Annotated in this window: 89 protein-coding genes and 2 tRNA genes (1 of these 91 only partly in view); 53 read left to right on the forward strand and 38 right to left on the reverse strand. The window is 68.0% G+C overall.

The annotated features are described in order from the left end of the window. From AC3WOE_RS09065 to AC3WOE_RS09110, 10 genes are all read right to left on the reverse strand, one after another. A partial coding sequence (locus AC3WOE_RS09065; RefSeq protein ID WP_492689870.1) for a response regulator occupies window positions 1–398 on the reverse strand: 398 nt, incomplete at its 3' end. Window positions 399–651: 253 nt separating this feature from the next. After that, complete coding sequence (locus AC3WOE_RS09070; RefSeq protein ID WP_492689872.1) at window positions 652–1287, reverse strand: response regulator; 636 nt, start codon at window positions 1285–1287, stop codon at window positions 652–654. Continuing rightward, window positions 1284–2684, reverse strand: a complete 1401-nt coding sequence (locus AC3WOE_RS09075; RefSeq protein WP_492689873.1) for a CHASE3 domain-containing protein — start codon at window positions 2682–2684, stop codon at window positions 1284–1286. The genes AC3WOE_RS09070 and AC3WOE_RS09075 overlap by 4 nt, the downstream gene beginning before the upstream one ends. A 141-nt stretch (window positions 2685–2825) precedes the next feature. Further along, window positions 2826–3863 carry a GGDEF domain-containing protein gene (locus tag AC3WOE_RS09080; protein WP_492689875.1) on the reverse strand — a complete coding sequence of 346 codons (1038 nt, stop codon included), beginning with the start codon at window positions 3861–3863 and terminating at the stop codon, window positions 2826–2828. Between the two features lie 10 nt (window positions 3864–3873). After that, window positions 3874–10035, reverse strand: a complete 6162-nt coding sequence (locus AC3WOE_RS09085) for an Hpt domain-containing protein (protein ID WP_492689877.1) — start codon at window positions 10033–10035, stop codon at window positions 3874–3876. Between the two features lie 35 nt (window positions 10036–10070). Beyond that, complete coding sequence (locus AC3WOE_RS09090; protein WP_492689878.1) at window positions 10071–12395, reverse strand: methyl-accepting chemotaxis protein; 2325 nt, start codon at window positions 12393–12395, stop codon at window positions 10071–10073. A 132-nt stretch (window positions 12396–12527) separates the two neighbouring features. Then, window positions 12528–13058: a chemotaxis protein CheW gene (locus AC3WOE_RS09095; protein WP_492689879.1), complete on the reverse strand. Its 531-nt coding sequence runs from the start codon at window positions 13056–13058 to the stop codon at window positions 12528–12530. Window positions 13059–13147: 89 nt separating this feature from the next. Next, entirely contained in the window at window positions 13148–13513 is a 366-nt protein-coding gene (locus AC3WOE_RS09100; RefSeq protein ID WP_477930811.1) for a response regulator, read from the reverse strand. 26 nt (window positions 13514–13539) lie between these two features. Further along, window positions 13540–13929, reverse strand: a complete 390-nt coding sequence (locus AC3WOE_RS09105) for a response regulator (RefSeq protein ID WP_293501545.1) — start codon at window positions 13927–13929, stop codon at window positions 13540–13542. Window positions 13930–13999: 70 nt separating this feature from the next. Beyond that, window positions 14000–14152: a rubredoxin gene (locus tag AC3WOE_RS09110; protein ID WP_492690312.1), complete on the reverse strand. Its 153-nt coding sequence runs from the start codon at window positions 14150–14152 to the stop codon at window positions 14000–14002. Between the two features lie 182 nt (window positions 14153–14334). Here AC3WOE_RS09110 and thiD point away from each other — a divergent pair, with 182 nt between their 5' ends. Genes thiD through mpl form a run of 3 tightly spaced genes read left to right on the forward strand, consistent with a single transcriptional unit; the run spans window position 14335 to window position 18017 of the window. After that, window positions 14335–15282 carry a bifunctional hydroxymethylpyrimidine kinase/phosphomethylpyrimidine kinase gene (gene thiD, locus AC3WOE_RS09115; RefSeq protein ID WP_492689882.1) on the forward strand — a complete coding sequence of 316 codons (948 nt, stop codon included), beginning with the start codon at window positions 14335–14337 and terminating at the stop codon, window positions 15280–15282. A gap of 18 nt (window positions 15283–15300) precedes the next feature. Then, window positions 15301–16587, forward strand: coding sequence for a glutamate-1-semialdehyde 2,1-aminomutase (gene hemL, locus AC3WOE_RS09120; RefSeq protein WP_492689883.1), 1287 nt, complete (start codon window positions 15301–15303; stop codon window positions 16585–16587). 29 nt (window positions 16588–16616) lie between these two features. After that, window positions 16617–18017: a UDP-N-acetylmuramate:L-alanyl-gamma-D-glutamyl-meso-diaminopimelate ligase gene (gene mpl, locus AC3WOE_RS09125; RefSeq protein ID WP_492689884.1), complete on the forward strand. Its 1401-nt coding sequence runs from the start codon at window positions 16617–16619 to the stop codon at window positions 18015–18017. Between the two features lie 3 nt (window positions 18018–18020). Here mpl and AC3WOE_RS09130 read toward each other — a convergent pair whose 3' ends face one another. Together AC3WOE_RS09130 and AC3WOE_RS09135 are read right to left on the reverse strand one after the other, a co-directional pair. Further along, the gene (locus tag AC3WOE_RS09130) at window positions 18021–18434 is read right to left on the reverse strand and encodes a PaaI family thioesterase (protein WP_492689885.1); all 414 of its coding nucleotides are present in this window, start codon (window positions 18432–18434) and stop codon (window positions 18021–18023) included. A gap of 82 nt (window positions 18435–18516) precedes the next feature. Further along, entirely contained in the window at window positions 18517–21189 is a 2673-nt protein-coding gene (locus tag AC3WOE_RS09135) for a zinc-dependent metalloprotease (protein ID WP_492689886.1), read from the reverse strand. 114 nt (window positions 21190–21303) lie between these two features. Here AC3WOE_RS09135 and AC3WOE_RS09140 point away from each other — a divergent pair, with 114 nt between their 5' ends. After that, window positions 21304–21897, forward strand: coding sequence for a YqiA/YcfP family alpha/beta fold hydrolase (locus AC3WOE_RS09140; protein WP_492689888.1), 594 nt, complete (start codon window positions 21304–21306; stop codon window positions 21895–21897). Window positions 21898–21902: 5 nt separating this feature from the next. Continuing rightward, window positions 21903–22643 (forward strand): 3-oxoacyl-ACP reductase FabG, encoded by a 741-nt coding sequence (gene fabG / locus AC3WOE_RS09145; protein ID WP_492689889.1) that lies wholly within the window; start codon window positions 21903–21905, stop codon window positions 22641–22643. Here fabG and AC3WOE_RS09150 read toward each other — a convergent pair whose 3' ends face one another. Together AC3WOE_RS09150 and AC3WOE_RS09155 are read right to left on the reverse strand one after the other, a co-directional pair. Further along, window positions 22644–25262 carry a serine/threonine-protein kinase gene (locus tag AC3WOE_RS09150; protein WP_492689890.1) on the reverse strand — a complete coding sequence of 873 codons (2619 nt, stop codon included), beginning with the start codon at window positions 25260–25262 and terminating at the stop codon, window positions 22644–22646. Between the two features lie 58 nt (window positions 25263–25320). After that, window positions 25321–26379 carry a hypothetical protein gene (locus tag AC3WOE_RS09155; RefSeq protein ID WP_492689891.1) on the reverse strand — a complete coding sequence of 353 codons (1059 nt, stop codon included), beginning with the start codon at window positions 26377–26379 and terminating at the stop codon, window positions 25321–25323. Between the two features lie 76 nt (window positions 26380–26455). Between AC3WOE_RS09155 and AC3WOE_RS09160 the strand changes: the two genes are divergently transcribed. The 13 genes from AC3WOE_RS09160 (at window position 26456) to AC3WOE_RS09220 (ending at window position 37738) form a co-directional block, all read left to right on the forward strand. Continuing rightward, window positions 26456–26986, forward strand: coding sequence for an ECF-type sigma factor (locus AC3WOE_RS09160; RefSeq protein ID WP_492689892.1), 531 nt, complete (start codon window positions 26456–26458; stop codon window positions 26984–26986). Window positions 26987–27064: 78 nt separating this feature from the next. Further along, a complete protein-coding gene (locus AC3WOE_RS09165; protein ID WP_492689893.1) occupies window positions 27065–27652 on the forward strand; it encodes a hypothetical protein in 588 nt (195 codons plus the stop codon). A 55-nt stretch (window positions 27653–27707) separates the two neighbouring features. Continuing rightward, window positions 27708–29747, forward strand: coding sequence for a ribonuclease catalytic domain-containing protein (locus tag AC3WOE_RS09170; protein ID WP_492689894.1), 2040 nt, complete (start codon window positions 27708–27710; stop codon window positions 29745–29747). Window positions 29748–29749: 2 nt separating this feature from the next. After that, on the forward strand, window positions 29750–30604 hold the full coding sequence (locus AC3WOE_RS09175; RefSeq protein ID WP_492689896.1) for an energy transducer TonB: 855 nt from the start codon (window positions 29750–29752) through the stop codon (window positions 30602–30604). Beyond that, complete coding sequence (gene aroE / locus AC3WOE_RS09180) at window positions 30601–31416, forward strand: shikimate dehydrogenase (protein WP_492689897.1); 816 nt, start codon at window positions 30601–30603, stop codon at window positions 31414–31416. The genes AC3WOE_RS09175 and aroE overlap by 4 nt, the downstream gene beginning before the upstream one ends. Next, the gene (gene mtgA, locus AC3WOE_RS09185; protein WP_492689898.1) at window positions 31416–32129 is read left to right on the forward strand and encodes a monofunctional biosynthetic peptidoglycan transglycosylase; all 714 of its coding nucleotides are present in this window, start codon (window positions 31416–31418) and stop codon (window positions 32127–32129) included. The genes aroE and mtgA overlap by 1 nt, the downstream gene beginning before the upstream one ends. Before the next feature lie 35 nt (window positions 32130–32164). Beyond that, the gene (locus AC3WOE_RS09190; RefSeq protein WP_492689899.1) at window positions 32165–32725 is read left to right on the forward strand and encodes a hypothetical protein; all 561 of its coding nucleotides are present in this window, start codon (window positions 32165–32167) and stop codon (window positions 32723–32725) included. Next, complete coding sequence (locus AC3WOE_RS09195; protein WP_492689900.1) at window positions 32722–33243, forward strand: TlpA disulfide reductase family protein; 522 nt, start codon at window positions 32722–32724, stop codon at window positions 33241–33243. Before AC3WOE_RS09190 ends, AC3WOE_RS09195 begins: the two co-directional genes overlap by 4 nt. 116 nt (window positions 33244–33359) lie before the next feature. After that, window positions 33360–33809: a type II 3-dehydroquinate dehydratase gene (aroQ, locus tag AC3WOE_RS09200; RefSeq protein WP_492689901.1), complete on the forward strand. Its 450-nt coding sequence runs from the start codon at window positions 33360–33362 to the stop codon at window positions 33807–33809. Window positions 33810–33867: 58 nt separating this feature from the next. Continuing rightward, window positions 33868–34332, forward strand: a complete 465-nt coding sequence (gene accB, locus AC3WOE_RS09205) for an acetyl-CoA carboxylase biotin carboxyl carrier protein (protein ID WP_492689903.1) — start codon at window positions 33868–33870, stop codon at window positions 34330–34332. A 9-nt stretch (window positions 34333–34341) separates the two neighbouring features. After that, the gene (accC, locus tag AC3WOE_RS09210; protein WP_492689904.1) at window positions 34342–35691 is read left to right on the forward strand and encodes an acetyl-CoA carboxylase biotin carboxylase subunit; all 1350 of its coding nucleotides are present in this window, start codon (window positions 34342–34344) and stop codon (window positions 35689–35691) included. A gap of 92 nt (window positions 35692–35783) precedes the next feature. Further along, a complete protein-coding gene (gene prmA, locus AC3WOE_RS09215) occupies window positions 35784–36680 on the forward strand; it encodes a 50S ribosomal protein L11 methyltransferase (RefSeq protein ID WP_492689906.1) in 897 nt (298 codons plus the stop codon). Beyond that, the gene (locus AC3WOE_RS09220) at window positions 36677–37738 is read left to right on the forward strand and encodes a DUF3426 domain-containing protein (protein ID WP_492689907.1); all 1062 of its coding nucleotides are present in this window, start codon (window positions 36677–36679) and stop codon (window positions 37736–37738) included. Before prmA ends, AC3WOE_RS09220 begins: the two co-directional genes overlap by 4 nt. 348 nt (window positions 37739–38086) lie before the next feature. Here AC3WOE_RS09220 and AC3WOE_RS09225 read toward each other — a convergent pair whose 3' ends face one another. The 7 genes from AC3WOE_RS09225 to AC3WOE_RS09255 form a co-directional block, all read right to left on the reverse strand. Beyond that, entirely contained in the window at window positions 38087–38662 is a 576-nt protein-coding gene (locus AC3WOE_RS09225; protein ID WP_492689908.1) for a histone, read from the reverse strand. A gap of 208 nt (window positions 38663–38870) precedes the next feature. Next, window positions 38871–40043, reverse strand: a complete 1173-nt coding sequence (locus AC3WOE_RS09230; RefSeq protein WP_492689910.1) for a ribonucleotide-diphosphate reductase subunit beta — start codon at window positions 40041–40043, stop codon at window positions 38871–38873. Window positions 40044–40201: 158 nt separating this feature from the next. Continuing rightward, the gene (locus tag AC3WOE_RS09235) at window positions 40202–43105 is read right to left on the reverse strand and encodes a ribonucleoside-diphosphate reductase subunit alpha (protein ID WP_492689912.1); all 2904 of its coding nucleotides are present in this window, start codon (window positions 43103–43105) and stop codon (window positions 40202–40204) included. A 494-nt stretch (window positions 43106–43599) separates the two neighbouring features. Further along, on the reverse strand, window positions 43600–45048 hold the full coding sequence (locus AC3WOE_RS09240; RefSeq protein WP_492689914.1) for a sigma-54-dependent transcriptional regulator: 1449 nt from the start codon (window positions 45046–45048) through the stop codon (window positions 43600–43602). Further along, window positions 45045–46727 carry a sensor histidine kinase gene (locus AC3WOE_RS09245; RefSeq protein WP_492689916.1) on the reverse strand — a complete coding sequence of 561 codons (1683 nt, stop codon included), beginning with the start codon at window positions 46725–46727 and terminating at the stop codon, window positions 45045–45047. The genes AC3WOE_RS09240 and AC3WOE_RS09245 overlap by 4 nt, the downstream gene beginning before the upstream one ends. Before the next feature lies 1 nt (window position 46728). Beyond that, window positions 46729–46971 (reverse strand): PP0621 family protein, encoded by a 243-nt coding sequence (locus tag AC3WOE_RS09250; RefSeq protein WP_492689917.1) that lies wholly within the window; start codon window positions 46969–46971, stop codon window positions 46729–46731. Further along, window positions 46968–47843 carry a cytochrome C assembly family protein gene (locus AC3WOE_RS09255; RefSeq protein WP_492689919.1) on the reverse strand — a complete coding sequence of 292 codons (876 nt, stop codon included), beginning with the start codon at window positions 47841–47843 and terminating at the stop codon, window positions 46968–46970. The genes AC3WOE_RS09250 and AC3WOE_RS09255 overlap by 4 nt, the downstream gene beginning before the upstream one ends. A gap of 57 nt (window positions 47844–47900) precedes the next feature. On the opposite strand from AC3WOE_RS09255, the gene ffh reads away from it, so the two are divergent. Together ffh and AC3WOE_RS09265 are read left to right on the forward strand one after the other, a co-directional pair. Beyond that, window positions 47901–49280, forward strand: a complete 1380-nt coding sequence (gene ffh, locus AC3WOE_RS09260) for a signal recognition particle protein (protein WP_492689921.1) — start codon at window positions 47901–47903, stop codon at window positions 49278–49280. A gap of 214 nt (window positions 49281–49494) precedes the next feature. Continuing rightward, window positions 49495–50019 (forward strand): hypothetical protein, encoded by a 525-nt coding sequence (locus AC3WOE_RS09265; protein WP_492689922.1) that lies wholly within the window; start codon window positions 49495–49497, stop codon window positions 50017–50019. Between the two features lie 144 nt (window positions 50020–50163). On the opposite strand, the gene ftsY is transcribed toward AC3WOE_RS09265, so the two are convergent. Continuing rightward, window positions 50164–51306, reverse strand: coding sequence for a signal recognition particle-docking protein FtsY (gene ftsY, locus AC3WOE_RS09270; RefSeq protein WP_492689924.1), 1143 nt, complete (start codon window positions 51304–51306; stop codon window positions 50164–50166). 124 nt (window positions 51307–51430) lie between these two features. On the opposite strand from ftsY, the gene AC3WOE_RS09275 reads away from it, so the two are divergent. The 9 genes from AC3WOE_RS09275 (at window position 51431) to AC3WOE_RS09315 (ending at window position 68702) form a co-directional block, all read left to right on the forward strand. Continuing rightward, on the forward strand, window positions 51431–55303 hold the full coding sequence (locus AC3WOE_RS09275; protein WP_492689926.1) for a beta-galactosidase: 3873 nt from the start codon (window positions 51431–51433) through the stop codon (window positions 55301–55303). Beyond that, window positions 55300–57705, forward strand: a complete 2406-nt coding sequence (locus AC3WOE_RS09280; RefSeq protein WP_492689927.1) for a glycoside hydrolase family 2 TIM barrel-domain containing protein — start codon at window positions 55300–55302, stop codon at window positions 57703–57705. The genes AC3WOE_RS09275 and AC3WOE_RS09280 overlap by 4 nt, the downstream gene beginning before the upstream one ends. An 11-nt stretch (window positions 57706–57716) precedes the next feature. Further along, the gene (gene bglB, locus AC3WOE_RS09285) at window positions 57717–58880 is read left to right on the forward strand and encodes a beta-galactosidase BglB (RefSeq protein WP_492689929.1); all 1164 of its coding nucleotides are present in this window, start codon (window positions 57717–57719) and stop codon (window positions 58878–58880) included. Beyond that, window positions 58880–60538, forward strand: a complete 1659-nt coding sequence (locus AC3WOE_RS09290; protein ID WP_492689931.1) for an MFS transporter — start codon at window positions 58880–58882, stop codon at window positions 60536–60538. Before bglB ends, AC3WOE_RS09290 begins: the two co-directional genes overlap by 1 nt. Then, window positions 60535–63258 (forward strand): exo-rhamnogalacturonan lyase family protein, encoded by a 2724-nt coding sequence (locus tag AC3WOE_RS09295; protein WP_492689933.1) that lies wholly within the window; start codon window positions 60535–60537, stop codon window positions 63256–63258. The genes AC3WOE_RS09290 and AC3WOE_RS09295 overlap by 4 nt, the downstream gene beginning before the upstream one ends. A gap of 1 nt (window position 63259) precedes the next feature. Next, window positions 63260–64480 carry a rhamnogalacturonan acetylesterase gene (locus AC3WOE_RS09300; protein WP_492689934.1) on the forward strand — a complete coding sequence of 407 codons (1221 nt, stop codon included), beginning with the start codon at window positions 63260–63262 and terminating at the stop codon, window positions 64478–64480. After that, the gene (locus AC3WOE_RS09305; protein WP_492689936.1) at window positions 64480–65712 is read left to right on the forward strand and encodes a serine hydrolase domain-containing protein; all 1233 of its coding nucleotides are present in this window, start codon (window positions 64480–64482) and stop codon (window positions 65710–65712) included. Before AC3WOE_RS09300 ends, AC3WOE_RS09305 begins: the two co-directional genes overlap by 1 nt. A gap of 180 nt (window positions 65713–65892) precedes the next feature. Continuing rightward, window positions 65893–67725: a rhamnogalacturonan lyase B N-terminal domain-containing protein gene (locus AC3WOE_RS09310; protein ID WP_492689937.1), complete on the forward strand. Its 1833-nt coding sequence runs from the start codon at window positions 65893–65895 to the stop codon at window positions 67723–67725. Window positions 67726–68036: 311 nt separating this feature from the next. Further along, window positions 68037–68702: a PEP-CTERM sorting domain-containing protein gene (locus AC3WOE_RS09315; RefSeq protein ID WP_492689939.1), complete on the forward strand. Its 666-nt coding sequence runs from the start codon at window positions 68037–68039 to the stop codon at window positions 68700–68702. A 64-nt stretch (window positions 68703–68766) separates the two neighbouring features. Here the strand turns inward: AC3WOE_RS09315 and AC3WOE_RS09320 are convergent, their stop codons facing one another. Beyond that, window positions 68767–70137: an FGGY-family carbohydrate kinase gene (locus tag AC3WOE_RS09320; protein WP_492689941.1), complete on the reverse strand. Its 1371-nt coding sequence runs from the start codon at window positions 70135–70137 to the stop codon at window positions 68767–68769. Further along, the gene (locus AC3WOE_RS09325; protein WP_492689942.1) at window positions 70134–71228 is read right to left on the reverse strand and encodes a DeoR/GlpR family DNA-binding transcription regulator; all 1095 of its coding nucleotides are present in this window, start codon (window positions 71226–71228) and stop codon (window positions 70134–70136) included. The genes AC3WOE_RS09320 and AC3WOE_RS09325 overlap by 4 nt, the downstream gene beginning before the upstream one ends. A gap of 250 nt (window positions 71229–71478) precedes the next feature. On the opposite strand from AC3WOE_RS09325, the gene AC3WOE_RS09330 reads away from it, so the two are divergent. The 9 genes from AC3WOE_RS09330 to AC3WOE_RS09370 are packed head-to-tail and all read left to right on the forward strand — an operon-like array spanning window position 71479 to window position 84076. Next, complete coding sequence (locus tag AC3WOE_RS09330) at window positions 71479–73587, forward strand: bifunctional rhamnulose-1-phosphate aldolase/short-chain dehydrogenase (RefSeq protein WP_492689944.1); 2109 nt, start codon at window positions 71479–71481, stop codon at window positions 73585–73587. Between the two features lie 21 nt (window positions 73588–73608). Then, window positions 73609–74904, forward strand: coding sequence for an L-rhamnose catabolism isomerase (gene rhaI / locus AC3WOE_RS09335; protein ID WP_492689946.1), 1296 nt, complete (start codon window positions 73609–73611; stop codon window positions 74902–74904). Between the two features lies 1 nt (window position 74905). Beyond that, a complete protein-coding gene (locus tag AC3WOE_RS09340) occupies window positions 74906–76276 on the forward strand; it encodes a glycoside hydrolase family 28 protein (RefSeq protein ID WP_492689948.1) in 1371 nt (456 codons plus the stop codon). A gap of 25 nt (window positions 76277–76301) precedes the next feature. Beyond that, a complete protein-coding gene (locus tag AC3WOE_RS09345) occupies window positions 76302–76622 on the forward strand; it encodes an L-rhamnose mutarotase (protein WP_492689949.1) in 321 nt (106 codons plus the stop codon). Window positions 76623–76634: 12 nt separating this feature from the next. Beyond that, window positions 76635–78467: a glycoside hydrolase family 2 protein gene (locus AC3WOE_RS09350; RefSeq protein WP_492689951.1), complete on the forward strand. Its 1833-nt coding sequence runs from the start codon at window positions 76635–76637 to the stop codon at window positions 78465–78467. Beyond that, window positions 78464–81397, forward strand: coding sequence for a glycoside hydrolase family 2 protein (locus AC3WOE_RS09355; RefSeq protein ID WP_492689953.1), 2934 nt, complete (start codon window positions 78464–78466; stop codon window positions 81395–81397). The genes AC3WOE_RS09350 and AC3WOE_RS09355 overlap by 4 nt, the downstream gene beginning before the upstream one ends. A gap of 3 nt (window positions 81398–81400) precedes the next feature. Continuing rightward, window positions 81401–82417, forward strand: a complete 1017-nt coding sequence (locus AC3WOE_RS09360) for a glycoside hydrolase family 43 protein (protein ID WP_492689954.1) — start codon at window positions 81401–81403, stop codon at window positions 82415–82417. Then, the gene (locus AC3WOE_RS09365; protein ID WP_492689956.1) at window positions 82414–83181 is read left to right on the forward strand and encodes an alpha/beta hydrolase family protein; all 768 of its coding nucleotides are present in this window, start codon (window positions 82414–82416) and stop codon (window positions 83179–83181) included. The genes AC3WOE_RS09360 and AC3WOE_RS09365 overlap by 4 nt, the downstream gene beginning before the upstream one ends. 43 nt (window positions 83182–83224) lie before the next feature. Beyond that, window positions 83225–84076 carry a hypothetical protein gene (locus AC3WOE_RS09370; RefSeq protein WP_492689958.1) on the forward strand — a complete coding sequence of 284 codons (852 nt, stop codon included), beginning with the start codon at window positions 83225–83227 and terminating at the stop codon, window positions 84074–84076. A 6-nt stretch (window positions 84077–84082) separates the two neighbouring features. On the opposite strand, the gene AC3WOE_RS09375 is transcribed toward AC3WOE_RS09370, so the two are convergent. From AC3WOE_RS09375 to AC3WOE_RS09400, 6 genes are all read right to left on the reverse strand, one after another. Beyond that, complete coding sequence (locus AC3WOE_RS09375) at window positions 84083–85054, reverse strand: family 43 glycosylhydrolase (RefSeq protein WP_492689959.1); 972 nt, start codon at window positions 85052–85054, stop codon at window positions 84083–84085. Continuing rightward, entirely contained in the window at window positions 85051–87453 is a 2403-nt protein-coding gene (locus AC3WOE_RS09380) for a glycosyl hydrolase 115 family protein (RefSeq protein ID WP_492689960.1), read from the reverse strand. Before AC3WOE_RS09380 ends, AC3WOE_RS09375 begins: the two co-directional genes overlap by 4 nt. Next, a complete protein-coding gene (locus AC3WOE_RS09385; protein ID WP_492689961.1) occupies window positions 87453–88442 on the reverse strand; it encodes a hypothetical protein in 990 nt (329 codons plus the stop codon). The genes AC3WOE_RS09380 and AC3WOE_RS09385 overlap by 1 nt, the downstream gene beginning before the upstream one ends. Beyond that, window positions 88439–90271 (reverse strand): rhamnogalacturonan lyase, encoded by a 1833-nt coding sequence (locus AC3WOE_RS09390; protein WP_492689963.1) that lies wholly within the window; start codon window positions 90269–90271, stop codon window positions 88439–88441. The genes AC3WOE_RS09385 and AC3WOE_RS09390 overlap by 4 nt, the downstream gene beginning before the upstream one ends. A 96-nt stretch (window positions 90272–90367) precedes the next feature. Then, complete coding sequence (locus AC3WOE_RS09395; RefSeq protein ID WP_492689965.1) at window positions 90368–93514, reverse strand: TonB-dependent receptor; 3147 nt, start codon at window positions 93512–93514, stop codon at window positions 90368–90370. Between the two features lie 410 nt (window positions 93515–93924). Further along, a complete protein-coding gene (locus AC3WOE_RS09400) occupies window positions 93925–95277 on the reverse strand; it encodes a hypothetical protein (protein ID WP_492689966.1) in 1353 nt (450 codons plus the stop codon). A 132-nt stretch (window positions 95278–95409) separates the two neighbouring features. Here AC3WOE_RS09400 and AC3WOE_RS09405 point away from each other — a divergent pair, with 132 nt between their 5' ends. The 4 genes from AC3WOE_RS09405 to miaB all read left to right on the forward strand — a co-directional run bounded on the left by AC3WOE_RS09405 (window position 95410) and on the right by miaB (window position 99027). Next, complete coding sequence (locus tag AC3WOE_RS09405; protein ID WP_492689968.1) at window positions 95410–97068, forward strand: rhamnogalacturonan acetylesterase; 1659 nt, start codon at window positions 95410–95412, stop codon at window positions 97066–97068. Window positions 97069–97122: 54 nt separating this feature from the next. Beyond that, window positions 97123–97199: transfer RNA gene (locus tag AC3WOE_RS09410), tRNA-Met, on the forward strand. Between the two features lie 98 nt (window positions 97200–97297). Continuing rightward, window positions 97298–97675, forward strand: a complete 378-nt coding sequence (locus AC3WOE_RS09415; protein ID WP_492689970.1) for a hypothetical protein — start codon at window positions 97298–97300, stop codon at window positions 97673–97675. Next, window positions 97672–99027 (forward strand): tRNA (N6-isopentenyl adenosine(37)-C2)-methylthiotransferase MiaB, encoded by a 1356-nt coding sequence (gene miaB, locus AC3WOE_RS09420; protein ID WP_492689972.1) that lies wholly within the window; start codon window positions 97672–97674, stop codon window positions 99025–99027. The genes AC3WOE_RS09415 and miaB overlap by 4 nt, the downstream gene beginning before the upstream one ends. Here the strand turns inward: miaB and AC3WOE_RS09425 are convergent. Next, on the reverse strand, window positions 99017–99292 hold the full coding sequence (locus AC3WOE_RS09425) for a hypothetical protein (RefSeq protein ID WP_492689974.1): 276 nt from the start codon (window positions 99290–99292) through the stop codon (window positions 99017–99019). The two genes, miaB and AC3WOE_RS09425, sit on opposite strands and share 11 nt — an antisense overlap. Window positions 99293–99348: 56 nt before the next feature. Here AC3WOE_RS09425 and hemA point away from each other — a divergent pair, with 56 nt between their 5' ends. From hemA to AC3WOE_RS09460, 7 genes are all read left to right on the forward strand, one after another. Beyond that, entirely contained in the window at window positions 99349–100611 is a 1263-nt protein-coding gene (hemA, locus tag AC3WOE_RS09430; RefSeq protein ID WP_492689976.1) for a glutamyl-tRNA reductase, read from the forward strand. Between the two features lie 78 nt (window positions 100612–100689). Next, window positions 100690–101781 carry a peptide chain release factor 1 gene (prfA, locus tag AC3WOE_RS09435; RefSeq protein WP_492689978.1) on the forward strand — a complete coding sequence of 364 codons (1092 nt, stop codon included), beginning with the start codon at window positions 100690–100692 and terminating at the stop codon, window positions 101779–101781. Continuing rightward, window positions 101778–102587 (forward strand): peptide chain release factor N(5)-glutamine methyltransferase, encoded by an 810-nt coding sequence (prmC, locus tag AC3WOE_RS09440; protein WP_492689980.1) that lies wholly within the window; start codon window positions 101778–101780, stop codon window positions 102585–102587. The genes prfA and prmC overlap by 4 nt, the downstream gene beginning before the upstream one ends. Before the next feature lie 111 nt (window positions 102588–102698). Then, on the forward strand, window positions 102699–103274 hold the full coding sequence (locus tag AC3WOE_RS09445) for a hypothetical protein (RefSeq protein WP_492689981.1): 576 nt from the start codon (window positions 102699–102701) through the stop codon (window positions 103272–103274). A 55-nt stretch (window positions 103275–103329) separates the two neighbouring features. Continuing rightward, window positions 103330–103644, forward strand: a complete 315-nt coding sequence (grxD, locus tag AC3WOE_RS09450) for a Grx4 family monothiol glutaredoxin (RefSeq protein WP_310263237.1) — start codon at window positions 103330–103332, stop codon at window positions 103642–103644. Next, on the forward strand, window positions 103641–104201 hold the full coding sequence (locus AC3WOE_RS09455; protein ID WP_492689982.1) for a UbiX family flavin prenyltransferase: 561 nt from the start codon (window positions 103641–103643) through the stop codon (window positions 104199–104201). Before grxD ends, AC3WOE_RS09455 begins: the two co-directional genes overlap by 4 nt. 95 nt (window positions 104202–104296) lie before the next feature. Further along, on the forward strand, window positions 104297–104893 hold the full coding sequence (locus AC3WOE_RS09460) for a hypothetical protein (protein ID WP_492689984.1): 597 nt from the start codon (window positions 104297–104299) through the stop codon (window positions 104891–104893). A 16-nt stretch (window positions 104894–104909) separates the two neighbouring features. Here the strand turns inward: AC3WOE_RS09460 and AC3WOE_RS09465 are convergent, their stop codons facing one another. The 3 genes from AC3WOE_RS09465 to AC3WOE_RS09475 all read right to left on the reverse strand — a co-directional run bounded on the left by AC3WOE_RS09465 (window position 104910) and on the right by AC3WOE_RS09475 (window position 109510). Beyond that, entirely contained in the window at window positions 104910–107060 is a 2151-nt protein-coding gene (locus AC3WOE_RS09465) for a M3 family metallopeptidase (protein WP_492689985.1), read from the reverse strand. A gap of 99 nt (window positions 107061–107159) precedes the next feature. Next, window positions 107160–107768 carry a lytic transglycosylase domain-containing protein gene (locus tag AC3WOE_RS09470; RefSeq protein WP_492689986.1) on the reverse strand — a complete coding sequence of 203 codons (609 nt, stop codon included), beginning with the start codon at window positions 107766–107768 and terminating at the stop codon, window positions 107160–107162. Next, the gene (locus tag AC3WOE_RS09475; protein WP_492689988.1) at window positions 107765–109510 is read right to left on the reverse strand and encodes a proline--tRNA ligase; all 1746 of its coding nucleotides are present in this window, start codon (window positions 109508–109510) and stop codon (window positions 107765–107767) included. The genes AC3WOE_RS09470 and AC3WOE_RS09475 overlap by 4 nt, the downstream gene beginning before the upstream one ends. A 141-nt stretch (window positions 109511–109651) precedes the next feature. Between AC3WOE_RS09475 and AC3WOE_RS09480 the strand changes: the two genes are divergently transcribed. Further along, on the forward strand, window positions 109652–110269 hold the full coding sequence (locus tag AC3WOE_RS09480; RefSeq protein ID WP_492689990.1) for an RNA pyrophosphohydrolase: 618 nt from the start codon (window positions 109652–109654) through the stop codon (window positions 110267–110269). 42 nt (window positions 110270–110311) lie between these two features. Here the strand turns inward: AC3WOE_RS09480 and proB are convergent, their stop codons facing one another. The 4 genes from proB to rplU all read right to left on the reverse strand — a co-directional run bounded on the left by proB (window position 110312) and on the right by rplU (window position 113242). Next, window positions 110312–111427, reverse strand: a complete 1116-nt coding sequence (gene proB / locus AC3WOE_RS09485; protein WP_492689991.1) for a glutamate 5-kinase — start codon at window positions 111425–111427, stop codon at window positions 110312–110314. Then, on the reverse strand, window positions 111424–112497 hold the full coding sequence (gene obgE / locus AC3WOE_RS09490) for a GTPase ObgE (RefSeq protein ID WP_492689992.1): 1074 nt from the start codon (window positions 112495–112497) through the stop codon (window positions 111424–111426). The genes proB and obgE overlap by 4 nt, the downstream gene beginning before the upstream one ends. Window positions 112498–112631: 134 nt before the next feature. Continuing rightward, window positions 112632–112895: a 50S ribosomal protein L27 gene (gene rpmA, locus AC3WOE_RS09495; RefSeq protein ID WP_492689994.1), complete on the reverse strand. Its 264-nt coding sequence runs from the start codon at window positions 112893–112895 to the stop codon at window positions 112632–112634. A 35-nt stretch (window positions 112896–112930) separates the two neighbouring features. After that, entirely contained in the window at window positions 112931–113242 is a 312-nt protein-coding gene (gene rplU / locus AC3WOE_RS09500) for a 50S ribosomal protein L21 (RefSeq protein ID WP_492690314.1), read from the reverse strand. Window positions 113243–113619: 377 nt separating this feature from the next. Between rplU and AC3WOE_RS09505 the strand changes: the two genes are divergently transcribed. The 3 genes from AC3WOE_RS09505 to pilB all read left to right on the forward strand — a co-directional run. Next, entirely contained in the window at window positions 113620–114549 is a 930-nt protein-coding gene (locus AC3WOE_RS09505) for a polyprenyl synthetase family protein (RefSeq protein ID WP_492690316.1), read from the forward strand. Window positions 114550–114573: 24 nt separating this feature from the next. Then, window positions 114574–114650 (forward strand) — tRNA-Pro (locus AC3WOE_RS09510). Between the two features lie 247 nt (window positions 114651–114897). After that, window positions 114898–115343, forward strand: partial view of a type IV-A pilus assembly ATPase PilB gene (gene pilB, locus AC3WOE_RS09515; protein ID WP_492689996.1) — the 5' end (the start) only. It continues 1222 nt past the right edge of the window; only the first 446 of its 1668 coding nucleotides appear in the window; it begins with the start codon at window positions 114898–114900; its stop codon lies off the right edge, out of view.

Genomic DNA, 115343 nt, shown 5'->3' on the forward strand with positions numbered 1-115343 from the left:
GGGGGGGGGGTGGTTTTTCCCCCCCCCCCCCCGGGGCGGGTGGCGGCGTACTCGGCCAGGTCGTCGAACAGGGTCTCCAGGCCGCTGGCCTTGTCGTAGAAGGCATCGGCACCGGCGTCCAGACAGGCGCGACGGTAGGCGTCCACGTCCTGGGCGGTCAGCACCGCGATGCGGCCGGTGTAGCCGGCGCGGCGCAACTGGGCGAGCAGGCTGAGGCCGCTGCCGGTCGCCAGGGACAGGTCCATCAGCACCACGTCGGGCTGGGTCCACTGGATCAGTGCCAGGGCCTGACGTTCGCCACCGGCCTCGCCCACGACGCGCATGCCGGGCATGGTCTCGAGGCGGCGCACCAGCAGGCGGCGGATGGAGGCGGAGTCTTCGACGAGAAAGATGTTCATGGCCGCCATGGTCGGCCCGGCCGGGATCCGGCGGCAGCGGGTGATCTGGGCGTTGGGCCGGCAGGATTGCCGCGACCTCATGTAGGTAGATTGCCTACATGGCGCCCCTCGCCCAGTCTCGCGGCGCTGGACGCGCGCGAACCTGGTCGGTCCCCCTGGGGGACGTCGACGCTTGCGGCATAGAGCCACAAGCGTCGACAGACGGGCCGGCGCTCGGCCCGGAACATCAACTCAAGGCCACCGATGTGGCCAATCAGATATCCGTCAGCCCGTGCTGCACGCAGTATTTGGTCAGCTCGGTGTTGTTGGCCCAACCGGCCTTCTCGAGGATGCGGGCGCGATAGCTGCCCACCGTCTTGACGGACAGATGCATGGCCTCGGCGATCTGGGCCGGCGTCTGGCCGGCGGCGATCAGCAGCATGACCCGATGCTCCTGGGCCGACAGCTGCTCGTGCGGCAGGGCGCCGGGCGCCTTGCCGCTGAGCAGGCCGAGCAGGTGGTCGGCCATGGCGGCCGTCACATAGCGACCGCCCTCGGACAGGCGGCGCAGCGCGGTGCGCAACTCCTCGGGCGCCCGGTCCTTGGGCAGATAGCCCGCCACGCCCATCTGCATCAGCCGCGCGGCATAGGCGGCCTCGGCATTGAGGCTGAGCACCAGCAGGGGCACGCCCGGCAGCACGCGCAGCAGCTTGCTGGCCCCTTCGGTGCCGCGGGCGTCGGGCAGCGACAGGTCCAACGTGACGAGGTCGGGACGCGCCGCGGCAATGCGGCTGAGGGCTTCGGCGATGGTCGGGGCCTCGTCGATCTGGGCATCGGGCCATTCCTGCAGCACGAGCTGGCTGATGCCCATGCGCATCAGCGGGTGGTCGTCGATGATCAGCAACTTCACAACCAGGTCTCCTCGTCCTTGGCCACCGCAGCGGCCGGCATGGGGGAATTCAGCGGCAGCCAGACCCGCACCCGGCTGCCGCCGCCGGGCGCCGGGCCGAAGTCAAAGCGGCCGCCGGCCAGTTCGGCGCGTTCGCGCATATTGCGCAGGCCCGAAGCGTCGGGGCGGGTGGCGCCGGGGCCGCGCCCATCGTCGTCGACTTCCAGCTCATAGCCCTCGCCGGCGTCGATCGCCAGCGGCCGGCCGGTGACGCGCAGGCTGCGCGCCTGGGCGTGCCGAAGCACATTGGTGCAGGCCTCCTGGACGATGCGAAACAGCGGGCTGGCCTGCTCGGGTGGCAGCAGGGCCGCCTCGTCCAGGTCCAGCCGGGTCTCGAGGGCGGATTGCCGCTGCAGCATCTGCAGATGGTGGTCCAGGGCCGCCTCCAGACCCAACTCGTCCAGCAGCGGCGGGCGCAGTTCCGCCGAGATGTGGCGGGCCGCGCGTATGGCCTCTTCGGCCATGCCCTGCAACTCGTCGACCAGCGGCTCGCTGCGCGGCGCCAGCCTGGCGCGCAGGGACAGCGTCACCATCTTGATGGCGGTGCCGACCTGGCCGACCTGGTCGTGCACCTCGCGGGCGAGGCGACGCCGTTCGGCCTCGATGCCGCGGTCCATCTCGACGGCGAAGCTGCGGATGCGCGCCAGCGCATGGCTGAGGGCCTCGGTGCGCAGGGCGACCTGCTGCTCCAGGCCGGCGTTGGCATCGCGCAGGGCCGCCTCGGCCCGGTCGCGCAGACGGCGTTCGCGCAGCATCAGGGCCACCGCCACGGCGAGGGTGACGAGCCCGACCGCGGGCAGCAGGCGCGTCAGGCGCGACGTGCGCTGGCGAACCGCCTGGGTGGCTTCGTCGGCCACGCCGACGCGGCGCTGCTGCTCGCGGGCCAGCTGCTCGATCTGGAAGCGCAGCTCGTCCATGACGCGCTTGCCGTCCACGTAGGCGCTCAGGTCGCTGGTCGCCGCCTTGCCGTCGGCCAGGCGGCGCGCGATGGTCTGGCGGGCCTGGGCCAGCCTCTCGTCGATCAGCGCATCCAGCCGGATCAGCGTCACCTCGTTCGCCCCCTGATGAGGCAGGCGATTGCGCAGGCCCGTGCGCACGTCGCTGAGCTCGCCGAGCGCATCCTCGTAGGGGCGCAGAAAAGGCTGCTGGCCGGTGATGATGAAACCGCGCTGGCCGGTCTCGATGTCGACGAGCAGCATCAGCAGATGCTGCAGATCGGTCTGGGTGCTCAGGGCCTGGCTGCGCTCGGCGTCGCGCCGCAGCAGCTCGGTCAGGCTCTGGGAAGCGCCCACGGCCGTGCCGACGAAGGCCAGGAAGGCCGCGACGAGAAGGCTCAACGGAAGCCAGGAATAACGCATGCCCACGCCACCCCTCTCACTGGGCCGCCCGCGGCGTCTAGGGCGCGCCGGTCGAGCGAGAAAGCCTAGGCTATGGCGACAAGCGACAAAAAGTCAAGCTGCCGGCTGACGCGTGCAATTGACGTGTTAGCAGCCGGGACCTCAGAACAGCTCGACGTCGCTGAGCTGGGTGGCTTCCTGGATCACGCCGCTGGCCACCAGGGCCGCGTAGTTGTGGACCTGGTTGCGGCCATGGCCCTTGGCGTGATAGACGGCCTTGTCGGCGCGCTCGAAGGCGCCCGCCGGGGAGTCGCCGGCGCGCACCTCGGTGAAGCCGATGCTGACGGTGATGCGCCCTACCTGGGGGAAGGCGTAGCGCTCGGTGTTCACGCGCAGGCGCTCGAAGGCCTCGCCGGCGTGGATTTCCTCGTCGCAGCGCATCAGCACGACGAACTCCTCGCCACCGAAGCGGTAGAGCATGTCGTGAAAGCGGAAGGAGCCGCGCATCAGCCGCGACAGCAACAGCAGCACTTCGTCGCCGATCAGGTGGCCGAAGCGGTCGTTGACGGACTTGAAGTGGTCGATGTCGATGACGCCGAGCACATAGTGCGGCGTGGCCGTCTCATGGCGGCGATCCTCGGCACCGTGCTTCACATCCGGGCGCGTCGGAATGTCCGACAGCACCTTCAGGAAGCTCTCGTCGAAGGTCTTGCGGTTGAGCAGGCCGGTCAGGGTGTCGCGCTCGGAGTAGTCGAGCAGGCCCTGGAAGTTGTGATAGATGCGCAGCACGCTGCTGACCATGCGCTGCGCGCCCGTGCCGAGGCGGCGCGTGGACAGGATCTCGATGACGCCGATGACGTCACGATCGGTCGCAATCGGAAACAGGTAGAGCCACTGGCCGCCCTGCGCCACCTGGGTGACGCTGCGGCTGCGCATGGCCTCCAGCCGCAGCGGATGGTCGATCACCTTGGGCAGGGCTGCGGGCTTGGCCCACAGCGGGTCGGCCGAGGCGACGGCATCACCCGCGCGCAGATGGGCGCGCGTCAGCCAGCGCTCGTCGCCCGGCTCGCCGACGCTGCGGTAGATGGCGACCGACTCGGGCTCGAGCAGATCGCGCAGCGCCATGACCAGGGTGACGTCCATGACGTCACGGTCACGGAAACCGGTCAGTTCGGCGAGATGGTCGACAACCTGGGACATGTGCTGATGATCAAGCCGCCACGGCCTGTCGGGTGAACTGCTGGATCAAGCCGAGCAGATATTCCTCATCGTAGGGCTTGCCGAGATAGTGGTCGACACCCAGTTGCGCAGCATAGTCGCGGTGCTTCTGGGCGATCCGCGAAGTGATCATGATGACCGGCAGCGCGGCCAGGCGCGAGTCGGCGCGCATATTGCGCACCAGGTCGAAACCGTCCATGCGCGGCATCTCGATGTCGGACAGCACCACCGAAGGCAGTTCGTCGCCCGACAGCTTTTCCATCGCATCCAGGCCGTCCTTGGCCAGCATGACGCGCAGACCGACACGCTCCAGGAAGCGCTGGGTCACGCGACGCACCGTCAGCGAGTCGTCGACGACGAGGACCAGCGGCGCCTGCGTGACGGTCTCGACGACGGACACGACCTGCTGCTGCGGCACCTCGCCCTGGGCGATGGCATGGGCGGCGGCCAGGCGGGCCTGCGCGTCCAGGCCATACCAGTCGGCCAGTGCGACGACGTTGTAGATCAGGGCCACTTCGCCCGAAGCCAGCAGGCTGATGCCCGCCAGGCCCGGCACGCGGTTGAGCTGGGCGCCGAGGTTCTTGACCACGACTTCCTGGTTGCCGATGACTTCGTCGACGTGCAGGGCCAAGGCGCCCTGGGCACTGCGCACCAGCACGACGTGGGTGTGGCGACCATGGACATGGCCGCGGCCCGCGTGGCCGAGCAGGCCGCCCAGCCAGTAGAACGGCATCTCGACGCCGCCGTGGTTGAGCTTGCCGGTGGCATAAGCTGCCTCGACCGCATCGACCGGCACGCGCTGCACGGAGGCCATCAGGGCCGCCGGGACGGCGATGACCTGGTCGGCGCTGCGCAACAGCACGACCTGGGTCAGTGCGGTGGTGAGGGGCAGACGCAGCAGGAAGCTGGTGCCCTGGCCGCTGGTCGACGTGGTCTCGATGGTGCCACCGAGCGTGCCGACCTCGGCACGCACGACGTCCATGCCGATGCCACGGCCGCTGAGCTCGGTGATCTGGCTGGCGGTCGAGAAGCCCGGCGCGAAGATCAGGCGCTTCAGCTGGGCGTCATCGGGTTCGGCATCGGCCGAGATCAGGCCGAGTTGCAGGCCACGCTCACGGATGCGGGCGAGGTTCAGGCCGGCGCCGTTGTCGGAGAAGTTCAGCAGCACTTCGTTGCCGTGCTGGCCGACCTCGATGCGCAGCGTGCCGACCGGGTCCTTGCCGGCGGCCGTGCGAGCTTCGGGCGTCTCGATGCCGTGGGCGACGCTGTTGCGCAGCAGGTGCTCGAAGGCGCCCGCGGTACGTTCCAGCACCGAACGGTCCAGCTCGGTCTGGCCGCCGCTGATTTCCAGCTTGACCTGCTTGCCGCTGTCACGCGAGGCCTGGCGGACGACGCGGTGCATGCGCTCGCCGATGGAGTCGAACTCCACCAGGCGGGTGCGCAGCAGGTCGTCCTGCAGTTCGCGCGTCAGTCGCGACTGGGCGGCCAGCTCGTCTTCGCCAGTCTGCACATTGCGGCCCAGCGAACGCTGCAGGGTGGCCACGTCACCGACCGACTCGGCCAGCATGCGGGTCAATTCCTGGAAGCGGGTGTAGCGGTCGAACTCCAGCGGGTCGAACTCGCGGCCGCCCTGCTGCGCCATCTCCTGCTGGATGTGCATCTGGGCCTCGGCCTGCAGTTCCAGCTCGCGCAACTGGGCGCGGATGCGATCCAGGTTGTCGTCCAGGTCGTGCAGCGAGCCCTTCATCTGCACCAGCTCGGACTCCATCCGCGCGCGGCGGATGCTGACCTCGCCGGCCTGGGTGGCCATGCGTTCCAGCAGGCTGCCGCGCACCCGCACCAGGGCCTGGCCGATGGCGAGGTTGTCGCTGCCGGCGGCGATCTCGGCGGTGTCGGTGAAGCGGCTCCAGTCGATCTCGCGGGTCGGCTCGACCGGCTTGTCGACGGCGATGGGCGCGACCGGACGGATCGAGGGTTCGGAGATCTCGGCAACCGGACGGGCGACGGGCGCAGGCGCAGGCGCGGGCGGCGGCGGCGCGACGACGGTCGGCGCCACCGGCGCTGCGGCGGCGGCCGTCAGGCTGCGGCCGAGTTCCTCGAAGGCGTGCTCGAGGGCGTCGCCCTCATGCTGCAGGGCCTGGACCTGGGCGTGATCGGCATGGCCGGCGCGCACCAGGGCCTCGACGGCCGACTCCAGGTGGTGGGCCTGCTCACCCAGACGCATGGCACCGGCGAGGCGGGCGCCGCCCTTGAAGGTGTGCAGGGCGCGCATGCAGGCGTCGGAACGACCCAGCTCGGCCGGGTGGGCCAGCCAGTCGCGCAGGGCGCCGTGCAGCTGCTCCAGCAGGTCGCGGCCTTCCTCTTCGAAGATCGGATAGAGGTCGGGCTCGATATGGTCGGGCAGGCCAGGCTCGGGCTCGTCCTCGGCAGCAGCGTGCACCGGCTCCGGTTGCACTTCGGCCACCGGCTCGGGTTGCGGCTCGGGCTGGACTTCGACGACCGGTTCGGGTTCGGGCTGGGCTTCGACGACCGGCTCGGGCACCGGCAGCGCTTGCGCAACCGGTTCGGGCTCAGGCTCGGGCTGGACTTCGACAACCGGCTCGGGCTCCGGCTGGGGCTGCGCTTGCGCAACCGGCTCGGGGATCGCCTCGACGACGGGCTCGGGGGTGGCTTCGACGGGCGCGGCGGCCTCGACCGCGTCGAAGACGGGCAGTTCGCCGGCCACGGTAGCCGACATCGAAGGGTCCAGATCGCCGGCCACGGTCTCGTCCAGCGCGTGCAGGGGCAGCACGTCCAGCGGCGCCGACGCCGTGAAGGACTCTTCCTGCGGCTCGTAGGCGTGCAGGCGGGAAATGATGTCCGGGTCGTTGGGCTTCAGGAAGCCGGCAGCGAACTGGTGCAGCAGGCGACGGATGTCGTCGGCGGCGCGCACGAAGAGCTCGGCATCTTCCGGCTCGTAGCTGACGGCGCGCTGGGCGCGGCCCAGCGTGTGCTCGAGCTCGCGGGCCAGGGCCGACAGGTCTTCATAGCCGACCGTGGCGGCATTGCCGGCCAGCGCATGGGCCTGCACCTCGCAGCTCTGCGGCACGGGCTGGCTGAGCTCGGCCGCCCATTCGGCCAGGCCGATGGACAGTTTGCGCGACAGCTCGTCGGCTTCGTTGAGGAAGATGTTGAACAGCGCGATGCTGATGCGCAGCGGGCCGATGACCTTGAAGCCTTCGTCGGGGTCGACAGGCTCGGGCTCGGGCTCGGGTTCAGGCTCCGGCGCGCTGACCAGGCTGAGGGCCGGGGCTGCCGGCTCTTCGTCGTCCTGGAGCAGCTTGGCCATGGCCAGCGTGGATTCCTCCGGACGGACCGGGGCCTCGCCCATGGGCTCCATGACGACGACTTCGGCCTCGTCCAGATCCAGCGAGAGGGCGAAGTTGGCCAGGGTCGGCTCTTCGTCGGGCATGGCCGGCAGCGGCAGCGGCTCGGTCGGCGCATGGGCGCCGAATTCGCTGATCGGCTCGTCGACGGGCACCTCGGTCGGCTCGAAATCGATGACGACATCGGGCAGGGCCAGCGCGGCCTCGGCCTCGACCTGGGCTTCGGTGGCCGGCGCGGCCAGCTCGAGCACGAAGTCGGGCGCCAGCGGTGCCGTCTCTTCCATCTCGGCCGGCAGGGCAGCGACGGCGGGCTCGGCAGCCGGCGCGGCCAGCCCCTCGGGACCGCCATCGACGGCGGCAGCGGCCGGGGCGGCGGCCTCCAGCGGCAGCGGCTGGCCATGCAGGCGCAGGGAATCGGCGCTGCGGCGCACCGGATCGGGCGAGCTGTGGCCGGGCTCATTGCCGGCGATCTGCTCGCGCCAGTGGGCGAAGTAGTCCAGGGCCTCGCCGGTGAAGCCGAGCAGGGCCGCATCGGCCTGCGGCGTGGCTTCGCCCAGGCGGGCGTTGTAGAGCTGTTCGCAGGCCCAGGCACCTTCGCCGAATTCGTCCAGGCCCACCATGCGGGCGCTGCCCTTCAGGGTGTGGAAGGCACGGCGCACGACGGTCAGCTGACCGTGGTCGGCCGGCGACTCGCGGAGTTCTGCCAGCGCGGCGCGGGCATTGCCGATGACCTCCTCGGCTTCCTCGAGGAAGATCTCGCGCATCTCGGGGTCGTCGGCGACGCTGGGCGCGGGAGCAGGCGCGGGCGGCGGGGGAGCGACAACGGGAGCGGGAGCCGGAGCGGGCATTGCCGCAGCGGGCTGCGACAGGTCGACGTCGGGCAGGCTGAGATCGGGCAGATCCAGCGTGGCCAGGTCGACGCGCAGGGGTTGGGTGGCCTCGTAGGAGGGGGCGTCGAGCTCGGGCGATTCGTCGCCCAGATCGACGTGGAAGCCGCTGGCCTCGAAGCTGGGCAGCTCGACAGCGCCTTCGCGACGGCCCATGACGGCGTCCAGGCGGCCGCTGGCATCGTCGAACTGGAACATGCGCTTGGCCAGGGCCGGCTGCACGCTCAGCATGTCGATCAGGAAGCCGAGGGCACCGAGGTTGTTGGCCAGGCGCTCGAAGACGTCGCGCGCACCGGGGCGGTTGAAGTCGATCTCGGTGTTGGCGAGGCCGTCGACCTCGTCACGCATGCGGACCGTGGCCTGGGCGGCCTGGTCCAGACCCAGCACGCTGAGCACGCCGCGCATGGCCTGCAACTGGCCGGGCACGGGAATGAGCAGCGCGCGCTGGGTCGGGTCGCGGAAGTATTCGTCGCACTGCTTCTCGACTTCCGAAAGGCTGGCGCGCAACTCATGCACGACGCTGCCGAGGGTCTGGCGGTCGGAGACGCGGCGGTACAGCTCCTCCATCCAGTCTTCCAGCGGCTCGGGTGTCTGGCCATGGGCCACGGCCTCGACGCGGCGCGCCATGCGGCGCACGCGATCGGCCTGTTCGGGCTGGTCGAAGGCGGCATCTTCCAGTGCAGCCTCGACATAGAGCAGGCTGGTGGCGATTTCCATCGCCAGGGCCGGCGGCGGCGTGGTGCGCGAGCGCAGCGTCGCGACGACGGCGCGCTGCAGGGTCTGGGCCAGCACCTCGCCGCTCGGGAAGAGGCGGGTCAGGGAATCGGCAAGACCGGCGAACTGCTCATCGAGGCCGGCCAGGCGATGCTGGTCGCCCTCGGCGGCGCTGGACCAGCTCTCCTTGGCGGACAGCACGCGGCGCTTGGCCTGGGCGACCCAGGCGGGGTCGATGCGGCCGAGGCTGGCGTCTTCGTAGTCGCCGGCATGTTCTTCGGTCAGGCGGTAGGCCTCGTTGACGGCGGCCAGGCGCGGGCCGGCCCCCTTGCTGCGGCACTGGGCGCAGAAGAACAGCAGGTCCTGGGCCAGGCGATCGCGCGCCGGATCGGTGCCCGGGTCGCCTTGGCCGACGATGCGCAGCTCATGCAGCAGTTTGGAGCCCAGACGCTTGGTGTAGGCGTCGCTGCCGAGGAGCTTCAGGGCCTGGCCCTCGAAGACGGCGGCGGCGAGTTGCCACAGCGTGCGCGTGGTGCCGGCCGGCAGGGCCGCGGCCAGGCCGGCGCACAGGCCGGACAGATTGGCCGCATGCGTGGGGCTGGGCTCGCGCATCTGGCGCAGCAGCGCAGCCTCGAACGGGGCGCGCACGCCTTCGGGCGAACGCGGCAGCACGCCGGCTTCGGACGCGATGCTGCGCCAGGACCAGTCGTATTGCCACAGGTCGGCCGGATGGATGCGCTCGGCGCCGTTCAGTTGCTGCAGCGCGCGATAGCCCGGGTAGAGGGCCAGCGACGAGGTCTTGTTGCCCGCCAGCAGGCGGGCCACATAGGCCAGCAGCGCGAAGTCGGCGCGCTCGATGGTGTCGACGGTGCTGGCTTCGACTTCCAGCGGACGCTCGGCCAGGCGAGCCACGGCCGCCTCGGCGGCACGCAGCATGCCGGCGCCGGCCGGCAGGCCGACGAGCGACAGCACACCGCTGACCTGGTGCAGCTGGGCCGCGGCCTGCTGCAGCGGCACGCTCGGCTGGGCGTCGCCGCCGAAGGCCGAGAGGCGGTTGTCGCCGCCTTCGCGCACATGTCGGCGCAGGGTCTTGTGCACCGACTCCAGGGAGCGGCGCAATTCCTCCTGCACCCAGGCCAGTGGGCTGAGGTCGGCCGGGAGTTCGGAGTCTCGCAGGGAGCTGTCCATGCGTGGGCTTTCTCGCTCGGTGCGGTGTACGGGGGTCAGGCGACCTTGAATCGGGACACGGAGGTGCGCAGCGCCTCGGCGGAGCGGGACAGCTCATGCACCATCTGGGCGGTGGAGCGCGTGCCTTCCGACGTCTGTTCGGTCACCGCGAAAATGTGCTGGATATTGGAGGCCACCTCGTTGGCATGCTCAGCTTCCTGCTGGGCCTGGTTCGAGATGCGTCCGATCAGGCTGTCCAGCTGGCGCGACACGCTGTCGATGTCTTCCAGGGCCTTGCCGGCCGCGTCGGACAGTTGCGTACCTTCCACCACACCGCGCGTCGAGCGCTCCATGGCGGCCACGGCGTCGTGGGTGTCGGTCTGAATGGTCTTGACCAGCGCGGCGATTCGACGCGTCGCGTCGCCGGAGCGTTCGGCCAGACGCTGCACTTCTTCTGCAACCACCGAGAAGCCGCGACCGGCTTCACCGGCAGACGCGGCCTGAATGGCGGCGTTCAGAGCCAGCACGTTCGTCTGTTCCGTAATGTCCGAGATCAGCTCCGTGATCTCGCCAATTTCCTGAGACGACTCGCCCAGTCGCTTGATGCGCTTGGAGGTCTCCTGGATGGAGTCACGGATGGTGTTCATACCGGCGATGTTGTTCTGCATCGCGGACAGACCCTGCTCGGCGGCCTGACGGCTTTGACGCGCCACCTCGGCCGTGGTCTGCGCCTGCGCGGACACCTCGGTGATTCGACCGGCCATGCCGAGCACGGCCTCGCCGGTGGCGCGGATCTCGTGCAGCTGTTCCTTGGACGCCGCCAGCAGGTCGGTGGACGTCTGGTCCACCGCGCCGGTCGTGTCCGTCACGCGGGCTGCCGTGGCCTGCACCTGGCCGACCAGGTTGCGCAGCTCTTCCACCGTGTAGTTCACGGAGTCGGCGATGGCGCCGGTGATGTCTTCCGTCACCGTGGCTTGCTGTGTCAGGTCACCTTCAGCGACGCTGGCCAGTTCGTTCATCAAACGCAGAATGGCGGCCTGGTTGGCGTCGTTGACGCGCTTGGCTTCCTGCTCCTGCGCCTCGGCTTCGCGCTTCTGGGCTTCGGCGATCTCGGCACGACCGGCCTGGTCGGCCAGGTAGAGCCGCAGGAAGCCGACGGCGCCGACGATCAGGGCGACCAGGGACAGGATCAGCAGGATGATGAGGCCCGCACCGGCGCCGCCCGATTTTTCCAGCTCGGCAGCGGCCTGCTCCAGGCCTTTGCGCAGCGGTTCGGAATCGTTCAGGATGGCCGTCTGGGCTTCACGAGCCGACACCAGGCCCTGCAGATTGCCCAGAATGGCCGAGGCCTGCGTGCGGGTCTGCTCGTACTGCTTGAGCAGGGTCTGCAGGCGTTCCTTCAGCTGCGGGTCACGCGCGGCGTTCAGGCGCAGCTCGGGGCTGCCGCTGATCAGGGCCTCGGTGATGAGCTTGAAGGAGTTCAGGTCCTTGCCCAGCAGGAACACGGCTTCGGGGCTCACGCCTTCCTGCGTCAGGAATTCGTTGGCGCTCTTGCCGATACGCTGGGTCAGCATGACGAGCTGACCGACGGCGGAGACTTCACCCGCCGACGAACCGATCTGCAGGGCTTGAGACGACACCGCCTCGGCGCTTTCCAGCAGGTCGCTGGACTGGCGGTTGATGGCGCGCAGGGCCTGGCCGACCTGGGTCAGGATCTTTTCCTGGCCCTGCACGACCTTGCCGTTCTTCTCGGCGCGCTCGACCAGGGGCTTGAGGCCGTCCAGCGTCGGCTGCACGGCATCGGGCGCCTTGGCCAGATCGCCTTCGCCGGTGCGCAGGTTGTTGACCACGCCGCTCATCGTGCTGACCGATTCGCGCAGTTCGGCGAAAGCCGCCGGGTTGCCCACCAGGGCCGCGGACACGGACTTGGCCATGCGCTGCGAATGCATCAGCGCCTGACCGGAAGCACGCACCTGGGCCGCGCTGCGGTTGGAGCTGGCCAGCACCAGGGAGACGGAAACCGCGGTGCCGACCAGGCCCAGGGCAACCAGGCCCGTCAGCACGCGCTGGCGATGCTTGCCGAACAGGTCGGTCAGCTTCTCGGCACCGGTGGCGGCCTGGGGCGTCGGCAGCATGGTGGGATCGGCCGCCTGGGTGGTCGGCGCGAAGCTCATCGTGCTGCTGGGCGGGAACTCGCTGTTCGGGCCCGGCTCGGTCGGCACGGCTTGCGAAATGATGGACGGGGCCTCCGTGCGCGGGTAGGCCTCGGTGCGAACGGGAATCTCGACACCGGCAAGCGTGGAATCGGCATTGCGGGTGGCGTCGAAGCCGACGTTGCTGCGCGAGTCGATCGTCGTGTCGGCAGCCTCGGGAACTGCCATCGGCAGCTCATCGGCTTCGGACTTTCCCCTGATTTTGTCCAGCAGGCTCATCTCACCCTCGTCCTTCAGTGTTTGTGATGTCCGCGTTTTGTAGCGGCTCGGAGCTCGGAAGCTTGGAAATGGTTGCGTTCATCACGCGACGATGTGCAGGAAATTCTCCTGCCGCGACAACGCCTCGAGATTGATTTCTTGCCAACTACGACCGGCTTCGTCGCGGCGCAGCGCGCCGGCGAAACGCGGCAGCGGTCCGGCGGGCTGCTGCTCGGCCAGTGGCAACTGCTCATCGCTGCGCAGGCCGGCCAGCCGGTCCACGAGCAGCGCGCAGTTCAGATTGAGATCGCTGCCCAGCGACACCAGGCGGCTTTGCGCCGGCAGGGCGCGACCGGGCGCGGGATCGCGCAGGCCCAGGTAGACGGCCAGGTCGACGACCGTGAACAGGCCGCCACGCAGATTGGCCACGCCGGCCAGCCAGGGCTTGGCATAGGGCACGGACTTGATGGGCACGGGCGCGAAGATTTCGCTGGCCTGCTTCAACGAGAACAGCAGACCGGCACCGGCGCATTCGACGGCCAGCCAGTTCGCGATGAGCGTCTGCTCACGCGCGGCCGCCATGCGGTCGGCCAGGCGCTGCTGGAGCTCGCGGAGTGCCGTTTTGTTTGCCATCAGTGCCGCCCGGCCGCCCGAAGGCGCTGAAGCGCCCCCTCGGGGGGCAGTGAACGAAGTGAGCGTGGGGGCGTCATGCGCTTGTCGCCTTAGCCGAGGGCTTTGATCTTGGCCAGCAGCTCTTCGGCCTTGACGGGCTTGACGACGTAGTCGCTGGCGCCCTGGCGCATGCCCCAGACCTTGTCGGTTTCCTGGTTCTTGCTGGTGCACATGATGACGGGCACGCCGGCATAGCGCTCGTCGCGCGTGATGGCGCGGGTCAGCTGGAAACCGTTCTGGCCGGGCATGACGACGTCCATCAGGATCAGGTCGGGCTTGGCCTCGGCCAGGCGCTTCATGGCCTCCTCGGCGTTCTCGGCCGTGCGGACATTGAAGCCGCGCTTGACCAGCATCTCCGAAAGGGCATGCAGCTCGGTCTTGGAATCGTCAACCAGCAGGATGTTCTGAATGCTCATGGCAGTTCTCTCTCAAAAGGTGCTTCTCAGGGACGGTGCTGGAGCACCGCTTGAAGCAGCTGGTCCTTGGTGAAGGGCTTGGTCAGGTAGTCCTGCGAACCCACCATGCGCCCACGGGCCTTGTCGAAGAGGCCATCCTTCGACGACAGCATGATCACCGGCACTCCCGAGAACTGCGGGTTGCGCTTGATGATGGCGCAGGTCTGGTAGCCGTCGAGGCGGGGCATCAGGATGTCGCAAAACACGAGATCGGGATGGAAATCACCCAGTTTGGCCAGCGCGTCGAAGCCATCCTCGGCCAGGGCCACCTCGTGGCCGCCCTGCTTCAGGAAGATCTCCGCGCTGCGGCGGATGGTGTTGCTGTCGTCGATGACCAGGATGCGGGTGGGTCCTGCACCGGAAACTTGCTCGTTCAAACGTCGTCTCCTCGGAACTTCAGCTCGGGGCCAGGCCTTGTCGGCCCCCTGTGAGGCTTTGGGGGCCGAGTCAGATGCGCACCATCTCGAAATCCTCTTTGCGCGCTCCGCAGTCGGGGCAGACCCAGTTCATGTCCACATCGGCCCAGGCGGTACCGGGCGCGATGCCATGCTCAGGATCACCTGTCGCTTCGTCATAGATCCATCCACAGATCAGGCACATCCAGGTACTGGGTTCGCTCACGGTGCTTAGAGTTTGCTCACTACAATCGAATCATTCTAGCCAGGGCCCGAGAGCGCAATGCTGAGGGCAAACGCCTGTGCCCCGGGCCTCAGAAGCGCGCTTTTAGCGGCAGACTCCACGCTTTGCGGCGCTCTTTGAGCCGCAATCGCCACGACTTCCTCATGAGCCCAACACCCCTTCCCACCGACCCCGAGGTCGAAGAACCCCAGGACGAGCAGGAAAGCCCGCCGCCGGCCTGCGTGCTCAGCTTCAATGCCAGTGACGCCTCGGGCGCCGGTGGCTTGGCGGGCGACGTGGCCACGATAGCGGCCATGGGCGCCCACTGCCTGCCCGTCGTCACCGCCATCGTGCTGCGCGACACGGCCGAGGTCTTCGAGCACGAGAACCTCGACCCCGACACCGTCGCCGAGCAGGCCCGTCACATCCTGGAAGACGTGCCCATCACGGCCTGGAAGGTCGGCTTCCTCGGCAATGCCGAGTCCGTCGCCGCCGTCGCCGAGGTGCTGAGCGACTACCCGGACGTGCCGCTGGTGACCTATCTCCCCTCGGTCGCCTGGATCGACGAGGACGAGCAGCAGAGCTATCTGGACGCGGTCCGCGAGCTGGTGCTGCCGCAGACGGCGGTGCTGGTGGGCAACCACAAGACCATGACCGACTTCCTGTTGCCGGACTGGGACAACGAGCGCGCCCCGTCGGCCCGCGAATTGGCCGTGGCCGCCGCCCAGGCCGGAGCCCAGCACGTGCTGGTGACCGGCATCCAGCTGCCCAACCAGTATGTGGACAACGTGCTGGCCAACGCCCAGGGGCCCATCACCGGTGAGAAGTTCGAGCGCTTCGAGACCGCCTTCGTCGGCTCCGGCGACACCCTGGCCGCCGCCCTGGCCGCCCTGCTGTCGGTCGGTGCCGAGCTGCATTCGGCCGTCAGCGAGGCCCTGTCCTTCCTGGACCAGTCGCTGGACGCGGGCTTTCGCCCCGGCATGGGCAATGTCATCCCCGACCGCTTCTTCTGGGCTCTGCCCGCCGCGGACGAGGAAGGCGGCGAGCCCCCGGGCTTCGAGCCCGAACCCGAACCCGAGCAGCCGCCCAAGACGCCGCGGCGCATGCATTGACTTCCTGATTTCCCTTCCATGGCCAGCAATTCAGAGCTCTTCGAGCGCGCCTCTCGCGTCATTCCCGGCGGCGTGAACTCGCCCGTGCGCGCCTTCCGCGCCGTCGGCGGCACGCCTCGTTTCATCGCCCGCGGTGAAGGCGCCTACATCTTTGACGCCGAAGGCAAGCGTTACGTCGACTACATCGGCTCCTGGGGGCCGATGATCCTGGGCCACGGTCATCCCGCCGTGCTGGAGGCCGTGCAGAAGGCCGCCGTCGAAGGCTTCTCCTTCGGCGCCCCGACCGAACGCGAGATCGAGCTGGCCGAGGAGATCCTCAAGCTCGTGCCCAGCATGGACCAGGTGCGCCTGGTCAGCTCGGGCACCGAGGCGACCATGAGCGCCATCCGCCTGGCGCGCGGCGCCACCGGTCGGCCCAAGTTCATCAAGTTCGAGGGCTGCTATCACGGCCACACCGACGCCCTGCTGGTCAAGGCCGGCTCGGGCCTGGCCACCTTCGGCCACCCGACCAGCGCCGGCGTCACGCCGGGTGCGGCCGCCGACACCGTCGTGCTGGAATACAACAACGTCGAGCAGCTGGAAGCCGCTTTCGCCCAGCACGGCCACGAACTGGCCTGCGTCATCGTCGAGCCCATCGCCGGCAACATGAACTTCGTGCGCTCGTCGCTGGCCTTCATGAGCGCCATGCGCCGCCTGTGCACGCAGCACGGCGCCCTGCTGGTGCTGGACGAGGTCATGACGGGCTTCCGCGTCGGCCTCGGCTCGGCCCAGGCCCACTACGCCAAGCTCATCCCCGGCTTCGCGCCCGACATCTCGGTGTTCGGCAAGGTCATCGGCGGCGGCATGCCGCTGGCGGCCTTCGGCGCCCGGCGCGAGGTCATGCAGCATCTGGCGCCGCTGGGCGGCGTCTACCAGGCCGGCACTTTGTCCGGCAACCCGGTGGCCACGGCCTGTGGCCTGGCAACGCTGCGCGAAATCCAGAAGCCCGGCTTCTTCGAGTCGCTGTCGGCCAAGACCCGCCAGCTGGTCGACGGCCTTAAGACCGTCGCCGCCGAGAACGACGTGCCCTTCAGTGCCGACTGCGAAGGCGGCATGTTCGGCTTCTTCCTGCTGCCGGAACTGCCGCAGAACTACACCACCGTCATGACGACGGACAAGGAGCGCTTCAACCGCTTCTTCCATGCGATGCTGGACGCCGGCATCTATCTGGCGCCGGCCCTGTACGAAGCAGGCTTCGTGTCGGCGGCCCACAGCCCCGCCGACCTCGACGCCACGCTCGCGGCCGCGCGCACGGCCTTGCGCTGATCCTGAGAGCGCCTCCGGGCGCCACTGCCATGCATCTCCACATCCTCGGCATCTGCGGCACCTTCATGGGCGGCCTCGCGGCACTCGCACGCGAAGCCGGCCACAAGGTCACCGGCTGCGATGCCAACGTCTACCCGCCGATGAGCACCCAGCTCGAAGCCCTCGGCATCGAGCTCATCGCCGGCTTCGGCGCTGAGCAGCTGGAGTTGAAGCCCGACGTCTTCGTCATCGGCAATGTCGTCACGCGCGGCGAGCGCTTCCCGCTGATGGAAGCCATCCTCGACGCCGGCCTGCCCTATGTCTCGGGCCCGCAATGGCTGGCCGAGCATGTGCTGCAGGGCCGCCATGTGCTGGCCGTGGCCGGTACGCATGGCAAGACGACGACGACGTCCATGCTGGCCTGGATCCTGGAGCATGCGGGCCAGAAGCCCGGCTTCCTGGTCGGCGGCGTGCCGCAGAACTTCGGCGTGTCGGCGCGCCTCGGGCATGTGGACGCCGCGCGACCGCGCGGCGAGGGCCAGCCCTTCGTCATCGAGGCGGATGAGTACGACACCGCCTTCTTCGACAAGCGCAGCAAGTTCGTCCACTACCGCCCGCGCACGGCCATCCTGAACAACCTCGAGCACGACCACGCCGACATCTTCCCGGACCTGGCCGCCATCGAGACCCAGTTCCACCACCTCGTGCGCACCGTGCCGGCCAGCGGCCGCCTGGTCGTCAACGCCCGCGAGGAAGCCCTGCAGCGCGTCATCGCGCGCGGCTGCTGGAGCGAGGTGCAGCGCTTTGGCGCCAAGAAGGAAGAGGCCGGCATGCTGCGCGCCCGCGGCGAGCCGCAGGCTTTTGATGTGCTGCGCGGCAGCCTCAAGGTGGCGCGGGTCGAATGGAGCCTGATCGGCGAGCACAACCAGCTCAATGCGCTGGCGGCCATTGCGGCGGCCGAGCATGTCGGCGTGAGCCCGGAACAGTCAGCTGCAGCGCTGGCCGAGTTCCAGAACGTGCGCCGCCGCATGGAGCTGCGGGGCGAGGCCAAACGTGACGGTGGAAGCATCAAGGTCTATGACGACTTCGCCCACCACCCGACGGCCATCCGCACGACGATCAACGGCCTGCGCCGCCGCATCGCCCCGGCCGACCGCATCCTCGCCATCTTCGAGCCGCGCTCCAACACCATGAAGCTGGGCACGATGAAGGCCCAGTTGCCTTGGGCGCTGGAGGAGGCTGATCTGGCCTTCTGCAATCAGCAGGGGCTGAGCTGGGATGCCAAGGAGGCGCTGGCGCCGATGGGGGCCCAGGCGGTGGTCGGCGCCGATGTCGATGAGCTGGTGAAGGCGGTCGTCAAGGTCGCCAAGCCGGGAGACCATTTGCTGTGCATGAGCAATGGCGGCTTCGGCGGCATTCACGAGAAGCTGCTTGCAGCGCTTGCCAAGTAGGCGTCAGCCCTTCCCGTACAACACCATCTGCGTACACCTGAACAAGGCCATGGTCTTGCCCGTGTCCTTGTTGGTCACGACGGCATCCCAGATCTGCGTCGTCTTGCCGAGATGAACCGGCCGGGCCACGCAGGCGATGGTGCCGTCGCGTGCCGTGCCCAAGTGGTTGGACTTCAGCTCGATGGTCGTGAAGCCCACCGCGCCGGGCGGCAGATTGGCCAGGCAGCCGTAGCCGGCGCAGCTGTCGGCCAGCGTCACGATGCTGCCCGCATGCAGATAGCCGTTGGGCGCCATCAGCTCGTCGCGCACCACCAGCTCGGCCTTGATCTCGGCGGGGTCGGCCTGGGTGAAGACGATGCCCAGATGGCCGGGCAGGTTCTTGGCGCCGAATCGATTGAGTTGGTCGGGTGTGGACATGGCATTCCTCGCAGTGGCGGCCATGCTAAGACAAGAAAAAAGGCCGGCATGAAGCCGGCCTTTGCGCGAGCGCGAGGCGCGATCAGCTGCGCACCAGCGAGGCCTTCAGCATGCTGTTCAGCATGTCCTGGGTCTCGGCCAGATGGGCGCGTGTCTCGACCGACAGGCCCGGCTTGGCGGATGCCGCGCGCAGGTCGTTGAGCAGCTGGCTGGCGTGCCAGCGGGCCATCGAGAAGGCGTCGGCATAGACCGCGGCGCCGTTGGTGGCGCGGTTCAGCTGGGCCTGCAGACGGCGCAGGTATTCGCGCTGCAGGCTGCGGCGCATGCGGTCGATCTCGGCACCGGTCTTCAGCTCGCTGAAGATGGCGCCCTGCAGGGTGCCGTAGACCTCGCTGAGCGACACCGCGCCCTTGCGCTGGGCCTCGGGCAGGTAGGCACCCTGCTCGATCAGGCGGCGTGCCGTGTTGGGCGACATCAGGCGGTCCAGCACACGGCCCTGCAGTGCGCTGACGCTGTCCGGGATGGACAGCGGCAGGCCGCGGTCCCACTCGTTGTAGTCCACCGTCTGCGTGACCAGGAACTCGGGCTTGAACTTGAACGAGTCGCTGGACAGCAGGCCGCCGGCGATGAAGCGCAGGGCCTCGCGCTGCTGGGCGTTGTCCACCGGCTTGAAGGCCGGGCCGGCCGTGACGCCCGGCACGGTGCGCTCGGCATACAGGCCACCGACGTATTTGCTGATGTTGTTGGCCGTCATGCCCAGCTGGCGGAAGCTCTCGAAGATGGAGCGGCGGTTGCGCAGCGGGTCGTCGCCAACGGTGGCCGGGCGGGCCTGCACGCGCTCCCACAGCTCCTGGCTCAGCTTCAGGCGCTTCTTGGCATAGGCCAGCGGGTCGTCGCCCAGGTCACGCTGGTTGGTGCGCGGATCGAAGCCGTCGTAGGGGCCGCCGACGCCCTGGTCGAAGTCGTCGCCATAGGCCAGCTGCGGCTCGGTGGAGCGCGCGGCGATCTTGGCCAGCTCGGCCGCTTCCTGCTCCGCCGCGATGGGCTTGTAGGCATACTCGATGGCCCAGTAGTCGTAGGCGCCCAGCGTGGTGTTGGTCAGGCTGGCCTTGGGCTCGCCCTTCAAAGGCAGGTTATAGGCGTTGTAGTCCATCACCGAGTTGGAAATGCCATGGGCCTCGGTGTAGGCCTTGTCCTTGAGCTGGGCCTGGGTGATGGTCGTGGAGGAGCGGAAGTTGTGCTTCAGGCCCAGCGTGTGGCCGACCTCGTGCATGACGACGTCCTTGATGACGGCCTGGGCCAGGGCCTCGGCCTCGGGGCCGTTCATGTCCATGCCGTCGCGCAGGGACAGCAGGTCCAGCGCGAAGCCGAGCTCGTTGGCCTGGTCGGCCATGTAGCTGCACTGCTGCTCTGACAGGCGCAGGCTGCGCTCGCCCATCCAGGCACTGGCGGCGGCGTGGTCATGGGCGCTGAAACCCAGCACGTCGTCGGAAGCGAGGCGGCGCGAACCGCGGCCGAAGACGTCGCTCATGCCGATGTCGGCGTCCAGAATTTCACCGGTGCGCGGGTCACGGTTGCTCGGGCCGATGGCGAAGCCGACGTCGGCGCCGGTGAACCAGCGGATGGACGCATGCGTCGAGTCCATGTTGTCCCAGTCGGCATCGTCGGGCTGCTGCCTGGCCTGCACCGCGTCCTTGAAGCCGATCTTCTCGAAGGCCTTGTTCCACTCCTCGATGCCCGCCTTGACCGAGGCGCGGTATTTCTCGGGAATGTTCTTGTCCATCCAGTAGACGATGGGCTGGACCGGTTCGGACAGGGCCGCGGCCGGGTCCTTCTTCTCCAGGCGCCAGCGGGCAATCATGTGCACGCGCGGGTTGGCCTTGAGGTCGTCGCCGAAGTCGGCGTAGCTCTCCATGAAGTGGCCCAGGCGCGGGTCGGCGTTGCGCACGGCCGCCGGCGCTTCAGGCAGCGCACGGAAGCTGTAGACGAAGCTGAAGAACATCGAGCGCGGGTCCGGCGTGGCCTGGGGCGGCGTGGGCACGGGCACCGGCGCGGGCACCAGCGACGGCGCCGGGATGCGCGGCGTGGCGAAGTGCACGCGCGAGGTCAGCGTCGAAACCTGGGCGTCGGCACGGGTGGCTTCGATGAAGGAGTTGGTGCGGTCGGGCGCGAACGGCAGGCGGTAGGCGAATTCCAGGCGCGTCGAATAGCCCGGGATGTCACCCAGCAGCAGGTTGCTGGCGTCGATGAGCACCGACTTGCGGTCCGGATGGTCGGCACTGGCCACCGGCACGCCGCCGATCAGGCTGGGCGAGAAGGCCTGCTCGATGGCCAGCTTGGCTGAAGGGTTGGCGGTGCGGAACTTGGTGTTCAGCGCGATCAGCTGCACATGGTTGCCGATGCGGCGCCATTCGGCCATCTCGTCACCCAGCATCTGGCTGGCGTACAGGCCACGCTCACCGACGGCGTTAGCGACGTTGACGCTGAACAGGAAGGGCTTGTTGAAGGCTTCCTTGGGGATCTCGATCCAGACCTTTTCGTCCTTGCGCCAGATCGGGAACAGGCCGGGCTGCTCCTTGGCGCCCTTGATGACGTCGGCAAAGGGCTTGGGCGCCGTAGGGTCGACAGGAGGCTTTGCGGCAGCAGCGGGTGCAGAGGCGGCAGCAGCGGGAGCGGGCGGCGTCTGGGCTTGGGCGACTGCGGCCAGGGCAAGCAGGGCGGCGGCAGCCAGGGCGGTGCGGGGCGTCGGAATCATGGGTGACGGTCCGGGGATTGCGAAAAGGCTGGCACTGTGGCTGGCAGCGACACTTGCGTCAATCCGATTCCTCCCGCGTCGCGGGGGCACAAAAATTCATCCAAAACTTCCGTCATGGCTCTCACACATCTGCTCTACCTGCACGGCTTCCGCTCCTCGCCGGCCTCGGCCAAGGCGCGCCGCATGGCGGCCTGGGCAGCCGAGCAGCCCGGCCTGAGCTTCGTGGCGCCGCAACTGCCGCCCTCCCCGCTCGAGGCCATGGAGCTCGTCGCCGGTCTCGTCAAGGACTGGCCGGCCGAGGGCCCGGCCGTCATCGGCAGCTCGCTGGGCGGCTTCTACGCCACCTTCGTCGCCGAACAGCCCACCCACCGCGCGTGGCGCGTCGCCGTGCTCAATCCCGCCGTCGACCCGGCACGCGACCTGGCCCGCCACATCGGCACGCTGACCGCCTGGCACGACCCGACGCTGAAGTTCGATTTCACGGCCCGGCATGTGGCCGAACTGGCCGCGCTGACGCCGCCGGCACGCCTGACGACCCCGTCGCGCTACTACGCACTGATCGCCAAGGGCGACGAGCTGCTGGACTGGCGCGAGATGCTGGCCCGCTACGCCGGCTGCGACGGCGAGGTGCTGGAGGGCAGCGACCATGGTCTGACAGACTTCGACCACCATCTCCAACCCCTCACGGAATTCCTGACCCAGAAATGACGACGATGAAACTCCAGAACAAGGTCTGCATCATCACCGGCGCCGCCCAAGGCATCGGCCTGGCCACCGCGCTGAAATTCGCCCAGGAGGGCGCCACCGTCATCGTCTGCGACCTGCGCCCCGAGGGCGTGCAGGCCGCGGTCCAGGCCTGCGAAAAGCTGGGCGCAACGGCCCAGGGCTACACCGTCGACGTGGCCGACCGCGTCTCGGTGGACCTGATGGTGGCCGCCGTGCTGGCCGACTTCGGCCGCATCGACGTGCTGGTCAACAACGCCGGCATCACCAAGGACGCCCGCCTGCAGAAGATGACGCTGGCCCAGTTCGATGCGGTCATCGACGTCAACCTGCGCGGCGTCTTCCACTGCGCCCAGGCCGTGGCCGACACCATGGTCGCCCAAGGCTCGGGCGTCATCCTGAACGCCTCGTCGGTGGTCGGCATCTACGGCAACTTCGGCCAGACCAACTACGCCGCCGCCAAGTTCGGCGTCATCGGCTTTACCAAGACCTGGAGCCGCGAGCTCGGCCCCAAGGGCATCCGCGTCAACGCCGTCGCTCCCGGCTTCATCGACACGCCCATCCTCGGCACCATCCCCGACAAGGTGCTGGACGAAATGCGCGCCCATGTGCCGCTGAAGCGCCTGGGCAAGCCCGAGGAAATCGCCAACGTCTACGCCTTCCTGGCCAGCGACGAAGCCAGCTACGTCAACGGCGCGGTCATCGAGGTGTCGGGCGGCATGACGGTCTGATCAGGCCGCGCAGACGCGCGCCGCCAGGGCCTGCTCATCGCGCGCCAGCGGCTGGCTGCGGCCGGCTTCGCGCAGGCCCGTGCAGGCCTGGCCGCGCCAGCCGGGCTCGGCGCCGGGCAGGGTCGACAGTGCGGCCAGCAGCCGGCTGAGCACGACCTGGGCATCGCGATCCTGGGGCTGGCGCTGCGCGAAGTCCTGCAGCGGTGCCAGCTGCTCGCGCCCCAGTGCCGCGGCGCGCGCGGCCTGCCCGCTCTGCGCCAGCGCCGCGCTGAGGTCGGCCGCCAGCCAGCTGCGCCGCAGCAGCACGGCCTTCCACATGGCCGGCGTGCTGCTGGCTGCGTCCGGCTGAGGCGAAGCGGCCAGCGCCGTCTCCAGCGGCAGCACGGCGGCCTGGGCCTGGCCCTGGGCCAGCAGTGCGCGCCCGAGGTGGGCGCCCAGCAGCTTGCGCGTCAGCGCCCATTTGCTCTGCGGCCCCTCGTCCTTGACGATGCCGTCCAGCAGCGCGAGGCTCTGGCGGCTGGCCGCCTCGGCGGCGGCCGCGTCGCCGCGCCGCCAGGCCGTGAAGGCCAGATGCGACAGCTCGACGGCCAAGCTGCTGCGCGCGCCCAGGTTGAGCGGCTCTTCCTTCAGGTCGGACTCGTGCAGCGCCACCGCCTTCTGCTCGGCGGCCAGGGCTTCATCCAGCCGGCCCAGGTTGACCAGGCTGCGCGACTGCGCGCCGGCGATGGTGCCCAGTTCATGCACGATCTCGCGGTGGTGCTGGCGTGCCTCCATGGCCTCGAAGGCCTCGGCGGCACGCTGGAACCAGCCCAGCGCCTCGTCGGGCCGGTTCAGGCTGGGCCGGCCGCTGGCGTCGTGGAACTGGCCGATGTAGAGCCAGGTCTGCGCGAGCTGGCCCATCAGCTCGCGCTCCTCGGGCATGTGCTTCAGCCCGGTCTGCAGGATGGACTCGCTCTGCCGCGCCAGCGCCAGGGCCTCGTCCATGCGCCCCTCGGCCCGGGCCTGCAGCGCGCGGATGACGTGCATATTGGCGTAGCTCTGGATGAACTCGGCATCGCCCTGCTTGGCCGGCCAGGCGCGGCGCGCGTAGTCGATCGCGCGGCTGGCGTTCTGCTCGGCCTCACGGCCCTTGCCCAGGCTCAGGCCGGTGTCGTTGCCCTGGATCTCGGCAATGCTCTCGTAGACGATGGCCAGGTCGCCCAGCAGGTCCAGGTCGCTCTCGGCCTGGGCCACCAGGGTTTCCAGGCTGTCCAGGGTGTCGCGCAGCATGGCCTCCTTGGCCTGCATGCCGCCGGGCAGATTGCTCAGCGCCAGGCCCATGCGCCGCACGACGCCGCGATTGAACTGCTTGACGGCCGCTAACCGCGACTCGGCCAGTTCGCGCGCATGCACCGCCTCGCGCCATTGCCAGGCCGCCGCGCCGCCGCCAGCCAGCAGGCCGATCACGCCAACCCCCAGCGCCGCCACGACGGCACGGTGGCGGCGCATCAGCTTGGCCAGCACATAGCGCCAGTCCTGGGCACGGGCGCTGACCGGCAGGCCGTCCAGCCAGGCGCGCAGGTCGTCATGCAGGGCCTGCACGGTGGGGTAGCGCCGCGCCGTTTCCTTCTCCAGCGCCTTCATGACGATGTTGTCGAGGTCACCGCGCAGCTCGGGCCGCGCGGCGGCCTGGCTGGGCGGCTGGGGCTGCACGTCCAGCACGGCGCGCGCCTGCTCGCCCGGCGTGGTGGCAGCCGTTCCGTAGGGCGAGCGGCCTGCCAGCAGCTGGTAGAGCAGCACGCCCAGCGAGTAGATGTCGGTGGCGGTGGAGACGGGTTCGCCGCGCACCTGTTCCGGGCTGGCGAAGGCAGGCGTGAAAGGACGCTGGCCGTTCAGCGTGAGGCCCTCGCCGTCCAGCGGTCCGTCCATGGGGTCCAGCGCCTTGGCGATGCCGAAGTCCAGCAGCTTGACGCGGCCCGCCCGGTCCACCAGCACATTGCCGGGCTTGAGGTCGCGGTGCACCAGCAGCTGGCCGTAGGCATGGGCCACGGCCTCGCACAGCTGCAGCATCAGCCCCACGCGTTCGCGCAGCGGCAGGCCCGCGGCGGCCTGGTCGATGGGCTGGCCGTCGACCCTCTCCATGACGAAATAGGGCTTGCCGGCGTCGCTGAGGCCGGCGTCGAACAACTGGGCGATATGCGGGTGGTGCAGCCGCGCCAGCGCCTGCTGCTCCTGCGCGAAGCGGCGCTGCACGGCGGCGCCGTCCAGGCCCTGGCGCAGCAGCTTGATGGCGGCCTCGCCCTCGAAGCGCCCGTCCACCCGGCGCGCCGCCCACACCTCGCCCATGCCGCCCAGACCCAGCAGCGTGGTCAGCGACCAGCCGCCCAGGCGCTGGCCGGGCTGGCCATCGGGTACCGCTGCGGGCAGCTCCTGCAGCGGCGAGTCCAGGGCCAGGCTGGGCGCTCCGGCATCGGTCTGCTGCGCGAGCAGGGCCAGCAGTTCGCCGCGCACGGCGGGGCTCAGCCCAGGCGTGTCGGCCAGTGCGGGGCGCCGGCCTGGCGGCAGCGCCAGGGCCTGCTCGAACAGCCGCCGCAACTGGGCCCAGTCGTCGGGACTCAAAGGCTCGGTGCGGTCGGTCACGGGGCCCCCTCGTGATGTTGGCGTTTGCGCCGGATTCTGGCGGCCCGCAGGCGCCGCGCTACTTGGCGCTTGCCCGCATCGGCAAGGCCTCGGCCAGCATGCGCGCCACCAGCTGAAGGCCGGCGGCCATCTGCTCCGCATAGTCGTCGGCCGGCGTGACGCGGTAGCGGGCGCCCCGGCTGCTGCCACCGGCCAGCGCCTTCAGGAAGCCGATGGCGGCTTCGCCCGAGCTCTCGCTGACGGCGGTGATCGACTTGGCGATGGGCTGCTCCAGGTAGATGGTGCTGCGCAGCGGCAACGGCATGCCGCCCAGCGACGTGAAGAGGTGCAGCTGGCTGGGGCTGTTGCTGGCCGGCTCGGCAGCGATGGCCAGGCCCACCTTGGCCTTGACGCCCGCGTCGGCACCCGAGCTGATGCGTTCACCCAGGCCCATCTCCTGCAGCGACGCGAAGTCCACCACCAGGATGACCTTGATGAAGCCGATGTCGTTGCCCATGCGCTCGGCGCGCCGGATGTCGGACATGCCCATCATCACGCCGCTGGCCTCGATGGTGCCGCTGCCGAAGGTCAGCACCTCGCCGCTCCTGGCGAAGAAGCCGGGCTCGCGCTGCGTGGCACGCGGCGTGGCCGCCAGCTTGGCGGCGAAGTCGGCATCGACCTGCATCTCCTCGGTGCTGAGCAGCTGGTAGCCGCGTGCGGCCAGCTGCTCGCGCAGCTGGGCCAGCATGCCGTCGGTCAGCGCCTGGTAGACCTCGGGGCCGGGGGCTTCGAGCTGGTATTGCACGCTGGCGCGGGCCTCGCGCGTGGGGCCGACGCCGATGCTGCGGCGCGTCTGCGACACGCTGTTGTCGGTGATGTAGCGCACCTCGAAGCTGCTGATGCCCAGGCGCGGCGGCGCCTCGCCGCGGATCTTGAGCTGCGGGGCGGGGGACTGCGCGGCCTGGGTCATGGCGGCTGTGAAGTCGCTCTGAGCGGTCAGCACCAGCGGCTTTTCGGCCGGCTTGAGCAGATCCAGCAGGCCGGCGTGGGCGGGGGCGCACAAGCTCGCCGACAGGGCCAGCAAGGCCAGCAATTTCCAATGGGCCAGAATCCGGCGGTCGGTGGCGATGGATGGCATGAGGGTTCTCCGAGTGGTCGTATGGGCCTACGCGGGAAATGCCGGCCGCACGGCTCAAACAACGCAGGAGGCAGGCTTGACCGAGGCGCAGCCGCAGGACGCGGCAGGCACGCAGACGCTGTTCGTCGAGCTCTATGCCGAGCTGCGGCGGCTGGCCCGCGGCCGGCTGCGCCACGAGCGGCCGCAGCACACGCTGTCGGCCACGGCCCTGACCCACGAGGCCTATCTGCGCCTGGGTGGCCAGCGCAAGGCCTGGGAGAATCGCGACCAGTTCATGGCCCTGGCCGCCACCATGATGCGCCGCGTGCTGGTGGACCATGCCCTGGCCCGCCAGGCCGGCAAGCGTGCCGCCGAGCTGGTGACGCTGAGCGCCGCCGAGCTGGAAGCCGTCGCCGACGCCGCCCCGGTGGAAGTGCTGGACCTGCACCGCGCGCTGGAACAACTGGAGCAGCAGGACGCCCGCGCCGCCCGCGTGGTGGAGCTGCGCTATTTCGGCGGCCTGGAGCTGGAGGAGATCGCCCGCGTGCTGGACATCTCCCTGGCCACCGTCAAGCGCGACTGGACGCTGGCGCGCAGCTGGCTGAAGAGCCGGCTCGACGCCGGCTGAGCCGTTTCGCCGCAATTTCCCGCGTAGACCCGTTGAGCCGCTCCCGTCCCGGGGCGGTCCCCACTCGACGGAGAACCCATGCGCCGCTTCCACCGCCTCTTCTATATGTTGGCCGCCTTGCTGGCCGCCCTGCCCGCCCAGGCTTCGCTGGTCAACCAGCATTTCGACGCCCGCGTCGACTACGCCGCCTATTACGGCTGGTCCTTGTACGACCAGGGCGTGCAGACCCGCAGCGGCACGGTCGGGGCCGGCTACGAGCTGGCCGGCGTGGGCTATGGCTCTGCGCCGGTCTATCTGAACGTCGACCCCACCACGGATCGCATCTTCATCGACATCTATACCGACCGCTACGGCTACACCTATGCGCCGCTGACCCTGGACCTGCGCTTCGACAACCTGGCCAACGAACATTTCAGCGGCCTGGCCGTGAGCTACGACTCGGCCGCCTACGCCGACCCGGTGGTCAGCTATGCCAACCATGCCCTGCACCTGGAGCTGGCCGGCGCCTATCCAGGCTGGTATCCCTATGGGCTTTACCAGTTCGTGCTGGACTATCGGCTCAGCCCGGATGTGGTGGCCGACGCCGCCGCCCTGCCCGAACCTGGCTCGCTGGCCCTGGCCCTCGGCGCGCTGGGCGCCTTCGCCTGGCGAGGCCGGCGCCGCTGAGCGGCGAAGACGCACGGCCGGAGGTACCTCAACCTGAGGCGACAATCGCCTCCTTATGTTTGCGCTTTTTGATGACGCCGGGAAATTCCTCGCCGGCCGGGTGATGTCGGAGGCCGATGCCTCGCTGCAGGTCGAGCTGGACTCGGGCAAGCGGGTCAAGGTCAAGTCCGCCCATGTGCTGCTGAAATTCGAGCAGCCGGCGCCCGCCGTGCTGCTGGCCGACGCCCGCAAGCTGGCCGACGACATCGACCTGGACCTGGCCTGGGAATTCGCCCCCGAGGGCGAGTTCGGCTTTGCCGACCTGGCCAAGGACTACTTCGACGCCAAGGCCGGCGTCGTGCAGCAGGCCGCCGCCCTGTTCCGCCTCTACGACGCCCCGCACTATTTCCGCCGGGCCGGCAAGGGTCAGTTCAAGAAGGCCCCCGAGGAGACTGTCAAGGCCGCCCTGCTCGGCATCGAGCGCAAACGCCAGCAGCAGCTGCAGATCGAGGCCTGGGCCGAGGAGCTGGTGCAGGGCACCAGCCCCCAGCCCATCCAGGACCAGATCTACAAGATCCTCTTCAAGCCCGACAAGAACGGCCCCGAATACAAGGCCGTCGTCGAGGCCAGCAAGCGCTCGCACAAGGCGCCGCTGGACCTGCTGCAGGGCGCAGGCGCCATCACCAGCGCCTACCAGTTCCACTGGAAGCGCTTCCTGTTCGAGAACTTCCCCAAGGGCACGGGCTTCCCGGCCCTGACGGCGCCGGAGATCAAGGACGAGTTGGCCTTGAGCCCGGTGCGCGCCTTCTCCATCGACGATTCGCAGACGACGGAAATCGACGATGCGCTGTCGGTGCAGGGACTGGGCACGGGCACCGTCACCTTCGGCGTGCACATCGCCGCACCGGGTCTCGCCATCACGCCGGATTCGGCCGTCGACAAGGTCGCCCGCGAGCGCCTGTCCACCGTCTACATGCCGGGCTGGAAGCTGACCATGCTGCCCGACGACGTCGTGCAGGCCTACACGCTGATCGAGGGGCGCGACTGCCCGGCCGTGTCCATCTATTTCACGATGGACGAGTCGACCTTCGAGATCAAGACACGCGAGACCAGGCTGGAGCGCGTGCACATCGCCGCCAACCTGCGCCACGACAAGCTGGACGGCATCGTCACCGACGCCACGCTGTCGGGCGAAGCGCCTGCCGACTATCTCTTCGCCCCCGAGCTCGCCTTCACCTGGCGCCTGGCCAGGCATCTCAAGGCCCAGCGCGAGGTGGTGCGCGGCAAGCCCGAGAACTTCAACCGGCCCGACTACAACTTCCGCCTCGCCGGCGAGCGCTCGGAAGCGCCCAACGGCACGGAGTCCGTCGAGATCGGCGTGCGAGCCCGCGGCAGCTCGCTGGACCTCATCGTGGCCGAGGCCATGATCCTGGCCAACTCCGCCTGGGGCGGCTGGCTGGCCGAGCTGGGCCTGCCCGGCATCTACCGCAGCCAGGCGAGCCTGGCGCCCGGCATCAAGGTGCGCATGGGCGTCAAGGCCCTGCCCCACGCCGGCATGGGCGTGGCGCAATACACCTGGGCCACGTCGCCGCTGCGCCGCTATGTCGACCTGGTCAACCAGTGGCAGATCATTGCCTGCGCCCGCCACGGCCGCACGGCGGCGCTCGCCGCTCCGTTCAAGCCCAAGGACGCGGCCCTGTTCTCCATCATCTCGGGCTTCGAGTCGGCCTACACCGCCTACAACGGCTTCCAGAATGGCATCGAGCGCTTCTGGACGCTGCGCTGGCTGCAGCAGAACGGCACCACCGAGCTGACCGCTGCCGTCATGAAGGACGGTCTGGTGCGCGCCGACGACCTGCCGCTGGTCTTCCGCGCCCTGGGCTGTGAAAGCCTGCCGCGCGGCAGCCATGTGAAGGTGCGCATCACCGGCCTGGACGAGATGACGCTGGACGTGCATGCGACGCTGATCGAGCGGCTGGACGAGACGGCGGCCGCCGAGGAAGCCGAGGGCGACGACGACGACCTCGAAGCGGCCGCGGCGCCCATCGCTCTGGCCATCGACCTGAACGATGGCGGCAGCGAAGCAGAACCGGCCGAAGCCGCGTCGCCCAACTGAAGATGCGCAAGCCGAGCACGCTGCAGATCGCGCTCGCGTTTTCGCTCGGCGTGCACGCCGCGCTGCTGAGCCTGCGCATAGCCGCGCCCGAGGCCTTCAACCGCATCTTCCAGGACACGCCGCTGGAGGTCATCCTGGTCAACACGCGCACCAAGGAGGCGCCGAACAAGGCGGCGGCACTGGCGCAAGCCAATCTTGCCGGCGGTGGCCAGGAGGAGACGGGGCGCGCGACTTCCCCGCTCCCGCCTTCGCGCGTCGCCACCGAGGGCGAAGCTGACGAAGACGTATTCGTCAAGCGCGCCCAGCTCGAGCGCGAACAGGAAATGCTGCTCGCCCAGCAGCGCCGCGAACTGGCCCTGCAAACGCCTCCCGATCGCCAGCGCTCCAAGGAAGACGCGAACGAGCGCGCACGCGTGGAGCGCAACCGCCAGCAGCTTCAGCAATTCGCCGAAATCGAAAAGCGGATCAATCAGGAAAGCGCCCGGCCCAAGAAGCGCTTCGTCAGCCCTTCGACGCAGGAAGTGATGTATGCCCTGTACTACGACGGCATGCGGCAGAAGATCGAAGAGAAGGGCACCCGAGACTTCCCTCAGGAGCGTGGACGCAAGCTGTATGGCGAGCTGGTCATGAACATCCACGTCGACTTGCGCGGCAATGTCATCGACACCGAAATACTGCAGTCTTCGGGCAAGGCCAGCCTGGACAAGCGTGCCGTCGCCATCGTCCGGTCCGCCTCACCGTTTGGCAATTTCACGGCCGAGATGCGAAAAGGCGCGGAGATCCTGATCATGACGACCCGGTTCAAGTTCACCGGCAGCAACAGCCTGGAAACTACCTTGATGGGGCAGCCGCAATGACCGACCGATACGCCGTCGTCGGCAATCCCGTGGCGCACAGCCGCTCGCCGGCCATCCACGCGATGTTTGCCGACCAGATGGGCCAGGCCCTGAGCTACGAGCGCCTGCTGGCGCCGCTGGATGCCTTCGAGGCCACGCTGCGCGACTTCGCGGCGGCCGGCGCCAAGGGCTGCAACATCACCGTGCCCTTCAAGTTCGACGCCTTCGCACTCGCCACCGAGCACACCGAACGCGCCGCCCGGGCCGGCGCCGTCAACACCCTGCGCTTCGACGAAGGCGGCTGGGTGGGCGACAACACCGACGGCGCCGGCCTCGTCAACGACATCCAGCGCAATGCGCGGCGTCCGCTCGAAGGCTTGCAGGTGCTGCTGGTGGGCGCCGGTGGCGCGGCGGCCGGCGTGCTGGGCAGCCTGATCGCCGCCAGGCCCGCCCGCATCACCATCGTCAACCGCACGCTGGACAAGGCCCAGGCGCTGGTGGACAGCCATGCCGACCTGGGCGTGGCACTGGCCGCCGCCGCCCTGGCCGACGCGCCGCCGGCCCAGGACATCGTCGTCAACGCCACCAGCACCAGCCTGGCCGGTGCCACTGCCCCCGTGGACGCCCGCGTGCTCAAGCCCGGCGCCCTGGCCCTGGACATGATGTACGGCCCCAAGGCGCAAGGCTTCCTGGACTGGGCCGTCGCCCACGGCGCCGAACCGCGCGATGGCCTGGGCATGCTGGTCGAGCAGGCCGCCGAGGCCTTCTTCTTCTGGCGCGGCCTGCGCCCCGACACGGCGCCGGTGCTGGCTGCGCTGAGGGCCCCCTTGTGATGCGACACGCCGGCCGCCTCGTCGCGGTCCTCGCGCTGGCGGTGCTCTGCCTGCAGCTCTGGTTTGCTGGCCGCATCCTGATGATGCGCTTCATTGCGCCGCAGTCGACCAGCTTCCAGCGCAGCGAGATCGTGCGCCTGATGACCGAGAAGCACCAAGTCGCCTGGGCCCAGCAATGGGTGGACGACGCCCAACTGGCCACGACGCTCAAGCGTGCCGTCATCGCCAGCGAAGACGACGGCTTTGCCGAGCATGGCGGCGTCGACTGGGATGCCCTCAAGGGCGCCTGGAAGAAGAACGAGAAGGCGCAGGCCCGCGCCGAGGCGCGCGGCAAGCCGACGGCCAAGGTGGTCGGCGGATCCACCATCACGCAACAACTGGCCAAGAACCTTTTCCTGTCCGGCGAGCGCACGCTGCTGCGCAAGGGCCAGGAGCTCGTCTTGACGCTGATGCTGGAAGGCCTGCTGGACAAGCGCCGCATCCTGGAGATCTACCTGAACAGCGTCGAGTGGGGCGAAGGCCTGTTCGGCGCCCAGGCCGCGGCCCGTCACTATTTCCATACCGACGCGGCCCGCCTCGGTGCCTTCGAGGCGGCGCGTCTGGCCGTCATGCTGCCGGCCCCCAAGCGCTTCGAGCGCCAGCCGGCCTCGCCCTATGTGCTGGGCCGCGCCGGCGTCATCACCGGTCGCATGAACGGCGCCCAGCTTCCATGAGTGATTCAGAAGAAATCGCCGCTGAAATTGCAGTGATGGCCGCACGACTCATCGTCGACGAAGGCATGGACTGGGGCCCCGCCAAGCAGCGCGCGGCGCGCGACCTGGGCGTGCCGCGCGCCGCCCTGCCCGGCAATGACGAGGTCGAGGACGCCGTGCGCGAGCACATCGCCATCTTCCACGCCGACACCCAGCCCGGCGAGCTGCGCGCCCTGCGCGAACTGGCCGCAGTGTGGATGGAGCGCCTGGCCGAGTTCCGCCCCCACCTGACCGGCGCCGTCTGGCGCGGCACGGCCACGCGCCTGTCCAACGTCCATCTGCAGCTCTACTGCGACGACAGCAAGGCCACCGAAATCGCGCTGATCGACCGCGGCCTGGACTTCGACGTGGCCGAGACGACGGCCGGCCGCGGGCGCCAGGTGGACATGCTCATCCTCGACACGCCCTGCCCCGCTTTGCAGGAACGCGTCACACTCTGCCTGACCATCCTGGACTTTGACGACCTGCGCGGCGCCCTGAAGCCCGACGCCCGTGGCCTGACCGAGCGCGGCGACCGGGTCGCGCTGCGGAAATTGCTGGACGAAGAAGACGCATGAACCCCATCACCCGCCGCCTCGTCCTGACCGGAGCCGGCCTCGGCGCCGCTGCCGTAGGGGCCTCCTTTGCCTGGCGCCAGCTGAACCCGCCCCAGGCGTCGGCTGTCGCCCAGGCCTTCTGGGCCCGGCGATTCCCCGGCCTGGACGGCCAGGAGCTGGACGTGGCCCGCTGGCGCGGCCAGCCCCTGCTGGTCAATTTCTGGGCGACCTGGTGCCCGCCCTGCGTCAAGGAGCTGCCGGAGATCAACCAGTTCTACAAGGAAGCCAAGGGCAGGGGCTGGCAGGTGCTGGGCTTGGCCGTGGACCAGCCGGACCCGGTCAAGGCCTTTTTGCAGAAGACGCCGCTGGACTTCGCCGTCGCCCTGGCGGGCCCGGAAGGCCTGGGACTGGTGCGGGAACTGGGCAACCCGGCCGGTGGCCTGCCCTTTTCCGTCGTCTTCGACGACACTGGCGAGATCAGCTGGCGCCGCACGGGCGTCAGCCGCCTCGAAGAGCTGCGTCAACTGGCCAAAAGCTGACCCACCCCGAGAATTTCCCTATCCGGCGGGAAATCGGCGCCAAAACGCGTAAAGTTCGCCCTTCCTCAATTTAGTGGCGACTCTCTAGACCTCAGGGCCTGGGCGACGCCACGCGTTTGATGCAAGTTCTCGTCCTGCATGGCCCCAACCTCAACCTGCTCGGCACCCGCGAGCCCGAGGTCTACGGCGCGCAGACCCTGGCCCAGATCGACGCTGAACTCGGCAAGATCGCGGGTGATGCCGGCGCAACCCTGGTTTGCTTCCAAAGCAACCACGAAGGCGCCCTGGTCGACCGCATCCAGGCGGCGCGCACGGACGGCACGCGCTTCATCCTCATCAATCCGGCCGCCTACACCCACACCAGCGTCGCCATCCGCGATGCGCTGGCGGCCGTGGAACTGCCCTTCATCGAAATCCACCTGTCCAATATCCACCGCCGCGAGGCCTTCCGGCATCACAGCTATGTGAGCGAGCTGGCGGTGGGCGTGATCTGCGGCCTGGGCGCGAACGGCTATCGCCTCGCCCTGCGCCACGCCCTCGATTCGTTGGGAGCGGCCGCCGCCTGAACCGGCGCCGGCCTTCCTGTCCCTTTCCTGCACAACAACAACACAGCCTGGAGCCACGATGGACCTGCGCAAGCTCAAAACCCTGATCGATCTGGTCTCGGAATCCAATATCTCCGAACTGGAAATCACCGAGGCCGACGGCAAGGTCCGCATCGTCAAGGCCGACCCGGCCGCGGCCGTGGCCATGCAGCCGGTCTATGCCGCCGCCCCGGCCGCCCCGGTCGTCCACGCCGCCACACCGGTTGCCGCGGCAGCGGCCGCCGCGCCGGCCGCTGCGCCCGTCGAGACCGGCCATGTCGTCAAGTCGCCCATGGTCGGCACCTTCTACCGCGCCTCCAGCCCCAACGCCAAGCCGTTCGCCGACGTCGGCCAGCAGGTCAAGGAAGGCGAGGCCATCTGCATCATCGAGGCGATGAAGATCATGAACGAGATCGAGGCCGACAAGTCGGGCACGATCACCAAGGTCATGTGCGAGAACGGTCAGGCCGTAGAGTTCGGACAACCGCTGTTCGTGATCGAGTGAGGCCACTCGATGTTTAAGAAGGTCCTCATTGCCAATCGGGGCGAAATCGCCCTGCGAATCCAGCGAGCGTGTCGCGAGCTGGGCATCAAGTCCGTCGTCGTCTACTCCGAAGCCGACCGCGACGCCAAATACGTGCGCCTGGCCGACGAGGCCGTCTGCATCGGCCCCGCGCCGTCGGCGCAGAGCTATCTCAGCATGCCGGCCATCATCGCGACGGCCGAGGTGACCGACGCCGAGGCCATCCACCCCGGCTACGGCTTCCTGAGCGAGAACGCCGACTTCGCCGAGCGCGTCGAGCGCAGCGGCTTCACCTTCATCGGCCCGACGCCCGAGTCCATCCGCATGATGGGCGACAAGGTCTCGGCCAAGCAGGCCATGATCCGCGCCGGCGTGCCCTGCGTGCCCGGCTCCGAAGGCGCCCTGCCCGACGACCCCAAGGAGATCATCAAGATCGCCCGCTCGGTGGGCTACCCCGTCATCATCAAGGCGGCCGGCGGCGGTGGCGGGCGCGGCATGCGCGTCGTGCACACCGAGGCGGCCCTGGTGCATGCCGTGCAGACGACGCGCGCCGAAGCGGGTGCCGCCTTCGGCAACCCCGAGGTCTACATGGAGAAGTTCCTCGAGAACCCGCGCCATGTGGAGATCCAGATCCTGGCCGACACCTTCAAGAACGCCGTCTGGCTGGGTGAGCGCGACTGCTCCATGCAACGCCGGCATCAGAAGATCATCGAGGAGGCGCCGGCGCCCGGCATCCCGCGTCGCAATATCGAGAAGGTCGGCGACCGCTGCGCGGCCGCCTGCAAGAAGATGGGCTACCGCGGCGCGGGCACCTTCGAGTTCCTGTACGAGAACGGCGAGTTCTACTTCATCGAGATGAACACCCGCGTGCAGGTGGAGCATCCGGTCACGGAGATGGTCACCGGCATCGACATCGTGCAGCAGCAGATCAAGATCGCCGCCGGCGAGAAGCTGCCCTTCACGCAGCGCCAGATCGAGCTCAAGGGCCATTCCATCGAGTGCCGCATCAACGCGGAAGACCCGGTCAAGTTCGTGCCCTCGCCCGGCCGCATCACGATGTGGCACGCCCCCGGCGGCCCCGGCGTGCGCGTGGACTCGCATGCCTACACGAACTACTTCGTGCCGCCCAACTACGACTCCATGATCGGCAAGATCATCGTCCACGGCGACACCCGCGAGCAGGCCCTGGCCCGCATGCGCATCGCGCTGAGCGAGACGGTGGTCGAAGGCATCCAGACCAACATCCCGCTGCACCGCGAGCTGATGGCCGATGCCAAGTTCATCGAGGGTGGAACCTCCATCCACTACCTCGAAGGCTGGATGGCTGCACACAAGCGTTAGACCACCCCTACCGGCTGACGCCGGCCCCTCAAGGGGCGCTGCTCGCGGCCTGGCAAAGCCAGTTCCGCTGCAGCTGCTGGAGAATGCAGGGAATGAGTCACCTTTTTGAACTTGCGCTGGTCTGCCGCGAGGCCGACGTCGAGATCGTCAGCGACGCGCTGATGGAGATCGACGCCCTCGCCGTCTCGGTCGAAGACGCCGACGCGGACACCGACGCCGAGCACGCCCTGTTCGGCGAGCCCGGCATGCCGGCACCCAAGGCGGGCTGGGAACGTTCGGTCGTGAAGGCCCTGTTTCCCAGCGAGCCCGAGGCCACCGAGGCTGCCACGCTGATCCTGGCCCAGGACTGGGCGGCGGACGTGCATGTGCAGGCCATCCAGGCCGTGCCCGAGCAGGACTGGGTGCGGTTGACGCAAAGCCAGTTCGCGCCGGTCGAGATCACGCCCGAGTTCTGGATCGTGCCGAGCTGGCATCAGGCCCCGCCCCAGGCCCAGCGCGTCATGCGCCTGGACCCGGGCCTGGCCTTCGGCACCGGCACGCATCCGACGACGCGCATGTGCCTGCGCTGGATCGCGACCCATGTTCGAGCTTGGAATCGCGTGCTGGACTACGGCTGTGGCTCCGGCATCCTGGCCATCGGCGCGGCCCTCCATGGGGCCCGCGACATCGATGCGGTCGACATCGATCCCGCCGCCATCACCTCGTCGCGCGACAACGCTGTGGCGAACGGCGTCACGCTGAATCCGGGCCTGCCCGAACTGGCCCAAGGCGAGTACCCGCTGGTCATCGCCAACATCCTGGCCACGCCGCTGAAGCTGCTGGCGCCGCTGCTCTGCGCCCATGTGGCGCCGGGTGGCAACCTCATCCTGGCCGGCATCCTGAGCCGGCAGGCGGACGAGTTGAAGGCCGCCTACGCGCCTTGGCTGGCTCTGGAAGTCAGCGATGAAGAGGATGGCTGGATCCTCATGACCGCCCAACGTCCCGCATGAGTCTCGCGACGCGTTGCACCGCCTGCGGCACGATCTTCAGGATCGTCGAGGACCAGCTGCGCGTCTCCGACGGCTGGGTGCGCTGCGGTCGCTGCGCCGAGGTCTTCGACGCACGCGAACTGCTGTTCGACATCGAGCGCGAGGCGCCACCGCCCTGGCCGACGCAATACGCGCCGGTCGCGGCAGCACCCGAACCCGAGCCACCACCCCCACAGCCTCCGCCGCCGCCGGCAGCACCGGTCTATGTGCCGCCGCCGGACTGGATGCCGCCACCCGAGCCCGAGCCGCGCGCTGAAGCCCTGCCTACCGGCTGGCCCGCGTCCGATCTCGGTCGCCATGAATCCAGGCCGGAGCCTCGCTGGGTGGAGGACGACCAGGTCGCCGAGCCGGCGCCCGAGCCTTCACCCATGGTGGCGCGTGAGCCCGAACCCGAACCGATGGCGGCCGAGATGGCACCCATCACGGCGGAGCCGGCCGAGCGCCCCGGCAAGCCTGCCAAGGCAACCAAGCCGCCCAAGGCCAGGAAGCCTGCCAAGGCCGAAACGGCCGTGCCCGAGTTCATGCGCCAGGCCGAGAGCAGCGCACGCTGGAATCGCCCTGCCGTGAAGGCGGCTCTCGGCGTGGTCTCGCTGCTGCTCGCCGGCTTGCTGGCCCTGCAGGTCACGCTGCACTTCCGCGATGCCATCGCCGCCCTGCACCCGCCGCTGCGTGAACCGCTGAAGGCGATGTGCGGCCTGACCGGGTGCGAGGTCAAGCCCTGGCGGCGCATCGAGGCCCTCAGCATCGACGCAACCTCGCTGAGCCCTGTCGGCAGCAGCAGCTACAAGCTCAACCTGTCGCTGCGCAACAAGACCGGTGTCGACGTCGCCGCGCCATGGGTGGAATTGAGCCTGACTGACGCCAACGGCGCGCCCTTCGCACGTCGCGTGCTTGGCCCGGAGCAGTTGAATCCGGTGCTGACTCAGGTCAATGCGGAGTCCGAGCAGGCGCTGAACCTCGTCTTCGGCACGGGCGGCCAGAAGGTCAGCGGCTACAGCGTCAACATCTTCTATCCCTGAGCGGCGCTCAACGGGAAAGCAGAGGGAAAGACGCAGAGCCCCTGCGCGTCCCTGAGACTTGAGCCCAGCGGCCAGGATCATGCATCGAGGCCGGCGCAAGCTGTCGTGCTGCGGGGAGAGAGGCAAGGGGTCTGCGCCCCGAAACAAGTCTAGTTCCGCAGACGGTCCCGCCGCGTAGGACCAGGCCGCATCGCCAGAACAGGGCGTTAGCAGACGCACGCCCGCCGCAGCAGCCACGGAAGGCACGGGCAAGAAAAAACCCGGCACCGAGAAACTCGGGCCGGGTTGTCTGATTCATCTTGAGCCGGGTGGGCAAGCCACCCGCGGATGAGTCAGCGTATCGCCGGATTAGGGCTTGTTGCCGGTCGGGAAGGGCCAGGCAGCTTGCGGGCTCAGAGCCGTCTTGGCGGCAGGAGCGGGCGCAGCAGCGGCAGGCTTGGCAGCAGGGGCAGGCTTGGCGGCAGCCTTCTTCGGAGCAGCGGCCTTCTTGGCAGCAGGCTTCGCAGCAGGCTTGGCGGCAGCCTTCTTGGGGGCAGCGGCCTTCTTGGGAGCAGCCTTCTTGGGGGCAGCAGCCTTCTTGGGAGCAGCCTTCTTGGGGGCAGCAGCCTTCTTGGCCGGAGCGGCCTTCTTCGCCGGAGCCGCCTTCTTGGCCGGAGCGGCCTTCTTCGCCGGAGCAGCCTTCTTGGCCGGAGCCGCCTTCTTCGCCGGAGCCTTCTTGGCCGGAGCGGCCTTCTTCGCCGGGGCCTTCTTGGCCGGAGCGGCCTTCTTCGCCGGAGCCTTCTTGGCCGGAGCGGCCTTCTTCGCCGGAGCCGCCTTCTTGGCCGGAGCGGCCTTCTTCGCCGGAGCCGCCTTCTTGGCCGGAGCGGCCTTCTTCGCCGGGGCCTTCTTCGGTGCGGCCTTAGCCGGGGTCTTTGCAGTTGCCATGGTTTTCTCCTTGATCAAGTGGAAAAGACACCGTCCCGCACGGACCGGTCCGTGCGGCTACGGTTATTCACCGTCCGAGAGTCGCTCAGGAGGAACGCCTCGGTACGGTGAATGGGATCGCCATGCAGCCCCGCCACCTCGAGGGTGTTGATGCGGGTTTCGCTCGGTGACTGCATTGGCCAGGTCTTGATCGGGTTGCGGCTGGGGTTCAGTCCCAGCTCAGGGCCCCGCCCGATTGGTACTCGATGACGCGGGTCTCGAAGAAGTTGCGTTCCTTCTTCAAGTCGATCATCTCGGACATCCACGGGAAGGGGTTTTCTTCGTTCGGGAACAGGGCTTCGAGGCCGATCTGCACCGCACGGCGGTTGGCGATGAAGCGCAGATAGCCCTTGAACATGGAAGCGTTGAGGCCCAGCACGCCGCGCGGCATGGTGTCCTCGGCGTAGCGGTATTCGAGCTCGACGGCTTTCAGGAACAGCGCCTTGATCTCGGCCTTGAATTCGGCCGTCCACAAGTGCGGATTCTCAAGCTTGATCTGGTTGATCAGGTCGATGCCGAAATTGCAGTGCATGGACTCGTCGCGCAGGATGTACTGGTACTGCTCGGCAGCACCCGTCATCTTGTTTTGGCGGCCCATGGCCAGGATCTGCGTGAAGCCGACGTAGAAGAACATGCCTTCCATCAGGCAGGCGAAGACGATCAGGCTCTTCAGCAGGGTCTGGTCGTTCTCGGGCGTGCCGGTGCGGAAGTTCGGGTCCATGATCGCGCCGATGAAGGGGATCAGGAACTCGTCCTTGTCGCGGATGGACTGGACTTCGTTGTAGGCGTTGAAGATCTCGCTCTCGTCCAGGCCCAGGCTTTCAACGATGTATTGATAAGCGTGGGTGTGGATGGCTTCTTCAAAGGCCTGGCGCAGCAGGAACTGGCGAGCCTCGGGCGCCGTGATGTGGCGGTAGGTGCCCAGCACGATGTTGTTCGCGGCCAGCGAGTCGGCGGTGACGAAGAAGCCGAGGTTGCGCTTGATGATGCGGCGCTCGTCTTCGGTCAGGCCGTTGGGATCCTTCCAGAGCGCGATGTCGCGGCTCATGTTCACTTCCTGCGGCATCCAGTGATTGGCGCAGGTGGCGAGGTACTTCTCCCAAGCCCACTTGTACTTGAACGGCACCAGCTGGTTGACGTCGGTCTGGCCGTTGATGATGCGCTTGTCGGCGGCCTTCACGCGACGCGCGGTCGTGGCTTCGCCGGACAGTTGGGGAGCGGGGATGGAGACGCTGGCAGCTTCGCGCAGAGACGCCGATGCGTGCGTCGCCGAAGGCATGGCCGCGAGAGGTTTCGCGGTGGGGGTATCAGTGGACTTCAGGTCTTCGTCCCAATCCAGCATGGTGTGCTTCCTATCACTTCGAATTATCCGCAGTGCTTGTGCAAATCAACAAGAACCAGCAACTGCTATTTGCATCATTCGCGCAAAGTTTGTTGCGCGACGACATCGAAAACAGGATGTGCGAACTTGTCTATACAAGTTCGCACATCCACTTCCGCTTACTGGCAGGCCTCGCAACCGGGGTCGTCGATGGCGCAGAACTTCATGTCGGTGGCCGGCAGTTCGGGCTCGACGACGGCAACCGGAGCGGCCGGTGCGGCCATCACGGGTGCTGCGCCCGACGACACCGCGTTGAGCTGACCGGAGCGCGTCACCGTGCTCTTCTCGGCCTGCGTCGCGCTGATGGTGCGCAGGTAGTAGGTCGTCTTCAGGCCGCGCGTCCAGGCCAGCTTGTAGGTCTCGTCGAGCTTCTTGCCGGAAGCGCCGGCCATGTAGATGTTCAGGCTCTGCGCCTGGTCGATCCACTTCTGACGACGCGCGCCGGCTTCGATCAGCCAGACGGTGTCGACTTCGAAGGCGGTGGCGTACAGCGCCTTGATGTCGTCGGGCACGCGGTCGATGCGGCGCAGCGAACCGTCGAAGTGCTTGAGGTCCATGACCATCACGTCGTCCCACAGGCCCAGCGCCTTGAGGTCACGCACGAGCGATTCGTTGATGACGGTGAACTCGCCGGACAGGTTGGACTTGACCGACAGATTGCCGAAGCAGGGCTCGATCGACGCGTCCACGCCGATGATGTTGGAGATGGTGGCCGTCGGGGCGATGGCGATGCAATTGCTGTTGCGCATGCCGAAGTGGGCGATGCGGCCACGCAGCGAATCCCAGTCCAGCGTCGTCGAGCGGTCCACTTCGACATAGCCGCCGCGTTGCTCGGCCAGCAGATCGATGGAGTCGATGGGCAGGATGCCGCGGTCCCACAGCGAGCCCTTGTAGGACGAATAGCGGCCGCGTTCCTCGGCCAGTTCCGTCGAGGCCCAGTAGGCGTGATAGCAGACGGCTTCCATCGAACGGTCGGCGAATTCGACGGCGGCTTCGGATGCGTAAGGCGTGCGCAGCTGGTACAGCGCGTCCTGGAAGCCCATGATGCCCAGGCCGACCGGGCGGTGGCGCAGGTTGGAGTCGCGGGCTTTCTTGACGGCGTAGTAGTTGATGTCGATGACGTTGTCGAGCATGCGCATGGCCGTGCGCGTCGTCTTCTTCAGCTTGACCTGGTCGATGGCGCCATCCTTGATGTGCTGGGCCAGGTTGACGGAGCCGAGGTTGCAGACGGCGATCTCGCTGTCGTTGGTGTTCAGCGTGATCTCGGTGCACAGATTGGACGAGTGCACGACGCCGACATGCTGCTGCGGGCTGCGCACATTGCAGGCGTCCTTGAACGTGATCCAGGGATGACCCGTCTCGAACAGCATCGACAGCATCTTGCGCCACAGGTCCTTGGCCGGCATGCGCTTGAAGAGCTTGAGCTCGCCGCGGTCGACCTTGTTCTCGTAGCCGACATAGGCTTCCTCGAAGGCCTTGCCGAACTTGTCGTGCAGGTCAGGGCAGGTCGAGGGGCTGAACAGCGTCCAGTGGCCGCCATCCATCACGCGCTTCATGAACAGGTCGGGAATCCAGTTCGCCGTGTTCATGTCGTGGGTGCGGCGGCGGTCGTCGCCGGTGTTCTTGCGCAGGTCCAGGAACTCTTCGATGTCCAGGTGCCAGGATTCCAGATAGGCGCAGACGGCGCCCTTGCGCTTGCCGCCCTGGTTCACGGCGACGGCCGTGTCGTTGACGACCTTCAGGAAGGGCACGACGCCTTGCGACTTGCCGTTGGTGCCCTTGATGTGCGAGCCCAGAGCGCGCACCGGGGTCCAGTCATTGCCCAGGCCGCCGGCGAACTTGGACAGCAGCGCGTTTTCCTTCAGCGCCTCATAAATACCGTCGAGGTCGTCAGAAACCGTCGTCAGATAGCAGCTCGACAGCTGCGAGCGGCGCGTGCCGGAGTTGAACAGGGTCGGCGTGCTCGACATGAAGTCGAAGCTGGACAGCACTTCATAGAACTCGATGGCGCGGGCTTCCCGGTCGATCTCGCCGAGAGCCAGACCCATGGCCACGCGCATGAAGAAGGCCTGCGGCATCTCGATGCGCACGTCTTCGATGTGCAGGAAGTAGCGGTCGTACAGGGTCTGCAGGCCGAGGTAGTCGAACTGCAGGTCACGTTCGGCCTTCAGCGCGGCGCCCAGCTTGGCCAGGTCGTACTGGCCCAGCTTCTCGTCGAGCAGCTCGGCCTTGATGCCCTTCTTGATGTAGCCGGGGAAGTACTCGGCATAGCGGGCCTGCATCTCGGCCTGCGTCACTTCACCACCGACGATCTCGCGGCGGATGGTGTGCAGCAGCAGGCGGGCAGTGGCGCGGCTGTAGCCGGGGTCCTTCTCGATCAGCGTGCGGGCGGCCAGGATGGCGGCCTTGTAGACCTCGTCGATGGCGACGCCGTCATACAGATTGCGCTGGGTCTCGGCCAGCACGGGCTCGGGCTTCACGTCGGCGCCGAGGTTCTCGCAGGCCGAGGCGATCAGCGACTTCAGCGCGCCGAGGTCCAGCGGACGACGCTCGCCGCCGTCCATCACCATGAATTGGGGCTCGGCCGCGCGCGTGGCTTCGCCCTGGGCGGCGCGCTCCTGGGCACGGCGCTCGCGGTAAAGCACATAGGCGCGGGCCACGTCATGCTGGCCGCTGCGCATCAGGCCCAGCTCGACCTGGTCCTGCACGTCTTCGATATGGAAGGTGCCACCGCTCGGACGCGAACGCAGCAGGGCGCGCACGACGTTCTGGGTCAGCTGTTCCACCGTCTCACGCACGCTCGCCGAAGCAGCACCACTGGTGCCGTGCACGGCCAGGAAAGCCTTCATCAGCGCGACGGCGATCTTGCTCGGCTCGAACGAGACCACGGCGCCGTTGCGGCGAATGATCTGGTAGGCCTGGTAGGTCGACAGTGTGGGCTGGATGGCGGCTGCGGGCGCGTCGGATTCAAACGCGACCGGTGCGGCAATGGCGCTGGCCTGGCCGGAGACGGCTTGTTGCATGAGGGAATCCTTTATCGAAAAACTGCAAAGCGATGCGCGGCTCGAACCCGGGGGCGGGCCATCGCATCGTGGGGGGCTTCTAAAGAGGTGTTTCGTCCCTGCCGGTCCATGACGCGGCCGGCTTGGCGGCACGCTTCCCTGGTGTGTCGCCGCGGGCCACAGGCCTCGGCGAACAGCGCGTCCAGAGAGATGGTCATGGGGGGTCGACTGGGTCAGCAGGATAGCACGAGAGAACACTATATATGTGGCACCCCTCCCCCTCAAGCCACTACGGATAGTGTGAAACCCAGGGTCACCCATCTCCCAAAAACCGAGGGTGCGCGCCGCTTGTGCCGATCAATACGGGGCTTGCAAGCGACAACCCGCATGGGCATTGAGCATGCGGGCCAAAACCCGCCGCGAGGCCGCGCCAATACTCGATCTGCGCTGCTGCGCCCACCCTTGCGCGCAGACCCGCCGCGGATTCAAGCAGGGCAAATCCCGAGAGGGAATATTCAGCTGTCCCCGGCCGAGATCGCCAGCCGCGCCATGCGATAGCGGATCTGCCGCAGCGACAGGCCGAGGCTGGCCGCCGCCGCCGTGCGGTTGAAGCGGTGCAGCTCCAGCGCACGCAGCAGGATGGCCCGCTCGACCTCGTCGAGATAGCGCGCCAGATCGGACGGCAACTCCTCGGGCAGGGACACGCCCTCGGCCACGGGCGCCGCCTCGACGGGCAGGTCGACCAGCCCACCGAACTGCGATTCGCTGCGGCTCTCGTCCAGCAGGGTGTCGGGCAGGCCGAGGTCGTCGGCGTCTATCCACTCGCCCCCCGAAAGCGCGAGGGCGCGATGCAGCAGGTTCTCCAGCTCGCGCACATTGCCCGGGAAGGCATAGCGCGACAGCGTCTGCAGCGCCCCCGCCGTCAGCCGCGGCGCAGGCGACACGCCGGCATCCTGGGCGATGCGCGTCAGCACGCGCGTGCTGATCAGGCCCAGGTCCTCGAGGCGCTCACGCAGCGGCGGCACGCGAATCTGGATGACGTTGAGGCGGTAGAACAAGTCCTGACGAAAACGCCCCGCCGCGACTTCGGCGGCCAGGTCCTTGTGCGTCGCGCTGAGGATGCGCACATTGATGGGGCTTTCGGCCGTCGCGCCGACCGGTCGCACCGAACGCTCCTGGATGACGCGCAGCAGCTTGCTCTGCATGGCCAGCGGCAGGTCGCCGATCTCGTCGAGGAAGAGCGTGCCACCATCGGCTGCCTGGAAAAAGCCCTCGCGGTCCTCGTTGGCGCCGGTGAAGGCCCCCTTGCGATAGCCGAAGAACTCGGCCTCGAGCAGGTTCTCGGGAATGGCCCCGCAGTTGACGGCAACGAAGCGCCGCTCGGCGCGCGCACCGTGGTCATGGATGGCGCGCGCCACCAGTTCCTTGCCCGTGCCCGACTCGCCCTGCACCAGCACCGGCGCCATGCTGCGCGCGACCTTGTCGATCAGCGCCCGCACCGCGCGGATAGGCGTGGATTCGCCCACCAGGCGCAGCGCCGTGGCCGGCCCGGCCTGCGCGGGCGCCTCTTCGATCGGCGCCGGCTCGGCGACCACCCGGCCCAAGGCCGAACCGACGACGAGACGGAACTGGCGCAGATCGACCGGCTTGGTGAGGTAGTCGTAAGCCCCGGCCTTCAAGGCCTCGACAGCGTTCTCCGCCGAACCGAAGGCCGTGATGACGATGGCCTTCTCCGGCCGCCCCGCCTGCTCCAGCCAGCGCAGCAAGGCCAGGCCCGAGCCATCGGGCAGCTTCATGTCGGTGATGACGGCGCTGTAGGTCTCGGCCTGCAGATGCTCCAGCGCCTCGCCCACCGATCCGGCGCTGTCGATCTCGTAGCCCTCGCGCAGCAGCGTCAGCTCATAGAGCGTGCGCAGGTCGGGCTCGTCATCGACGACCAGCAGGCGAACAGGCGGCGTAGTCATGCAGAAAATGCAGATGGGGGCGTGCGGATGCGCACGCGGAACTCGTTGGCCGTCGCGTCGGCGGCGCGGCGGTAGTCGATGTGGGCGCCGTGGCGCTCGCACAGCTCACGGCAAATATAGAGGCCCAGGCCCGAGCCGCGGCTGCGCGTCGAAAAGAAAGGCTCGAAGAGATGGCGCTCGATCTCCGGCGGCACCGGCGCACCGGCGCTGTGTACGACAAGATTCAGCACCTCGCCCTCGCGGTCCACGGAGACGCGGATGGTGCCTGCCCCCGGCTCGGCATGGCGATGCGCGTTGTCCAGCAGGTTGACGAGGATGCGGCGCAGATGCTCGGCGTCGAACAGCCCCATCAAGCCTGGCGCAGCGATCTGCAGCCGGAAGCGGCTTTGCTCGCCGGGGCGCACGTCGTTGACCCGGGTCCACTCGCTGCAGGTTTCGCGCACGATGGCGCCGACGTCCAGCGCCTGGGTGTCGGGCTGCACGCCGGGTGCCAGCTCGCTGACGTCGTCCACCAGGCGCTTGAGCCGCTGCACGTTGGACGCCACCATCTGGGTCAGCTGCTCGGCCCGCATGCCGGCAACGTCCTCGGCAATCAGCGCATTCGCCTGCGCGATCGCGGCCAGCGGGTTGCGGATTTCATGCGCAATGCCGGCCGACACCCGGCCCATCGCCGCCAGCTTTTCCTGTCGGGTGCGCGCCAGCAGCTCGCGGTTGTCCTCGACGAAGAGCACACAGAGTTCCTCGCTGCCTTCGCGCTGGCGCGTGAAGCGCAGCCGCAGGCGCAGGCTGCGCGCGGCACCGCTCTCCAGGGCCAGGGCCACGTCGACCTCTGCGCCGACGCCGCTTGGGCTGCCCGCGTAGGCACTCTCCAGCGCCAGCACCAGCGGCTGCCAGTCGGTGCGGCCGCGCAACTGCCAGCTCAACTCACCGCTGGCCGCACCGAGCAGCACATGGGCCGCGGGATTCATCGCGCGTACGCGGCCGCGCCGGTCGACGACCAGCACGCCTTCCTGCATCTCGTCGATGACGAGGCGATTCAGCTGCTCCTGCTGCCGTGCAAGCGCGAGGCTGCCACGCGCCGCCTTCTCTTCCCGCGCCAGGCGGGCGCTCAGCTCGCTGGCCAGCAGGCTGACGGCGAACAGGCCGCCACCGACCAGACCCGCCTGCGTCGTTTTCAGGCCCACGTCGGCGCCGGACAGCAGCGACCAGGCAGCGGCCGCCAGCAGGCCGAGCGTCGCCATGGCCGCGGTCGCCAGCGCCAGCAGGCGCGGGCTCAGCACCGCCGCCATCAGCACCGGCATGACGAAGAGGGCGCCGTAGTTCACGCCGCTCGGGTCCAGTGCATGCAGCGCGCCGAACAGGATCAGGTCCACGCCGATGGCGCTCCACCAATGCACGCTGCTGATGCGGGCGAGGTTGCGTGCCGATGCACCGCGCCGCAACTGCGGCACCAGCCACAGCGCCAGGGCCGCCGCGGCATAGGACACGCTCAGGGCCAGGGTCGAACGCGCCGGCGGCGTGCCCAGGATGGCGGTGATCAGCTGGGCGACGACCAGCGCCAGGCCCAGGGCGGCGCGCGCCGACAGGAAGGCACGATAGAGGCGCTCGAACGAAGCGCTGGCCTCGGCCGGCGCCTGCGCCGGCGGCTGCTCGACGAACCAGCTTCCGGTGCCAGCCAACTCAGGCCTGCCCCTGACGGGCCTCGAAGCTGGCGCGATGCGCCGCGCTGCAGAACACGCCGCCCTTGCCCGGCAAGGCCTCGTCGGCCGGCAGATGCATGCCGCATTCAGCGCAACGCAGCATGGCCTGAGGCGGCGCCGGTGGCTGGGGCTTGCGCGCCTCGGGCTCGCGTGGCCGCGAACGCTTCAGGCCGAGCACAAAGAAAAAGCCGGCCAGCAGCACCAGCAGCAACAGGTATTTCATGAGCCGCCCCCGGTGACGCCGCGCTGCAGGATGACCTCCAGCACGAAGCGCGAGCCGGCATAGGACAACAACAGCAGGGCCGCGCCGGCATAGAGCCAGCGCGTCGCGCGCCGGCCGCGCCAGCCATAGATGCGCCGGCCCACCAGCAGGCCGGTCAGCACCAGCCAGCCCAGCACGGCGAGCAGGTTCTTGTGGTCCCAGCGCCAGTGCGGCGTGAACCACCAGCCCAAGGCAATGGCCAGGGACAGCACGCCGACGCCTGCGGCCACGAACTGGAAGGTCAGGCGCTCCAGCCGCAGCAGCGGCAGTCCACCCGGCGCCGCCTGCTTCTGGCGCAGCCTCGTCTCGGCGCGATTCATCAGCGCCGCGTGCAGCACCGCCACACCGAACAGACCATAGGACGCCAGGCCCAGCACCCAGTGCAGCGGCGCCCACGGCGATGCGGCGAGCGGCCGGCTCTCGCCGGGAAAGCCCCAGGCCAGCAGCACCGCGGCCGCGGCCAGCCAGGCCAGCACGCGGCGCACGCTGTGCAACGGCAGGAAGCGGCTTTCGACCAGATACACCGTCAACACCAGCCAGGTCGTCATCGACAGGGCCGGCGCGAAACCGAAGCGGGCGCCGGGTTCGGTCAGCCCGTAGCCGCTGATATCTATATAGAGGGCGACGAACTGGGCCGTCCAGGCCAGGGCCATGGGCGGCACGGAGCGCAGCGGCCGGCGCACCGCGGCGTCGGCGTCCCCGGCCCGCGAGCGCAGCAGGCCGACCCAGACGTAGCCCAGCAGGGCCAGCACGCTGGCAACGGTCAATACGAGGCTCGGCCCGACCGCGCCGGCGGTGCCGGCATCTGCAAGAGGGGCGGGCGATAAACTCATGGCTGCAGTGTACTTTTGGGTTCCGTGCGTTCTGCCGGACATCCACTCCCCGATCCCATGGCTTCCAACCTCACCGACCGCCTGAGTCGCCTCGTCAAGACGATGCGCGGCCAGGCCCGCATCACCGAGAGCAATGTGCAGGACATGCTGCGCGAAGTGCGCATGGCCCTGCTGGAGGCCGACGTGGCCCTGCCGGTGGTGCGCGACTTCATCGCCCGCGTGAAGGAGAAGGCACTCGGCCAGGAGGTCGTGGGTTCGCTGAACCCCGGCCAGGTGCTGGTGTCCGTCGTGCACAAGGAACTCGCCGCCACCATGGGCGAGGGCGTGGTTGACATCAACCTGGCCGCCCAGCCGCCCGCCGTCATCCTGATGGCCGGCCTGCAGGGTGCCGGCAAGACGACGACGACGGCCAAGCTCACCAAGCACCTGATCGACAAGCGCAAGAAGAAGGTGCTGACGGTCTCCGCCGACGTCTACCGCCCGGCCGCCATCGAGCAGTTGAAGACGGTCACAAGCCAAGCCGGTGGCGAATGGTTCCCGTCCGCCCCTGACCAGAAGCCGCGCGACATCGCGCTGGCCGCGCTGGACTACGCCAAGCGCCACTACATCGATGTGCTGCTGGTCGACACGGCCGGCCGCCTGGCCATCGATGAAGCCTTGATGGCCGAGATCAAGGAGCTGCACGCCGTCCTGAACCCGGTCGAGACGCTGTTCGTCGTCGACGCCATGCAGGGCCAGGACGCGGTCAACACCGCCAAGGCCTTCAAGGAAGCCCTGCCGCTGACCGGCGTCATCCTGACCAAGCTCGACGGCGACTCACGCGGCGGCGCGGCCCTGTCCGTTCGACAGATCACCGGTGCGCCGATCAAGTTCGCCGGCGTGTCCGAGAAGATCGACGGCCTCGAGGTCTTCGATGCCGAGCGCCACGCCGGTCGCGTGCTGGGCATGGGCGACATCGTCGCCCTGGTCGAGCAGGTCACGCAGAACGTCGACCTCGCCTCGGCCCAGGCCATGGCCGAGAAGCTCAAGAGCGGCAGCGGCTTCGACCTGAACGACTTCCTGCAGCAGATCGCGCAGATGAAGAAGATGGGCGGCCTCGGTGGCCTGATGGACAAGCTGCCGCAGAACATGATGGGCAACAAGCAGCCCGGCCAGGCGGACATGGACCGCGCCGAGCGCGACATGAAGCGCATGGAGGGCATCCTGCGCTCCATGAGCGCCAAGGAACGCGCCCAGCCGGCCCTGCTGATGGATGGCAAGAGCAAGGCCAGCCGCAAGCGCCGCATCGCCGCCGGCGCCGGCGTGCAGATCCAGGACGTCAACCGCCTGCTGAACCAGTTCGACCAGATGCAGCAGATGATGAAGAAGATGAAGGGCGGCGGCCTGATGAAGATGATGAAGCGCATGGGCGGCATGAAGGGCCTGCCGGGCATGTGATGGTCTGAGTCCGCACCGAGCACAGCCCCTGCGGGCGGTGCGACGGCTGACGAAGGCCTGGCCGCATGCAAGCGGCCAGGCATGAGGGCCTAGGGTTGACCAGCACTCAACCCGTCATCGGCCTGTCCCGCGAAACAAGTCCTCACATCTGGTCCCAAGCTCAAGGGACAAGGCCGCATGGTCAAGACCTGACGCGGCCGCTAGCGTCCCGCGCATGCTGAATCTCCACCTCCCCGCCTGGCTGAGCAACCTGACCGGACAGAGCACTCCACGTCGTCAGGTCGACGCATCCGATACCGTCATGCACTGGCCGCCCACCGCCGCGCGGGTGCTGGTGAGTTCGGAGCGCCATGCCCACAAGAGCATCTCCCACGCCCTGGCCCTGGAACACCCCAAGGGCTTCCTGCTGGCCCATGTGCCCCTGCACAAGCTGGTGCGCGTGCCCAAGCAGTACTCCTACCGCGAGTGGCTGTCGCGCACCGGCCTGCTGACCGTCGACTTCGCCTTGTGCGACGAGCATGGCTATGTGCGCTCCGTCGTGCTGCTGCCCGTCGCCGAAGACCAGGTCCGCCACTCTCGCAAGCGCGAACGCCTGCTGCGGGTGCTGGGCGCCACCGAGCTGGCGGTCACGCATTGGGAGCGCGACTGGCAGAACGACACGCCCGAGCGCCTGCGCGACCGGCTGTTCGGCAAGACCAAGGCGTCCGGCTACTACGCCGACACGCCCCACGCGCACTGAACCCCTCGCCCAGTCTTTCCCCGCTGAACGCGGGCAAGCCTAGTCGGTCCCCCGAGGGGACGACGATGCTTGCCGGATTGACCGGCAAGCACATCGCCCAAGGCGGGCCGGCTAGGGAGCGGCCCTGCGCTCGGCCCGCAATACCTATTCGAGTAGTGCCCGCGCGAACTCGCGGGCGCTGAAGGTCTCGAGGTCTTCCAGCTTTTCGCCCACGCCGATGAAATAGACCGGCACGGGCCGCTCGCGCGCAATGGCCGCGAGGACGCCGCCCTTGGCCGTGCCGTCGAGCTTGGTGACGATGAGGCCCGTCAGGCCCAGGGCCTCGTCGAAGGCCTTGACCTGGTTCAGCGCGTTCTGGCCGGTGTTGCCGTCCACCACCAGCAGCACCTCGTGCGGCGCGCCCTCCTGGGCCTTGGTGATGACGCGCTTGATCTTCTTCAGCTCCTCCATCAGGTGGATCTGGGTCGGCAGGCGGCCGGCCGTGTCGGCGATGACGACATCGGCACCACGCGCCTTGCCGGCGTTGACCGCGTCGAAGGACACGGCCGCCGGATCACCGCCCTCCTGGCTGACGATCTCGACCTGGGCACGGTCGGCCCAGACGCCGAGCTGCTCACGCGCCGCGGCGCGGAAGGTGTCGGCCGCGGCCAGCAAGACCTTCTGGTCGGCCTCGGCCAGGTGACGGGTCAGCTTGCCGATGCTGGTCGTCTTGCCGGCACCATTGACGCCGACCACCATCATCACGGTGGGCGTGAAGCGGCCCACTTCCAGGCCCTTCTCCAGCGGCGACAGCAGTTCGGTCAGCGCATCGACGAGCAGGCCGCGCACGGCCTGCGGGTCGCTCGCCCTGGCCTCCTTGACGCGGCGCTTCAGGTCATCGAGCAGGAACTGCGTGGCCTTGACGCCGGCGTCGGCCATCAGCAGGGCCTCTTCCAGTTCCTCGTAAAGCTGGTCGTCGATCCTGGTGCCGCTGAAGACGCCGGCAATGCTGCTGCCGGTCTTGCGCAGGCCGTTGCGCAGGCGGTCCATCCAGCTGGCGCGGGGCGCGGGGGCTGGAGCAACGACCGCTGCCGGCGGGGGCGCCGAGACGACGACGGGCGCCGAAGCGGGCGCGACGATGGGCGCGGCCACCGGGGCTGGTGCAGGTGCGACGACCGGTGCGGTTACCGGAGCAGGCTCGGGTGCAGGCTTGCTGGCAGGCTTGGTGACCCAGCCGTCAGGCAGCAGGGCCGGCGCCTCGGCGGCGGGCGCGGGAGGCGGGGGCGCCTTCTTGAAGAAACTGAACATAGGCCGCCATTTTCGCCTGCCCTCGCGACAGCCCCCTGACGGGGTCTTTCTCGCACGCGCTTGATTTTTTGGCACCGGCAAACCGGGTGACACTGATTCAGGCTTCCCGCACTCCCGGTCCGCTATGCCCGCTGCCCTGCCCTTCGTCCTCCGGTCGCTCCCGCTCGCCGCGCTGCTGCTGAGCGCCGCAGCCCTTGCCCAGGACCTTCCCGGCCAGCAGGCTCCCACCGCTGTCAGCACGCCGGCTCTCGCGCTCAAGCCGACGGTCAAGGCCGAACGGACCTTCCTGATGTCGGCCTTCATGGCCACCTCGCAGGACAAGCTCAGCCTGTTCAGCTCGAACGACGGCATCACCTTCACATCCCTGGCTTCCGAGGTCTACCAGCCGCCCAGGGACCTGCTGCGCGACCCGTCCATCATCCGTGCCGCCGATGGCCTCTACTACATCGCCTACACGACGAACTGGTCGGGCTCGACCTTCGGCATCGCCAAGTCGGCCGACCTCAAGACCTGGACACATGTGGCCGATGTGCCGGTGCAACTGCCTGGCGTCAGCAACGTCTGGGCCCCCGAATGGTCCCGGGAATCCGATGGCAGCCTGAAGCTGGTCGTCAGCCTCTCCAAGACAGGTACGCAAGGCCCCTTCGCTGCCTACTCCGTCAAGGCACTGGACGCCGGCTTCACCAAGTTCTCCGACCCCGTGCCCATGCAGGGGCTGGAGAAGAACTTCATCGACACCTTCGTGATCCGCCATGAAGGCCGCTATGTCGCCTTCACGAAGAACGAGACCACCAAGTTCATCGAGCTGGCCACGGCGCCCTCGCTGGACGGCCCCTGGACTTTCGAGAAGACCGGCGACTGGGCCGGCTGGGGTGGCCCGTCCGAAGGCCAGGCCCTGGTGCCCATCCCCGGCGGTTGGCGCATCTATTTCGACGACTACACGACCAAGCGCTACTGGTATTCCGACAGCGTCGACGGCCTGAAGACCTGGACGCCGAAGCAGGAACTCGGCGGCGTGTCCGGCACGGTGCGTCACTTCACCGTGATCTCGGAAGAGACGGCGCAGCTGGAGCGCGCCACCGCGCCCAAGGCCAAGCCCAAGTCGATTGCCTGGGACCGCCACTCGCTGATCATCGACGGCCGGCGCGAGATGATCTTCGCCGGCGAATTCCACCCCTTCCGCCTGCCCTCGCCCAGCCTGTGGCGCGACGTGCTGCAGAAGATGAAGGCGTCCGGCCTGAACGCCGTGTCTATCTATTTCAGCTGGGGCTATCACTCGGCCAAGCCCGGTCACTACGACTTCACCGGCGTGCGCAACATCGAGCGCGCCATCCAGATGGCCGAGGAGGAAGGCCTCTACGTCATCGCTCGCATGGGGCCCTATGTGAACGCCGAGCTGACGGCCGGCGGCTTCCCCGGCTGGCTGCTGCGCCAGCGCGCCGAGGCGCGCACCGACGCGACCGAGTACCAGGCCGCGGCCGACGAATGGATGACGCAGATCAATGCCATCCTGGCCCGCCACCAGATCACCACCGGCGGCGGCAATGTCATCGCCTACCAGCTGGAGAACGAGCTGTTCTCGGTCCAGCCCAAGAACATCCGCCACATGCAGCACCTGGCGGACAAGGCGCGCGCCGACGGCATCACCGTGCCCCTCTTCCACAACGCCGCGTCGCGATTGCCTGACTGGACGCCGAGGAATTCCACCGCCCCCTTCGCCAACCCCGGACCGACCGACCTCTACGCCTTCGACGGCTATCCCGGCGGCGTCTGCAGCGTCGACGGCCAACCCGGCACGCCAGCCCCGGCGCCGGACTGGGGCCTCTACGGCAAGAACTATCCCAAGGTCGGGTCCCTCGCTTCACCCAACACGCCGGGCTTTGTCGCCGAGATCGGCGCCGGCTGGTTCGACTACTGGGGCAGCAACGGCACCTATGAGTGCACGGCCCAGCGCCAGGGCGGCGGCTATCAGCGCGTGTTCTACGGCAGCAGCCTCATCAATGCGCTGACCATCCACTCCATCTACATGGCCTACGGCGGCACCAGCTGGGGCTGGCAGCCCGGGCCCATCGTCTACACCAGCTACGACTACGGCTCGCCCATCAGCGAGGCCCGCGTCATGCGCGACAAGGCCCTCGTCCTCAAGCAGATGGGCGGCTTCGTGCAGGCCGCCGCGCCCGTGCTGGCACAGATGGACAAGGGCGAGGTGCTGGACCCGGGCAACGCCAAGGTCAGGCTCTATCACAACGTCAACAACGCGCTGGGCAGCCATGTGCTGCTGGCCCAGCACAACGCGCTGACCGGCACCGAGGCCTTGGCCTTCAAGCTGCAGACGCGGGACGGTAGCTATCAAATTCCGCAAGCCGGCAAGCTGACGCTGACCGGCCAGGACGCCAAGATGCTGTTGGCCAGCTATGCGCTGGAGCGCCAGCACCTCGTCTACAGCACCAGCGAGCTGCAGGCCCAGTTGCAGCAAGGTCCGCGCGACGTGGCGCTGTTCTACGGCCGCAGCAACGACGACGGCGAGACCGTGCTGCGCTACACCGCCAAGCCCAGCGTGAAGCTGTTGCGCGGCCAGACCCAGGTGAACTGGGATGCCAAGAGCGGCGACCTGCGGCTGAACTACCAGCACAGCGGCCTCATCGAAGTGCTGATCAGCGGCGCCGGCCGCGCGCCCCTGCTGCTGCTGATCGCCGACGAGAAGACCGCCCAGGAGTTCTGGCGGCTGCCAGGCGTGCTGGTTCGCAGCCCGGCCCTCGTGCGCAACGCGGCCGTCAACGGCAAGACTTTGCAACTCACCGGCGACACGACATCGCCCAGCGCCCTGCGCGCCTGGGTGCCTGACGGCATCAGCGCCCTGAGCTTCAACGGCCAGCCCATCGCGACGTCGGCGCAGGACTTCAGCCTCACCGCCCGCGCCGCCCTGCCCGGCCCCGAGGCCATCAAGCTGCCCGACCTGACGCAGCTCGCCTGGACCCGCCGCTTCGACTCCCTCGAAGCCGCCCCCGGCTTCGACGACAGCGCCTGGCGCAAGGCCGACGCCGGCGCCTCGGCCGCCAATGTCTACACCGCCCCCGACAAGGGCCAGCCGGTGCTGGCCATGAGCGACTACGGCTTCCACCACGGCGACGTGTGGTACCGCGGCCGCTTCACGACTACAGACACCAAGCCGCTGCAGCTGGAACTCTTCTTCGGTGCGGGTGGCGCCGGGATGATCCAGGTCTGGCTGGACGGCCGCTTCCTCGGCCAGCAGGAGAACGACACCGGCCGCCCCTTCCCCGAGACGACCGACACGTTCAAGCAGTTGCTGAAGGACCTGCCGGCCGGTGAGCATGTGCTGGCCGTCGTCGTGCGCAACAACTCGCACAACTGGGACCTGTTCGCCGACGACGCGCACAAGGAAGCCCGCGGCCTCATCGCCGCGTCCATCGCGCCCAAGGGCGGCCAGCGCTTCGCGGTCCCCATCGGCTGGAAGATCCAGGGCAACAAGGGTGGCGAAGACATCGCCGACCTGGTGCGCGGCCCCATGAACAATGGCGGCCTGCAGGGCGAGCGCATGGGCTGGCATCTGCCCGTCGACCCGGCCAAGCCGCAACCGGGCTGGGAGGCGACGACGCCAAACGCCGCGCCACCTGCCCCCGGCAGCTACTGGCTGCGCACGAGCTTCAAGCTGGACCTGCCGCAGGGCCACGATGTGCAACTGGGCCTGGCCTTCGGCGACACCACCAAGCCGCGCTCCGCGATCGAGAACCGTGCGCTGATCTTCGTCAACGGCTGGAACCTGGGCCAGTTCATCGCCCACATCGGCCCACAGCGCGTCTTCGTGCTGCCGCCCGGCATCCTGAACCCGAACGGCGAGAACACGCTGACGCTGGCCGTCACCACCGATGGCCAGCCGGCCAACGCGCTGGAAGCCGTGCGTCTGGTACCGCTTGCCGTCGCGCGTGGCGGTGTGCCGCTGGAAACCGTGCCCCAGCCGCGCAATCTGCAGCGATGAAGCACCTTGTTTTCACCTTCCTCGCCACCGCGCTGCTCGCCAGCGCGGCCCTGGCCCAGCGCCAGGAACAACTGCTCGAAAGCGGCTGGCGTTTCAGCAAGAGCGACCCGGGCGCGGCCATGAATCCGGCCTTCGACGACAGCGGCTGGCGCCAAGTGCGCGTGCCGCACGACTGGAGCCAGGACGAACCCTTCCGCGCCGAGTACGGCAGCGGCAACGGCTACGCCGCCGGAGGCGTTGCCTGGTATCGCCGCAGCTTTGCAGCTGGTCCCGAGCAGAAGGGCCGCATTGCACGCGTCAGCTTCGATGGCGTCTACGACCACGCCCAGGTCTGGCTCAACGGCCACTACCTCGGCGGCCGGCCCTATGGCTACAGCAGCTTCCAGCTCGAGCTGACGCCCTACTTGAAGACCGATGGCAGCGCCAATGTGCTGGCCGTGCGCGTCGACCATTCGCGCCAGACCGATTCGCGCTACTTCACCGGTTCGGGCATCTATCGCGATGCGCGGCTGAGTTTCACGGATGCGCTGCATATCGCGCCCTGGGGTAGCCATGTCACCACCCCCAAGGTCACCGCGGCTCAAGCCGAGGTGAAGGCCGAGGCGGAGCTGATCAATGCCGCGACGAAGGGCCGTCAGTTCATGCTGCGCGCCGAGCTGATCGCGCCTGACGGCAAGGTCGTCTCCACGCGCGAGACACAGGCCCAGCTCGCCGCCGGCCAGCGGCGCACGCTGGCTCAAGCGCTGACGGTGGACAAGCCGCAGCGCTGGTCGCTGGAGACACCTGCCCTCTACACCCTGCGCCAGACCGTGCTGGTCGACGGCAAGCCCGTCGACCAGACCGACACCCCATTTGGCATCCGCAGCTTCCGTTTCGACCCCAACACCGGCTTCACGCTGAACGACCAGCCGCTCAAGCTCAAGGGCGTCTGCCTGCACCACGACGCCGGCAGCCTCGGCGCGGCGGTGCCCGTCGCCGTGCTGGAGCGCCGGCTGCAGCAGCTGCAACGCATCGGCGTCAACGCCATCCGCACCAGCCACAACCCGCCGGCACCCGAGCTGCTGGACCTGGCCGACCGTATGGGATTTCTCGTACAGGCCGAGGCCTTCGACGAGTTCACTCCGACCAAGAACAAGTGGATTGCCGGCTGGAATGTCGGCGTGCCGGGCCGCCAGGGCCATGGCGAAGAGTTCGCCGCCTGGAGCGTGCGCGATGTCGAGGACATGGTGAAGCGCGACCGCAACCATCCCAGCATCGTCATGTGGAGCATCGGCAACGAAATCGACTATCCCAACGATCCGTTCTCGCATCCCGTGTTGGGCGCCAAGTTCCGCCCCACCGCGCCGCCGGCCAGCGACCTGGTGCGCTGGGGCAAGCCTTTGGTCGACGCCGTGCGCCGCATGGACTCGACGCGACCCGTGACTGCGGCCATGGCCTCCGTCGAGATGAGCGACGCCGTCGGCTTCGGTGCCCTGTTCGACGTGGCCGGCTACAACTACCAGGAAGCGCGCTACGCCGCCGACCACGCCAGGTTCCCGAAGCGTGTCATCTACGGCAGCGAGAACCGCCACGACTACCGCGCCTGGGCTGTCGTCCGCGACACGCCCTATGTCTCGGCGCAGTTCCTGTGGACGGGCTTTGACTATCTCGGCGAGGCCGGCCGCTGGCCGCTGCGCGCAGCGGACTTCGGCCTCTTCGACCTGGCCGGTTTCATGAAGCCGCGCGGCGCCCTTCGCGCCAGCCTGTGGAGCGACAAGCCGGTCGTCTACCTCGCGGCTGCGACGGCCTCGGCCACGCAGATCGCCTCCCAGTCCGGCCAGGGCACGCCGCTGCTGGACCAGCAGAAGCGCGCCAAGGTGGCCGAGCACTGGAACTGGCCCGCCGGCGAAGCCATGGTCGTCTCGGCCTATGCCAACACGCCCGAAGTGCAGCTGTGGCTGAACGGAAAGCTGATCGGCACGCAGAAGGCCGCCGATGCGGTCGAAGGCATCCTGAGCTGGACCCTGCCTTTTGAAGCCGGAGAGCTGAAGGCCGTGGGCCTGAAGGAAGGCAAGCCGGTTGCCGAGTTCAAGCTGGAGACGGCCGCAGCCGCCGCGCGCATCGAGTTGCAACGCGTGGCTGCGGCCAAAGACGGCATCGAGCAGATCGCCTTCTTCATCGTCGACGCTCAGGGCCACCGCGTGCCGGATGCCGCCCAGCGCCTGCGCTTCGAACTGGAAGGCCCTGTCGAAATCCTCGGCATCGGCAACGGCAACCTCGCGGACGTGGATGATCCACGGGACGCCGAGCATGCCGCCTTTGAGGGCCGCGGCCTGGCCGTCCTGCGGCGCACCGACAACAACACCCCGGCGCGCTTGCGCGTCACAGCGGCTGGCCTCACGCCAGCCGAGCTGAACTTCTGAGAGACAAGACCATGTCCAAGCAGATCCTCAAGCCCGTCGACTCCTCCAAGATCCACCCGCTGCTGGCCCATCACACGGCCGGCCTCGGCGCGGACCGCGACGACATCCGCGGCGCCGTCGACCGCCTCATCCACAACCTCGTCAACATCGAGGACCAGGACGGCAAATTCCTGCTGCGCCTGGACGACGGCCGCGTGCTGGACACCAAGGGCTGGAACGGCTTCGAATGGACGCACGGCGTGGGCCTGTATGGCGTCTACAAGGTCTGGGAGCTGACCGGCGACCCCAAGGCCTGGGACATCATGACGAGCTGGTTCGAGGCGCGCTTTGCCGAGGGCATGCCCAGCCGCAACATCAACACGGTCGCGCCCTTCCTGACGCTGGCCTATCTCTTCGACCGCACCGGCGAGCGCCGCTTCCTGCCCTATATCGACCGCTGGGCGGAGTGGGTCTACAAGGAGCTGCCGCGCACCGAGGAAGGCGGCTTCCAGCACATCGTCTACAACAGCGTGAACCACCAGCAGCTGTGGGACGACACGCTGATGATGTCAGTGCTGCCGCTGGCCAAGTTCGGCCTGCTGCTTAACCGGCCCCAATATGTCGAGGAGGCCAAGCGCCAGTTCCTCGTCCACATCAAATACCTGGCCGACCGCAAGACGGGGCTGTGGTTCCACGGCTGGACCTTCGAGGGCCGCCACAACTTCGCCAATGCGCTGTGGGCGCGCGGCAACTCCTGGGTCACCATCGTCATCCCGGAGTTCATCGAGCTGCTGGACCTGCCCGAGGGCGATGCCTTCCGCCAGTTCCTCGTCGCCACGCTGGAGGCCCAGGTCAAGGCCCTGGCCGCCTGCCAGTCGCCTTCAGGCCTGTGGCCCACGCTGCTGGACGACCCAACCTCCTATGACGAAGCCGCCGCCTCGGCCGGCTTCGCCTACGGCATCCTGAAGGCCGTCCGCAAGGGCTATCTGCCCAAGTCGTATGAGGCCGTCGGCCTGAAAGCCGCACTGGCCGTGCGCAGCAAGATCAACGAGGCCGGTGAGCTCACGCAAGTCAGCTTCGGCACGCCGGTGTTCAACACGCTGCAGGAGTACAAGGACATCCCGCTGACCTCCATGCCCTTTGGCCAGGCCATGGCTCTGCTGGCCATGGGCGAGCTGCTGATGCGCTTCATCTGATGATGAAGAACCTGCATCCCGCGGCCCGCGAGCCGAACTGGGTCAACTACTGGGGTTGGGGCTCGGGCGACATGCTGGGCGCCGGCGCCCAGGCCGTCGTCACTGGCTGGCTGTTCTATTTCTTCACCACTTTCTGCGGCCTGAGCGCCGTCGAAGCCGGCCTCATCCTGGGCCTGCCGCGGCTGCTGGAAGCCATCACCTGCCCGCTGATCGGCTATGTCTCCGACAACCTGCGCCACACCTGGGTGGGCCGCAAGATCGGCCGGCGCAAGCTCTTCCTGCTCATCACCATCCCGCTGCTGCCCAGCTTCGCGCTGATCTTCCGCACCGGCCACAGCTTCAGCTACTACCTGCTGGCCTTCGTCTTCTTCGAGCTGCTCTACACGATGTTTCTCATCCCCTGGGAGACGCTGGCGGCCGAAATGACCAAGGACTACAAGGCCAAGGCCAAGTTCGCCGGCGCGCGCATGATCGTGGCGCAGAGCTCGGCCATCCTGGCCTCCTACCTGCCCACGCTGCTGATCAGCCAGTTCGGCGGCAAGGACTCGCCCGACACCTTCTTCTGGATGGCGGCCATCTTCGGCGTCATCTTCTCCATCGTCGTGACCCTCGTCGTGCTGACGACCTGGGAGCGCCCCTACGGCACGCGCGAACAGGCCATCCTGTCGCAGACCTATGGCGGCGTGACGCTGAAGGCCGTGCTGGCCCTGCCGGTCAAGATGTTCGGCGACCTGTTCTCGACGCTGAAGATCCGCGCCTTCCGCCAGCACCTGTCAATCTATCTCGGCGGTTATCTGTCGCAGGACATCTTCAACACCGCCTTCCCCATCTTCGTGGCGACGGTGCTGATGGGCGCGACGCTGGTGATCTCGCAGCTGATGACGGTCATGTATGTGGCCCAGCTGATCTCGGTCATGGTGGCCATCCAGATCGTCATCCGCACCGGCCCCGTGCTGGCCTACCGCCTGGCCATCTCGCTGTTCGGCGCGGCGCTGCTGCTCTATCTCGGCTTCTTCCTCGCGCGGCCCGAGGGCTTCGAAGCCGGCTTCAAGGCCCTGGGCGCCAACCTGTTCTCGGCGCTGGACCCGACCAGCCCCAGCTTCTCCCTCAGCCTGATCTTCTGGCTCTTCCTGCCCATCGTGCTGGCGGGTCTGGGCCGCGGCACGCTGAACTTCGTGCCCTGGTCGGTCTACAACTACCTGCCCGACATCGACGAGGCCGTCACCGGCCAGCGCCGCGAAGGCATCTTCGCCGGCGTGATGACGCTGGTGCGCAAGATGGCCCAGAGCGCCGCCATCATCGCCAGCGGCTGGATCATCGACCTGGGCGGCTATGTCTCGCCCAAGAGCCGCCCCGGCGAAGTCATCGTGCAGAGCCCCGAGGCCATCCAGACCATCACCGCGCTGATGGTGGGCGGGCCGCTGCTGATGATGCTGCTGGGCATGCTGGCCTCGTGGAGCTTCCGCCTCAACGCCAGCACGCATGCGGTCCTCGTGCACGAGGTGGAACGCCTGCGCAGCGGTGCCACCGAGGCCGAGAGCGAGGCCAATCGCCAGATCGTCGAAGACCTGACCGGCTGGTCCTACGACCGCCTCTGGGGCCGCGCCGGCCCTGCTCCGCAGTCCGAGCTGCCTCCCGTCCAACACGTCCGCCCATGACCGACTTCAGCCGCCGCCATTTCTTCAAGACCGCGTCCCTGCCGCTGGGGCTGACGGGCCTGGCCACGGCAGCGACCGCGGCGCCGGCACCTGCGCCTGTCGTCGCGTCCACGGACACGGGCGCACTGCGCTGGCTGGACGGTGCGTCCCCGGAGCTGATGCTGGGTGCGACGCTGGGCCTGCCCTGGCCACGCGGCCAGCAGCAGAAGGGCCAGGAGTTCAACGCCGTGGACGCCAAGGGCAACGCGCTGCCACTGCAGACCTGGCCGCTGGCCTGGTGGCCCGACGGCTCGCTGAAGTGGACGGCTCATGCCCTGCCCGCGGGTATCGACGCTGGCACGGCGCCCAGCATCCGCCCCGGCAAAGGCGCCGCTGCGGCAAGCGCCAAGGTCAGCGTCAAGGAAAGCGCCGACTTCATCGAGGTCGACACCGGCGTCATCCGCGCCCGGTTGCCGCGCAGTGGCGCCCAGCTCGTCAGCCGCATCGAACGCGATGGCCGCGAGATCCTGCGCGCCGCCACGCTGATCGCCCAGGCCGACGACAAGCCCGACGCCGAGAACGGGCCGGTCACCCAGACCCGCTTCGACAGCCGCATCGAGAAGCTGACCGTCGAGCAGACCGGCCCGGTGCGCGCGGTCGTCAAGGTCGACGGCAAGCATCGCAGCGCCGCAGGCCGCGAATGGCTGCCCTTCTCGGTGCGCTTCTACTTCTACGCCGGGGCCGAGTCGCTGCGCGTGATGCACACCTTTGTCTTCGACGGCGACGAGCACAAGGACTATCTGCGTGGCATCGGCCTGCGCTTCGAAGTGCCGATGCGCGATGCGCTGTACGACCGCCATGTGCGCTTTGCCGGCGAGGCCGGTGGCCTGTGGGCCGAGGGCGTGCGCAACCTGACCGGCCTGCGCCGCGACCCCGGTGCCGCCGTGCGCGAGGCCCAGCTCGCCGGCCGCGCCACACTGCCGCTGGCGCAATGGGGCAAGCAGGTGCGCGATCTGCACCACCGCATTCCCGCCTGGGGCGACTACAGCTTGAGCCAGCTCAGCGCCGACGGCTTCCAGATCAAGAAGCGCACCAAGGCCGGCCATGGCTGGATTCCCGCCGCCTTTGGCCGCCGCGCGCCGGGCAGCGGCTATATCGGCGGCGCGAGCGGCGGCGTGGCCTTCGGCCTGCGCGACTTCTGGCAGCGCCATCCGACGCAACTGGACATCCGCAACGCCGTCGGCGACGCCGCCGAAGTCACGCTGTGGATGCACTCGCCCGAGGCGCCGGCCATGGACCTGCGCTTCTATCACGATGGCCTGGGGATGGAGACCCACGAGCAGGAACTCGAAGGCCTGGAGATGACCTACGAGGACTACGAGCAGGGCTTCGGCACGCCGGTGGGCATCGCACGCAGCAGCGAGATCACGCTGTGGGCCCTGACCGCGACGCCGACGCGCGAGCGCCTCGTGCAGATGGCCGCGGTCGTGCAGACGCCGCCCCAGCTCGCCGCCCATCCGTCGCGCTATCTGCAGGCCGGCGTCTTCGGCAAGCTGTGGAGCCTGCCCGACCGCAGCACGCCGGCGCGCCAGAAGATCGAGGACAAGCTGGACTTCCTGTTCGGCTTCTATGCCAAGGAGGTCGAGCAGCGCCACTGGTACGGCTTCTGGGACTATGGCGACATCCGCCACACCTACGACAGCGACCGCCACGAATGGCGCTACGACGTCGGCGGCTTCGCCTGGGACAACTCGGAGCTGTCGCCCGACCTCTGGCTCTGGTACGCCTGGCTGCGCAGCGGTCGCGCCGACATCTTCCGTTTCGCCGAGGCCATGGTGCGCCACACCAGCGAGGTCGACATCTATCACGCCGGCCGCTTCCAGGGCCTCGGTTCGCGGCACAACGTGCAGCACTGGGGCTGCAGCGCCAAGCAGGCGCGCATCTCCACCTCGGCCTACCGCCGCTTCTACTACTACCTGACGGCCGACGAGCGCATCGGCGACGTCATGCGCGAGGTGCTCAGCGCCGACAGCAAGATGGACGATGTCGACCCCGTGCGCAAGATCGCCGGCCGCGTCGACAAGGGCCCCTGGCCGGCGCGCATCGGCTTCGGCACCGACTGGGGTTCGGTCGTCGCCAATGTGCTGACCGAATGGGAGCGCACCGGCGACGTGCGCTGGCGCAACAAGCTGCTGCGCGGCATGAAGGGCATCGCGGCCATGCCGCATGGCTTCTTCACCGGCAGCGGCGGTTACGAGCCCACGGGGCCGAACGAAGGCGCCTTCCACAACGTCAGCGGCGACAAGCTCAGCGCCAGCCACTTGAGCGCCGTCTTCGGTGGCGTCGAGATGATGGCCGAGCTGGTGGAGCTGATCGATGAGCCCGAGTTCAAGGCAGCCTGGCTGCAGTACTGCGAGCTCTACAACGCGCCGCGCGAGCAGCAGGTCAAGGCGCTCGGCGCCCCGCACGGTGGCGGCACGGTGCTGAGCGTGGGGCACTCGCGCCTGTCCGCCTATGCCGCCCGGCAGAAGCAGGACAAGGCCCTGGCCCAGCGCGCCTGGCGCGAGTTCTGGGCCGACGACCCGCGCGGCCACAAGACGCTGAAGACCACGCACATCGCCGGTCCGCTGGCGCTGAACCCGGTGGACGAGGCACCCTGGATCAGTACCAACGACACGGCGCAATGGGGCCTCGCGGCCATCCAGAACCTGGCGCTGATCGGCGACCAGCTCATTGACTGACATGAAGCGCCTCCTCCTCATCGCCAGCCTGCTGGCGGCGCCTGCCTGGGCTGCCGACAAGGCCCTGAGCTTCGACATGAGTGCCGAGACCGTCTACAGCCGCGAGCGCGGCCACGGCTTCGAGCCCGGCGCGCCTGCCAACGCCGCGGGCCAGCCCAGCTTCTTCTCCGTCGACTTGCCCGAAGGCAACTACCGCGTCACCGCGACGCTGGGCGGCGCCGAAGCCAGCGACACGACCATCAAGACCGAGTTGCGCCGCCTGATGCTGGACAGCGTGAAGTTGCCCGCCGGCAGCACCGAGACCCGCAGCTTCATCGTCAACGTGCGCACCGCCGACATCGCCGCCGCGCCAGGCGTCGAAGCCGGCCGCGTCAAGCTCAAGGAGCGCGAGATCGCCAGCGAAGCCTGGGCCTGGGATCGCCGCCTGACGCTGGAGATCAACGGCCCCCACCCGGCGCTGCGCCGCCTCTTCATCGAGCCCGTTACCGTGCCCACGGTTTTCCTGCTAGGCGACTCCACCGTCGCCGACCAGAGCGGCGAGCCCTACGCCAGCTGGGGCCAGATGCTCACCAGCCTGTTCAAGCCGACGGTGGCCGTGGCCAACCATGCCGAATCGGGCGAGACATTCCGCGACTCGCTGGCACGCCGGCGCATCGACAAGATCCTGTCGGCCCTGCAGCCCGGCGACACGGTGCTGATGCAGTTCGGCCACAACGACCAGAAGCAGCAGAAGGACGGCAGCGGCAATGCCGAGACCTACAAGGCCGAGCTGCGCACCCATGCGGAGCGCATCCTGGCGCGCGGCGGCGTGCCGGTCATCGTGTCCTCGATGGAGAGGCGCAACTTCGACAGCGAAGGCCGGCTCAAGCCCAGCCTGCTCGAATACGCCGACGCGGCCCACAGCGTTGCCCAGGACATGAAGCTGGCCTTCATCGACCTCAACGCGATGAGCCAGAAGTTCTACGCGGCCCTCGGCCCCGAGCGCTCGCAGGCCGCCCACCCGATGAACAACGGCAAGCTGGACAACACCCATCACAACAACTACGGCGCCATGCAGTTGGCGCGTTCGGTGGCCCTGGGTCTGAGGCAAGCCCGGGTGCCGGTGGCTGATCAGCTGCGGGACGACCTTGGCATCATCGAGCCGAGCAAGCCGTTGGCGCCGGAGCAGTTCCACATCGCAGCCAGCCCCGGCTTCACCCACCAACGGCCCCTCGGCGACTGATGAAAAACACCATCCTGGCCCTGGCGCTCGCCTGCGCCGCGCTGACCCATGCACCCATCTCGGTCGCCGCGCCGCCGGTCCTGGTCGCAGGCTTTTCGACCGAGCGCCTGAAACGGCTGGATGCGGCGATCGACGAACAGATAGGCGCCAGGCAGCTTGCCGGCGGCGTCATGGTGGTGCTGCGCGATGGCAAGCCCGTCGTCTTCAAGGCCTATGGGCAGCAGGACGTCGAGAACGCCAAGCCGATGCAGAAGGACACCATCTTCCGCATCGCCTCCATGACCAAGGCCCTGACCACCGTCGCGGCCATGATGCTCTACGAGGAAGGCCGCTTCCTGCTCAAGGACCCGGTGTCACGCTATCTGCCGGCCTTCGCCAACGTGCAGGTCGCCTTGCCGGGCGGCTGCACCGAGAAGCCGCGCCGTCCGCTGACCATCCACGACCTGCTGACCCACACGGCCGGCATGAGCTACGGCCCCGGCCCGGCCTCCGCCGCCTACGCCAAGGCCGGGCTGACGGACTGGTATCTGGTCGGCAACGACGAGACGCTGGAGCAGTGGACGAACCGCTTCGCGGCCCTGCCGCTTCAGGGCCAACCGGGCGATGCCTTCATCTACGGCTATGCGACCGATGTGCTGGGCCGCCTCGTCGAGGTCGTGTCGGGCCAGCCGTTAGACGTTTTCATCAAGACGCGCATCGCCGACCCGCTGCGCATGGCCGACACCAGCTTCTTCCTGCCGCCGGAGAAGCTGAGTCGCCTGGCCAATGTCTATGGCCTGGAGGGCGGCCAACTCCAGCTGATGGAGACACCGGCCAGGAGCGACTTCGTCAACGGACCGCGCAAGCTGCTGTCCGGCGGCGCCGGCATGCTGTCGACGGCCGGCGACTACACGCGCTTGCTGCAGATGCTGCTCAACAAGGGCGAGCTGGACGGCGTTCGCATCCTGTCGCCGCACACCGTGGCGCTGATGACGGCCGACCATCTCGGAACGAAACCCGGCGGCGATGCCGATGGCTTCGGCCTGGGCTTCTGGGTGAACGTGCGTCGCGGCGGCTTCAAGGAGCTGGGCAGCGAAGGCGCCTTCGGCTGGGGCAGCGCCTATTTTCCGCAGTACACCGTCGATCCCAAGGAGCGACTGGTCATCCTCTTCATGACCCAGCTGCGGCCCGCGGGCAATTCCACGCTGCATCTGCGCGTGCGCAACCTGACCTATCAGGCCTTGATGAAGTGAGGCGCGATGCCGCAACCGGTATCGCAAGAACCTTGTTAGCGCTCATCAGAACGCGGCTTCGACTGCACATCTGAAACACAGCTCAAACGCTCAGCGGGTTGAGTACACGCGCTGAAGTCCCCTGCCTAGAGTCCGCTCCCGGTCATCGACCGTGAACAAAGACACTAACCAGGAGACTTCATGCATACGACGACAAGCGCGCGCCCGCCCTGGGCACGCTGGCTGGCCGCAGGCCTGCTCGCCGCGGCATCCGCACCCGCGATGGCGGCCTTCAGCATCACCACCGTCTGGGACAGCGGCAGCGCCGCCAAGCCCCAGTACCTCATCGACACCGATGCCGGCCTGGTGTTCAAGGTGCGCGCCTATGACAACGGCGCCAGCACCACCTCCTCCGGCGACATCTCCAGCCTGGTCTACAAGGGCGTGGAGTACGCCGACCAGACCAGGGGCACGCAGCTGAACTCTGGCGCGGACTGGCTCTACACCAACGTCAGCGCGCTGACCGTGAAGGCCGAACTCGTCGATGCCAATGGCGTTAGCACGCCGGCCGCCAGCACCAATGGCGGTGTCGTGACCGGCAGCGACTTCATCAAGATCACGCTGACCAGCACCAGCACCAAGGGCGGCGTGCTGACGCACTACTACCTCGTGAAGAAGGGCCAACCCAATATTCACATGGGCACCCACTTCACCGAGGAGCCCGATGTGCACGGCCTGGTGCGCTTCATCGCGCGCGTGCCCATCGCCAAGCTGCCGAGCGGCGGCCCGGCCTCCACGGCCGGCGGCCTCGTCAGCCACAACGGCGCGAACTTCTGGGCCGAAGACCTGCGCGGCACCAGCGGTGCCATCGAATCGGCCGACGTGTTCGGCTTCACGGCGCCCGATGCGCGCGCCGGCGAGTCGCGCTCCAAGCATTACTCCAACCGCCGCTTGAAGGACTGGCAGATCCTCGGTGGCACCGGGCCGGGCGTGGGCCTCTGGTTCTGGCGCGACAACCACGAGGGCGATTCGGGCGGCCCCTTCTATCGCAGCCTGCTGCAGCAGATCACCGACACGACCAACGAGCTGACCTATATGGTCAATTACGGCGAGGCCCAGACCGAGGCCTTCCGCCTCGGCATCCTGAACACCTACATCCTGATGTTCACCGACGGCGCGCTGCCGACGGTGAGGCCAGATACCAGCTGGTACGGCACGCTGAACCTCGTCGGCTATGTGCCGCCGGTGGGCCGCGGCTCGGTCAGCGTGGCCGGCCTGACCGGTCGCGTCACGGGCCTGCCCTACACGGCGGGCTTTGCCAACAGCAAGGCCCAGTACTGGGTCGACGCCGATCCGGTCGACGGCCACTTCACGGCCGAAGGCATGCTGCCCGGCGTCTACACCATGACCGTCTACAAGGGTGAGCTCGAGGTGCAGACAGCCCAGGTCACGGTGACGGCCAACGCCAACTACGCCCTCAACCCTATCGCCATCACCGCCGACCCGGCTGCCACGCCGGCCCTCTGGCGCATCGGCCAGTGGGACGGCTCGCCGCAGGAATTCATCAACGGCGACAAGCTGACCTTCATGCACCCGGGCGATGTGCGCATGGCCTCGTGGAATGTCGGCCCCTACGTCGTCGGCACATCGACGGCCGCCACCGGCTGGCCCGCCTACCAGTGGAAGGACGTCAACAACGGCCTGCAGGTGCGCTTCACGCTGAAGCGCGGCCAGAACGCGGTACCGCTGCGGCTGCGCATCGGCCTCTCGGCCGACTTCGCCGGCGCCCGCCCTCAGGTGACCGTCAACAGCTGGACCTCGGCCATCCCGGCGGCGCCGCCCAAGGTGTCGCGCAACATGACCGTGGGCACCTACCGCGGCGTGAACCGCACCTACACCTTCGACATTCCGGCCAGCCAGCTCGTCGTCGGCACCAATGTGCTGACCATCAACACGGTCAGCGGCACCGCCGGTGCCAAGTTCCTCAGCCCCAGCATCTCCTTCGATGCCATCGACCTCGTGGCCGTTCCGTGAGCCCCTCGCCCAGCCCGCCTCGCTGAACGCGGGCGGTCTGGTCGGTCTTGCAGACCGCGCTGCTGCAATGCCGCAGCTCTTCGTCAGGCACAACACGTCCGCTGGACGTGTTGTGTCCGGCCTCAGCCCCCGAGGGGATGGCGATGCATGCGGCATTGAACCGCATGCACATCGCCAGGCGGGCCGGCTAGGGAACTGGAGTCGGACACAAGCAGTCCCTGCGGACTGCTTGTGCCTACGGAAGGACATGGGCCTCTGGCCCATGGCAGCCCCGGCGCTCGGCCCGAAATACAACAGAGATCACCACCTCCATGAAAACCAAACTTCTTGCTTCTCTCCTCGGCGCCCTGCTCGCCGCCCCCGCCATGGCCGGCGTCGTGCAGACCACCGGGATCGGCAGCGCCACACCCGCCGCTCAGCACCTGAGCTACGCCGCCGACTTCGAGGCCAACACCCATCTGGACAGCCCCTGGTCCGAGGGTGGCCTGCTGTTCAGCCACACCGGTCTGGCCAACGACAACGGCGGCTGCGGCTATGCGGGTGAGTTCTGCGTGGACCTGGGCGCCGGCGAGCGCTACAGCCAGTCCTTCAGTGGCAACTACTTCGCCACCGCGGGCATGAACGCCTATGTGTCCATCCGCAGCGGCGGCGCGAATCTCAACGGTATCGAGTTCGCCGTCGACTCGGGCTATGCCAGCATCTTCGTGATGTGGCAGACGCTGCTGAATGGCGTGCTGACGGGCAGCGGCCGGGTGTCCCTCGGCGCCGCCGGCATCGGCGATGTGCTGGGCCTGAGCGACGCGGTCGGCTTCAACGAGGTGAGGGTCTACACCTTCGACAGCGCCAGCGACACCTCGGGCTACAGCGCCGCCGCCATCGACAGCGTGCGTGCCTTCACCATTCCCGAACCGGGTTCGCTGGCCCTGGCCTCGTTGGCCATCTTTGGTTTGGCGGGTATGCGCCGCCGCCGCGGCTGATCGAGCCAGCTCCAAAGCAAAGGGCCGGTCTCGCGAGAGGCCGGCCCTTTCCCTGTCTTGTCGTTCAGTGCGCGCCGGCCTGTGTTCGCCAGGCGTCGCGGTAGGCCCGCCATCCCACGGGGCTCAGCGCGGCGACGGGCTCGGCAGCGGCTTCGGGCGCGCTGCCCCAGGTGTCCAGCAGCCAGGCGCCGCAGGTCGTGCCACTGCTGTCGTCGGACACGGTCACGTCGCGCCCCTCGGCCAGGCCGGCCAGCAGCGGGCCGAACCAGGGGTTGGCCGTGAAGGCGCCTTCGACGACGACACGGCCTTGGGCGCCGAGAGCGTTCAGGCAGTGATCGGCCATCAGCACGACGTAGAGAGTGGCCAGCGCCGCCTGCTCGGCGGGACTGGCCGGCGCCGGGCCGGCGATGCGGCCAGTCTGACCCGCGAAGGGGCCACCGGTCTCGGCATAGCAGGGCAAGGCCAGGCTGCGCTGGGCAATCAGCTTCCCGATCTCCGCGACGCCGAAGCTCGCCGGCTGCGCGCCGGCGATGGTGCCGAACTCGCGCCCGCCCATGAAGCGCATGCAGGGCACGGCCTCGCCGAAGACATTGCAGTTGGCCAGCATGTCCTGGGCCTCGACCAGCGGCCGCGTCGCCGAGCCCAGGGCCGCGGCAACGAGCCAGGTGCCGGTGGACAGCACGGTGCAGGGCCCGCTCTGTCGCAGCGTCAGCAGATGTCGCAGCAACGAGGCATTGCTGTCGTGGATGCCACAGACGATTTCGCAGTCGGCCGGCAGGCCGGTGTCGGCGGCCAGTTCAGGCCGCAGCTTGCCGAGGCGCGCCCAGGCGTCACGCCGAGGCGGGAACAGTTGCTCCCAACCCAGTCTTTCGACCAGGCTGGACCAGCGACCCACGCGCGGCCGCCACAGGTCGGTGTGGCAGCCCAGCGAAGTGACCTCACTGGCCGCGACGCCGCAGAAGCGCCAGGCCCAGTACTGCGGATACATCAGCACATGCCTGGCACGCGCGAACTCGGTGGGAAAGCGCGCCTGCAACCAGTCGAGCTGCCGGCCGAGGTTGAGCCCCGCAGGCAGTTGCGGCGAGCCGCTCTCGTCGAAGGCCGGGCGCAGCGCCTCATAGCGCGCGGCATCGGTCGCGTCGCCCGGCACATGCTCGTAGTCGGGCACCGGCAGCACCAGGCCCGCTTCGTCGATCAGTGCCGCCGTCGCGCCATGCGTGACCGGCACGATGGCGCGGATGTGGGCGAGCTTGGACAGGGCGCGCAGTTCGCCCAGCATCCAGCCCCACAGCCTCTCGGTGTCGTGATGCGGATAGGGGCCATCGCGGCGCACGGTGTTGGGCGTGCGCCGCTCGGCCAGCGTTCTGCCGGCCGAATCGATCAAGGTGAGCTTGGCGTTGGTCTTGCCGATGTCGAGGACAACCGTAGCGCTCAAGAGTTCAGTCCCGCATGGCGGTGGTAAGCGCCCGACTCCAGCACGGCCGCGTAGTCATGCGAACTCATGGCCGAAGCCTCCACCACCCGAGGGTCCACGGCTTCGGGCTCCACGGTGATGACTCGCACGCCGTAGTGCTCGAGCAACTGCACGGCGCTGTCGGACGCGCCGGTATCGGTGATGACGGTGGAGACGCGGTTCAGGCCGCACAGCACCAGGCCGGCCTTGCGCTGGAACTTGGAGCTGTCCACCAGAACGACCAGTTCCTCGGCCTGGCCGATGAGGCGCTTCTCGGCCTGGATCAGCAGCGGGTCGGCCTCCATCAGGCCCAGGATGGACAGGCCGTAGACGCCCATGAACATCTTGGCCGCGTAATGGTGCTGGGCGACGTCGTTCTCGAAGGGGCTGAGGATGACGTTCTGCTCGCGGTAGACCTTGCCGCCGGGCAGGATGATTTCGTTGTCGCTGGTGACGAGCAGGCGCTCGGCCATCAAGAACGAATTCGTCAGAATCTTCAGCTGTTTCTCGACGAGAAACTCAGCCATCATGAACGTGGTGGTGCCGCCATTGATGATGATGGTTTCGCCGTTATTGCACATCGAAGTGGCATAACGGGCGATGGCGCGCTTGGCGCCAGTATTCTGTTGCGCGGTGCTTTGAAAAGTCTCGCTGGACAGCGTGTAAGACTTCTTCTTTTGCTCCAGCCTTTGAGCACCGCCGCGGGTGCGGGTCAACTGGTTTTTTGCGGCCAGCCAGGAAATATCCCGACGCACGGTGGCGGCCGAAGCCGACAACCATTCCATCAATTGCTGGACGCTGGCATGCTCGCGCTCGTCCAGCAGTTTGAGCAGACGCTTGTGACGCTTGTGATTGATCATCGGATCACCTTTATCGGGCGCCCCGGAGAAACCGGCAACGACCGTTGTCTCGTATTTATGGCGCACTGCCTCTGACGGGCAGGCGTCGCTGGAGTTCACGGCCCGGCTCGGGCCGGGTCCTCGGGTGCGGCCAGTGAGCGTAGGCCCCGACCGCCACAGCCCTCTCCACTCACGCTCAGAAGCAATCAAAGCCTGGGTGAAACGCTGTTCCAAGTGCAGATTACGTCAGCCGCATGACAGCGTCAATCAGCAAACGCTCAAGCCCGTGAGCGTTTCGTGAGTGGCAACCCGGGGCCCGGCGCTTTCGATCATCCTTTTGATTTACTGCGCCGACGCCGCGCAGGGCGCCCGGTTTCGGCCCACACTGCGTTCCGTTTCCTCGATGAACTCCCGCAAAAGGCGGGCTCCGAAAGCGCCATCTGCGCTCACGGCGACGACAGACGACCCGAATACAGGCAAGCTGATGACTGCAAATTCCCAAACCCCTGCGCAAACTCCGATCGTTTCCAAATGGGACGATGCCGTGGCGGCCAAGTTGAGCGAGCCCGAACTGCTGCTCTACCGTTCCAATCTGCTGGGTTCGGACCTACGCGTGACGAATTTCGGCGGCGGCAATACCTCGGCAAAGGTCACCATGCGCGACCATTTGACCGGCGAGGATGTCGAGGTGCTGTGGGTCAAGGGCTCGGGCGGCGACCTGGGCTCCATCAAGCTCGACGGTTTCTCCACCCTCTATATGGACAAGCTGCAGGCGCTGAAAAAGCGCTATCGCGGCCTGGAACATGAAGACGAAATGGTGGATTACCTGCCGCACTGCACCTTCAATTTGAATCCACGTGCCGCGAGTATCGATACCCCCCTGCACGCCTATATCCCGAAGGCGCATGTCGATCACATGCACCCCGACGCCATCATCGCCATCGCCGCCTGCGCCGACAGCAAGCAGCTGACCGAGGTCATCTTCGGCGGCCAACTGGGCTGGCTGCCCTGGCAGCGCCCAGGCTACGACTTGGGCCTCAAGCTCGAAGCCCTGGCCACGTCCCAGCCCAAGCTCCAGGGCATCATCCTGGAAGGCCACGGCCTCTTCACCTGGGGCGACACGGCCAAGAGCTGCTACGAGATCACGCTGGAGATGATCCGCCTGGCCGAGCAATGGCTGGGCGAGAACGTCAAGCAGCCGGTGTTCGGTGGCGTCAAGACCCTCACCCTGCCCGCCGACGAGCGCGCGGCCCTTGCCGCCCGGCTGATGCCCGCCCTGCGTGGCCGCATCAGCGCCGGTGAGCGCAAGCTGGGCGACTTCAACGACAGCGCCGCGGTGCTGGAATTCGTCGCCAGCAACGATTTGCCCAAGCTGGCGGCCCTGGGCACCTCCTGCCCCGACCACTTCCTGCGCACCAAGATCCGCCCCCTGGTGCTGGACTTCGACCCGACCCAACCCGACGTCGACGCCCTGCTGGCCGGCCTGGATGCGGCACTCGACGCCTACCGCGCCGACTACACCGCCTATTACGAGCGCTGCAAGCGCGCCAACAGCCCGGCCGTGCGTGATGCCAACCCCGTCATCTACCTGATCCCGGGCGTCGGCATGCTGTCCTTCGCCAAGGACAAGGCCACGGCCCGCATCGCCGGCGAGTTCTATATCAACGCCATCAACGTGATGCGGGGTGCCAACGGTGTCGACAAATACGTCGGCCTGCCCGAGCAGGAGGCCTTCGACATCGAGTACTGGCTGCTCGAGGAAGCCAAGCTGCAGCGCATGCCTAGACCCAAGAGCCTGGCCGGCCGTGTGGCCCTGGTCACCGGCGGCGCCGGTGGCATCGGCCAGGCGGTGGCGCGTCAGTTGCTGCAGGAAGGTGCCTGCGTGATGCTGACCGACATCGACGCCGAGGCGCTGGAGGAAGCCCGGCAGAACCTGCTGAAGGTGGGTGGCAAGGACAACATTGCCGCCGTGCGCGGTGACATCACGTCCGAAGCCGAGGTCGAGAGCCTGCTGTCCGCCACGGCCTTGCGCTTCGGCGGCCTGGACATCCTCGTGTCGAATGCCGGCATCGCCTCCGCCGCGCCGCTGGAAGAGACCACGCTGGAGATCTGGAACCGCAACCAGAACATCCTCGTCACCGGCTACTTCCTGGTCAGCCGCGGCGCCTTCCGCCTGATGAAGCAGCAGAAGATCGGCGGCAGCATGGTCTTCGTCGCCAGCAAGAACGGCCTGGTCGCCTCGGCCGGTGCCTCGGCCTATTGCACGGCCAAGGCGGCCGAGATCCACCTGGCCCGCTGCGTCGCGCTGGAGGGCGCCGCCATCGGCGTGCGCGTCAACGTCGTCAACCCCGATGCCGTCATCCGCGGCTCGCGCATCTGGGACGGCAAGTGGAAGGAAGAACGCGCCGCCTCCAACAAGATAGACAGCGACAACATCGAAGAGTTCTATCGCCAGCGCAGCATGCTGAAGCTGAGCGTCTTGCCGGAAGACATTGCGGAAGCCGTGTACTTCATGGCCAGCGACAAGTCCGGCAAGAGCACAGGCAATGTGCTGAACGTGGACGCCGGCAACGCTGCCGCCTTCACGCGCTAACAATCAGCGCAGGAGACAAACATGACGACGCAAATCATCGACAAGGCCCAAGTCGAACAGCACAACGCCAGCCAGCGCGCCATGCTGCAGGCCGACTACGACGCGCTGGGCGGCATGCTGTCGCGCCGCGGCGTGGACATCGAGGCGCTGACCGCCAAGGCCCAGACCTTTGCCGTGGCCCTGCCCAGCTGGGGCGTGGGCACCGGCGGCACGCGCTTCGCCCGCTTCCCTGGCAAGGGCGAGCCGCGCGACGTGACCGAGAAGCTGGAAGACTGCGCCGTCATCCACCAGCTGACGCGCGCCACGCCCACCGTGTCCCTGCACTTCCCCTGGGACAAGCCGGCTGACCCCAAGGCATTGCGCCAACAGGCCGACAGCCTCGGCCTGTCCTTCGACGCGGTGAACTCCAACACCTTCCAGGACCAGGCCGGCCAGGCCCACAGCTACAAATACGGCAGCCTGACCTCGCAAAGCGCCGCTGCCCGCGAGCAGGCCGTGGCCCACAACATCGACTGCATCGAGCTGGGCAAGACGCTGGGCTCCAAGGGCCTGACGGTCTGGGTCGGCGACGGCGCCAACTTCCCCGGCCAGCACAATCTGCGCGGCGCGCTGGAGCGTTACCTCGACAGTGCCAAGGGCATCTATGCCGCCCTGCCCGACGACTGGCTGATGTATATCGAGCACAAGCTGTTCGAGCCGGCCTTCTACTGCACCGTCATCGCCGACTGGGGCACCAGCTTCGCCGCCGCGCAGGCGCTCGGCGACAAGGCCAAGTGCCTGGTGGACCTGGGCCACAACGCGCCCAACACCAACATCGAGATGATCGTGGCCCGCCTGGCCCAGTTCGGCAAGCTCGGCGGCTTCCATTTCAACGACAGCAAGTACGGCGACGACGACCTGGACTCGGGCTCCATCGACCCCTTCCAGCTCTTCCTCGTCTTCAACGAGCTGGCCGACGCCACGCTGCGCGACGGCGCGTTCAAGCCGGCTTATATGCTGGACCAGTCGCACAACGTGACCGACCCCATCGAGAGCCTGATGAGCAGCGCCGTCGAAGTGCAGCGCGCCTTCGTGCAGGCTGCCCTCGTGGACCGCGCCGCCCTGGCCGGCTTCCAGGAAGCCAACGATGCGCTGCAATCGGCCCAGGCACTGAAGAAGGCCTTCCGCACCGACGTCAGTCCCATCCTGGCCATGGCCCGCCTGCGCTCCGGCGGCGCGGTCGACCCGGTCGCGGCTTATCGCGCCAGCGGCTATCGCGAAAGCGTTGCAGCCCAACGCCCGCCGAAGGCAGGTGCCAGCGGCTCCGGCATCGTCTGAGGTGGATGCCCAGGCCTTCGGCGCACGCGGCGACGGCATCACGCTCGACACGCGGGCGCTGCAGGCCGCCATCGACGCCGCGGCGCTCGAGCGCACCACCCTGCGCCTGACACCCGGCGCCTACCTCACCGGCGCCGTCTTCCTGAAAAGCGGCATGACGCTGCGGCTGGACCGCGGCGCCACGCTGCTGGGCTCGCGCAACCTCGCCGACTACCCGCTGCTGCCCACGCGCGTCTCCGGCATTGAGATGCGCTGGCCGGCGGCCCTGGTCAACATCTACGGCGAGCATGACGTCAGCCTGGTCGGCGAGGGTTGCATCGACGGCGACGGCCAGGTCTTCTGGGACAGCTACTGGGCCCTGCGCGCCCTCTACGAGCCACGTGGCCTGCGCTGGGCATCGGACTACGACGCCCAGCGCCCGCGCCTGATCCAGGTCTACGAGTCGGCCCGCGTCAACATCGGCGAAGGCCTGCTGCTGCGCCGCTCGGGCTTCTGGACGCTGCACCTCTGTTATTCGGAAGAGGTCAGCGTCGACGGCGTCACCATCCGCAACAACGAGGGCGATGCGCGCGGCCCTTCCACCGACGGCATCGACATCGACTCCTCGCGCCGCATCACCATCCGCCGCGCCGACATCGCCGGCAACGACGACGCCCTGGTGCTCAAGGCCGGCCGCGACGCCGACGGCCTGCGCGTCGCCCGTCCCTGCGAAGACATCAGCATCAGCGACTGCATCGTCCGCGACGGCGCCGCGGGCCTGACCTTCGGCAGCGAAACGTCTGGCGGCTTTCGCCGCATCACCGCGCGGCGCATCGAGGTGCATGCGCCCGTGCCGGTGGGCCTGCTGTTCAAGTCGGCGCCCAGCCGCGGCGGCTTCATCGAGGACGTGACGGTCAGCGACCTGGCCTTGCACGACGTGCCCACCGCCCTGCGCGTGACGATGAACTGGAACCCCGCCTTCAGCCGCGCCGACATCCCCGCCGCCGAACGCGCCGCGGCGCCCACCCACTGGCTGAACCTGGCCGCGCCGGTGCCGCCTGCGCAGGGTCGGGTGCAGGTCAACGGCGTGCGCATCGAGCGCCTCAAGGCCCGCGGGGCCAATGTCGCCTTCGAGGTCGACGCCTATGCCGAAGCGCCGCTGCGCGACTTCCGCTTCACCGGCCTCGACATCCAGGCCCGTCGCGGCGGGCATCTGCAGGACATTCGCGACTGGCGCTTCGACGCTGGCTGCCGCCTGGACCTGGGTTCGCCCATCGCCGTCGGCAGCGGCTGCGAACTCTCCGGCCTGGCTGACGCGCACTGGCGATTGGCGCCGACACTGCAACGCCGCGACGTATCCGCCCTGCCCATGGCCGAGCAGGACATCCAATAGAGATGAAAAGCAAGGAGACATCCCGATGAGCGACGAGACCCTGGCCTTCAAGATGCAGCTCAAGCCCGGTGTCGTGCCCGAGTACAAGCGCCGCCACGACGAGCTCTGGCCCGATCTCGCCGCGGCCCTGCGCGGCGCCGGCATCCACGACTACTGGATCTTCCTGGACGAGGACACGCTCAGCCTCTTCGCCGTGCTCAAGCGCAAGTCCGATTGCCCCTTCGACGACCTGCCCCACCAGCCTGTCATGCGCCGCTGGTGGGACTACATGGCCGACCTGATGGAGGTCGAGCCCGACAACAAGCCGCGCCAGTGGCCGTTGACGCCCCTCTTCCACTTCAACTGAAGGGGCGAAGCCATGCGCGCCTGGATCACCCTCGCCCTGGCCTGGGCTCTCGCCTCGGTCGCCGTCGCCGACTCGCTTCGCCCACCCCTGCTGCTGACGGCGCGTGCCGCGGCCCAGGACCTGTCGGGCCGCTGGACCTATTCCAAGGACCTCTACCGCACGGGCCTCACCGACATCAACGGATGGCCCGCCAAGCCGCGCATGGAACGCTTCCGCGACGTGGACGTGGCGAGCACCGAAGCCAAGGGCGGCGTCGGCTTCTTCGAATACGACCTCGACCGAGGTGCGGCCATGGACATCCCCGGCGCCTGGAATTCGGCCACGCCCGAACTGCGCTATTTCGACGGACTGATGTGGCTGCAACGCCGCTTCGACGCGCCGTCACCCAAGCCGGGGCAGCGCAGCTTTCTGCGCTTCGAGGCCGTCAACTACCGCGCCATGGTCTTCCTCAACGGCAAGGAGGTCGGCCGGCATGAAGGCGGCTTCACGCCCTTTGTGGTCGAGGTCACCCAGGCCCTGCGCGAGACCGGCAACCGCCTCGTCATCGGCGTGGACTCCAGGCACGATGCCCAGACCATCCCGGCCGAGATCACCGATTGGGACCTGTACGGCGGCATCACGCGGCCCGTCAAGCTGATGCAGACGCCGGCCACCTTCATCGACGACGCGACGCTGCGCCTGACCGACGCCGGCCGGCTGGTGGGCAGCGTCCAGCTCAACGGCCCGCAGGCCGCCCAACAGACTGTCAGCCTGCGCATCACCGCGCTGGGGACCGTACTGCAGGCTCGCACCAATGCCAATGGCGAAGCGCGCTTCGATGGCCCAGCCCCGGCCGCACTGAAGCGCTGGTCCCCCGAATCGCCGACGCTCTACGACGTGGATTTCGAAGCAGGTGGTGATCGCGTGCGCGACCGCATGGGCTTCCGGACCATCGCCGTGCGCGGCAGCGAGATCCTGCTCAACGGCCAGCCCGTCACCCTGCGCGGCATCTCCATCCACGAGGAGGAGATAGCCCCCAACCCGGCACGCCGCATCGACGAGGCCGCCGCGCGTCGCCTGCTCGGCGAGGTGAAGAACGGCCTGCACGGCAACTATGTGCGCCTGTCCCACTACCCCCACAACGAGACCATGCTGCGCGTGGCCGACGAGCTGGGCCTGCTGGTGTGGAGCGAGATCCCGGTCTACTGGAGCATCGACTGGGAGACGCCGGCCGTGCTGGACAAGGCCCGCCGCATGCAGGCCGAGATCATCTACCGCGACCGCAACCGCGCCGCGCTGATCCTGTGGAGCATCGGCAACGAGACCCCGGTGACCGACGCCCGCACGCGCTTCCACACCGCCCTGGCCGAGACCGTGCGCGCCATCGACGCCAGCCGCCTCGTCTCCGCGGCCCTGCTCGTCGAGCGCAAGGGCGACACCATCCACATCGCCGACCCGCTGCTGCCCCAGCTCGACGTCGTCGCCGTCAACACCTATGCCGGCTGGTATGGCGACGACGACCTGGACACCGTGCGCCGCCTGCGCTGGGACGTGCCGGCCGACAAGCCCCTGCTGTTCTCCGAGTTCGGCGCCGACGCCTTCGCCGGCTTCCGCGACCCGACGTTGCGTCCCAAGTTCAGCGAGGACTACCAGGCCGACTACTACCGCGCGACCCTGGCCATGGCCGCCAAGGTGCCAACGCTGCGCGGCATGTCGCCCTGGATCCTGAAGGACTTCCGCTCGCCGCGCCGCGAGCATCCGGTCTACCAGAACGGCTGGAACCGCAAGGGCCTGATCTCCGAGACGGGGCAGCGCAAGCTGGCCTTCGACGTGCTGGCCGAGCATTACCAGGCGCAGGCGAAATGAAGCGATGGCTGGCCGCCCTGGCCTTGGCAGCGGCGGCGTTGTCGGCCCATGCGGCCCGCGAGGTCTACAACTTCAATCCCGGCTGGCGCCTGCACGTCGGCGACGCCCCCGGCGCCGAAGCCACGGCCTTCGACGACAGCGCCTGGAAGCCCGTCACCCTGCCTCGCGCCTGGAACGAGGACGACGCCTTCGCCAAGGACATCGTCGACCACAGCACCGGCATCGCCTGGTACCGCAAGCGCTTCACCCTGCCCAGGGACGTCGCCGGCCGCAAGGTCTTCATCGAGTTCGAAGGCGCCCGCCAGGCCGCCGAGGTCTGGGTCAACGGCCAGCGCATCGGCCTGCACGAGAACGGCGTGACGGCCTTCGGCTTCGACCTGAGCCAGGTCGCCAAGCCCGGCGACAACCTCATCGCCGTGCGCACCGACAACCGCTGGGACTACCGCGAGCAGGCCACCCACCAGCGCTACCAGTGGGCCGACAAGAACTTCAACGCCAACTACGGCGGCCTGCCCAAGAACCTGAAGCTGCACATCACCGACAGGCTCTACCAGACCCTGCCGCTGTACGCCAACCTCGGCACGACCGGCGTCTATGTCTACGCGGCTGACTTCGACATCAAGGCCGGGCGGGCGACCATCGCCGCCGAAGCGCAGGTGCGCAACGAGCACGACAAGCCGCGCCGCTTCGGTTTCGACGTCGCTCTGCGCGATCGAAAAGGCAAGCTCGTCGCCAGCTTCAAGGCGCCGGCACAGACCCTGTCGGCCGGCGCCACCACCACCGTCAGCGCCCAGGCAGCCGTCGACGGCCTGCAATTGTGGAGCTGGGGCTACGGAGCACTCTACGACGTCGAGACCACACTGAGCGTCGACGGCAAGCCCGTCGACACCGTCATCACCCGAACGGGCTTTCGACAGACCGCCTTCGCCAACGGCATGGTCATGCTCAACGGCCGCGTCATCCAGCTCAAGGGATATGCCCAGCGCACCAGCAACGAGTGGCCGGCCATTGGCCTGTCGGTGCCGGCCTGGCTGAGCGACTACAGCAACGGCCAGATGCTGGCCAGCAACGCCAACTTCGTGCGCTGGATGCATACGGCGCCGTGGAAGCAGGACGTCGAATCTCTGGACCGCCTCGGCCTGATGCAGGCCATGCCGGCGGGCGACTCCGAAGCCGACGTGAACGGCCGGCGCTGGGAGCAGCGCATGGAAGCCATGCGCGACGCCCTCATCTACTTCCGCAACAACCCCTCGGTGCTGATGATCGAGTCGGGCAACCGCGGCGTCAGCGCCGAGCACATGGCCGAGGTGAAAGCCCTGCGCGACCGCTTCGACCCGCATGGCGGCCGTGCGGCCGGCAGCCGCGAAATGCTGTCCAGTGCCCTGCAGGACGTGGCCGAGTACGGCGGCGAGATGCTCTACGTCAACAAGAGCGCGCGCCGCCCCATGTGGGCCATGGAGTACTCGCGCGACGAAGCCGCCCGCAAATTCTGGGACGAACTCTCGCCGCCCTTGCACCGCGACGGAGACGGCCCCGAGCACAAGGGCCAGAGCGCCGCTGCCTACAACCGCAACCAGGACAGCCAGGCGCTGGAGGACGTGCGTCGCTGGGTGGACTACTGGCGCGAGCGGCCGGGCACGGGCACGCGGGTGTCGGCCGGCGGCGTCAACATCATCTTCAGCGACAGCAACACCCACCACCGCGGCGCCGAGAACTACCGCCGCAGCGGCGAGGTGGATGCCATGCGCATTCCCAAGGACGGCTTCTTCGCCCACCAGGTGATGTGGGACGGCTGGGTCGATGTCGAGAAGCCCCGCGCCCACCTGGTGGGCCACTGGAACTACCCTGCCGGTACGGTCAAGACCGTCACCGTCATCTCCAGTGCCGCTCGCGTGCTGCTGATGCTGAATGGCCGGCCCCTCGGTGCGAGCGCCGCCAGCGAGCCCTTCGTCTTCCGCTTCGACGGCGTGAAGTTCGAGCCCGGTGAACTGCGCGCCGTGGGTCTGGACAAGGAGGGCCGCCAGGTCTGCGAGGACCTGCGCGTGACGGCGGGCGCGCCGGCGGCGCTGAAGCTGACGGCGCAGACGCATCCCCTGGGCCTGCAGGCCGATGGCGCCGACCTGGCCCTGGTGCAGGTCGAGGTCGTCGATGCCAAGGGCCGGCGTCAACCGCTGGCGCTGGACAGCGTCAGGTTCAGCCTCGACGGGCCCGCCGAGTGGCGCGGTGGCATCGCGCAGGGACCGAACAACTTCGTGCTGGCGCGCGAGCTGCCGGTGGAGGGCGGCGTGAACCGCGTGCTGGTGCGCAGCACGACCGAGGCCGGCCTCATCACGCTGCGCGCCGAAGCCCCGGGCCTGGCCCCGGCGACGCTGGAGCTGCGCTCGCAGCCCGTGAAGGTCAGCGGGGGCTTGAGCACGCGCTTCCCCGCCGATGGCCTCGCCCCGCCATCCACGCGCGGCCCGACGCCTGCGACGCCGTCCTTCACCGTCAGCCGCATCGCCGTTGCCGTGTCTGCCGTGGAAGCCGACAGCGGCACGCCGGCCCATGCCATCGACGACGACGAGTCGACGGCCTGGACCAGCGAGCCCGGCAAAAGCGGCATCCGCTTCCACCTGGCCGAGGCCACGACGCTGAGGGAGATCACGCTCAAGCTCGGCGGCTGGCGCGAGCGCCAATATCCGCTGGTCATCCGCGTCGATGGCATCGCCGTCTGGCGTGGCCTGACCGAGCGCAGCCTGGGCTATGTGACGCTGCCGCTGCGGCCGCAGCGCGGCCAGCTGGTCAGCATCGAGCTGACCGGCGATGCCCAGGGCGGCACAGCGACCGCCGACACCGAAGTCGCCAACCAGAAGATCGTCGACACCGGCACCGCCCGCCTCGGACGCAGTGTGCTATCCATCGTCGAAGCCGAGTTCTACAAGCTGCCCTGAGCCATGCCCGCATCCCGTCTCACCCGCCGCCAGCTGCTGGCCGCCGCGCTGCTGGCGCCAGCCCTGCCCGCCTCGGCCCAGACCTGGCCCAACCCGCTGATCCCGCAGCGCGCCGACCCTCAGGTGCTGCGCCACAGCGACGGCTGGTACTACCTGATGGCCACCGTGCCCGAGTACGACCGGCTGGAGCTGCGCCGCGCCCGCAGCGTCGCCGGCCTGGCGACGGCCGAACCCAGGATCGTCTGGCGCAGGCACGACGGCGGCCCGATGAGCCGCAATATCTGGGCGCCAGAGCTGCATTTCCTCGACGGCCGCTGGTTCATCTACTTCAGCGCCAGCGAGGCCAGGGAGCCGTGGAAGATCCGCCTCTGGGTGCTGGAGAACGCCGCGGCCGATCCTTTGCAGGGCGAGTGGACGGAGCGCGGCCAGATCAAGACGGCGTGGGAGAGCTTCACACTGGACGCCACCGTCTTCGAGCACCGCGGCAAGCGCTATCTGGCCTGGGCCCAGACCGACCCGGCGACAAGGAACCACAGCACCAACATCTATCTGCAGCGCATGGCCAGCCCGACGACGCTGGAGGGCCCGCAGGTGCTGCTGAGCCGCCCCGAGTACGCCTGGGAGCAGGTGCGCCATATCGTCAACGAGGCGCCCGCCGTGCTCGTCCATGGCGGCCGCATCTTCATCAGCTACTCGGCGGCCGGCACCGGCGCCGAGTACTGCCTGGGCCTGCTGTGGGCCGACGAGAACGCCGACCTGCTCGACGCCACGTCCTGGCGCAAGTCGCCGGGGCCGGTGTTCGTCAGCAGCCCCGAGAACGGCATCTACGGTCCCGGACACAACAGCTTCGTGACCGAGCCCGATGGCACGGTGCTGAATGTCTTCCACGCCCGCAACTACCGCGACATCGTCGGCGACCCGCTGAAGGACAGCGGCCGCGCCACGCGCGTGCAGCCGCTGCGCTTCACGGCCGACGGCATGCCCGACTTCGGGCGGCCGCTGCGCGAGGGCCAGCCATGACGGTCATCGCCTTGTCGGCCGGCGCGCCCAATGTCTTCGACGGCGAATCACCCGACCGCATCTGCCGCCGACCCACCCGCGCCGAGCTGCACGCCTATCCCTCGTCCCTGCCGGCCCGCGGCCGGGCCCTGGTCTACGCGGGGGGCGGCTATCTGCAGCTGATGCACGACAAGGAAGGCGTCGAGGTCGCGCGCTGGCTCAACACGCTGGGGCTGGACGCCTATGTGCTGGTGCACCGCCTGCCCGGCCAGGACGGCCAGCCTTTCGACATCGCGCTGCAGGACGGCCTGCTGGCCCTCGACCATCTCGCCACGCTGCCGCCGCTGCCGCTGCTGCATGTGGGCCTGTCTTCCGGCGGCCATCTGGCCGGCGTGATGGCCTGCCAGGGCGATTGCGCCGGCGCCGTCATCGCCTACGCTCCCATCAACGCCAACCACCGTGACCACAAGGTCCCGGCGGCCAAGCCCGACTTCGCCCCGGCCGAGAAGCAGGCCTTCTACGACGCCTGGCCCATAGGCATCGCCAGCGAGCCGCATGGCCTGTCGCGCTGCCCGGTCTTCCTGGTCTATGCCCTTCACGATCCCATCGTGCCCATTGCTCATGCCATGAATCTCATCGCCGCTGCCCAGCTGCATGGGCTGGATGTCGAGGCCCATGTCTTCCCGCAAGCCGAGCATGGTTTTGCGCTGCGCAGCCCGTGCGGAACACACGATCAATGGCCGGCTCTGGCGGCCCGCTGGATCAGCGTGAAACTGGCCGGCTGAAACTTCGCCTACCCTTGCCGGTTCTGGAGGTCATGAGTCAAGCATGCTGGAAGCGATCAATACCTGGGGCGACTACCGAGCCAAGCTGCGCGAGTTCGACGCCGTGCTGGAGCACGGCAAGGCGGTTGCGGCGGCCCTCGCGGGATTGACGCCCGCCGCGCCGCATCAGCGCTACGGCGAACAGATCTTCGTCAAGCTGCTGTCCCACTGCATCGCCTTGCGCCGGCTGGCGCCCGAGCCGACCCAGCAGCCGCCGCACGAGCTGTGGGACCTTCCTTCCCTGTCCGCCCTGGCGCGCTGCGCCATCGAGGCCCATGACGCCTTCGAGTACATCGCGGGTCATGCGGTGACGGACTCGGAGCGGGGGTTTCGCATCCGGCTCTGGGAACTGCATGACGCCACGCGCCGCCTCAAGATCCTGGGCGGCATCGGTTCGACGGACCCGGCCATCACCGGCATCCGGGCCGATGCGGCGCGGCTGCAGCTGGCGCTGGAAACGCATGAGTACCTGGCTGCGCTGCCGGCGGTGCCGCAGGCGGAACTGCGGCTTCGCCTGCGGCGCAGCGACCCGCCGGATTTCCACCTGACCCGGCGCGAGCGCTGCGCCATGAGCGGCGTCAATGCCGACTGGCACAAGTCGGTCACCCTGCAGCTCTCGCAGCAGGTGCAGACCCTGCCTTACTCCGTCCATCAGCTGCTTCAGTTCCAGGCCGGAACGCCCGCGGCCCTCAGGCTGATGAGCATGCCTTTGGTGTTCTCCCTGCCCTTCCTCACCCGCACCGTCCAGGCCCTGGACCTGCTGATGCCCGGGCGCCTGCCCAAGCCGCCCAGCCGGACGGCCAGGACCATGGCGGTGTGGCGCGAAGTCGCAGGGCACGGCGAGCACGGCGCCTGAAGCTTCTCAGCGCATGTCTGCACGCGCGGCAAAGTCCGCCACGCCCCGCGTCGTCCTCTCCACCTTGCGGATGCTGCCGTCGTCGTTGAAGTGCAGATACTCCGCCGCGACATGGCGCTGCTGCTTCGCGCAAGCGGCGCCGGGCACGTCCAGCCAGCGGTGATAGAAGAGGATCCAGCGCCCCTGGTACTGGACGATGGAATGGTGGTTGTTCCCGCCCTCGGCTTCCATGATGACGCCGCGGTAGGTCCAGGGACCCCTGGGCGCGGTGGCGGTGTAGTAGGTCAGGATGCGGTTGTGCTCGGGCATCGTGAAGTAGTAGAGGCCGTTGCGCTTGAACACCCATGGCCCTTCCATCGGCGGCTCATAACCCCCCATGTCCATCTTCTGCAGCTCGCCCTTGAGGCTGCGCATGTCATCGGCCATCTCCGCCACCAGGTAGTTGACGCCCGAGGTCCGGCTGTAGAGATAGGCTCGGCCGTCGTCGTCGATGAAGAGGGCGGGATCATTGGCATAGGGCTTGCGCCATAGCGGGGCGCCGATCATGTCCTTGAAGGGGCCGGCGGGCGAGTCGCTCTCGGCGATGCCTATGCCCATCCACTTGGTGCTGCGCTCCGGGTGCTGCCTGTCCTTGACGCCATTGCCGGCGGGGAAGACGAGGTAGTACTTGCCGTTCTTGTAGGCCGCGTCGGGCGCCCAGGCGTAGTCGTCGGCCCACTTCAGGTCCTTGACCGACAGCACAGCGCCATGACCCGTCCAGTGCACCAGGTCGCTGGACGAGAAGGCATGCCAGTCCTTCATGTGGAAGTCCTCCTGGCATTCCTCGTCGTGCGAGGTGTAGAGCCACATCCTGCCGTCGGGCCAGACATGGCCGGAAGGGTCGGCCGTGCGCAGGTCCTTGCCGAGGGCCAGGGGGTTCTGGGCCTGGCAGGCCGAGGCGGCAAGCAAGGCGGCAAGCGCGAGGGGCATGAGCTTCATCTCTGGGTCTCCGGGGCGCAGGCGCCGGCTTGCAGTTCGGCACCCACAAACGTCAGGTCGCGTTGCTGGGCCGTCAGGCGCAGGGGCCCGACGGGTCGTTCGCGCAGATCGAGTGTCGCGGTGAGGCGGTTGGCCAGCACGCCCTGGGCCCAGGCGGCGTCCTGCGTGCCCCGCGGCCATCGCAGCGCCTGCGTGCGACCGTCGACGCTCAGCTCGGCCTGCCAGGCTTCGCCAGCCTGCAGCGGGTAGGCGGGCAGCACGTGGACGTGAAGGCAACTGGCGCCGTCGGGCACAGCCGCCTGAAGTTCCAGCGAGGCACCGGGCCGCAGCGCCGTCCAGCCCAGTTCGGGGATGCGGCGCCAGCCGTCGGAAGCCGTCACGTTGAGCAGTGGCAGCGCCTCCAAGGGCGGCACCGGGGCCAGATCGGAGGCGGCGATGGCCAGCTCGCGCAAGGCGTCGGGCGCGGAGCCACCCAGGCCTGCGGCCGGCAGCAGCGGCGCCAGTTGGCGATAACGCGGCCACAGGCCATCGGCCGGTTCCTCGGCCAGCATGCCGACCCAGCGGCCGGCGTTGTAGCGGGCGGTCAGGGCCTTGAGGCGCTTGTCGGCACGCACCGCCTGAGCGGCGAAAGCACGCGCGCCGGCCGGGTCGCCCTCCATCACCGCGGCATAGCGCTCCAGCGCGAAGAAGCGCTCATTGGCCAGGGCCGAGGCGCGCAGTGGATATTCGACGAGCTGGAAGAAACCGTCGCGCTGAGCGGGCGCGATGCGCGGGCGCTGCGCGTCGAGCCGGCTCAGCAGTTGCGCGAAGCGGGCCAGGCGCTCGTTCACCAGGGCCGGCGCCAGGCCGCTGCGGCGCGGCTTCTCGCCGGGCAGCTGGTATTGCAGATGCTCGGGGCGGCGCTCGAAGTTGAGGCGGTAGTAGCCGTCCCAGAGGTCGGCAAGTTCGGGGATGCCGAACAGGCGCCGGGCGAGGTCGCGCAGATACGCCTGCTGACCCTGCGCACGGACGGCTGTCGGGTTCCAGGCCAGGTCGAACCAATGGCTGAGATTGATTTCGTGCGGCTTGATGTCGCCGGCATTGACCATCCACAGACGCTGCGCGCCGGCATCGAAGGCGCGGCCCATCTCCTCGGCGACCAGTGCCGGCGGCGTCGTGCTCAGCCACAGATAGGACAGCGGCGCGCCGAGATAGCTCAGGTGGTAGTAGACGCCCGAGCCGCCGGAACGCTTCGCCTGGGCGGCATCCGGGAACTGGCGGATGTAGCCGAAGTTGTCGTCGGGCCAGACCAGGGTCACGTCCTCGGGCAAGTCCAGGCCGGGCAGCAGCGGCAGCACTTCCTTGTAAGGCACGAAGACCTGGGGCAGCGTGGCCGGGTCGCCCACATGCCGGGCCAGCAGTTCGCGCTGGTCCTTCAGCACGCCGTTCAGCAGCGCCTGCTTCTGGGCCGGCGTGCCGCCGCCCTGCATGCCGGAGTCGTGGATGCCGCGCATGCCCAGGGTGTAGAGGTTGTCGAAACGCCCGTTCGCCTTCAGCCGCTCGGCCCAGTAGTCGCGCAGCTGCTGCGGGTGGGTGGCGTAGTTGTATTGCTCCGGCGGCGCCTGCCACTCGGCGACGTTGTTGCGCAGCAGCGGCTCGGCGTGGGACGAGCCCATGACGATGCCGTAGCGCTGCGCCAGTTCGGCATTGCGCGGGTTGGCATTGAAGGCGCCGGAGACCTGGTGCATGGCCGGCCACAGCGTGTTGGCCTTCAGGCGCAGCAGCAGGCGGAATACCTGCTCGTAGGTGCGCGGGCCTATCGTCGCCGCCTCGGGTTCGAAGCTGCGCGAGGCCCAGGGGAAGAGGCCCCAGTCCTCGTCGTTGATGAAAAGGCCGCGGTACTTCACGGCCGGGCCGTCGAGCAGCGGCGCATCGAGGCGAAGGTGCAGCGGGCCGCGTTTGAGGGGCGCGACATCGGCCCACCAATGCCAGGGCGAGACGCCCAGGGCCTGGCTCAGGGTGTAGACGCCATAGGCCGTGCCGCGGCGGTCGGCACCGGCGATGACCAGGGCCGCCTTCACGCCCGGCGCGGGGTTGCGCAGCAGCTCGATATGAAAGCATTCCCAGCAGCCCCGGAGCCGGCCGAGGTCCAGGCCCGCTGCATCGATGGCGGGGTGGTGGCCGGCGGTGCCGATCCAGATCTGCACGGCGCCCTGGCGACCGACCCGCAGGCCCAGCCGCTTGAAGTCGTCGGCGAGGTCCCGGGCGACGAAGGCTTCGAGCGGGTCGGCGCCCGGCGCGGCGACGATGACGGCGCCGTCGAGCGGAACGCTGTCGGATGTGGCCCGCGTGTCGACCGAGAACCCTGCCTGTACCGTGCCGGCCAGGCTCGACAGCAGGGCCAGCAGCAACGCGCGCATCAACGGGCTCCGAAGACGCGGCGCAGGTCCGGCGGCGGCGCGCGGCGATCGACGGTCAGCCAACCGTCCTGCAGCTTCAGCTCGGCCACCTGGATGACGGTGCGTTGATGCCAGCGGTCATCGGCCTTGGCCTCCGGCTCGCCGCCCTGATGCACGAAGTAGAAGATGAAGGCGCGACCGTCGATGACCTGGACGTCGGGATGCTGGCCGCGGGCGCGGTCGGTGGGCGCCGTGCCGATGTCAGCGAGCAGGCGGGCGGGCTGCTCCTGCCAATGCTCGGCATCGTCGGAGCGCAGCACCAGCAGGCCCTTCCACAGGTCGGCCACCAGCCACCATTGATTTGCAAAGCGGAAGACCTTGGGACCTTCGGCCGGCAAGGGACTCACCGCGCCGCGCGGCGTCCAGGCCTGCAAGTCGGCGCTGTCGGCGAACTTGAGCTTGCTGCCGCCGACCTCGTCCTTGTACCAAAGCCGCCAGCCGCCGTTCTGCAGACGGGTGACGGAGGCGTCGATGACCTTGCTGGAGCCCAGTTCGACGCGGCCGGCGCAGGTCCAGGTGCGCAGGTCGGTGCTGGTCAGGTGCTCGATGCGGCGCTCGCCGGTCCAGCTCTTGTGCACGCCGGGCACGACGGTCAGCCACAGGTGATAGACGCCGTCGGCGTCGAGGATCTCGGGCGCCCACAGCGTGGCGCCGGTGCATTCGGCCGGGAACTTCGCCTCGCCCGACACGCGCCAGCGGTTGCCGTCGCCCGTCGTTGCGATGCCAATGGGCGTGGCATGCACCCAGCTGACGTCCTTGGGGTCGTCCAGCCGCAGCGTGGCGCGCCGGTTGGTATAGAACATCTCCCAGCGCTTCAGGCCGCGGTTGAAGACCAGGGAGACATCGGCCGCACCGTCCCACACCGGGTCGCGGTAGAGGGGCCGCGCTGCCGGTTCGACGCTGACGCAGCCTGTCAGCAACGCCATCAACAACAGCGCAAGGAATTTCATGGCGTCGTGATGGGCAGGTAGCGCGGCGGCTTCATGCCGTGGCCGAGATGAAAACTGGTGTGCGGCGGCTGGTTGTAGCCAGCGTTCTGGTTGGCCACCTGCACGCGGTACTGCGGATCGTGCATCAGCGTCACCAGGCGGTGCTCGGTGGGGATCGCCGTCGAGAAGATCAGCAGGGCCGTGCTGTCCTCGTTGCGCCAGACGACCTCCTCCCGCCAGTCGCCGAAGAGATCGGCCGACAGCACCGGCGTGCCCTTGGTGCCATTGTTGGACGCGGCGCCGAAGGCCTTGCCGTTGAGCAGGTTCTCGAACTTGAACCTGGCCGGGTTCCACTTGTCGATGGAGACCTGGTCCAGCGACTCACGCAGCAGGTCGCCGTCCCACCAGATGGCGAAGTTGTAGCGATTCGGATGCTGCTCGCTGATGAGCTTGCCGCCCGCGCTCATCAGGCCGCCGACCGAGCCCCAGCATTCGGCGCCGGGCCAGGCGGGATCGATGTCGAAGCAGACGCCACGACCCACATCGTTGTTCTTTCCGGACATGCTCCACAAGACCTTGCCGGTGGCGGCGTCGTGCATCTCCAGGCCATGCTGGCCGTAGCAGCGCGGCGTCTCATGCACCATGAAGACCTGCTGGCCCTCGCGCGCCGGGTCGAAGGCGCCGACGTGCAGGGCGTCGCCGTGACAAAGACCGGTGCTGTAGAGCAGCTTGCCGGTGCTGGCGATGGTCGCAGCGCCGTAGATGATGTCGTCACGGCCATCGCCGTCGACGTCGGCGACCGAGAACCAGTGGGCGCCCTGCCCTGCGGCCGGCTTGGCTGATGCGTCGGCGTCGCTGTCGAAGACCCAACGCTGGGTCAGCTTGCCGTCGCGCCAGTCCCAGGCCGCCAGCACGGCGCGGGTGTAGTAGCCGCGCGAGAACACGGCGCTGGGCCGCTGGCCGTCGAGGTAGGCCACGCCGGCCAGGAAGCGGTCGACGCGATTGCCATAACCATCGCCCCAGGCCGTCACCTCGCCGCGCGGCGGCGTGTAGGGCACCGTGGCCATGGCTGCACCGGTCAGGCCGTTGAAGACGGTCAGGAACTCCGGCCCGGCCAGCACATAGCCGGCCTCGTTGCGGTAGTCCGCCTTGGCGTCGCCGATCATCTTGCCGACACCGTCGACCGTGCCGTCGGCGGTCTTCATCATCACCTCGGCCTTGCCGTCGCCGTCGAAGTCATAGGCGAGGAAGCTGGTGTAGTGGGCGCCGGCGCGGATGTTCCGCCCCAGGTCGATGCGCCACAGCCGCGTGCCGTCGAGCTTGTAGGCGTCGAGCAGCGTGGGGCCGGTGTAGCCCTTGTGCGAGTTGTCGTGGGCATTGGTCGGCTGCCACTTGACGATCAACTCGTACTGGCCGTCGCCGTCGAGGTCGGCGGCCGAGCCGTCGTTGGCCTCGTAGCTGTAGGCCACGCCGTCGGGCGTCACGCCGCCTTCGGGCTTTTGCAGCGGCACGCGCAGATAGGGCTGGCTCCACGGCGCCACGGCTTGCGACGCCGGCTGTTCCTTGCCATCGACAACAGCGTGCACCGTGTAGAGGCTGTCGGCACGGCCTTGCGCATCGACCAGATTGGTCAACGCCTGCGGCTCGCGGTTGATGCGCTTGCCGTCGCGGTAGACGTTGAAGCGCACCTCGGCCGGCTCGGTGCCCAGCAGCCGCCAGCTGACGAAGACACCGGACGAGGTCGACAGCGCGACGACGCCGCGGTCCAGCCTTTCCATCTGCCTGGGCTGTGCCTGAGCCAAGCCCGCCAGCAGCAGGCAACAGGCAAGAAGGCAGCGTGAAAGACTCATGGTGATGCTCTAAAAAAAACGGCCCCAGCGGGAGCGGGGGCCGGCGCGCTCAGGGCGCAACACAGAGGCCATGCCGGCCCGGGAGTTCGATTCGGCTCAGAGCTTGTAGCCCAGGGTGACGTAGTAGCGGCGGCCCGACCAGGCCAGCTCGTTGGGGCGGCCCAGGTCGCCGGCATAGGTCAGCTCGGCCTGGTTGGTCAGGTTCTTGGCTTCCAGGGCCAGCGTGAAGTTCTTGGTGGCCTTCCACTGGATCTTGGCGTCCAGATAGCCGGTCTTGTCGGCGAAGTTCGGATTGCCGGACACGTCGTTGAGACCGGTGTAGTACTTGTCGCGGTAGGCGTAGGCCAGGCGGGCGTTGAAGTTGCCGTCGTCGTACCACAGGCCCAGGTTGTAGGAGTTCTTCGACAGACCCGGATAGGGCAGGATGGAGTTGTCCAGCGGGCTGATCAGCTCGTTGCCCTTGGCGTAGCTGAAGGCCATGCGGGTGTAGTTGGCATCGACGCCGAAGTTGCCCAGCCAGCCGGGCAGGAAGGACAGCGCCGTGCGGCCGGCCAGCTCGATGCCCTGGGTCTTGGCGCCCTCACCGTTGATGGCCTGGGTCACGTCGAACAGGCGGCCGTCGCCGTAGAAGTCGACGCCGCGGTTCACGATGCCCTTGCGGACATAGGTGCCGATGTTGGTGCGGAAGGTGGCCAGGCTGACCTGGGTGTCACGGCTGGGGTAGTACTCCAGGCTCAGGTCGTACTTGGTGGCGCGGTAGGGCTTGAGGTCGGGGTTGCCGGCCGTGCAGTCGTCGGTGCCGTCACCGCCGCGCGCCGGGTCGCCGCTGCCGGTCGTGCAGGTGACGTTGGGGGCCAGCAGGTCGATCGCCGGACGCGCCATCACCTTGGCCGCGCCCGCGCGGACCAGCAGCTGGCCGTTGATCAGCTGCAGCGTGCCGTTGAGGCTGGGCAGCACGTCGTTGTAGCTGTTGCTGAGCGACACCACGGTGTTGCTGTTGACGAGCACCGAGCAGCTCGACACGGTGGCCGGGTTGCAGGTGCGGTCGGTGCGGATGCCGGTCGAGGTCACGTCGGTGCGGGTGTAGCGCACGCCAACGTTGCCATCCAGCGGCAGGCCGAAGATCTCGGTGCCCCAGTCCAGCCGCACATAGCCGGCCTTGACCTTCTCGGTGATGTCGAAGGCCGGAATCTGCGGATAGGTCTTGCCGTCGTTGCCGGGCGTGTTGTAGAGGTATTTCTGGGTGAAGTCGCTGGTATCGAAGATGCCCGACGCCACCGTGGCCGCATAGCTCGGCGCCGTCCAGTTCGCGGGCACGCCGGAGACGTCGCCATAGCCGCCCAGGAAGGTGCCGGGCGACTTGGTGCGGATCGCGTTGACGATCTCCTGCATGCGCGCGCCGGTCACGTAGGCCGTCTTGAAGCCGCTGTTGATATAGGTCTGCGCGTCGTTGGGACGTTGCGCCGTGCCGGTGTAGAGCGGGTCCCAGATGAAGGTCTGGTTGACGTTGGCGGTGCGGGCATTGACGTCCACCGCTTCGTCGGTGGCGGTCAGGCTGCCGTTGTTCTGCACCAGATAGCCGCCGCCGTTGTACTGGCGCGAGCTGGACTCGCGCGCCTGGCCGCCGAACCACAGGCTCTGGAAGAAGGGGTGGTCGAAGTTGTACTGGAGGTCCAGCTTGGCCTGGCGTTCGGTGTTCTTGGTGGCCGACGGGCGGTACTGCATCTGCGCCTGGACATAGGACGAGGCGTTGTCGGGGCTGTAGGCCGACGGGAAGGTGAACTGCGGCAGGCGGCTGCCGTCGAGCTTGACGACCAGGCCGGGCGCGTTCTGCGTCAGCACGATGTTGTTGCTCTCGCTCTTGTAGTCGGACTTGGAGTCGCCGAGCAGGCCTTCGATGCGCCAGCTGCTGTTCTTGAACTTGAAGCCGGCGGTGGTGTACTTGGAGTCGATGTCCAGCGCGAAGTCTCGCGCCGAGGTGCTGAACGCGCCCTGGCCGCCCTGACCCGCCACGTTCAGGCAGTTGCCCGCGGTGAACTGCGTGACGTGGTGGTTCTCCACCACCATGCCGGCGGGCGTGGTGGCTGTCGGCGCGGCCACGCAGGTGCCGGCCGTCTGCACCGTGGCGTCAGCGCGGTAGACCGGGGCATTGCCCGCCGAGGCCAGCCGCGTCACCGCCGAGAAGTCGGTGCCGTAGTTCATGTCGTTGAGCCGCTGCGCCTGCTTGTTGGCCTGGTAGCTCACGTAGGCGTCCAGCTCCTTGGTGAACTGGTACTGCGCCGTCAGCTCGGCCGAGCTGCGCTTGTGGTCGCGGGTCCAGATGCCATAGCGCGAGATGCGCGGCGAATAGTCGAACCACTGGGACAGGCAGGCGTTGCGGTCGGTGGTGTTGGTCAGCGCGGCGCAACCCGCCGAGGTCGTCACGGCCGCGGCGTTGGCGTTCAGGCTGGTGACGGTCTTTTCGGCCGAGAAGTCCCAGTCGCGCAGAAAGGCCCAGGAGGTGTTGCGCGAGAAGTCGCCGCGCGTGTAGATCTTGTCGTAGACGAGGTTGGCCATCAGGCCCAGCTTGCCGTCCAGGAACTTGTCGGCCAGCAGCAGCGTGCCGCGCGGCTGCAGCCCCCCGCGCAGGCTGCCCTGCTCGGCCGCCAACGTGCCGGCGACGGTGGTCTTGGTGAAGTCCAGCGGCTTGCGCGTGGTGATGCGCACGGTGCCGCCGATGCCGCCTTCGGTCAGGTCGGCGGTGGATCCCTTGATGACGTCGATGGAAGCGATCAACTCGGACGCCAGCTCGCGCAGTTCAGCGCCGCGGCCGGCGCCGCCGTTGGTGCCGAGCACCGACATGCCGTTGATCTCGACGCGGTTCAGGTCGGGCTCGACGCCGCGGATGGAGACCTGCGAGCCCTCGCCGAACTGGCGCGACAGCTGCACGCCGGTGATGCGCGACAACGCCTCGCCGACGTTCTTGTCGGGGAACTGGTCGATGTCTTCCGCAACGATGCTGTCGCTGACCGTCGAGCCGTTGCGCTTGCGGTCGATGGCGCTCTGGATGGAGCGGCGGATGCCGGTGACGGTGACGGTGTCGAGCTGCTGGGCCTTGGCTTTGTCGGCGGCGGGCGCGGAGGCAGCTTCGGCCGGCGCCGCGGGCTGCTGGGCCTGGGCCTGGCCGGCCAGGGCGGCCGAGATGGCGAGCGCCAGCGGAGTCCAACGCGAAACCGGTGCGGCGCCGTGAATCTTCTTCAGCATTTTGTCTGTCTCCAGAATATCGACCGGGAAAGGGCTCAAAACGACCCTCTTTAATGCCCCGGAGACAGTCTAGGGCGCTGGTTTTGCCGCGTGTTCACACAGCAGCAAAGAATCAAGAGCGTGAGCGGTTCGCCCCCGCGTAAACCCTGGAAAGACGCAGGTTCCGATCAAATTTCTGATTATCCGGGAGCGTCCGGCGAACCCCGTGCGCATCAATGCCCATCGAAGCTGCCGGCCGGCAGGTCGCGAGAGCCAAGGCATGCCCGGCAGCTTGAGCGTCAGCCCGAAACCGCATCGAATATCCCCATGCAATAAAACCCGCTCAAGGCGGGTTTTATGCAGAATTCAGGATATTCAGATTTGAATATTTTCCGACTTCGTCAATATTGAAGTCAGCCGCCGGAGAAATCTCAAGGCCGGCGCTCCAGCCAAGCCTTGGGCACCGGCACGACGCAGATATTCATCTCGCGCCCGTCGGCGGCCAGCATGGCGGACTGGATTTCGATCTTCCTGCCGTCAGGGCTGAAGGTCGGGTGCACATGGTCGCGCGCCGTGGTCTTGTGGCCGGTGGTCAGCAGCATCATTTCGCGCGTCCGGCGGTCGATCAGGTAGAGGCTGCGGCTGAAGTCGTCGCCGACCGCGAAGCGACCGTCCGGCGAGCCATGCACATGCCACAGGCCGCTGCCCGATGGCGTCTGGCCGACCAGGTTCACTTCGCGGGTGCGCAGATTGACGATGGCCAGGCCGGTGGGCTTTTCACGCGTGCCGGCGTCGCCCCAGGCGGCGTCCTGGCCCGGGTTGGCGCCGCCCACATCGGTGCCCGCGGCGCGCAGGGGGTCCTCGACGCCGGGAATGGCGCGGTGGCCCATGATGGCCAGGGCCACCTCGTCCTTGCCGATGACGGCTTCGTGCGTGACCCACTCATAGGGCGCCTCGGGGTAGAGGGGGCGCAGGCCGCTGCCGTCGCCCTTGACCGTCCAGGTGCGCTGCGGCGACTTGCCGCCCGTCTCCCAGCTGAACACCAGCTCGCCCGGGTTCCAGAGATTGGCCTGGATGTGGCCGATCTGGAAAGGCACGGAGACGACATGCTGGATCTCGCCCGTCTTCACGTTGATCTTGCCGATGGCATGCGGTCCCGCACCCATGCCGCGCGGGCCGAAGGGCGCTTCGATCTTGGTGCCGGCGGGCAGCCTGGCGCCCGCATAGGCCTTGCCCTGGATGCGGAAGTAGAACCACTGACCATCGGCATCGAGCGCGTTGTCGCCGAAGGCCTCCAGTTCGGCCGGCAGCGTGGCGATGACGCGCTGGTAGCTGCCCGCCGGCTTCATGGCGCCGGCCTTGCTGTCGGCAAAGACGCGATCCAGGTCAACCTCGATGGCCTGCATGACCTTGGCCGCGCCCGCGGGATCCTTGCGCAGGAAGTAGAGCTTGTTGCCGCCCGATTGCGCGAGATTGAGCATGCCCTCGTAGCCGCCCTCGGTGACCTGCACCATCTCGCCGCTGGCCTCGTTGACGGCGATGGCTTCGCCCTTGACGCGATTGGAGCGGAATACCAGCCATTGGCCGTCGGACGTCCATTGCGGGTGGCTGGGATAGATCTTGGAGTCGCCGCGCGGCTGGGTCGTCAGGAAGGTCAGCGGCGTGCCGGTGACGGGGTCATTGACGACGCGCTTTTCGGAGGGAAAGCGCTGGCCGATCTGGGCCCAGGCGGGCGCGAGAACCAGCAGCAGGGCCAACAGCAGGGAGGTCTTGCGAAGCGACATGGTGAGAGCTCGGGTCAGGGTGAGGCGACTCTAGGACTGCGACCTTTGCTGGATGTTGCTGGCCTCCAATCGCTCAAGAACTTGCGCCGTCACGACTCGCGCGCCGGGCCGCGGCCTCCTAGCATCCGCCCCATGATCCGCCCCATGATCCGCACCTTCATCGCCCTGCTCTCGCTGCTGGCCCTGCCCGCCGCCAACGCCCAGCAGTTCACCGCCAGCACCGACCCGGCCAAGGCCCAGGTCCAGTTGCCCGCACCGGCCCGCGCCGACCTGCCGTCGATCATCCTCATCGGCGACTCGACGGTGCGCAACGGCCACGACGACGGCCAGGGCAAGGGTGCCGAAGGCCAGTGGGGCTGGGGCAACCCCATCGCCGCCTACCTCGACGCGGGCAAGGTCAACCTCGTCAACCGCGCCGTCGGCGGCCTGAGCAGCCGCACCTACCGGACCAGCGGCCATTGGGATCGCAGCAAGGCCTTCATCAGACGAGGCGACTGGGTGCTGATGCAGTTCGGCCACAACGACGCCAGCCCGGTCAATGACAACAGCCGCGCCCGCGGCGTGCTGCGCGGCACGGGGCCCGAGACGGAAGAGATCAACAACCTGCTGACGGGCAAGCCCGAGACGGTCGCCACTTACGGCGCCTATCTGCGCGGCTATGTCGCCGAGATCCGCGCGCTGGGGGCCACGCCCGTCATCTGCTCGCCGGTGATCCGCAAGCGCTGGGAGGCCGACGGCGTGAAGGTGACGCGGGCCGGCGGCAACTACGCCGCCTGGGCGGCCGAAGTGGCGAAGCAGGAAGGCGTGGCCTTCATCGATCTCAACGAATGGGGTGCGCAGCGTTACGAGGCCCTGGGCAGGGAGACTGTCGAAAAGCTCTTCCCTGCCGACATGCCGCAGGAGACCGTGCACACCAACTGGCTGGGCGCGGCCGTCAACGCCCAGTTCGTCATCGCCGGCCTGATCCAGAACAAGGTCCTGCCCGACGCCTTCTATCTGCGCCGCTTCGCGCCCGACGGCAGCGATGACCGGCCGGTGGTCGACGCCCGCAAGGTCAAGGTCGAAGCGCCGCGCGACCCCAGGCTGCCCAGCCTGGTGCTGATCGGCGATTCCACCGTGCGCAGCGGCGGCCAGAACGGCGCCTGGGGCTGGGGCGAGCGCCTCAGCGCCTTCTTCGACACCCAGCGCATCAACGTCGTCAACAACGCCATCGGTGGCCGCAGCAGCCGCACCTTCTTCACCGAGGGCCGCTGGGCTGCCGTGCTCGAGCAGTTGAAGCCCGGCGACACCCTGCTGGTCCAGTTCGGCCACAACGACGGCGCCCGCATCGGCGACCCGGCCGGCAAGAACCGCGGCTCGGTGCCGGGCACCGGCCCCGAGGCCGTGGAAGACACCAAGCCCGACGGCACGAAGGAGATGGTGCAGAGCTTCGGCTGGTATCTGGCCCGCTACATCAGCGATGCCAAGGCCAAGGGAGCGAGCGTCGTCATCCTGTCGCCTGTTCCGCACAAGGACCGCTGGCAGGCGGGCCAGCCGCGCGACTTCGAGAACTACGCCGCCTGGGGCGAACAGGTCGCACGCGCCAACGGCGCCCGGTTCATCGACCTGACCCTGCTCATCACCGAGGCCTACCGCGCCGTGGGTCCCGAGCGCGTCGAAACCTATTTCTCGGATGCCCGCACCCACACCAACGAGGCCGGTGCGGTGTTCAACGCCACCCAGGTCGCCCGCGGGCTCGGGCAGTTGCCGGGCCAGCCCCTGCAGGGCTATCTGCGCAACCCTTCGCTCTGATTTTTCGCAGCTGCTTGCCAGCGCCAAAAAACTTCGCTTAGAATGGCGGGCTCAGGCGCTTTAGCTCAGTTGGTTAGAGCGATGGAATCATAATCCACAGGTCCGGGGTTCGAGTCCCTGAAGCGCCACCAAAATCCGAACGGCCCGAGCACACTGCTCGGGCCGTTTGTCTTTTCAGACCCGCTTTGCAGCCGCCGCGGCGACTGCTTACGCAGCCACTGGACATGCCATGTACCGCTGTGTTCTCCCGCTGGCGCTCGCCGCCACCTGCCTGGTCGCCCAGGCGCAAACCCATCGCTTCTTCCCGGCCACCGCATTGCGCGGCGAGTTCGTCATCACGCAGTACCCCGACGTGCTGTTGAACGGCAAGTACGCACGCCTGGCGCCCGGCAGCCGCATCAAGGGTGACACCAACTTGCTCGTGCAACCGGCCGGCCTGACGGGCCAGAAGCTCATCGTCCACTACACCGTGGAGTCCAGCGGCCTGATCATGGACGTCTGGGTGCTGAACCCGGCCGAGCTCGCCAACAAGACCTGGCCGACGACGCCGGCCGAGGCCGCGAGCTGGCAGTTCATTCCCGGCAACCAGACGTGGGTCAAGCCATGAGCGAGGCGCCCCAAAAGAAGGTCTACATCAAGACCTTCGGCTGCCAGATGAACGAGTACGACTCGGACAAGATGGCCGACGTGCTGGGCGCCGCCAAGGGCTACACGCCCACCGACGACCCCGAGCAGGCCGACCTCATCCTGTTCAACACCTGCTCGGTGCGCGAGAAGGCGCAGGAGAAGGTCTTCAGCGACCTCGGTCGCGTCAAGCATCTCAAGGCCAAGGGCGTCATGATCGGCGTCGGCGGCTGCGTGGCCTCGCAGGAAGGCGCGGCCATCATCGAGCGTGCGCCCTATGTGGACGTCGTCTTCGGCCCGCAGACCCTGCACCGCCTGCCGCAGATGCTGGAAGCCCGCCGCGAGCAGCGCCGCCCGCAGGTCGACATCTCCTTTCCCGAGATCGAGAAGTTCGACCACCTGCCGCCGGCCAAGGTCGAGGGCGCCTCGGCCTTCGTCTCCATCATGGAAGGCTGCTCCAAGTACTGCAGCTACTGCGTGGTGCCCTACACCCGCGGCGAAGAGGTCTCGCGGCCCTTCGACGACGTGCTGACAGAGATCGCCGGCCTGGCCGACCAGGGCGTCATGGAGATCAACCTGCTGGGCCAGAACGTCAATGCCTACCGCGGCAAGATGGGCGACACGGCGGAGTACGCCGACCTGGCCCTGCTGCTGGAATACGCCGCCGAGATCCCCGGCATCCAGCGCCTGCGTTTCACCACCAGCCACCCCAACGAGTTCAGCCCCCGCCTCATCGAGGCCTACGGCAAGATCCCGCAGCTGGTGAACCACCTGCACCTGCCGGTGCAGCATGGCAGCGACCGCATCCTGATGGCCATGAAGCGCGGCTACACGGCGCTGGAGTTCAAGAGCATCGTGCGCAAGCTGCGCGCCATCCGCCCCGACCTGCGCCTGGCCAGCGACTTCATCGTCGGCTTCCCCGGCGAGACCGACGAAGACCACGCCAAGCTGATGAAGCTGGTACAGGACGTCGGCTTCGACGCGTCTTTCAGCTTCATCTTCAGCCCCCGTCCCGGCACGCCGGCCGCGGCGCTGGAGGACACGACGCCCTACGAGGTCAAGGTCAAGCGCCTGCAGGAGCTGCAGGCCGCCATCGAGGCGCATGCCATCGGCATTTCGCAGGGCATGGTGGGCAAGGTCGAGAAGGTGCTGGTCACCGGCAACGCCCGCAAGGACGCCTCCGAGCTGATGGGGCGCACCGAGTGCAACCGCATCGTCAACTTCGCGGGTTCGCCGCGCTTGATGAACCAGCTCGTCGATGTGCGCATCACGACGGCCTTCGCGCATTCCCTGCGCGGCGAGGTCGTCACGACTGAGGAGGTGCTCAGCGCCTGAAGCTGAGCAAATACCAGGGTGGCAGGGCCACGCCGAGCACCAGCAAGGCGTAGCCGGCCATGCGGCCGTCGCGACCCAGCAGAATCAAAGTCGCGATGGTGGCCACCGTGCCACCCGCCGCTCCCCAGGCCCACAGCTTTCGCCAGCCCAAAGACTTCGCCTCACGCCGCCACAGCCCCTTGATCGCCAGCGCCAGCAGCGCCGCCAGCCCCCAGGCGGGCGCAAACAGGTTGGTGATATGCCAGAAGGCGTCGAGAGGGCTCATTCGGACTTGACCGGCGTCAGGGGCGGAAAAGCCGCGAATCCTACAATTCAGCTTCCATGTCGGTCTTTGCTCTCGGCCTGAACCACAACACCGCCCCGCTCGATCTGCGCGGGCGGTTTGCGTTCACTCTCGAACAACTGGCGCCGTCGCTGACCGGCCTGCGCCAGAAGCTGTCCGGCACGCCCGAGGCCGCCATACTGTCCACCTGCAACCGCACCGAGGTCTATGTGGCCGCGCCGTCGGCCCTGGTGCAGCCCGCCATCGCCTGGCTGGCCGACACCGGCGGCGTGCAGGCCGGCGCCCTGCGCGAGCACGCCTATGTGATGCAGGGCAGCGATGCCGCCCGCCATGCCTTCCGCGTCGCGGCCGGGCTGGACTCCATGGTGCTGGGCGAGCCGCAGATCCTCGGCCAGATGAAGCAGGCCGTGCGCGAGGCCGAGAACGCCGGCGCCCTGGGCACGACCCTGCACCAGCTCTTCCAGCGCAGCTTCTCGGTCGCCAAGGAAGTGCGCAGCTCCACCGAGATCGGCGCCCACTCCATCAGCATGGCCGCCGCCGCGGTGCGCCTGGCCGGCCAGCTCTTCGAAGACCTGGCCAAGACCCGTGTGCTGTTCGTGGGCGCCGGCGAGATGATCGAGCTGACCGCGACTCACTTCGCGGCCAAGACACCGCGCCAGATGGCCGTCGCCAACCGGACTCTCGAGCGCGGCGAAAAGCTCGCGACACATTTCGGCGCCGAGGCCATGCGCCTGGCCGACCTGCCCGAGCGCCTGCATGAGTTCGACATCGTCGTCTCCTGCACCGCCTCCAGCCTGCCCCTGATCGGCTTGGGCGCCGTCGAGCGGGCGCTGAAAAAGCGCAAGCACCGCCCGATGTTCATGGTCGACCTGGCCGTGCCGCGCGACATCGAGCCCGAGGTCGCCCAGCTGGACGACGTCTACCTCTACACCGTCGACGAGCTCGCCGCCCAGGTACAGACGGCCGGCGAGAAGCGCCAGGCCGCCGTGGCCCAGGCCGAGGCCATCGTCGAGACCGGCGTGCAGAGCTTCATGCACTGGCTGGACCAGCGCCACACCGTGCCGCTGATCCAGGCCCTGCATGCCCAGGCCGACGACTGGCGCGCGCTGGAAATCGCCCGCGCCCGCAAGCTGCTGGCCAAGGGCGCCGACGTGGACGAGGTGCTGGACGCCCTTTCCAGGGGCCTCACCCAGAAGCTGCTGCACGGCACGCTGGCCGAGCTGAACAGCAGCGACGGCGAGCAGCGCTTGCAACTGGCCCAGACGGTGTCGCGCCTCTTCCTGCGCGGCAAGCAGTCTTAGCGGCGCTCACCTGCCGCCGCCCGGTGCTCCAGGATCAAGTCCTCGCGCCGCCCCTGACTGCCCTTCCCGTTTCCCGCCATGAAAGACTCCCTGCGCCAGCAGTTCGACCGCCTCGGCTACCGCCTCGCCGAGCTCGACGCCCTCCTCGCCGACGGCAGCATTGCCGCCGACATGAAGCGCTATCGCTCGGTGACCAAGGAGCAGGCCGAGGTCTCCGGCCTCGTCGAGCGCTACCGTCGCTACCAGACTCACGAGGCCGACCTCGCCGCCGCGCGCGAGATGCTGGACGACCCCGAGATGGCCGAGATGGCGCGCGAGGAGATCGCCACCAACGAGGCAGCACTGACCGCACTCGACCAGGAGCTGCAACTCGCGCTGATCCCCAAGGACCCCGACGACGAGCGCAACGCCTTCCTGGAAATCCGCGCCGGCACCGGCGGCGATGAGTCGGCCCTGTTCGCCGGCGACCTGGCGCGCATGTATCTGCGCTTCGCCGAAGCCCAGGGCTGGCGCACCGAGATCCTGTCGGAGAACGTGTCGGACCTGGGTGGCTACAAGGAGCTGGTCGTGCGCGTGGAGGGCGACGGCGTGTATGGCCGGCTGAAGTTCGAGTCCGGCGGACACCGCGTGCAGCGCGTGCCGGCCACCGAAACCCAGGGCCGCATCCACACCAGCGCCTGCACCGTCGCCGTGATGCCCGAGCCCGACGAGGCCGAGGCCGAGGCCATCACGCTGAACCCGGCCGATTTGCGCATCGACACCTTCCGCGCCAGCGGCGCCGGCGGCCAGCACATCAACAAGACCGACTCCGCCGTGCGCGTCGTCCACCTGCCCACCGGCATCGTGGCCGAATGCCAGGACGGCCGCAGCCAGCACAGCAACAAGGCCAAGGCGTTGCAGGTGCTGCAGGCCCGCATCCAGGAAAAGGAGCGCAGCGAACGCGCCGCCAAGGAGGCCGCCACGCGCAAAGGGCTCATCGGCACCGGCGACCGCAGCGACCGCATCCGCACCTACAACTTCCCCCAGGGGCGGCTGACCGACCACCGCATCAACCTGACGCTCTACAAGCTGGGCCAGATCATGGACGGCGACCTGAGCGACGTCATCCAGGGCCTGCTGGCCGCCCAGGCCGCCGAACAGCTGGCCGAGCTGGAAGCCGGGCGCACATGACGGTTGATGAAGCGCTGGCCCTGGCGCGCCAGCTCGGCATCGAGCGCGGTGACGCGCAGACGCTGATCGGCCATCTGACCGGCCAGAGCCGCACCTGGCTCGTCACCCACGGCGATGCGCTGGTGCCCGCTGCCGATGCCGCCCTGCGCCGCCTGGCCGCTGGCGAGCCGCTGGCCCACCTGACCGGCTGGCAGCCCTTCCACGGCCTGCTGCTGCAGGTCACGCCAGCCACGCTGATCCCGCGTTCCGACACCGAGACCCTGGTCGACTGGGCGCTGGAGCTGCTGGCCGCCCTGCCTGGTGAGCCAACCGTCGTCGACCTCGGCACCGGCAGCGGCGCCATCGCCCTGGCCATCAAGGCCGCCTGCCCGCGCGCCCGGGTCACGGCCGTCGACTTCAGCGCTGACGCCCTGGCCGTCGCCCGGTCGAACGGCGAGAGGCTTGCGCTGGAGGTCGACTGGCGTTGGGGCAGCTGGTTCGAGCCGCTGGCCGGCCAGCGCTTCGACCTCGTCGTCAGCAACCCGCCCTATATCGCCGGCGACGACCCGCATCTGCCGGCCCTGCGCCACGAGCCCCTCACGGCGCTGACGCCCGGCGGCGACGGCCTGGCCGATCTGCAGACCCTGATTGATGCTGCGCCGCAACATCTGAACGCCGGCGGCTGGCTGCTGATGGAGCATGGCTGGGACCAGGCCGAGGCCGTGGCTTCGCGCTTGCAGGCGCAAGGGTTTTCCCAGGCCACCTTGAGGCGCGACCTGGCCGATCGGGCCCGCGCCAGTGGTGGCCGCTGGGATGCAACGGGCTGAAACCACCCCGAAATGTGTGATGTATTGCTGCCAGTTCTTGATTCCCGTAACTGAGCCGCGGGCGTAGTATCAAATCCCGGTGCCAGCCGATGCACCGCGCAGGAGACGATCATGGCCCGCCTTGCCAGCGCCGCAGTTCTGAGCCTCGCTGCCCTTTTTGGTGCCGCTTCAGCGTGGGCTGACAGCGATGCCAATCCGCGTTGGCAGGCCCGATTGCAGCTCAGCAGCGTCGACGGCGGCAGCGAGGCCCAACTGCCTCACCTCGGCGGCTCCCGCGTTCTCAGCGCCAACCTGCTGGGCGACTACTACCTCACCAGTTCCGGCTTCTCCAGCCTGCGCGGCGGCCTGCGCGCCACCGGCGGCGTGCTGATGGGTCCCCTGTCCATGTCCCAAAGCAGCGGCGGCCTGGCCTTGGGCAGCGGTTCCATCACCGCCGGCCGGCGCAGCCTGTCGCTGAGCGGGCCGGACGCCTATTCGGTCGACAACGCCAATCTTTCCTATGTCGGCATCGGCTACACGGGCCGCGTGAACCGGGGCGGACTGGCCTTCAGTGCCGACTTCGGCCTGATGTCGGGCACCTACGGCGGCCTGCGCTTTGGCCGCAGCAGCGCCCAGGGCTTCGAGGACGCCATGCGCGACCTGCGCTTCAAGCCCCTGCTGCAACTGGGCCTGGCTTACAGCTACTGATAACGGACGGGATCCGTCCGGGATAATTGCGGTTTTGCCTTTTCAGAGAACTGCAATGAGCGACGTTCAGCAACGCATCGACGACCTGGTCAAGTCCAACCGAGTCGTGCTCTTCATGAAGGGCACGGCCCAGTTCCCGATGTGCGGCTTCTCCGGCCGCGCCATCCAGATCCTGAAGGCCGCCGGCGTGACCGACCTGAAGACCTTCAACGTGCTGGAAGACGAGGAAGTGCGCCAGGGCATCAAGGACTACGCCAACTGGCCCACCATTCCCCAGCTCTACATCGGCGGCGAATTCGTCGGCGGCTCGGACATCATGATGGAGATGTACGAGTCGGGTGAGCTCCAACAAGCCCTGGCTACGGCGTGACCCGCCTTGTCGTCGGGCTGACGGGCGCCACGGGCGCGGCCTATGCGCTGCGCCTGTTGCGCCGCTCGCGTGAGCTGGGCATCGAGACCCATCTGATCGCGACGCCCGCCGGCATCCTCAATGCCCACCACGAGCTCGGCCTGGACCGCTCGGCCCTGGAAGCCGAAGCGAGCCACGCCTATGCGCCCGGCGACATCGGCGCCTGCATCGCCAGCGGCAGCTTCGCCACGGCCGCGATGGTCGTGGCGCCCTGCTCGATGAAGTCCCTGGCCGCGATTGCCCACGGCCTGGGTGACAACCTGCTGACCCGCGCCGCCGACGTGACGCTGAAGGAGCGCCGCCGCCTCATCCTGATGGTGCGCGAAACGCCCTTCAACCTGGCGCATCTGCGCAATATGGTGGCGGTGACCGAGATGGGCGGCATCTGCTTCCCGCCGCTGCCAGCCTTCTATCACCACCCCAAGACCATTGAAGAGATGGTCAATGAGACGGTGGAAAGGGTGCTGGAGCTGGCCGGCGTGGCCCAGGCCCAGCCCAAGGCTTGGACCGGCCTCTAAGGGCGAACTGCCGGGTGAATCGGGCCTTGCACGGCCCTTGAGATGGCCAGCCCACCGGGAAGATGTCGGCTGGAACCGACTCTCAGGGGAACGCCGTGGTGACGGGTCTCAATGCCTCGCTGCTCAACTATCTGTCGACGCCGGGCCTCGACAACTCGACGGCCAACAGCAAGACGGCCGCCAACGCGCGCACCAAAGACAACTCGATCACTTCGCAGGCGGCTCAGGCCGCGCTGCAGCGCGCGGCCGGCACGGCGAAGTCGTCGGCAGCCAACCATCAGCTCGACGCCGCCCAGAAGAAACTGGGCACCGACCTGCGCGCTGCCCTGGACAAGGCCGGCGTCCACCTCAGCGGTGCCGTCGACATCTCGGTGAACAGCGACGGCAGCGTGGCCTTCAACGGCTCCGACGACGACAAGGCGGCGATGAAGGCCTTCCTGAAGGCCGACACCAGCCAGCCCAGCTTTGCCAACCGCATCGCCGACCAGGCGAAAGAGGCGATGAAGCTGTCGACGACCATCCAGCAGAACGCCGCCATCTCCCAGGCCGCCAAGCTGGCCCGCTCGGCCGGCGGCGTGATGTCGCTCTACACCTCGCTGATGCAGCAGAGCAGCAGCACCAGCGTGGTGTTCTCCATCTCGTCGACATCGAGCTCGCTGACCTATCCGGGCTCGCTGGCGGCCAGCGCCTGACGAGCCCGGTGCCCCATCAAGGCTTCTGCACCACCAGGCCGCGACGTTCCAGCAGCGGCTTGATGTCGGGTTCATGGCCGACGAGGTTGCGGAACAGCACCATCGCGTCCTCACTGCCGCCACGCGACAGCAGCTTGGCGCGCAGCGCATCGCCGTTGGCACGCTTGAGGCCGCCGTTGGACTTCAGCCATTCCACGGTGTCCGCGTCCAGCACCTCGCTCCAGATGTAGGCGTAGTAGCCGGCCGAGTAGCCGCCCATGATGTGGCTGAAGTAAGGCAGGCGGTAGCGCGGCGGCACCGGGCCGAAGTCGATGCCCTCGTCCTTCAGCACCTTGGCCTCGAAGGCCATGACGCCGTCGGCCGCCGGAACTTCGCCGGCCTTGAGCTGGTGCAGGCGCTGGTCGACGATGGCCGCGCTCAGGTAAGACAGGGTCATGTAGCCCTGGTTGAAGCGCTTGGCGCGCGACACCTTGTCCAGCAGCTCGCGCGGCATGGGCTCGCCGGTCTGGTAGTGCTTGGCGTAGTTGGCGAGCACGCTCGGCCAGTCGGCCCAGACCTCGTTGACCTGCGAGGGGTACTCGACGAAGTCGCGCGGCACGCGGCCCAGGCTGGGGTAGCGGCCCTTGTTGAACATGCCGTGCAGGGCATGGCCGAATTCGTGGAAGAGGGTGTTGACCTCGTCCCAGGTCAGCAGCGTCGGCTCGCCGGCCGGCGGCTTGGGGATGTTGAGGTGGTTGGCGACGACGGGCGAAGTGCCTTCCAGCGGGTTCTGGTTGACGTAGGCGTTCATCCACGCACCGCCGCGTTTGCTCGGGCGGGCATAGAGGTCGGCGATGAAGATGGCCAGCTGCTTGCCGTTGGTGTCGAAGACGTCGTAGGTGCGCACGTCGTCGCGGTAGACCGGCAGGTCGGTGCGGCGCTTGAAGCTGATGCCGTAGAGCTGGTGGGCGGCGAAGAAGACGCCCTTCTCCAGCACGCTGGTCAGCTCCAGATAGGGCTTGAGCTGGCTCTCGTCGAAGCCGTACTTGGCGGCGCGCAGCTTCTCCGAGTAGTAGCTCCAGTCCCAGGGTTGCAGGTCGAAGCTGGTCTGCTGCCTGGCCGACTGGTCGGCGTCGATGAGATTTTGCAGCTCGGCCGCTTCCTGCTTGGCCGAGGCGACGGCGGCGGGGCCCAGCTTGCCGAGCATGGCGTTGACGGCATCGGCCGTCTTGGCGGTCTCCTCCTCCAGCACGAAGGCAGCCGGCGTCGCATAGCCCAGCAGGGCCGCGCGCTCCTGGCGCAGCGCGATCACGCGGGCAATGATGCCCGTGGTGTCGTTGGCATTGCCGCGGCTGCCGCGCGCGACCGACGCACGGTGCAGGCGCTCGCGCACGGCACGGTTCTGAAGATTGGTCTCCTGCGGCTGGATGGTGGTGTTGAGCAGCGTCAGGACGTATTTGCCTTCCAGGCCGCGCTTCTTGGCGACCTCGGCAGCAGCGGCGATCTGGGCTGGTGTCAGGCCGGCCAGTTCCTCGGCGCTGTCGACGACGATGGCCGAGTCGTTGACCTCGGCCAGCACGGCCTTGTTGAAGCTTGCGCCCAGCGTCGCCAGCTCGGCGTTGAGGGCCTTCATGCGGGCCTTCTGCTCCTCGTTCAGCAAGGCGCCGGCACGCACCATGTCGCGGCGATAGCGCTCGATGAGGCGCTTGGCTTCGGCATTGGGCGCGGCCTTGTCACGCGCGGCGTACAGGGTCTCGATGCGGGCGAACAGCTTGGGGTTGAGCTGGATGGCGTCGCGGTGGGCGGCCAGCTTGGCGGCGTAATCGGTCTGCAGTTGCTGGCGCGCGGGATTGGCGTCGGCACCGATCAGGCTGTACAGCAGCGTGCTGGTGCGGCGCAGCAGGCGGCCACTGCGCTCCATCGCGATGATGGTGTTGGCGAAGGTCGGCGCGGCGGCGTTGTCGGCGATAGCCTGGACCTCGGCCAGTTGCTCGGCCATGCCCTTGTCCAGGGCCGGACCGAAATGCTCGTCCTTGACCTTGTCGAACTGCGGGTACTGCAGCGGCAGCGGGCTGGGCTTGAACAGCGGGTTGTCCGCGGGCTGTTGGCCCCAGCTGAGGCTGGTGGCCAGCAGGGTCGACAGCAGGAGAGGCGCGAAGCGTCTGACGGCAGGTTTTGCAGCGGGCATGAGCAGGCTTGTCTTGTGGACGAAACCATCGAGCCTAACGCCCCGACAGGCCCCAGCCACAAGCCACGCCGGGTCAACCCTGAGGCCTTTACCGGCCCTTCACTTCTCGCCGGGCAGCAGCCACTGGCGCCGCGCGGCGAACACCGCGTTCGGATACTCCGGCCGACCGCGGCTGCCGTTGTAGCGGCCCAGGGCGAGGTACATGTCGCCCTTCTCGCGATCCAGGTAGTGCCGCAGGATGACGCAGCCGAAGCGCAGATTGCTCTGCATGTGGAAGAGGCGCGCGGCGTCGCCGTCACCGATCAGCTGGGTCCAGAAGGGCATGACCTGCATATAGCCGCGCGCGCCGGCGATGCTGATGACGTATTTGCGAAAGCCGCTCTCGACCTGCACCAGGCCCAGCACCAGACTGGGCTCAAGGCCGGCGCGCTTGGCTTCGTACCAGACCGTCTCGAGGAACTCGATGCGGATCTGCGTCTCGCTCAGGCGCTTCTTCAGCCGCTCGCTCATGGCACCCAGCCAGCGCAGATAGGCCATGCGCTCGTCGATCTGGTTGGCCTCGAACTTCGGACGCGGTGGGGCACTCTGGGCGATGGAGGCGCTCAGGGCCGAGCGCATCGAATCCGCCAGCGGCTCCTCGACCTGCGCGCCCGCCCGCGCTGCCAGCGGCGCGGCAAGCAGGCTGGACAGGAGAAGCCGGCGCTTCAAAGCTTGAGCAGGCCCTTCAGATGGCCAACCAGGTCGTTGACGCCGAGCTTGGTCGCGGCCTCGTCGCGGCGGCCCTGGTATTCGACCTGGCCTTCCTTCAGGCCGCGGTCGCCCAGCACGACGCGATGCGGCACACCGATCAGCTCCCAGTCGGCGAACATCGCGCCGGGGCGCTCGCCACGGTCGTCCAGCAGCACGTCCACGCCCAGGGCCTTGAGTTCTTCGTAGAGCTTGTCGGCGGCGGCCTTGACCTCGGCGCTGCGGTCGGCACCGATGGGGCAGACGACGACGGTGAACGGCGCGATGCTGTCCGGCCAGATGATGCCGCGGGCATCGTGGCTCTGCTCGATGGCGGCGCCCAGGATGCGGGTCACGCCGATGCCGTAGCAGCCCATTTCCATCAGCCTGGGCTTGCCGTTCTCGTCCAGGAAGGTCGCGTTCATCGCGGCCGAATACTTGGTGCCGAGATAGAAGACATGGCCGACCTCGATGCCGCGCTGGATGGCGAGCAGGCCCTTGCCATCGGGCGACGGATCGCCGGCGACGACGTTGCGGATGTCGGCAACGAGATCGGGCTCGGGCAGGTCACGGCCCCAGTTCACGCCGGTCAGGTGGAAGTCGGCCTCGTTGGCGCCGCAGATGAAGTCGCTCATGACGGCGACGGTGCGGTCGGCGATGACCTTGACGGGCTTCTTCAAGCCGATGGGGCCGAGGTAGCCCGGCTTGCAGCCGAAGTGGTCCTCGATCTCGCCGACGGTGGCGAAGCGGAAGCCGTTCTTCAGGCCTTCGACCTTGCCGGTCTTGACCTCGTTGAGCTCATGGTCGCCGCGCACCAGCAGCAGCCAGACCTGGGTCTTGGTGATGTTGCCGTCCTTGTCCAGTTCGTCGGTGGCCAGCACCAGCGACTTGACGGTCTGGGCCAGCGGCAGGTTCAGCAGCAGCGCGACCTCGGCGCAGGTGGCCTTGCCGGGCGTGGGTGTCTTGGCCAGGGTCTGCAGCGCGTCGCCGCGCGCGGGCAGCAGAGCCACGGCCTCGGCCAGCTCCATGTTGGCGGCGTAATCGCTGGTGGGGCAGTAGACGATGGCGTCTTCGCCGGTCTCGGCAATGACCTGGAACTCGTGGGAGCGGTCGCCGCCGATGGCGCCGGTGTCGGCCGCCACGGCGCGGTACTCCAGACCGAAGCGCTCGAAGATCCGACCGTAGGCCGCGTACATATTGTCGTAACTGCGGCCGGCGGCCTCGACGTCACGGTCGAAGGAATAGGCGTCCTTCATCGTGAACTCGCGGCCGCGCATCAGGCCGAAGCGCGGACGGCGCTCGTCACGGAACTTGGTCTGGATGTGATAGAAATTTTTCGGCAGCTGGCGGTAGGAACGCAGCTCCTGGCGGGCGATGTCGGTGATGACTTCCTCGCTCGTCGGCTGGACGATGAAGTCGCGGTTGTGGCGGTCCTTCACGCGCAGCAGTTCGGGGCCCATCTTGTCGAAGCGGCCGGTCTCCTGCCACAGCTCGGCGGGCTGGATGACGGGCATCAGGCACTCCACCGCGCCGGCCGCGTCCATCTCCTCGCGAATGATCTTCTCGACCTTGCGGATGACGCGAAGACCCATCGGCATGTAGTTGTAAATGCCGGCGCCCAGGCGCTTGATCATGCCGGCGCGCATCATCAACTTGTGGCTGACGATCTCCGCGTCGGCGGGCGCTTCCTTGAGGGTCGAGATGAAGAACTGGGAGGCTTTCATGGGCGGTACTAAATGCGAAGGCCGGGTGAAAACCCGGCCGAAGTCACAGCAAAACAGGGGCAAATCTTCGGGTTAGCGAGGGCGCTGGCGCAATCGCGGCCCGATGCAATAATCGAACCAACTAGAGATTTGAGGTTGATTATGCTCGACCGTGAAGGCTTCCGCCCCAACGTCGGCATCATCCTGCTCAACCAGCGCAACGAGGTTTTCTGGGGCAAACGCATCCGGACGCACTCGTGGCAGTTCCCGCAAGGGGGCATCAAGCACGGTGAAACGCCTGAGCAGGCGATGTTCCGAGAGCTCCACGAAGAGGTGGGGCTCACACCAGAGCATGTGCGCATCATCGCGAGGACCCGCGACTGGCTGCGCTACGAGGTGCCCGAGCACTTCATCCGGCGCGACGCGCGCGGCCATTACCGCGGCCAGAAACAGATCTGGTTTCTGCTGCAGATGGTGGGCCGCGACTGCGACATGAATCTGCGCGCCACCGACCACCCCGAGTTCGACGCCTGGCGCTGGAACGAGTACTGGGTGCCGCTGGAGGCCGTCATCGAGTTCAAGCGCGGCGTCTATGAAATGGCGCTGACTGAACTGGCGCGCTATCTGCCGCGCATCAACCATCACAACCGCTATCTGCGGGCTGGCATGCGGCCGGCGCATCGCGAGCGCAACAGCGGGCCCATGCCACTGGATACCGGTAGCGGGCCGGTGCCACTGGAGGCGGCGGTGACGCCGCCGGATGGCGAGCCGCCGAGCTGACTCAACCAAGTACCAAGTTGTGGCTTCGCCGCAATCTCGTCCTCACCGGAGGACGAGATTGTCCCGGTGGATGAGTTCGGGTTCGGCGGCATAGCCGAGCAGTGCCTCGAACTCCGACGACGGCTTGCGAGCAATCAGCCGTGCTTCCGACGCCGAATAGTTGGCCAGGCCGCGCGCCAGCTCGACGCCTTCGGCCGTCTGCACGGCGATGACGTCGCCGCGATGGAAGCCGCCCTGCACTTCGACGACACCGATGGGCAGCAGGCTCTTGCCCTCGTCGCGCAGCTTGACGACCGCGCCGGCATCGACCTTGACCGAGCCGCGCAGCTGCAGGTGATCGACCATCCACTGCTTGCGCGCCGCCAGCTTGGGCGTGGCCGCCAGCAGGGCCGTGCCGATGGACTCGCCACGCGCCAGGCGCAGCAGCACGTCGGGCTCGCGCCCCCAGGCAATGACGGTGCCGGCACCACTGCCGGCCGCGCGCTTGGCGGCCAGGATCTTGGTCAGCATGCCGCCGCGGCCGATGCTGGAACCAGCACCGCCCGCCATGCGCTCCAGCTCCGGGTCGCCGGCCTGGGCCGTGTCGATGAAGCGGGCGTTGGGGTCCTTGCGCGGGTCGGCCGAGTACAGGCCACGCTGGTCGGTCAGGATGACGAGGGCATCGGCCTCGACGAGATTGGCCACCAGGGCACCCAGGGTGTCGTTGTCGCCAAACTTGATCTCGTCGTTGACGACGGTGTCGTTCTCGTTGATGACGGGCAGCACACGATGCGCCATCAGCGTCAGCAGTGTCGAGCGGGCATTCAGATAACGCTCGCGGTCGGCCAGGTCGGCATGGGTCAGCAGCACCTGGGCGCTGTGCAGGCCGTGGGCGCTGAGCTGGCTCTCGTACATCTGGGCCAGCCCCATCTGGCCGACAGCCGCCGCGGCCTGCAGCTCATGCAACTCTTTGGGGCGCGTTGCCCAACCGAGGCGCTTCATGCCCTCGGCGATGGCACCGCTGGACACCATGACCAGCTCGCGTCCTTCGCCCGCCAGCGTCGCCAGCTGACGGCTCCAGTTCGCGATCGCTTCGGCATCAACGCCGCGGCCCTCGTTGGTGACGAGGCTGGAACCGACTTTGACAACGATGCGGCGCGCGCTGGAGAGCAGGGTCATTCTGTGGCGTTGGGGGACTCAGGCGAGTCGAAACGGATATCGCGCTCTTCGATCACGCGCTGCTCGGCGGCGACGTGGTCGTAGATGGCGTGGATCAGCGGCTGGCAGCCCTGGCGGGTCAGGGCCGAGATCTCGAAGACCGGCCCCTTCCACTTGTAGCGCTTGATGAAGTCCTTCACGCGCGCGGCGCGTTCTTCCTCGGGCACCATGTCCAGCTTGTTCAGCACCAGCCAGCGCGGCTTGGCGTGCAGCTCGGGGTCGTACTTCTTCAGCTCGGCCACGATGGCCTTGGCTTCCTTGACCGGATCGACCTCGGGGTCGAAGGGAGCCAGGTCGACGACATGCAGCAGCAGGCGGGTGCGCTGCAGATGGCGCAGGAACTGGTGGCCGAGACCCGCCCCCTCAGCGGCGCCTTCGATCAAGCCGGGGATGTCGGCGACGACGAAGCTCTTTTCCGGCGCGACGCGCACGACGCCCAGATTGGGGTGCAGGGTCGTGAAGGGGTAGTCGGCGATCTTGGGCTTGGCGTTGGACACCGCCGTGATCAGCGTCGACTTGCCGGCGTTGGGCTGGCCCAGCAGGCCGACATCGGCCAGCACGCGCAGCTCCAGGCGCACCTTCTTGATCTCGCCCGGCCAGCCCGGCGTCTTCTGGCGCGGCGCCCGGTTGGTCGAGGTCTTGAAATGCAGATTGCCGAAGCCGCCGTCGCCACCCTTGCAGAGCAGGATGCGCTCGCCCGGCTCGAGCAGTTCGCCGATGACGGCTTCGGTCTCGAGGTCGGTGATGATGGTGCCGACCGGCATGCGCAGCACGATGTCGTCAGCAGCGGCACCGAAACAATCGGAGCCCCGGCCGGCTTCACCGTTGCGCGCCTCGTGGCGGCGCGCGTAGCGGTAGTCGATCAGCGTGTTGAGATTGCGATCGGCCTCGGCCCAGACGCTGCCGCCCTTGCCGCCATCGCCGCCATCCGGTCCGCCGAAGGGGATGAACTTCTCGCGGCGAAAGCTCGCGCAGCCTGCGCCACCGTTACCGGCGGCGACATCGATGGTGGCTTCGTCAACGAATTTCATGGCGGATTGGCCATCGTAATGGCTGGGTTGGATCTGGCGTGCCGTCGTGTGGCGCAGCAGACTTCAGAAATGACAAAGCCCCGGCGAGCCGGGGCTTGGAGTGTCGGGCGATGTTGTCGCCCGAACTGCCGACCTTAGGCGGCCAGCGGGGTCACGACAACCGTCGAACGGCTGTTGGCGCCCTTGGTGGTGAAGCTCACGTGGCCGTCGACCAGCGCGAACAGCGTGTGGTCCTTGCCGATACCGACGTTGACGCCGGGGTGGAACTTCGTGCCGCGCTGGCGAACGATGATCGAACCCGCGGAGATCAGTTCACCGCCGTAAGCCTTGACGCCCAGCATCTTGGGCTTGGAGTCGCGGCCGTTCCGTGTAGAACCGCCGCCCTTTTTCTGTGCCATGTTTAGCTCCTAGAAATTAGCGAAAGAAGATGGGATCAGCCGTTGACCGCGCTGATTTCCAGCTCGGTGAAGTTCTGGCGATGGCCCTGGCTCTTCTTGTAGTGCTTGCGACGGCGCATCTTGAAGATGCGAACCTTGTCGTGCTTGCCGTGGCTGACGACCTTGGCGCTGACCGTAGCGCCGGCGACCAGCGGAGCGCCGACCGTCAGGCCGTCACCGCTGCCAACTGCCAGCACCTGGTCGAGGGTGACCTCAGCGCCAACTTCCGCGTCGAGCAGCTCGACCTTGATCTTTTCGCCAGCAGCAACCTTGTATTGCTTGCCGCCGGTTTTGATGACCGCGTACATATTCATCCTTCCGCACCTTGGGGGTGCATTCACCCGGCTCCAGCGGCTTGACGCTCAGCTTTCGCTCCGCGCCGCCGCCCTCGTCGGGCCTTTTTGTCGGTTTTGGTCTCTCGGCAAACGCACACTGAGCTCAACACCCAGGACGCACGAATTGCAAAGAGCCCGCGAGTATACCCTGAGGTTTGGCGCGAAGGCAATCGCCCCCTTGAGCCGACGCTTGCAAGCCCCACGACAAGCCGCAGGCCCCAGCCTCGGTCGGGGCGGGTGGGAGCCGTTTCTATAATGAGCCATCCCTTGCCTGAGAGTCCAGAGTGCGCGTCGAGACTGCCTCGCCCCCATCCCAAGTTGCCGAGGTTCTCGCCCGGCTGGCCGCCGAAATGGCCCAGGTCGACGCCGTCATCGCCCAGCGCCTCTCCTCAGACGTCGCGCTGATCGACCAGATCGCCCACTACATCGTGCATGCCGGCGGCAAGCGCATGCGGCCCAAGCTCGTGCTGCTGTTCGCCAATGCGCTGGGCTTCGACAAGCCGGCGCGCTTCGAGTTGGCGGCCGTCGTCGAGTTCATCCACACGGCGACGCTGCTGCACGACGATGTCGTCGACGAGTCGTCGCTGCGCCGCGGCAAGCCGACGGCCAACGCGCTGTTCGGCAACGCCGCCAGCGTGCTGGTCGGCGACTTCCTCTACTCGCGCGCCTTCCAGATGATGGTCTCGGTCGACCGCATGCGCGTGCTGGAGGTGCTGGCCGAGGCGACCAACGTCATCGCCGAGGGCGAGGTCCTGCAGTTGATGAACATGCATGACCCGGACATCACGGTGGAGAGCTATCTGCGCGTGATCCGCTTCAAGACGGCCAAGCTCTTCGAAGCCAGCGCACGCCTGGGTGCCGTGCTCGCCAACGCCTCGTCGGAAGTCGAGGAGGCCTGCGCCGCCTACGGCCGCGCGCTGGGCACGGCCTTCCAGCTCATCGACGACGTGCTGGACTACGAGGGCGATGCCCTCGAGCTGGGCAAGAACATCGGCGACGACCTGCGTGAAGGCAAGACGACCTTGCCGCTGCTGATCGCCATGGAGCGCGCCATGCCCGATCAGCGCGCCCTGCTGCGCCATGCCATCGAGGAAGGCGAGCAGGAAAAGCTGCAGGAGATCGTCGCCATCGTGCGCTCGACCGGCGCCCTGGAATCGACCCGGGAGGCTGCCCGAACCGAGGCGCGGCAGGCCGCCGACTGCCTCAGCCATCTGCCTCCGAACAAGTGGACCGAATCTCTGCTAGAATTCGCAATTCAGTCGGTTGAGCGCCACTCGTAGCGAGACGTTCAACGGAAGACAAATCGGGGTGTAGCTTAGCCTGGTAGAGCGCTACGTTCGGGACGTAGAGGCCGGAGGTTCGAATCCTCTCACCCCGACCAAGTCTTCAGAGTCACGCCCTCGGGATGAGGGCGGTGCAAACGGCCAAAGCTGGCCAAAGCTTCAAATGGCCTGGTTGCCGTACCAAACGGCCTGAAATCCTGACGTTATCCCTGGAAATCGTTTGCTTCTAGGCTGGCCGGCGGCTGGCACAATCGGTGGACTTCGCTCCTTCCGTCGTCGACGCAACCACCTGTGGAAACCCCGCTCGCTGAGCCGCTTCAGTCTTCCCTTTCGGGGGTTGCGCGCATGCTGGTGCATGCCGGCAAGCTCCAGGCCAAGGCTGCCGAAGATCTCGTCCGGCTGTCGAGGGAAAAGAAGACCAGCTTCGTCAACGCGGTCATCGCGAGCGGACAGGTCTCTCCGGTCGACCTCGCGCACACCCTGTCGAGCGCCCTCGCCCTGCCCTTGCTGGATCTGTCCGCGATGGATCCGCAGCGCATGCCGCAGAACGTCATCGACGGCAAGCTGGCGCAGCAATACCAGGTCGTCGCCTTGTCGCGGCGCGGCAATCGTCTTTTCGTGGGCGGCGCCGATCCCACCGATCTCGAGGTCATCGAGCGCATCAAGTTCGCCACCCAGCTGCAGCCGGAATGGGTCATCGTCGAGCACGACAAGCTCGCCAAGATGCTGACCAGCAGCGGTGCGACGGCGACAGAGTCGCTGGAGAGCATCGCCGGCGGCGACTTCGACTT

Source organism: Roseateles sp. FW305-36 (genome assembly GCF_058787015.1).

Coding starts and splice junctions, on each gene's coding strand:
- AC3WOE_RS09075 (WP_492689873.1), bottom strand. CDS start 2,684: ATGCGTTATTCCTGGCTTCCGTTGAGCCTTCTCGTCGCGGCCTTCCTG.
- AC3WOE_RS09080 (WP_492689875.1), bottom strand. CDS start 3,863: ATGTCCCAGGTTGTCGACCATCTCGCCGAACTGACCGGTTTCCGTGAC.
- AC3WOE_RS09085 (WP_492689877.1), bottom strand. CDS start 10,035: ATGGACAGCTCCCTGCGAGACTCCGAACTCCCGGCCGACCTCAGCCCA.
- AC3WOE_RS09090 (WP_492689878.1), bottom strand. CDS start 12,395: ATGGCAGTTCCCGAGGCTGCCGACACGACGATCGACTCGCGCAGCAAC.
- AC3WOE_RS09095 (WP_492689879.1), bottom strand. CDS start 13,058: ATGGCAAACAAAACGGCACTCCGCGAGCTCCAGCAGCGCCTGGCCGAC.
- AC3WOE_RS09100 (WP_477930811.1), bottom strand. CDS start 13,513: ATGAGCATTCAGAACATCCTGCTGGTTGACGATTCCAAGACCGAGCTG.
- AC3WOE_RS09110 (WP_492690312.1), bottom strand. CDS start 14,152: ATGTGCCTGATCTGTGGATGGATCTATGACGAAGCGACAGGTGATCCT.
- thiD (WP_492689882.1), top strand. CDS start 14,335: ATGAGCCCAACACCCCTTCCCACCGACCCCGAGGTCGAAGAACCCCAG.
- hemL (WP_492689883.1), top strand. CDS start 15,301: ATGGCCAGCAATTCAGAGCTCTTCGAGCGCGCCTCTCGCGTCATTCCC.
- mpl (WP_492689884.1), top strand. CDS start 16,617: ATGCATCTCCACATCCTCGGCATCTGCGGCACCTTCATGGGCGGCCTC.
- AC3WOE_RS09130 (WP_492689885.1), bottom strand. CDS start 18,434: ATGTCCACACCCGACCAACTCAATCGATTCGGCGCCAAGAACCTGCCC.
- AC3WOE_RS09135 (WP_492689886.1), bottom strand. CDS start 21,189: ATGATTCCGACGCCCCGCACCGCCCTGGCTGCCGCCGCCCTGCTTGCC.
- AC3WOE_RS09140 (WP_492689888.1), top strand. CDS start 21,304: ATGGCTCTCACACATCTGCTCTACCTGCACGGCTTCCGCTCCTCGCCG.
- fabG (WP_492689889.1), top strand. CDS start 21,903: ATGAAACTCCAGAACAAGGTCTGCATCATCACCGGCGCCGCCCAAGGC.
- AC3WOE_RS09155 (WP_492689891.1), bottom strand. CDS start 26,379: ATGCCATCCATCGCCACCGACCGCCGGATTCTGGCCCATTGGAAATTG.
- AC3WOE_RS09165 (WP_492689893.1), top strand. CDS start 27,065: ATGCGCCGCTTCCACCGCCTCTTCTATATGTTGGCCGCCTTGCTGGCC.
- AC3WOE_RS09170 (WP_492689894.1), top strand. CDS start 27,708: ATGTTTGCGCTTTTTGATGACGCCGGGAAATTCCTCGCCGGCCGGGTG.
- AC3WOE_RS09175 (WP_492689896.1), top strand. CDS start 29,750: ATGCGCAAGCCGAGCACGCTGCAGATCGCGCTCGCGTTTTCGCTCGGC.
- aroE (WP_492689897.1), top strand. CDS start 30,601: ATGACCGACCGATACGCCGTCGTCGGCAATCCCGTGGCGCACAGCCGC.
- mtgA (WP_492689898.1), top strand. CDS start 31,416: ATGCGACACGCCGGCCGCCTCGTCGCGGTCCTCGCGCTGGCGGTGCTC.
- AC3WOE_RS09190 (WP_492689899.1), top strand. CDS start 32,165: ATGGCCGCACGACTCATCGTCGACGAAGGCATGGACTGGGGCCCCGCC.
- AC3WOE_RS09195 (WP_492689900.1), top strand. CDS start 32,722: ATGAACCCCATCACCCGCCGCCTCGTCCTGACCGGAGCCGGCCTCGGC.
- accB (WP_492689903.1), top strand. CDS start 33,868: ATGGACCTGCGCAAGCTCAAAACCCTGATCGATCTGGTCTCGGAATCC.
- accC (WP_492689904.1), top strand. CDS start 34,342: ATGTTTAAGAAGGTCCTCATTGCCAATCGGGGCGAAATCGCCCTGCGA.
- prmA (WP_492689906.1), top strand. CDS start 35,784: ATGAGTCACCTTTTTGAACTTGCGCTGGTCTGCCGCGAGGCCGACGTC.
- AC3WOE_RS09220 (WP_492689907.1), top strand. CDS start 36,677: ATGAGTCTCGCGACGCGTTGCACCGCCTGCGGCACGATCTTCAGGATC.
- AC3WOE_RS09225 (WP_492689908.1), bottom strand. CDS start 38,662: ATGGCAACTGCAAAGACCCCGGCTAAGGCCGCACCGAAGAAGGCCCCG.
- AC3WOE_RS09230 (WP_492689910.1), bottom strand. CDS start 40,043: ATGCTGGATTGGGACGAAGACCTGAAGTCCACTGATACCCCCACCGCG.
- AC3WOE_RS09235 (WP_492689912.1), bottom strand. CDS start 43,105: ATGCAACAAGCCGTCTCCGGCCAGGCCAGCGCCATTGCCGCACCGGTC.
- AC3WOE_RS09240 (WP_492689914.1), bottom strand. CDS start 45,048: ATGACTACGCCGCCTGTTCGCCTGCTGGTCGTCGATGACGAGCCCGAC.
- AC3WOE_RS09250 (WP_492689917.1), bottom strand. CDS start 46,971: ATGAAATACCTGTTGCTGCTGGTGCTGCTGGCCGGCTTTTTCTTTGTG.
- AC3WOE_RS09255 (WP_492689919.1), bottom strand. CDS start 47,843: ATGAGTTTATCGCCCGCCCCTCTTGCAGATGCCGGCACCGCCGGCGCG.
- ffh (WP_492689921.1), top strand. CDS start 47,901: ATGGCTTCCAACCTCACCGACCGCCTGAGTCGCCTCGTCAAGACGATG.
- AC3WOE_RS09265 (WP_492689922.1), top strand. CDS start 49,495: ATGCTGAATCTCCACCTCCCCGCCTGGCTGAGCAACCTGACCGGACAG.
- ftsY (WP_492689924.1), bottom strand. CDS start 51,306: ATGTTCAGTTTCTTCAAGAAGGCGCCCCCGCCTCCCGCGCCCGCCGCC.
- AC3WOE_RS09275 (WP_492689926.1), top strand. CDS start 51,431: ATGCCCGCTGCCCTGCCCTTCGTCCTCCGGTCGCTCCCGCTCGCCGCG.
- AC3WOE_RS09280 (WP_492689927.1), top strand. CDS start 55,300: ATGAAGCACCTTGTTTTCACCTTCCTCGCCACCGCGCTGCTCGCCAGC.
- bglB (WP_492689929.1), top strand. CDS start 57,717: ATGTCCAAGCAGATCCTCAAGCCCGTCGACTCCTCCAAGATCCACCCG.
- AC3WOE_RS09290 (WP_492689931.1), top strand. CDS start 58,880: ATGATGAAGAACCTGCATCCCGCGGCCCGCGAGCCGAACTGGGTCAAC.
- AC3WOE_RS09295 (WP_492689933.1), top strand. CDS start 60,535: ATGACCGACTTCAGCCGCCGCCATTTCTTCAAGACCGCGTCCCTGCCG.
- AC3WOE_RS09300 (WP_492689934.1), top strand. CDS start 63,260: ATGAAGCGCCTCCTCCTCATCGCCAGCCTGCTGGCGGCGCCTGCCTGG.
- AC3WOE_RS09305 (WP_492689936.1), top strand. CDS start 64,480: ATGAAAAACACCATCCTGGCCCTGGCGCTCGCCTGCGCCGCGCTGACC.
- AC3WOE_RS09310 (WP_492689937.1), top strand. CDS start 65,893: ATGCATACGACGACAAGCGCGCGCCCGCCCTGGGCACGCTGGCTGGCC.
- AC3WOE_RS09315 (WP_492689939.1), top strand. CDS start 68,037: ATGAAAACCAAACTTCTTGCTTCTCTCCTCGGCGCCCTGCTCGCCGCC.
- AC3WOE_RS09330 (WP_492689944.1), top strand. CDS start 71,479: ATGACTGCAAATTCCCAAACCCCTGCGCAAACTCCGATCGTTTCCAAA.
- rhaI (WP_492689946.1), top strand. CDS start 73,609: ATGACGACGCAAATCATCGACAAGGCCCAAGTCGAACAGCACAACGCC.
- AC3WOE_RS09345 (WP_492689949.1), top strand. CDS start 76,302: ATGAGCGACGAGACCCTGGCCTTCAAGATGCAGCTCAAGCCCGGTGTC.
- AC3WOE_RS09350 (WP_492689951.1), top strand. CDS start 76,635: ATGCGCGCCTGGATCACCCTCGCCCTGGCCTGGGCTCTCGCCTCGGTC.
- AC3WOE_RS09355 (WP_492689953.1), top strand. CDS start 78,464: ATGAAGCGATGGCTGGCCGCCCTGGCCTTGGCAGCGGCGGCGTTGTCG.
- AC3WOE_RS09360 (WP_492689954.1), top strand. CDS start 81,401: ATGCCCGCATCCCGTCTCACCCGCCGCCAGCTGCTGGCCGCCGCGCTG.
- AC3WOE_RS09365 (WP_492689956.1), top strand. CDS start 82,414: ATGACGGTCATCGCCTTGTCGGCCGGCGCGCCCAATGTCTTCGACGGC.
- AC3WOE_RS09370 (WP_492689958.1), top strand. CDS start 83,225: ATGCTGGAAGCGATCAATACCTGGGGCGACTACCGAGCCAAGCTGCGC.
- AC3WOE_RS09375 (WP_492689959.1), bottom strand. CDS start 85,054: ATGAAGCTCATGCCCCTCGCGCTTGCCGCCTTGCTTGCCGCCTCGGCC.
- AC3WOE_RS09380 (WP_492689960.1), bottom strand. CDS start 87,453: ATGCGCGCGTTGCTGCTGGCCCTGCTGTCGAGCCTGGCCGGCACGGTA.
- AC3WOE_RS09385 (WP_492689961.1), bottom strand. CDS start 88,442: ATGAAATTCCTTGCGCTGTTGTTGATGGCGTTGCTGACAGGCTGCGTC.
- AC3WOE_RS09390 (WP_492689963.1), bottom strand. CDS start 90,271: ATGAGTCTTTCACGCTGCCTTCTTGCCTGTTGCCTGCTGCTGGCGGGC.
- AC3WOE_RS09395 (WP_492689965.1), bottom strand. CDS start 93,514: ATGCTGAAGAAGATTCACGGCGCCGCACCGGTTTCGCGTTGGACTCCG.
- AC3WOE_RS09400 (WP_492689966.1), bottom strand. CDS start 95,277: ATGTCGCTTCGCAAGACCTCCCTGCTGTTGGCCCTGCTGCTGGTTCTC.
- AC3WOE_RS09405 (WP_492689968.1), top strand. CDS start 95,410: ATGATCCGCCCCATGATCCGCACCTTCATCGCCCTGCTCTCGCTGCTG.
- AC3WOE_RS09415 (WP_492689970.1), top strand. CDS start 97,298: ATGTACCGCTGTGTTCTCCCGCTGGCGCTCGCCGCCACCTGCCTGGTC.
- miaB (WP_492689972.1), top strand. CDS start 97,672: ATGAGCGAGGCGCCCCAAAAGAAGGTCTACATCAAGACCTTCGGCTGC.
- AC3WOE_RS09425 (WP_492689974.1), bottom strand. CDS start 99,292: ATGAGCCCTCTCGACGCCTTCTGGCATATCACCAACCTGTTTGCGCCC.
- hemA (WP_492689976.1), top strand. CDS start 99,349: ATGTCGGTCTTTGCTCTCGGCCTGAACCACAACACCGCCCCGCTCGAT.
- prfA (WP_492689978.1), top strand. CDS start 100,690: ATGAAAGACTCCCTGCGCCAGCAGTTCGACCGCCTCGGCTACCGCCTC.
- prmC (WP_492689980.1), top strand. CDS start 101,778: ATGACGGTTGATGAAGCGCTGGCCCTGGCGCGCCAGCTCGGCATCGAG.
- AC3WOE_RS09445 (WP_492689981.1), top strand. CDS start 102,699: ATGGCCCGCCTTGCCAGCGCCGCAGTTCTGAGCCTCGCTGCCCTTTTT.
- grxD (WP_310263237.1), top strand. CDS start 103,330: ATGAGCGACGTTCAGCAACGCATCGACGACCTGGTCAAGTCCAACCGA.
- AC3WOE_RS09465 (WP_492689985.1), bottom strand. CDS start 107,060: ATGCCCGCTGCAAAACCTGCCGTCAGACGCTTCGCGCCTCTCCTGCTG.
- AC3WOE_RS09475 (WP_492689988.1), bottom strand. CDS start 109,510: ATGAAAGCCTCCCAGTTCTTCATCTCGACCCTCAAGGAAGCGCCCGCC.
- AC3WOE_RS09480 (WP_492689990.1), top strand. CDS start 109,652: ATGCTCGACCGTGAAGGCTTCCGCCCCAACGTCGGCATCATCCTGCTC.
- proB (WP_492689991.1), bottom strand. CDS start 111,427: ATGACCCTGCTCTCCAGCGCGCGCCGCATCGTTGTCAAAGTCGGTTCC.
- obgE (WP_492689992.1), bottom strand. CDS start 112,497: ATGAAATTCGTTGACGAAGCCACCATCGATGTCGCCGCCGGTAACGGT.
- rpmA (WP_492689994.1), bottom strand. CDS start 112,895: ATGGCACAGAAAAAGGGCGGCGGTTCTACACGGAACGGCCGCGACTCC.
- rplU (WP_492690314.1), bottom strand. CDS start 113,242: ATGTACGCGGTCATCAAAACCGGCGGCAAGCAATACAAGGTTGCTGCT.
- AC3WOE_RS09505 (WP_492690316.1), top strand. CDS start 113,620: ATGGCCCAGGTCGACGCCGTCATCGCCCAGCGCCTCTCCTCAGACGTC.